Genomic DNA, 112,013 nt, shown 5'->3' on the forward strand with positions numbered 1-112,013 from the left:
CGCTTCCATTCGGCGTCGAGCAGGTGCGGCGCGTCCATGACGTCGCGCAGGCCCAGCACCAGCGTCGTGCCGCGGGCTTTCAGGTAGGCAAGCGTGTCCTCGACTTCGCCGCGCAGGCCCATCGGTTCCTTGTCGACGATGAAGATGTCCGGCTGGAAGCTCTCGGCGGTGTGCCGAATGATCGATTGCCGCATCTTCAGCGTCTCGTGCAGGTCGATGTGCTGCTCCATCGAGGTGTATTCGCCGTTGCGCAGCTTGATGACGCTCGGGATCTTCACGAAATCGACACGGGCACGATAATCGAAGGCGCCGGCGATCGGCGAGCCAGAAATGATCAGGACGTTGAGGCCGCGGAAGTCCTCGACCAGCGAATGGGCGATGGTGCGGCAGCGCCGCAAGTGGCCAAGACCGAACGTGTCATGGCTGTACATCAAGACCCGGGCGTCTTCCAGGCGACGTGTCATCGGATACTCCCACACAGGTCGAACGACAGAAATAAGAGGCCGTACTAGGATTCGCTAATAATGCACCGCACAATTTTGTTACTTGTAGGGGTCGGCAGCATCCCGCAACCCGTCGCCCAGGAAGTTGAAAGCGAGAATCACGAGGATGACGGGGATCATGGGGAACAGCAGCCATGGGTAGAAGGCGATAACGCTGACGCTGCGCGCCTCGGTGAGCAGGATGCCCCAACTGGTGATCGGCGGGCGCAGGCCGAGGCCGAGGAAGCTGAGGGCGGTTTCGCCGAGGATCATGCTGGGAATCGTGATGGTTGCCGAGGCGATCAGATGCGACATGAAGCCGGGCACGAGATGGCGACCGATGATGCGGCTGCTTTTCGCGCCCATCAGTTGGGCCGCCAGGACATAATCCTCCTCGCGCAGCGCGAGCAGTTTTGACCGCACCGCCCGTGCCAGCCCGGTCCAGTCGAGCAGGCCGAGAATGACGGTGATGCCGAGATAGACCAGGATCGGACTCCAGCTGACGGGCATGATCGCCGCCAGCGCCATCCACAGGGGAATGCTCGGGATCGATTGCAGGACCTCGATGATACGCTGCACGAAAAGGTCAAGGTAGCCGCCGTGGTAGCCGGCGAGGCCCCCGATGACGATGCCGAGCGTGAAGCTGATGGCAATGCCGATCAGGCCGATCGTCAGCGAGATGCGGGCGCCGTAGATGATGCGCGAAAGCACGTCGCGGCCGAGGCGATCGGTTCCGAGCAGGAACATCTCGCCGTCCTTGGCCGGGCAGACCAGATGCAGGCTCGCGTCGAACAGACCCCAGAAGCGGTAGGGATCGCCCGAGCAGAAGAAGCGCAGCGGCTGAACGTCGTTCCGATTGTCGCTGTAGACACGTCTCAGCGTGTCCATGTCGAGCTTCATCTCGCGCCCGTAGACGAACGGCCCGACGAGTTGGCCCTCGTGGAAGAGGCGCACCCGCTGCGGCGGGGCATGAATGAAGTCCATGTTCCGCGTGTGCAGATTATAGGGCGCCAGGAATTCGGCGATGACGATCATCAGGTAGAGCGCCAGCAGGAAGATGCCGGAGGCGAGCGCCAGCCGGTGCTTCTTGAACTTCCACCACATCAGCCGCGTCTGCGAGGCCTGGAAGACCTTCGCCTGCCCGGCGGTCATCGCCTCGACCGAGTAGGGGTCGAAGGGAGCGGTCGAAACGTAGTGCTGCAGGGGGGAGCCGGACGGCGGCAGCGGAGAGTTCATTTGGTGCTCCCGCCTTGGAGTCGGATACGCGGATCGAGAATGGCGAGCGCGATATCGGAGATCAGCACGCCGATGACGGTGAGGAAGGCAAGGAACATCAGGAACGAGCCGGCAAGGTACATGTCCTGGCTCTGCAGCGCCTTGATTAGCATCGGTCCGGTGGTTTCAAGCGACAGCACGATGGCGGTGATTTCAGCGCCGGAAATGATCTGCGGCAGGATCGAGCCGATGTCGGAGATGAAGAAATTCAACGACATGCGCAGCGGATATTTGACCAGCGCGCGGAACGGGTTCATGCCCTTGGCGCGCGCCGTCACCACGTATTGCTTCTGCAGTTCGTCGAGCAGGTTGGCGCGCAGGCGCCGCACCATGCCGGCCGTGCCGGCGGTGCCGATGATGATGACGGGGATCCACAGGTGCTCGAGGATCGACTTCGCCTTATCCCAGCTCATCGGCTCGTTCAGGAACCGCTGGTCCATCAGGTGGCCGATCGAGGTGCCGAACCAGATGTTGGCGAAGTACATCAGGATCAGCGCCAGCATGAAATTGGGAATGGCGAGGCCGAGCAGTCCGATGAAGGTCAGGCCGTAGTCGCCCCAGCTGTACTGGTGGGTGGCGGAGTAGATGCCGATTGGAAAGGCGATCAGCCAGGTGAACAGGATGGTGACGAAGGAGACCAGCACAGTCAGCCACAGCCGGTCGCCGACCACCTCGGAAACCGGCAACTGGTACTCGAAGGAATAGCCGAAATCACCCTTGAGCATCCCGCCGACCCAGTGGAAGTAGCGGATCGGTGCCGGCTGGTCGAAGCCGTAGCGCTCGCGCAGCGCGTCGATCTCCTCCATATCGGCGGCCTCGCCCATGGCCCGGAGTTCCGAGACATAGCTTTCGAAGTAGTCGCCCGGCGGCAGTTCGATGATCGTGAACACGAGGACCGAGATCAAAAAGAGCGTCGGTACCATCACGGCGATGCGCCAAAGGATATATCTCAGCATCGCTTAGGCGCTCCCGTCGAACCAGAACGTGTCGGGCATGTAGACGCCCATGAAGGCGGTCGGGTCGAAGCCGTAGAGGCCTTTTTCCGGCACGTTCCTCATCTTCCTGGAGGTGAGGACCGGCTGCAGCGTGGCATTGACGATGCCGATCGAGAAGACCTGGTCGGTGTAGATCGACAGCATCTCCGTCCAGATCGTCTCGCGCTCGGCCGTCGAGGTTGAGCGCTTCCACTGCTTCATCAGTTCTACCAGCCGCTTTGCCTCGGGAAGGTCCGGCGCCTCGCCCTTCTGCTCGTTGGAGAGATAATGCAGGCCCCAGACCGGCCATTGCAGTTGCTCGTCGCCGGTCGGCGCCAGTGCCGACGGCGACATGTCCGCGGTCGGAATGCCGTTGTCGATGCCCTGCTGCACCGAGATCATGATTTCGCCGCCAAGCGCACGGCTGCGGAACACGTCGCGCTGTGAGGTGCGCACGTGCAGCTTCAGCCCGATCTGCCGCCAGTGGTCGGTGACGAGTTCCAGCACGTCGGTCTCAAGCGTGCTCTCGCCGGCCGATTCGACGATGAGGCTCGCTTCCCGGCCGTCCGGCAGCACACGCAAGTCTTCGTTCTCATTCCAGGTGAGGCCGATCTCATCGAGCAGCTTGTTGGCAAGGTCGCGATCGTACTGCGCCCAGGCGTGCTGGTACTCGGGTTTGAACAGCGGGCTTTGCGGGAGGATCGTGTCGGCGCTTTCGCGCGCCAGCCCGAAGAAGCTCGCCTTGTTGACCTCCTCCCGGTCGATCGCCACCGAAAGAGCCCGGCGGAACCGGACGTCGCGGAAGAGATCGCGCCAGACCTTGTCGCCGCAGTTGAGGTTCGGCAGCAGCGCGATGCGCGAGCCCTGCGTGTGTTCCCACAGGCGGACCCGGACCGGATAGCGTTCCTCCGCGTCCTTCAGGAATGTGTAGTCGGCGAAATCGAGGCCGTATGCCTGGATGTCGGTCTCGCCGGCGCCGGCCTTGGCGGGAATGATGCCGGACGCCGAGACATTCAGCAGCACCCGGTCGATATAGGGCAGTTGCTGGCCGGTCTCGTCGACGCGGTGGAAATAGGGATTGCGCTCGAAGATGAACTGTTCGGCCGGCGGCGCGGTCAGGTTGCGCCACGGGTCGAGGGTCGGCAGGTCGGGGTTTTCCGGGCGATAGGTGCGCGAGCGGTTGATGTGCAGCCCGGTCCAGTCGTCGGTGCCTTCCTCCTCGACCAGCTTCTTCAGCGTCTCGGGGTCGGCATATTTCGGATGGAACTGCTTCATGTAATGGGCCGGCAGCGCCAGCGTCAGCGGTTGCGGCGAGGCGAGGCGCTGCAGGAAGTCGGGGTTCGGAACGTCCCAGGAATAGCGGACAGTCAGTTGGTCGACCACCTCGAAGCGCGGCGGCTGGCCGTCCGAAAGCAGGTCGAGCGGCAGCCCGCGCGGGCGCATCTCCTTGTTGTTGAGCACGTCTTCCCAATAGTAGACGAAGTCGTCGGTGGTGAAGGGGTGGCCGTCCGACCAGCGATGTCCGTCGCGCAGGCGGAGGGTGTAGACGCGGTTTTCGACCTGCTCGAAGCTCTCCAGGATATCCGGTTGCAGCACGAGGTGCTCGTCGATGCCGATCAGGCGGGCATAGCCGTTGATCGTCATCAGGCGGATATCCTTCTGGCCGCCGATGATCATCCGTGCCGAGCCGCCGTACTGGCCGGGGGTCCGCCCCATGGCCGCCAGGTTGATGACGCGCGGCGCCTTCGGAATGCGCTCGGCCATCGGCGGCAGGGAGCCGTCGGCGAGCTTGTCCTTGAAGGATTCGGGTTCGCGCGACGGCGATGCCGCCCGCGCCAGCGATATGGGGAGGCAGGTGGAGGCAAGCAGGCCGAGAAGGGTTCGACGCGTGATCACGGGCGCAGCTCCTTCACATCCGCAGTCCGGCGGGCCAGCACGAGATGGCCGTCGCCGAGATCCACCGTCGTCAGCCCGTCGCCACCGGAATCCCGCTGGAACTGGACGGACCAGTTGCGCATGTCGCTGGCATTCGCGGCCTTAAGTGCCGAGAAATCCAGCGGCCGGTCGAGGTCGGGGAAGGGGACAGCCGCAAGGAGCGACTTCGTATAGGGATGAACGGGCGCACGCATGAGCGTTTCACGCGGCGCAAGCTCGACGATTCGCCCTGCGCACATCACCGCAATCCGGTCGGCCATGTAGTCGACGACGGCCAGATTGTGGGAAATGAAGAGATAGGTCAAGCCGAGGTCTTTTTGCAGATCCTTCAAGAGGTTGAGGATCTGTGCCTGCACCGACACATCAAGTGCCGAGACCGGTTCGTCGCAGATGAGCAGTTCCGGCCCGAGCGCAAGCGCCCGCGCGATACCGATTCTTTGGCGCTGGCCGCCGGAAAACGAATGCGGATAGCGGTTCAGGTATCGCCGGTTGAGACCGATCACCTCCATCAGCGCGCCGACCGTCTCCAGGCGGGATTTCGCCGTGCCACGGTCGTGGATCTCCAACGGTTCGGCGAGGATGTTCTGCACGGTCATGCGCGGCGACAGCGACGAAACCGGATCCTGGAACACCATCTGGATCTTGGCGCGCAGCTTCTGCAGGTCGCCGCCCTCGGCCTTGAGCACGTCGACCGGCCCGTCGCGATCGTTGAAGGTGATCGAGCCGGAATCGGGTGTCACGGCACGCATCAGCATCTTGCTGACGGTCGTCTTGCCGCAGCCGCTTTCGCCGACGAGGCCGAGGCATTCGCCGCGGCGGATGTCGAAGCTGACCCCGTCGACCGCGCGCACCGGCGCCTCTTCCGACCTTCGGAAGAAGCCACCCTTGCGGATCTGGAACGACTTGCTGACGTCGCGCACCGAGAGCAGGACTTCCGAGCCGGCCGGCTCCCTTGGACCCGCGGTGCCAAGCAGGTGCGAGGCGTTGACCGGCACCTCGCGCAGCGCCTTCAGCCGTTCGCCGGGCTTCATGTCGAAATGCGGCACCGCAGCCATCAGGCCCTTGAGGTAGGGGTGGGTGGGGCGGCGGAAGATGGCTTCGACCGGACCCGCCTCCATGACCTCGCCGTGGAAGATCACCACCACCTCGTCGGCGACGTTGGCGACGACACCGAGATCATGGGTGATCAGCAGCATCGCCATGTTGAGCTCTTGCTGCAGGTCCTTCAGAAGCCTGAGGATCTGCGCCTGGATCGTCACGTCGAGTGCGGTGGTCGGCTCGTCGGCGATCAGGAGTGCCGGCCGGCAGATCAGCGCCAGCGCGATCATGGCGCGCTGGCGCATGCCGCCGGAAAGCTCGAACGGATACATGTTGAAGGCGCGCTCCGGCTTAGCGAAGCCGACCAGCCGCAGCATTTCTATCGTGCGTTCGTAGCGCTCGTCCTTGCTCATGTCCTCGTGGATGGTGAGCACCTCGCTCACCTGGTCGCCGATGGTGTGCAGCGGCGACAGCGAGGTCATCGGTTCCTGGAAGATCTTGCCGATGCGCCGGCCACGGATGGAGCGGATGTCCGGTCCATCCTGCGACAATTGCAGGATATCGGTCTGCTCGCCGGTGAGCGGATCGTTGAAAAGGATACGGCCGCTGGCCGTGGCGATGCGTGGCAGGATGCGCATGACCGACTGGCTGATGACGGACTTGCCCGAACCCGACTCGCCGACAAGCGCGGTCACCTTGCCGGGGAGAACCCGCAGGCTCGCGTTTTTCACGGCATCGACCTGCCCACCGAGCATGGCAAAGGAGATGCTGAGATCTTCGATCCGCAACAGATCCGCCCCTAAGATCATGCCCGGAAAATCCTTCGGTTACGTTTTGTGCCCTATATTCAGGACAGTAACGGAGGCTTTACGGCCTGTCCATCGTATTTGCCTACAGTCTCACGTGCTGACATTGGCGCTTAATATTGAAGTAAAATCAAGGGCTTGGAGTGCCTTCTGCCGCCGTCTCTGCCCGTAGCGCCGCCAAGCCGGCAGGTCCCAGCACGTCTTCGCTGCGGGTGGAGCGGCGAAAATTGTCGTAGTAGAGCGACCATCCGCCGTGCGCGGCCGAGCGGTATGGGCCGAACTTGAAATATTGCCGGGCGCCAAGCCCCTGTTCGGCGTGGCCGACATGGCCGCGCACGGTCACGACCCAGCGGTCGTTGGCGAAGAGTTCGATGTGGCCGCTGCCGTCCGGCCCCGGTCGGGTCATCACCGCAAAATCGATCCAGCCGCTTTGCGGCGCCGGCAGGCCGTTGCCGCGGTCGACCATGGCAATCCGATCGGTGTAGGCCTTGAACAGGCGTCCGTCGCGCGGCTCCCAATGCGGGTCTGTGGCGACGAGCGCACGCATCTGCCGCTTTTCCGGCCGCAACCAGACCGGCGTGAGGCCCGGTGTGCCGGCGGAAACGGGAAGGCTGCTCTGACCCACCGGAAAGGTTGTTTCGACGGTCGCAAACAGCCGGCCCCGTACCAGGCGCAGCGCCAGGAAGGGACTGAAGTCACCTTTCGCGCCCGGCCCGATTTCGCGCTTCCACTGGGCAATCAGATGTCGGTGGTCGTCCTGCGGGATGGGGTCGGCGAAGCGGACCGAGAAGCCGTACCAGACGGCCTTGTCATAGGGCACGCGCAGCGCCGTGCGTTCCCACACCTCCGCCCGTTCGCTGCGGTGGCGCTTGCCGTTCCAGATCGGCCGCACGCTGAGCTTGAGCGCGCCGGCGCTGCCATGGGTGACCTCGCGCTGGAACTCGACGGTGCCGGCGCTCTGCTCGGCATTCTCGCGATAGTAGAGCCCGCCCGCGGGCGAGAAGCCGTCGCCCTCGAAGCCATCGATCAGTCTCGCCTCCCAGGCGGACCCGTTGGATTCGCCACCCGTCGCATTCGAGTCAGGCCCCATCAGGATCATCCCTGTTCGTGACGAGATATCTGTCTGAGGGAGGCAAACATGCATCAGTCCCGGACGTTTTTCAAATCCGGGCGACCTGACGCGAGGACGCCTCGCCCTGCCGATCCACCCGCGCAGTTCGGCTGATCGCCAGCTCCAGGGAGCCGCTCATCAACATTTCCTGACCGGCCCGACGTTAATTGAGCCCGCGTGCGATCATCGGCACTTTCGATTTCTGTTCACCGTTGGGCGTCGAGCGGGCATCACGATAGAGCAGCATGACCTGCTCGGCCTCCGAACGCCCGTCGCGGTCCACGGCTTCCATCGCCTCGGCGCGGTCGAGCTTGAGGTTGGTCTGGCCGGGCAACAGCACGGTGAGCTTCTGGCGCACGCCGCGCAGCTTTTCCTGGCCGAGCGTGACCCATTCTCCGCCGCAGTAGGTGGCGAAGGTCTGGCTTGCGACGATCGACTGCGAATACTTTTTCGTCAGCCCCTGGAGCCGCTGCACCTCGTTCACGGCCGAGCCAAAGGCGGAGAAGGTGAGGCGGTCCTTCAGCCCGACATTGCCGAACATGACGTTGCCGACATGCAGGCCGACCCCGTAGCGGATGTCCGCCAGCCCATCCTTGCGGCGCCTGGCGTTGAGTTCGTTCATGCGCATCGTCGCAAGGCGGACGGCCGACATCGCCGCCCGCGCCGCGACCTGCGAGGGTTCACGGTGGCGGCCGCAAGGATAGACCGCCAGGAACCCGTCACCAATGAAGCTGAGGATCTCGCCGCCGTTGCGGTTGAACGGCATCGCGATGGCGTCGAAGAACTGGTTGAGGGTGTCGATATAGGCCTGCCGGCCTTCCTTCTCGGCGAGAACCGTCGACTGGCGCATGTCCGCCATCACCAGGGCGGCGCGGATGGTCTCGCCGTCGCCGCGGCGGATCTGGCCGGAGAGCACGCGCCTGCCGGCATTGCCGCCGAGATAGGTCATCAGCATGTTGTCGGCGAGCTTGCCGAGCACGGCCATCTTGGCGGCGACGGCGAGACTGTTCTGGACCTTCAGAAGCGCCTCGATGACGTTGTCGTTGAAGCCTTCGGGGGCGTCGGTCGACCAGGAGCCGACCATGCCCTGGCCGGGCGATTCGCCGAAGGACTGGACGAACGCCATGTAGTCGGTCACGCCGACCTTCTTGAGGTCATCGAAGACCGGGAACTCGGACGGAGCCGTCGGATCGATGCGGCGGCGCAGGTGGTCGAGGTTGTTGTTGAGCAGGTAGTAATAGGGGCTGAGCAGGAACCGGGACGGCTCGGTATCCGCACCGGACGCCCGGAAACCTTCGACGGTGACGCCCTGGCCGCGCATCCAGGTGAAGCCCAGCGCGTCGTAGAGCGGATGCAGCATCGAAAAGCTCAGGTGGACACGCAACAGCGGCAGGCCCGCCGCGGCAAGCCGTTCGCAAAAGCCTGTGATCAGATATTCCAGGCTTTCGCCGCTCAGGGCGGTGGTTTTCAGCCACGCCGAAACGCGGTCCAGGAGGATGTTTGAGACGTCGGCCACGCGCGTGTTCATCGCTTGTCCCTGTGTCGGTGTGGAGCCCGCCCGCTTTGCTCGAAAACACGTCGCCCGATCATTGCCCGACGGGGCGACGCGTCCGAATGATATAAGTGAGGGGCCATCCCAAAACCAGAAGGAGGAGAAAGAAAACTGTTTCCCGTTTCTCGCTTCAATTTTCCGTCATTCGCGGCGTGCTTGACGCCGAATGGATTTGTCCGCAAAGGATAGCTCACGATTGAACGGGTGCACGCTTGACCTCGCTGCCTTCTTCCGCCGAACATCTCCTGCAGGCCATTGCGCGGAAAAGCGCGCGCGCCGGCGTCATTGGGCTTGGCTACGTGGGTCTGCCGCTTGCGATGGCGATTGCGCGAAACGGCTTTTCCGTCACCGGATTCGACATCGACCCGGCAAAGATCGTCGCGCTTGACGCCGGCCGATCCTACATCGAAGCAGTACCGGACGCAGCCCTCAAGGCCGAGACTGAAGCGGGCCGGTTCCGCTCGACGACCGATTTTTCGCAGCTCTCGGCCTGCGACGTGATCGTCATTTGCGTGCCGACGCCGCTGACGAAGCATCGCGAGCCGGACATGTCCTATGTCGTCAAAACCGCCGAGGCGGTGGCGCAGACATTGCGCCCCGGCCAGTTAGTCGTGCTGGAATCGACCACCTATCCGGGCACGACGGACGAGCTGGTGCGGCCGATCCTGGAGGCTGGCGGGCTTCGTTCGGGGACAGACTTCTTCCTCGGGTTTTCGCCGGAGCGCGAGGATCCAGGGAATCGCGACTTCGACACGGCGACGATTCCGAAGATCGTCGCCGGCGACGGTCCGGCGGCCTCTGCGCTGATGCAGGCTTTCTACGGCGCCGTGGTGAAGGCGATCGTGCCGGTGTCCTCCAACGCCACCGCCGAGGCGGTGAAGCTGACCGAGAACATCTTCCGCGCCGTCAACATCGCCCTCGTCAACGAGATGAAGGTGCTCTACGAGGCGATGGGCATCGACATCTGGGAGGTGGTCGACGCGGCGAAGACGAAGCCGTTCGGCTACATGCCGTTTTATCCTGGACCGGGCCTTGGCGGACATTGCATCCCGATCGACCCGTTCTACCTGACGTGGAAGTCGCGCGAATTCGAGCTGCCCACCCGTTTCATCGAGCTCGCCGGCGAGATCAATTCGGGCATGCCGCGCCATGTCGTCGGCCGCCTTGCAGCGGCGCTGGACATCCGGCGCGGCAAGGCGCTCAGCCGCTCGCGCGTCCTCGTCATCGGGCTCGCCTACAAGAAGAATGTTCCCGACATTCGCGAAAGTCCCTCGTTGAAGCTGATCGAACTGATCGAGGAGCGCAAGGGCGAGGCCGACTATCACGATCCGTTCGTTCCGGAGATCCCGAAAACCCGTGAATACATGGCGCTGAAGGGACGGCAATCGGTGGCGCTGGACGAGGCGACGGTCGCGAGCTACGACGCCGTGCTGATCGCGACGGATCACGACGCGATCGATTACGCCGCGCTGGCGCGCTGGTCGCCGCTGGTCATCGACACGCGCAACGCTTTCGCCCGGCGCGGGATCGCCGGCGACAATATCGTCAAGGCATGAGGCATAGGAGAGTTTACGGGCAATGAGCCGTCTCGACAGTTTCATTCGCCGCCTGACGGCACAGCGCGATATCCTCAATCACATTCGCCACGATCTGGATATGCCGCCCGCCGGAACGGTCATGGAGATCGGCCTCGGCAACGGGCGGACGTTCGACCACCTGCGTGAATGCTTTGCCGGTCGCCGGATCGTTGCCTTCGATCGCGAGTGCCGGGCGCATGCGTCCTCCGTTCCGGATGCGGAGAACCTGGTGCTGGGCGAGATCAACGAGACCGGCAAAGTATTCGAGACGGGAACGGCGGCGCTTGTCCATGCCGACATCGGCACGGGTTATGCCGACAGGGACGCCATGACGCTGACCTGGCTGCCGCAGATGGTTGCCGGCATGCTGGCGACCGGCGGCATTGCCGCGAGCGGCCTGCCGCTCGACCACCCGGCGTTGCAATCCCTGACTGTGCCCGAAAGCGTTCCGGCAAACCGGTATTTCCTCTACCGCAAGATCTCCTGACCCGCAGCGCGTCACGTCGCGAAGCGCCGGCTCTGTTCCTCGGAAATCAGGTAGACCCGCATCGAGGCGCTGCGGCCGCGAATGGCAACCTCGCTGCTTTCCAGCCCGTCGACCGCCATGCCGGACTGCAGCAGGGCGGGCTCGGAGACGACGATCGCGATGTCGTTCTCCTTGGCCGTCGTCTCGAGACGGCTTGCAACATTGACGGTGTCGCCGATCGCCGTCAGGCTTTTTGTCGCCCCGTAGCCCATGACGCCGACCACGCCGGGGCCGGTGTGGATTCCGATCGCGATTCGCAATTGCACGGCAAAGTCGCGTGACAATTCGTCGTTCAACTGGCCGAGATCACGCACGATCGCAGCCGCCGCCGACAGCGCCTGGCGGCTGGCGTTCTCCCGTTTGCCGCCAAGGCCGAACAGGGCCATTGCGCCGTCGCCGATGAACTTGTCCAGCCGGCCGCCGGCCTGTTCGACGGACTGGCCGACGACGGCGAAATAGCGGTTCAGCAGGAAGACGACGTCATAGGGAAGGCGCGCTTCCGACAGGTCGGTGAAGTCCCTGAGGTCGCAGAACAGCACGACGATGTCTTCCTCGCGGCCCGGGCGGACCGGTTCAATGGGTGCGGGAAGGCCGTCGTCGGCGTTGGGAGCCATCAGCAAGGCGACGCTGAGATCGGCGGTGGGGTGAAGCTGGCAGCCGAGCCGGACGCCGGGATCGGCATGGATGCGGGCGAGGGTCGCGGCCTCGATCGGCCCTGGCGGCGGCAGCGGGGCATCACTTTCAAGGACACGGACTTGGCAGGTCGAGCATCGGCCCTTGCCGCCGCAGACCGAGTAATGCGGCACGTCGCCATAGCGGCTGCCCTCGAGCAGGCTCAGGCCGCGCGGCGCACGCACGAGCGCGCCGTTCGAGTAGCGGATCGTGATCTGCGAGGCGCGCTCGGCCAGCATCCGCAGTCTTCTGAGGAAGAGAACCAGGGCGATCGCGCCGAGGAAGACAAGGTATAGTCCGGCCTTGATGCGGCCGAGCCCTTCGGCGACGATGGCCGGGTCGACCAGCGGAGCGTGCGCCGTAAGGCTGCGCGGATAGGTGGGGTCGAGAAGCTGCGGGGCGCTTCGCGCGAGGTGGGCGAGCGTGCGGCCGGCCTCGGCAAAGCCGAGAAGCGCCAGCGCGGGAACGAGGATCGCGGCGGTCAGAAGGTAGGGCGAAGCGGTCCGGTACCAACTGCGAAAGCGCAGCCAGAAATAGACGCCGATGCAGGCATGCGCCCAGATCACCAGGAGGGCAATGACCTGGCGGGCACCCTGCAGCGGATTGACCACCCACAGGCTGCGGACGACCGTTCGATAGTCGACGATGATCCCGTATAGCGGCTGCGACAGACGGGCGGGAACGGCGTGCTCGATGATCAGGAAGGGGATCAGCAGGCCAAGCACGATCTGGGCGGCCTCGCGCGCCGGCATGCGAAGCGTGCGGCGCAGATAGACCGATCGCAAAACCAGGAGAACGTGCGTGACGACGGCGCCGTAGAGCAGGGTCGTGCCGACCGGGTTGCGCCAGATCGCGGAGAACGCCTTTAGCACCCGGTCGGCGGTGTTGAGCGATATGAGCAGGGTCGCGTGGTTGGCAAAGTGCATCGCCACGAAGCTGAGCATGACGAGGCCGGAACCGAGGCGCAGTTTCTGCAAGAACCGTTCGGAGGAAATCAGCGCCACGATGGCCTTTGTCATGATCGGTCCTGGGCGGTTTCAACGCTGTTCAGCCGGCCGAGTCCGGCCGAGTCTTGGATCAAAGCTAGGATAACAACGAGATAGTCCGACGTCAGCCTCGGTAAAAGGTGCCGGTTCGTTGACGCAGCGTCGCCCATCCAGCGATTGCCGCGAATCGAGCATCCCTGCGGCGCGGCCAGTACGGCGGCGACGTGGGCTTCAGACTGGTGGTCCGCTGCGGGCCGCCGGCTGGCTGGCGTAATGGTCCCGATACCAATCGACGAAGTCCTTCACGCCTTCGGCGAGCGTGGTCGCCGGCTTGTAGCCGGTGAGCGCGTACAAAAGGTCGGGGCTCGCAAAGGTGCGCGGCGGATCGCCTTGCTGCATCGGCAGGAACTTGCGACGCGCCGGCCGGCCGAGCGCGTCCTCGAGCGTCGCGACGAAATCCATCAGCCCGACCGGCCGGCCGCCGCCGATGTTGACGATACGGAACGGCGCTTGGCGCGACAGGGTGTCGAGCGTCGCCGGGGCGTGGACGCGGTTCTCCTCCGACGGGATGACGGCGGACAGGCGCAGCATGCCCTCGACCAGATCGCCGACATAGGTGAAGTCGCGGCTCATCCGGCCTTCGCCGTAGAGTTCGATCTCGCGCCCTTCGAGGATGGCGTTGGTGAACTTGAACAGCGCCATGTCCGGCCGGCCCCAGGAGCCGTAGACGGTGAAGAAGCGGAACGCGGTGGTCGGCAGCCGGTAGAGGTGGGCGTAGCTGTGCGCCATCACCTCCATCGCCTTCTTGCTGGCGCCGTAGATCGTCAGCGGCTCGTCCGCCCGGTCGCTCTCACGGAACGGGACGGTTTCGTTGGCGCCGTAGACCGAGGAGGTGGAGGCGAGCATCAGATGGCGGACACTGACCAGCCTGGCGGCCTCCAGAAGGTTCCATGTGCCGAGGATATTGGTGTCCACGTAGGACTTCGGCTCTTCCAGGCTGTAGCGGACCCCCGCCTGGGCGGCCAGGTGAACGATGACGTCGGGCTGGGCCGCCTCCACCACCTCCTTGAGAGGTCCGGCCTCCTCCAGCATGAGGCGATGAAAGCGGTAGGTCGGGAACTGGGCGAGCGCGGCGTTGCGCGCTTCCTTGAGGCTGACGTCGTAATACTGCGTCATCCCGTCCAAGCCGACGACTTCGTGTCCTTCCTCCAAGAGCCGCCGGGCGAGATGAAAGCCGATGAAGCCGGCCGTGCCGGTGATGAAATAACGCATGATCAGTCCCTGTCGCTGCCGCGGCCGACGCCGACATACTCGAACCCGTGCCGTCGCACTTCCTGCTGGGGGTAGACGTTGCGCAGGTCGACGAAAATCGGCGAGGCCATCGTTGCGTGCAGCCGGCGGAAGTCAAGCGCGCGGAACTCGTCCCATTCGGTGACAAGCACCAGCGCCTCCGCCCCGGCGGCGATGGCGTAGGGGTCGCTGCCGAACTCGACCCCCGACAACAGTTGCTCCGCCCCCTTCATGCCTTCGGGATCAAAGGCGGCGACGCGGGCGCCGTGATCCTGCAGGGCCTGGATGATGGTGAGGGACGGTGCCTCGCGCAGGTCGTCGGTGTTGGGCTTGAAGGTCAGCCCGAGCACGGCGATCCGCTTGTCGCGCACCGAGCCGCCGCAGGCGGCGATCACCTTGCGGGCCATGGCCCGCTTGCGGTTGTCGTTGATGGCGACCGTCGTCTCGATCAGGCGCACGGGGCTTTCGGCGTCGCACGCCGTCTTGACGAGCGCGAGCGTGTCCTTGGGAAAGCAGGAGCCGCCATAGCCCGGGCCGGCATGGAGAAACTTGTCGCCGATGCGCTTGTCGTAGCCGATGCCTCTGGCGACCTTCTGCACGTCCGCGCCGAGGCTTTCGCAGAGGTCGGCGATCTCGTTGATGAAGGTGATCTTCATGGCGAGGAACGCATTGGCGGCGTACTTGATCAGCTCCGACGTGCGGCGTTCGCAGAAGAACAGCGGGCCTTGATTGAGATGAAGCGGCCGGTAGACCTCGGTCATCACCGCGATGGCGCGCGGGTCCTCGGTGCCGACGACGATGCGGTCAGGGCGCTTGAAGTCGCCGATTGCGGCACCCTCGCGCAGGAACTCCGGGTTCGACACGACCGACACGTCGGCCTCGGGATTGGTCTCCCGGATGATGCGCTCGACCTCGTCGCCGGTGCCGACGGGCACGGTCGACTTGGTAACGACCACGGTGTAGCCGTCGACGGCCTTGGCGATCTGGCGCGCTGCAGCGTAGACATAGGTGAGGTCCGCATGACCGTCGCCGCGGCGCGAGGGCGTTCCAACGGCGATGAACACGACGTCGGCCCAGGCAACGGCCGCGTCCAGATCAGTGGAATAATTCAGGCGGCCGGCTTCACTGTTCGATGCGGCCAGCTCCTGCAAGCCCGGTTCGTAGATCGGAATCTCGCCCTTCCGCAGCGCCTCGATTTTCTCGGCGACATTGTCCACGCAGACGACCTCATGGCCGAAATCGGCAAAGCAGACGCCGGAAACAAGACCGACATAGCCGGCGCCAATCATCGCAATTTTCATAGGCTCGCTTTCGATTGCCTGGGTTGAGTCGTGTGAAAGGACTCTTTTCGTCTCAATATGGAGGATCGCCGAGGGCCCGGCGATCCAGCGCGACTCTTATTCACCCGGGTAAAGAAAGGAAATCACAAATTTCAGCCGCCTTGTCCTCGGTGTGGAAAGTGGCTTCAAACGGGCGTCTCAGTGCCTGGTGGCACCGTCATTTTCGCCGGCGGTGGCTACGGGTGCAACATTGCGCCAGGCCGTCTGGACGATGTGGTGGACGGTATCGACTTCGGCGCTGTCGAAGTAGAGCGAGGTCCAGCCCCTGTGGCCCCAGCCGCCGGGAACGGCGGCGCAAAGGCCGGGTTGCGTTTCAACCAGCATGGCCTGCTGGTGGCGCGTCAGCTTGCAAACGGCGCGACCGGCCTCCGGCAGGGTCAGGAAGATGCGGCCTGCCACCCGGAAGTCGCGCTTGCCGAAATGGGCATTCTCCTCGGTGCCGGGCAGGGCCAGCGCCATCTGAACAAGATCCTCGGACGTCATGCAAAAAAATAGCACGGATCTGGTCCGCCCGGAAGGTAACAGCTTAGGGAGCAAGGTGCGGCCGCGAGAAGGGCTTCTCGCAAAATAGGAAAAAAATCCTTGACAGCGTGACGGTGGTTTGCTAGTGTTGGCCTACAGTCGGAAAAGTGCGGGCGGAGAGATCGCCCGACGACCGGAAGTCGCGGCGAGGTCCCGGAAGAAGAAGAGATCGCTACCGGGGAAACGCGTCGACGACGCAAACGTTGGTATCGGCCAGATTTGCCGGGAGGCCTTCGGCCAGTCCGGAGCCCAACAGCGACCGGTTTCCACCAAGGTGATATCCGCCCGCCGGCTGGCTGGCACAGAGCTGAGACAGAAGCGCCCATTCTCACCGGAATGCGGCGCTTTTTCCATTTCCGGAGCAATGGTCATGCACACCTTCGATGACATCGATGCCGACCTTTTCGGCATGCCCGCAACGGACCTTGCTTATGATGGAGGCACACGGCCGGACCGCTGGGAAGAAGGCCGCGTCGAAAGGGCGACCGTACTCCTCGACATGAAAGCGGACAGCGGTGGCGAGCCGCTCGATGAGATGCAGACGATGCTCTCCGAAATGACGAAGGAGCTGCGCGAGCGCTTCCAGCGGTTCCAGAGCCAGCGCCGCACGGCCGAGCACGTGGCGGATGCGGCCGAAGACGAAGCAGACCGCAAGCTTGCCCAGGCGGACGCGAAGGCGGCGATCGAGGCCGTTTCGCTGATCGTGCGAACGTTGGAAAAAATCGACAGCCTGCAGCGCGCAATCTTAAGCGAGCGGCGCGATGCCGACGAGCGTCGCGGCGAGGTTGCCGACTACGATGCGGTGGTCGCCGAGTTCGACCGCCGGGTCAATGCGAAGGTGCAAGCCTACATCGAGCAATGGAAGGCCGATCATGAGCGATGCGGAACGGGGTCGGCCGCCGATCCGGGAATGGGGCCGGCAAAGGGGGCTGGCGAAGACGGAGCGAACAGCCCGTGAGCGGCGCCGGCTCGCAAGGAACATTCGCAAAGCACTCCAGGACATGGCGGGCCGCATGGCGACAGAAGTGGAGCGGATCGGCGAACGGCGTGAGACGCTCCGAATGGGCGTCCTCGAACAGGTCGACCGCCTGGAGCGGGGCAGCCACGAAGGCGGCGCTGTAACGGCCCCCGTGGCTGACGGGTACGATGCGGACGTTGCTGCCTCCATTCGCCCGGGACCGCTCGAAGCTGATGGGCACGCCCCGCCGGAGAACCGTTCGCTCGATTTTGGAGACCCGTCCTGCACCGCACAGGTCCTCAGCCAGGCGATGCGGCTTTGGCCGATGGAGCGGCATCCGTCGCAGGAGGAGCCCGAGGGGGACTGGCGGGTGTGGCTGCTGATGGGTGGGCGCGGATCGGGCAAGACGCGCGCCGGCGCCGAGTGGGTGCACGAGAGCGCGCTGCGAGAGCCGAAACTGAGGATCGCGCTGGTGGCGGAAACGCTGGGTGACGCGCGCGAGGTGATGGTCGACGGCGTATCGGGCATTTGCCGGATCGCGCGCGGACAGCGCCCGGAGTTCGAAGCCTCGCGCCGGCGGCTGGTCTGGCCGAACGGTTCGATCGCGCAAATTTTCTCGTCCGAGGATCCCGAAAGCCTGCGCGGGCCGCAATTCCATCTTGCCTGGTGCGACGAGTTGCACAGTAGCATTGTTAGTGGGGGCGTCAACCGAAAAACGCGTGCAAACACAAGCATTTAAGTCAATCAAACTCTTTTGGTTGCCTAAGTAATCTTTGCTCGCAAAAGTGGCAAGCGGCTTTAGCGTCCCATTTGTAAGTTGCAAATGGAGATGCAAATGATTGCTACTGGTTTTCGTGTGTGGGGTAAGATCGATGGCGTGAAGTTCGATCAGGTGTTCAGCAGCGTTTCCGAATGGAAAGCAGAACGCAAAATGATCGAGCAACAAGCAAGCGTAAACGTGCAAGGAATGGCGTCGGTTGAGGTGGCAGCATGAAACTGCTCACTGCTGAACTACGCGCTCAACTCATCAACAACAATGTGACTGCTCGCGACACCGATCATATCCCGGTCGTCAAATGGTTCACGCCTTGGGCAAACGCGACCTGGATCATCACTGAAATGGAACCCGATAGTCGTTGCTTTGGTCTGTGCGATGTCGGCCACGGCACGCCTGAACTCGGTTATGTCAGTGTCGAGGAACTGGAAAGCGTCAAAGGTCCATTCGGATTGACCGTGGAGCGGGACTTGTCCTTTAGTACGAAGATGCCGTTATGTGTGTGGACGGCGCTCGCAAGGGCAAACAGACGTATTTCATCACCCGATTAAGGTAAGCAATGGCTTTGGACACAGTTGGTTTTTATGTCACTAGCCGCAACCTCGTCCCCGGCTCGATTATTCAGCCGGGGAATTGGGGTACGGTGATCAAACAGTATGGAAAAGCCCATCTGCGCTATGCGGATGAAATGCGCTTTGAAGAAATAAGGGATTCGGAGTTTCCGAGTAAGCCATCGAGGCTAACCTCGAATTTCCTGTGTGCGAGGCGAGAAGACGCAGACTGGTACCAACAGGCTGCGCACCCAGACGACGCTATCTACGAGGTCGCATGGGATCAAGAACTCGACTGGCATCAAGGTTGTATTCTGCTTCTTGATAAGCAGGATGGAATGACGCTGGATCAAAGGGCAAGGCACTATTGGGCCTTTGATCACGGCATTTCTGTAGATGGCTTTGTGCCTTACGAGATAGTAACTCAATCTCCAATGCGCATTGTTCAGGTGTTAGGTCAACCATAGTCATTGGTGAAAGCACCAATGATGAGGTGTGTGTGATTGGTGCATCGGAAGGCAATTGCTTTAGTTGCAGTGTTCTTTTCGTACTCATGCACATATTTACCGCGTTCACTCAAAGTGAAGCCGCGGAGTGAGAAACATCCGGGGCTTTTCTGTCTTATAGACGTGCGTTGCGATCCATGCGTTTCTGCGTCAATTCGATGCTTGCTGCTGTAACGTAATCGCTGATTTCGCCCAATACGAACCAAGCACGAAGCGCTAGCAGCAGAAGCCCTGCGCAGACCAAATAAGTGAAATATACCATGCATTTACCTCCGTTATAAAACTACCCCCGCTAGTGCCTTTGATTTCAAAGGGCAACCGATTGTTTTCACTCGTACATATGAAAAAGCCCACTCGGCAAATGAGCAAACCGAGTGGGCTACAGAACGCAATCAATGGACGGAGTAAAATCCAATGATCGCTGAGAGCGTTAGGAGTGAGGAAGGAGTGCTCTCATATCGTATTTAGTTGTTGGATGCATTTTGACGTAGTTCTGCAATCCATTCGCTAACCGTCAGCACCTCTCCTCCATATCGTGCTGCTGGCCTGACAATGCCGCGCAAACGCGGTTTCAGTTGGCGATTTGTCAGTTTCACATATTCGGTTCGGTTTACGGGTTCGATGTTGTCGAGGCTCCACGCCTTCATGTCATCGATACGTTTGATCGGTAGTCCCTTACGTCGTGACAAGACACGATCAACGATGCCTTCCTTGATGATGAAACGGAGGAATTCATCCTGTGTGAGGTCGAGCCGATCCTTCTTTATCGTCATGCGGTAATTGCGGAATGTCTCGAATTTGGCTGTGATTTGCGTATGTAGGTCCATATTCGAATTATGCAGGTTCGCCATCCAAAGGGCGATAAAGAAAAACCCGGAGAACCTCATTGTCCTCCGGGCTGAGCAGTAAGGGCAAATTGCCCTCGTTCTATTTAATCGAGTGACACGCTATGCGCTTCTATCCAGCGCATTACATCGGCCTCGTCTTCCTCGTTGGCTCTAATGCGTTCGGCAGCATCGCGCATCTGCTCATTGCGGACGCGTCGGATATACAGGGCCATCGCCTCTTTGATGGCTTCGTCTGGTGATTGCTGCTTGGTCGCTGCCGCTTCTATGAAGCGCTGCGATAGGTCATCACCAACCTGAAAGTTCACAAGTGCGGTCATCGTTGTGCCCTCTGCAACTTCCGCATGTTACTCGGGCTGGCCGTGTAGGGCAAAGGCCGACCGCTAGGAAAAGTGACTGCACGGAAAGCAGTCATAGAGGCTCATAGAGCGCAGGGGCGATTTTGCGCGTTATGGCTGCGCGGTGACGGCGCAACGCAGCCAGTGACGCTCTATGACGTGTTCCTGTGCGCTTTACGACTGAGGTTGCTGTGCTGCTTGTGATCGCTGTACGCGCCCTTTTCTATCTCCCACCCAATGGCCCAACCAACGATCCACCCAATCAACCCCAAACGGGAAATCAAGGAGTACAACTCCACCCGTCGGCAGACCCCAAACAATCAGGAGCGGAGCGACCACTATGCCACCAGTCCTGAGTTGGCAGAATGCCAAACTAGGACGAGCGTAAGCGACTGCGACAAGTCGAGTAAGCGGGTCTTGAGTGCCAACGAAAGAACGCGAAGCGAGACGCCGTCGCCAGCGCTTTGCGCTGAGGAAATGGGGGCGTTGGTGCAATATACTACTACGTAGTATATGGTACTAATGTTCCTATTGCTTCAGTGTAATGCCTGTCTAATAATACTATGGAACCAATGTTCCTATTACTTCAGGAGTCCTGAAAGTAGGGTACATACCAGAATGTAAATACCCAGCAGGACAATTCCTGTGTCTCCTATGGAAACCCGGCTCGTATCCAAATCTAGAGCCGGGTTTTTTCTTGAACAAAAATAATGACAGACGAAAGAGCGCTCCTGTAGTGGTAAAATAGTAAATACATTTGACGCAAGCCGAATGGATACCGGCAGTCAGATTAGGAGATCAAAATGGACAATATCGTTTACGTCGATTCATCGCCGCGCGAAGTCATTAGCGCAATCACCGGCCGACAAAGCAATAAAAATCTTACGCCTCATCTTGAGCGTATGTTCGAAAGTTCCCGAAGCCGTCAACTACGTGCCGGTGTTCTCTTTGAACTAACTTTCGAGGAGTACCTGACCCTGATCAGCAAGGGCCGTCGTCGCACGATGCAGCAGGCTCTCAATCGCGGGAACCTCAAGGGCTTCATGGAAAGCGATAGGGGTTACGTTCTGACATGGAAGGGACGTGCCGAGAAAGCAGCCGGTGTCATGAACCTCGAAACTGCAATGTTCGTGAACCGCGAAGCAAGTCGCCGTGCCCAACACCTCAAGAAGGGTGACACGCACCGCGAGGATTCCATCGAGGCTATCCGCCAGTCCCGTCTTGGTAAGCGCTGGGACGAGGAAACGATTGAACGCATCCGTCAGAGCAACGCTGGCCAAACTCGCAGCGATGAAACCCGCCAACGCATAAGCGCAGCACGCAAGGGCACAAAAGACAAAGAAGTAACCAAAGCCGCCAAGAGCGAAGCCGCAAAGGCTCGTTGGGCCGCATATCGAGCAGCAAAGGAGAAAAATGTTCCAGAAGGGATCAAACCACACTGAGGAGACAAAGAAGAAGATCAGTGACTCACTAATGGGAAGAAAACGAACGCAAGCGGAGAGGGACGCGATCAGTCGGGGAAAGATGGGAAGAATCCGCACAGAAGAAGCGAGAGCCGCAATGCGTGAAGGATGGAAAAGACGCCGCGATGGAATGGCGAATAAAAGACCTAAAAGCGACGCATATGATGCGCTCTTGTGACTCAAATAGTAAATACACTTGAGCAAGAAGAAGGAGAACTCAAAAATGAGCGACAACGAAAAACTAATTGAAGCAATCAATTATGCTGCTGACCGAATTGAAGCAGCCGTAAAGGCCCTCTACGCGGCGAATGCATATTGGAAAAATCAAACTCCAATGCGGTTGGATCAGGCGCAGCAGTTATATTGCAACTGCGACGTATGCCATGACAGCAGACACTAAGATCAAACATTTTCAGTAAGGAGTAATGAAATGAATACGATTAACCTAGACGATATTTTTACAAACCTAAACATCACGGTTCAGGCGCTACCATCGCGCTTGGACCCACTAGCCGATTTGCAGCGCAGCAATATGCGAGTGGATTATTCGCCACGCTTCGGCAAGACCGCAGTTCCGTTCATGGACTTCTCAAAGGGTGATCGCCGTTGGCTCGATCACCTTATTGAGGAACTGGCGATGATCGCTGATGTCTACCCAGCGGATAAAGTCATCATGTTGGGCTACTCGACCGCAAAGCGCGGAACAGGTGGCAAGCAAACGTGGCAGCAATACGTTGATGGCCTGTATGTGGACAAAGTGCTTCCGCGCAAGGACTACAGCGAGAGCCAATTGAAGCATTTGCCGGTTCTCATCGACCAATTGCGCGGAGGTAAGCGATTGGCTGGATGCGGAACATTGGAGTTCCGCAATATCACGAACGGCAAGACGCTTTAAGGGACTTTGCTAGTGGATTAACCTTTGGCCTGTGGGTTTGCGCTTACAGGCCAATTCTTTTATTGAATAGGAATGACGTTTTATCACCTGCTTCGGGACTGTCACTCCAATGGATAAAGATACAAATATAGGCTTCGCGAGTGGTTGGTTTGCATTTCTGATAATGGTGTGGGTCATTCATTACAATGATTTCGACCCAATACCCACGTGGATCAAAGTAGTTACGGGGTTAAGCATCGGCGTTGTCGCTCTTGGGTACTATTCCAAAGAGGCGGAGCACAAGAAACGCGTGAATGAATACGACGCGTTTCTTAATTCATTATCGAGGGAGGATCGAAGAGAGTTTGATGACTTCGTAAGCGAGAAAATGAGAAACAACCCTGACTTCGTGAATGCGTTGGAAGCGCAGAGGATATTGTTCCTTGAGGAGAAAAACAGGCAAAGCCGCAATTCGCGAACCGACTGAAAGAACGAGGCATCGGCCCCTAGAAATAGCGGAAATTAGAAAAATGAAGGATGATCCTGTCCCAGTTGCTGTTGTCGAGGATCAGTCGTGAATTCCACTGCTAAGGGCAATAGTCTCGAAGACGCACTTTGTGACTATCTAATCAATCAGCAGGAGCGAGGAAATCTCGTCTACGACCTATATCCGCCAGAACGGTGCATAATTCGCAAGAAGCCGAAATATGACTGCCCGGAGAGGAGGAGACCGGTCGAGTTCGATGTCGTGATAGAACTTTATCGCGAGGGCAGAGAGGCGCCGCATTCCTACGTCGTTTTCGAATGCAAGAACTACAAGTCCGGTATTCCTGAAAGCCGGGTGACTGATTTCTCCGACAAGATGGGCCGAATATTCGGGCATTCCGTGAAAGGCATTCTCGTCGTGTCGTCGCGCTTGCAATCAGGCGCGGAGAACATTGCTAGAAGCAGATCAATGGGCATCGTGAAGTTCAACGAGACCGGGGTGGACGTGGTCGCGGATCGCCGTCGTCCGTACGCCGTCGAAAGTGCCTTCGTAAAATCGCAGATTTTTGACGAGAAACATCGCGTCAAGTCTTTGAAATTCTCAGCCTACTTTGACGGGAAATTTTTCAGCGACATAGGCCAGTTGTTGGAATGCTTTGAACAAGGCGCGGAAGACAAATCGTCCGGTGGGAGTGAGGGAGTTTCTGTGCCGTACATTTCTACGGACGACATCAGGGCTTTAGCCACTGAGATTCTAGAAGGGATTGGCTATAAAGCCGGTCACGTTGATCTCGCGGAAGTATGCGCGGCGATGTCCCTCGAACTGAAGTTCAGCCGAAAAAATATCTTCGATGAAGACGGTACGTTGATTTTGGGTTCGGCAAATTTCGATCGGAACTCGATTGAAATCAATTCTCACGATAACGAGTTCCGAGAACGTTTCACCATCGGCCATGAAATTGGTCATTTCTGTCTTCGGCACGGACATTATCTTCGCTCAGAAACGGTAATTGAGCGAGACCTGTTGGTAGATGTGGAGGGGGCAGAAAATTTCAATTTCACGCGGCTAGAATTGCAGGCTAACCTATTCGCTTCGGAGATAATCCTACCCGATCAAGTCTTCCGGCTCGCTGTCGAAGTTGGTCGAAAAAGACTAGAAATGCGCGACATTGGTTTTGGCTATATCTACGTGGACGATAAGCCTTGGAATTACCAGCCGTACAATGAACTTCTCTTTGATCTCTCGCAATATTTTCGTGTTTCAAAGCAGGCTACGGAAATTCGATTAAAGAAACTAGGGATTGTGAATGATCAGCGTAGGTACGGAGATACATCGAGTGCAAACTTGATTGGAGAGATATTCGCTAATATCCAGACAGGTGATCGCTGATACACAAGGCCGTTCGTTGAGCGCGCATAGTCGGCCATGACTATCTCGGTAGGTTGCCAATAAGCACGATATTGCCGTCCTTGTTCCCGCACTCGCAGCGGATACGGCCACGCAGGTTCATCAAGTACTGGTCGCCGCATTTCCGCATCACAGCGTCTTTGTCGAGCCAGCCGATATGACCGCAAGCCCCACACTTTGCTCCAAGCACTTCCCACTGCTGTAGGCCCCGGAGCGTGTGATACTGCGAGGGGTTATGCGGCGCGTACGATGCGGGACGAAACGGGGCAGTTAGATCGATGCCACGCGGATGTCTCATGAGTTCTCTCCCATTCGCGGAATGAGAACAAAATAGGAACATAATCCCAAGTGTGTCAAGGCGTCATCCGGTAAATACGGGATGGCGACACATAGACAAATCAATAAAGCAGGCTTGGACCTGATCAAGCAGTTTGAGGGCCTTCGCACCACTGCTTATCTCTGTCCGGCAAACGTTCCGACAATCGGTTATGGGTCCACGAAGGGCCTCACACGCGCAGATGTAGGCAAAAAGAAGATCACAACTGCACAAGCGGAAACGCTGCTACGAGCGGACCTCGTAAGGTTCGAGAAGGCCGTTTCTTCCCTTGTAAAAGTCCCGCTAACGGATAATCAGTTCGCCGCGCTCGTCAGTTGGACCTTCAATTTGGGCGAAGGCAATCTAGGCAAGTCCACACTGCTCAAGCGCATCAATGCGAAAGCGCCGGTTGCACAGATCGAGGCCAGTTGGATGCAATGGGTGAACGCAGGAGGCAAACGGCTACAGGGACTCGTCAATCGGCGTGCTGCGGAAATGGCGCTCTACAAGAAGTGAACAAAGGTTGTCCTGATTAATCAACGGCAATAGGTCGATTAGGTAACAGGACGACTAAGAGGATGGAATGCGATACAAACTGGAGCGTGAGCGCAATCAGTTGGTGATACTCATACACGAGATAGAAAAGAATCGACAAAAAGAAACCAACGTTGATCAACGCTTGGATGCTCACCGGAGAAGACTTTGCCAGTTGGAATTCCAATTGAAAGTCAAACGATAAATAGAAATGCGGACAAAAAGCCGCTCATAGTATGCTCCTTACTCCGAAAGCCCCGGTCTTCACACTCGGGCTTTCTTCGTTTCAAACGACGCTTCAAACAGCACAATATGGGTAAATAATCTAGCAGAACTCGTATCAGATGGGTTCAAATACAAAGGCAGAACCCATCATGATTGAATCCATCCTCGCGTTCTTCAAAGCACTCTCCGCATTCCTCGTCAGCATCGGTATTGACCCATCACACTTGTTTGCAGGGTTAGCCGGTGCATTTGTCCGTGCAGTAGTGCAGGGCAAGAAACTCACATGGGAACTCATTTCGAGTGTGATCGTTGGTGCACTATGCGCAACTTATTTGACGCCAGTCGCTGTGGCATATTTCGGAATTGCAGCCACTAACGGATTGGCATTCGGCATTGGATTGATCGGAATGTCCATCGCAGAAGGCGCAGTTAAGTTGGGCCACAAGTGGGCAGCGAACCCGAAACTGCCTAAGGATGCCACACCAAAAGACCTACTGGACCTGATTAAGCAGGACGACAAGCCGAAGGACTAAGCGGGGAGGCTGGTTACATAAATATCCTTGAGCAACAATCTCAAGGAGTAACACAATGAGCAGCGTCACAGTTAAGGGCCAAGTCAGCCTGTATCACCAAGGCAACGTCTATAACTGCCAGATCAACGGCCATACGGTTCTAGCGGATAATGAGACCGAATTGTTCGACACAATCGGCAATGTGATCGAGCCGGAATACCTCGCACCATTTACGGGAAACGGATTCACATGGACATTCGTGCGTGATGATACAGCAGCCGAGTATGACCAAGCCCGCAATCACCCAGAGTATCGAGCAAGCGCAGGAACCAGCACGACACTAGCGCTGGGAATTCCAGGTGGTCACTTCACGAGCCACGGCACCTATTTGGTTTATCCCCGCCTAGCCACGTATGAGACAATCGATTGGATCGATGCCAACGCAAAGCACAGGGTAATCGCTTGGACGCTCCCTTGCACGGATTTCCATTTTTACCTGTTTGAAGATGCCAAAGAGGCCATGCTGTTCAAATTACAGTTTGTGGGGTGAATGCGGCGCCGTCTAAGTACGGAACGGAATGGACGACTCCACAGCCTTCACGTGTGAATAAAATTGCGTCTGAGACAGGAACTTTTCTACGCTTTTGCGGGTAAGTGCGGTGTCTTTTCCTGGGCCAATTGTCACGCGAGTGATTGGCAAGCCGACTGTTGGGTTACTAATGTTCACGTAGGGCATGATTACATTGTCGCGAGTTCGATACTCGACCTGCTTCACGACATGTGCCTTTGCAATTATGCGCCACTCTCTCTCTTCTGCGAACGCATCATTCTTGAACCGCGGTGATAGGTCCAAGGTAACCGAACGCCGGTAATCATCAACATTGTAGCCGTCATCTTTCAAGAGTGAGCGGATAATCGTGGCGGTTGTGACTTCGTCATTTAGGGTTTCGCGAAGGAGTTCCATTGCACGCTTCTTCCCGTAGATGACTGCCTCGAGATCGAATTGCAGAGCGCGCGCCACTTTCGCTAACAGAGGACCGTCGAACTGAATTGAGACACTCTGGCTGGCTGAGCCGTAACCTCGCCACTGACTAAGCATGTCTGCTTCCTCGCAGAAACAGCACGCGTAGGTGTCGGGAATGACGTTGGGGCGGGGTGACCGTCCAGTTGGTTTTAGTGCTGCGGCGCTCGGTTCTTGTTCCACGAGTTCATTGATCACGTCTCTGGCAACGTTGATCCCGTACTGCATTTCCTCTTTGTCGTTGAGGAAAAGGATATTGGAGGCTCGGATTCGCGATTCTCTAATGATGCCAAGGAAGCCATCGAGACTCGTGTAATGGGACAAGGTCTTGGGGAAATGCTTCGCGTTTGATGTTGAAGATATGGCTGCAAAGAGATCGTTGTTGTCATCCATGAGGTAAGGCCTAAAGCGTTGTTTCCAAGTGCTTGTACCAGAGGTTGCACTTAATGCAATCGGATCGCCACCTTTCAATAGCCCTGCGGCTATTGACGCGCGGCTTGTAGTCCACAGATGTTTGATCTAGCAACGGTTGGATCGCGAGGGGCGGAGATGGCAAAAAAGAAAAATATCAACTGGCTATGGATCGCCCTAGCGGTCACGGCGGCTTACGGGCTTGCGTCGGTATGGCTTCTGGGTTTGGGGCATGTCGCGACCTTCATTACGAGCAATCCCACATCACTAAACGCGATAGGTGACTTCACGGCTGGAATGTTCGCTCCAATAGCGGTGATCTGGCTAGTCGCGGCTGTTATGACACAAAGGCAGGAACTAGAGGAAGCCCGCGAGCAATCGAGATTGACGCAGGAGCAATTTGCGGAAAATCAGCGCGTAGTTGATGAGCAGTTGAAGACGATCAATAGCCAGAACGCGCTCTTGCGAACGCAGCACCAGCAGAGCGTTGAGAACGCGATAAAAGCATACCGCCTTAGCCTCTACGACAAGCGGATAATAATCTACCAAAAGTTCATTGACATTGGCGAAGAGTACAGCGGAGATGCGTGGGGCGATGAAGGTTATTGGAGACTTGTAAACCTAGCACAAGAGGCGGCTTTTGTTTTCGATAAGTCAATAGAGGATTGGCTCAATGATATGGCTAATGAGGTGGTAAACTTCCAGCAGTATCGGGATGAAAACCCTATCATGATGGATGATGATGGGTATGGTAATCTTGTTATGGTGAAAAGTAAGGAGAATGATGAGATTATCAGCGGCCGAAATAAGTTTTCACTCTGGTTGGATGAGCAATTTTATCCAGATGTACGAAATGAGAAGTTCTGGCCATTTATGTTCATAAGCGATAAGCCGTATGCGGACGGATAGGGCGGATCAACGAGATATCAACGGAATATTTCAGACTTCACATAATCAACACCAGACACGCGCTAACAGTCGCGTATCCGCAGGAAATCCGCAGGGCAGAGCATTCTGCACCATGCCGATCAAAGGGCAACCGCTCTTTTCAAAAGAATTCCACGCGCTGCAACAGGTAGGATCAAAGGGCAAGCCTATCTTTGCGCTCGCCCTAAAAGTTTTTTGGAAACAGACAAACAACGCTCCTAACGTGTCAGAGGAATGTTGCTGTGCAGACAAACTACGTCGCTTATTATCGCGTTTCCACACAGATGCAGGGTAAGTCCGGTCTAGGGCTTGAAGCGCAGCGTGTTGAGGTCGAGAAGAACACCCGCAATGGGTCAGTGATTGCCGAGTTCACAGAGATCGAATCCGGTAAGCGCAATGACAGGCCCCAATTGCAAGCGGCTTTGGAATTCGCAAAGGCGAACAATGCCACGTTAGTCATTGCCAAGTTGGACCGGCTTTCGCGTGATCTGCATTTCCTAACGGGCTTCATCAAAGAAGGTGTGCCGTTTATCGCCTGTGATCTTCCGCACGCGAACAAATTCACGCTCCACATAATGGGTGCTGTAGCGGAACAGGAACGTGATTTCATATCAGAACGGACTAAGGCTGCAATCCAAGCGAAGATAGCGCAGGGCGTTAAGTGGGGAACGAACACTGCGAAAATCGAACGTGCTAACATGTTCGCACAAAGCATTCATACGCACGTCCAGACGATCACACAAAGCGGCATAGATACGCCAGCAGCAATTGCAGCAGCATTGAACGAACGCGGTATACGAACGCCACGTGGAGCGGAATGGGGAGCAGGACAAGTAGTGCGCTTACTCCGTCGTATCGAGGAAAAAGAATTCACAAAATAGGAAATGAGTGCTCGCCCTATTCGATCAAAGGCAATTGGAGGGAATGGCAGCAGGGCAGTAACGCACTGCTTAGATCGAAAGGAACTACAAATGACGAACGCACTGGAACTGCTCAAGGCAAGCGCAACGACCGGCAACGTTGGTGGTCGTAATCCGCTGGAAATCTTCTACAGCAAGATCGACACGCAGATTGCTTTTGCCAAGCAGGTCAAGGACGGCAAGGACATCAACACGCGGTCGCTCTGGTTCAAGAAGGACGGTGCACACTACATCGTTCGTGTTGGCCGCAACGCTTTCGAGATTGCGGGTAGCAAGTTGTTTCGGGCCAATGACCTCGATGCAGTGGTCGAACTGCTTGGCGCGGCAAAGGACGCCATCAAAGCGGACAAGGCGCTGCAAGACGTGATCGCCCTGCACAGCATGGAGCGCAGCGAGCGTTTGAAGGCTGGCCGCGCAAAGGGCAAAGCAGCGAAGAAGTAAACGCAACGATTGCTTGCGCAAGCAATCGGATGGCCCAGTCGGAAACGGCTGGGCTTTTTCGTGACCTGTAACGTTTCGCCTGGCTGTGGCTTGCGCGTGCTGCTGCGCTGCAATGGGGAAGCGCACACAGGGTCCACAGGAGTCCCGTCCGCTAGCGGGGCGGGTATGCCGTGCGCGTTGCTGCACTCGGATACTGCTGCGCTTCCTTGATGCCTCTACGGATGACTGCACATCACAGGAGACCGGGAAGCAGTCAAGGAATGCGTTCGTGCTTGGTGCGCACTATGTGCTGCGGGTGTTCGTACGGCTTACGGATGATGCTCCTATGGTCCCTGTGACTGCGCGGAAATGCCTTGGGGTCGGTTACGGCACGGCAGTAGGGGGCACCACCCCCTATGGGTTCTTTAAAATCTCTATTACATGCATCCGCAGATTTGATACGATTTCTAAAACACTCAGTCAGTCGTGATTGGGATCGGCGCTCCACATATGGAAACGCGGTCCAAGTGGCCGATGCTCTTGCGCAAACACTTCGGGATCGTCCAAGGCCATCACCCACGCAAGCGCGGTACGTCTTTCTGAAAAGCACCTGAAACGCATGTTCACACGCCTCATTTCATCGCTTTCGTAGAACCGCTCCGCTGCTGAGAAATACAACGTGTTCTCTTCCTTGATCCCCGCGACGTATTCAGCCTTCGGTTGGTCGTTGAAGTCGTAATCGTAGGCCAGCGCATATCCGTGGGCATCGACGAAGGTCTTTAGCGCAGTCCAAAACTCTGCTGCCTCAATCGAGCGCTCATCACCATTGGTGTTCTTGCCATAATCATCCCTCGTTCCCTCTTTGAGGTGGGTCAGGCGGCTGAAAAACAGGTCGTCACCGATATCGAAGGAGATTTCCCACTGAAGTGCGTGGTACTCGTGAGCGTGATCCTTGTTCTCTAGCACCCACTTGTACAGCGAAACCATATCATCGTAATGATTGGCAATAACCATCGTAGAATCCTTGAAATTGAGTTCGCCGCTGTGATCGTGCATCCTGCGTAGCGCCGAAAACTTCACTTTGAGTGAACGCCATAAAAAAGCCCCGGCGAACCGGGGCTTTTGTTTTACGCGCCGAAACTACACGCGGGATACCATCCCATATCGTCCTGGCCTGTCCTTTCGGGCAAGGCCAAGTGACTCTCTAACTGCCATAGGAACAGATATTTGAGAGCCATCGATTCAGATGGCAAACCATTCACCGCGAATTTGTCGCGCCAACGATAAAACCAGTCGTAGCGACGACTAAGTTCGTGATCCGTGAAAGCCCTGTGTTTGGACATTGTTTCGTCCAACGGGACTTCCGGTAGTTCGACAGGTCGCTGGATAAAGCGCAGATCATGTTCAGAGAGCGTTGCAAGTGCTTCCTTGATCGTAGGAATGGCTCGCATAGCCCCTTCGTGACTCTCGCAAATTCGTGAGAGTGTCAGTCGGCGTTCACTGTCATCCATCTTGAGATCGGCAAAGACTTTGCGCCATTGCAAATGGAGTTCGCTCAGGCTGTGTGCCGTTCTCATGCTTTCAGTGGTGACTGCCTTCACGTGATCTGGTGCCAACTCATGAGCCTTCTGCAGATAGTGCGACCGGTATTTGTAGTCCTCCCACATCCTGTCAATCATGAGGAAATCCATGTCCGTAAACACGGCTTTGAACTCTTCAGGATATATCGGATCTGGACTGCCACGCATTAGCCGGTCACGAAGGCCATTAAGTCGCTGCAATCGCAAGCGTTCACGAATTGAATCATTAAACTTGCTCATGCAGTCCTCCAGACGAAGAAGGGGCGGATTGCTCCGCCCCTCTTGTTACCTCTAACCGTATCAGTCATTGGCCTGCCCCTTTCCCAACAGGGCTATTGCCTTTTTGAAGGCGCTAGCCATGTTCGGCGTCTGGCGCTTGACCACTCCGAGAAGGCCATTGTTCTTCATCCCCGTATCACCGAGGATTTCCAAACCATTCGGCCCCAGGCGGATAATGGCTGACCCGTAGTTGTCTTCACTCAAAGTGAAGGCCGCTTTCAACGTCTCCGTATACGGGATAGTGAAAAGCGGCTGGAGTGCTGCCGCACTAGCCTTCGCCTCGACGGTCCAAACTGTGCGTTCGCGACCATCGGAATTCTGCTGTGCAGTGTCAGCCTTCACAATTTCGGTGATTGTGGGTGCGACCTCCGTTTTACCGTCAATCAGCACGATCGGCTCTTCGCCCACCAGATATTCAGCCACCATTTCGTGACCGATCTGATTGTGAATGAAGAAGCGAATAACACTCGCATACTTCTCAAACGAGCGGTTAGGAACCCACTTCGTTTTCGGCGTGCCGTCTGGCTTGGTCACAGCCTTACCATTCTTGATAGTCTGTTCCCAATCACCATCAATCAACCGAACCAGCGGAAGGAAGATATTCGGAGACTTTTTGCCCCCATCTTCCGTGCCGGTGAGTTTTACCGGTTCGATGCCATGTATTCTGCACTTGGCATCGAGGATGGTAGTGACTTCCGCATTAGTGATGTAGGCTTCGCCCATCTCAACGAAGGTGGCGACCATCGCGGCCAACGCTTTGCGTCCGCGCGCTTCTGCCGTCTTCAAGGATGACACAGCATCCTTTGCCTTCTTCAAGAGGGCATCTGCCTCACGACGGCCCGGTACAGGCCCCGCTCCGAGATTGGTTTGAACCTCACTCGCGCTAATGCAGACTGCGGATTCGGTAGAGGTAGTTTCGTTCATTTCAAGAGTCATAGCGTGCTCCTTTGCTTCCGCTGTTTTTCCCCATGATCGGGCGTGTCACAAAGGAGTGACGAATGATCATGAATACGTCCGCAGCGTATTAAACCCGCTAGAGCAACGAGTTAGACCACCAGAGAGGCGCAAGCCCTTGCCCTGCCACGGGCATACTCGAAGTGGCGAAGTCTTCAGAAGTCCTCCCCGAAAGGAGGCTATCCGCACGCAAATAACAGTTTCAAAGAACAGTCCGGCTGATCCCTCAGCGAGACAATTCCGTTCTAGCCAGAGGCACAAACAAGGCAACCATTAACGCCTGTTATCCTCAAAGACCCCTTAATATATTGGTGGGCTCTAAAATGCTGAAAATATTGGGGTTTCACTCAAAGTGAAGCACCTACTGTCCATCGTCTTTCCCGTCGTCTGGATCGGGGGCAGGGAGAGGCCTGACCTCGATCACTTGCCCCTCGATGATTTCGCGTGCTCGTGCAGCCTTCGCCAGCAGGTCGCTCGTAAACGTGTGCTGAACCTCCCCGGAGACATCGACCTTCTGCGCGGCTTTGCTAACGTGTGTTGCGATGAACAATTCCGCTGCCTTCAATCGAGCCATCTCGTTCTTGCCGTGCAGCATGATTTCTTCGACCGTCTCGATGGCTTTCGGCGTCAGGTAGGCAATCGACGCCTTCAACTCCTCCGGGATTGGTGGACGGCCTTTAACGTTTCCGCTCTTGCCCTTGGTGAACTGGTTCTTTTTCAGGTTAGCCAATTGCGCATCTGTCATTGGGCGTTTCGCCATTACTCCTCCAATCGGTGGCCGCCCAACTGCTTGATAAAGTCGTTTGCGTCACTCTCGTATGTGAAATTCACGATGAAACGATTTTCGTCTGCGCTCGTGATTGTGAAATCCTCGCTGATGGTCGTGCGAATGAATGTGCCGAATTTTGCATCGACCCACGCTGCAATTGCTTCGCTCTTTGGTGTGCCGGGATTGCTCTTGAGATATTCGAGCAAGCCATTCTCACCGCGACGATGTCCATTAGCGATTTCGTATTGAACTCTCATTGTTTCCGCCTATGTTGGTGTTTACCTGTTATTTAAGCGTATCCGCCTAGAAGCACGTCGATTTGAAACGGAGACACACCAATGAGCATGGACATTCGCGCAATGTTCTCAGCCAAGAAGGCAAGAGAACCAGTGCAGGGCGAGCGCGATCCAATCACGCTGTTCAAGAACTCGGTTCGCACACAGATCAAGAAGGTTGAAGAACTCCAAAAAGACCCGCTGACCAAGATCGCGCAGACCAACTGGTTCAAAGCCTACGACGGCGGATATCGTCTCCAGTTGGGCAAAACGCCGTTGGAACTCGATGGTGCCAAGTTCTGGCAAGTCGACAATCTCGATGAGGCTCGCGCACTATTAGAGGGCGCACTTGAACTAGCCGATTCCGACAAGGAATTTCAGGAGGCAATTCGCGCAGCGAAGAAGCCGAAAGAGGCGGAAGCGACTAAACCAAAGCGCGGTCGCAAGCCCAAAGCAGCATAACAAAAGGCCCCGTTTCCGGGGCCTTTTCATTTGAGCCTCCAAAGTAGCACCCGCATGTAAATACCACCGGATTCAATAGCCGGTTGTATACGCATGAGCATTTCAAAGCAGGAGAAGCAGCAGCAAGAACAAGAGATTATTGCGCTTCTCAATGATTTTCATCACGACATTCCGTTATTCGCACTGACCGTATTTGGCTCGACACTTCGCGCAAAACAGGTCGAGTTCGTCAAAGCATTCCAAGACCACAAACGCATCACGTTCAAAGGTGGCGTTGGTTTCGGTAAAACCCACGCGCTTGCGATCCTCGTTTGGTGGTCGCTGTTCACACATGACGATGTGCAGGTAACGATATTCGGCCCGAACGAAGGCCAGTTGCAGCGTGGTATCTGGAAGGAACTGGAACTTCTCTATGGGAAGATGGACAAGACCTTTCGGGATTGGTGGACGCTAACAGCAACCAAAATTGCGCGTAACACGAACTCCGCAGGCTGCTTTGCCACTTACGCGCTTGCCAGCAAGGACAACATTGCAGCAGCACGCGGTATCCACCAGATCAACAACTTCGTCTTTGTGGACGAGGCGACTGGTGTTCCCGATGAGGTCTTCACGGACGCGCTTGAAAACGTCCTCACTGACCCAAACGGCAAACTCTGCCTGATCTCCAACCCATCGAGCACAAACGGCTTCTTTTGGGAAACATGGAACGGGCCAATCGAGAAGATTTGGACAAAGGTACATGGTCGCATGACCGATGCACCGCATGTCACGGCGGATGACCTTGAGGCGAAGGCGCTGCTCTATGGTGGTCGCGATACTCGTCTCTACCGGATCATGGTTGAGGGCGAGTTCCCAGACAACGACACAGACGGCCTTATCCCGCGTTGGGCAGTAGAAGCCGCCGTAGACCAAGAGGACGTTGTTCCTGCTGCTTCCTATCCGGTCATTTGGGGCTTGGACCCTGCCGATGGTGGCGACCGTAGCGTTCTCGTAAAGCGCCACGACAACAAGATTATCGGCATTTCCAAGTTCAACGGCACAGACCTCATGCAGTTGGCGATGAAGGTTCGCGACGAGTACGAGGCAACCCCTCCGAAACTGCGACCCAAGGCGATCTGCGTTGACGCTAACGGCGTCGGTAACGGTGCTTACGTCAACCTGGCCTACATGGGGCTGCCCGCGAAAAAGATCATGGTGCAGAACTCGCCAACACGTAAGCCTGACCTCTACAGTCGCTTGCGCGACCAGATTTGGTGGGAATGCCGGGAGTGGTTCATTAATGGCGGTGTTTGCATTCCCAAGCACGATGACCTGATCAAAGAGTTGGTTACTCCGACTTACGACAGCGAAAACGGCAAGATAAAAGTCGAGAAGAAAGACAACATCAGGAAGCGATTGAAGGGCAATTCGCCTGACTTCGCTGATGCGTTGTGTCTGACATTTGCGATCTCACCAACTCGATATGCAAGTCAGTTCAACTTGGATCGCTACATGCGCCCATCAGTTGACCTATCGCAGTACGAGTGACGCGAAAAATGCGTCCAATCAGTAAATACGAACAATAACAATAAGAATGAGAACGACGGGAAAACCGTCGCGAAAGGCCCCATGGCGAAATTCAACAAAATCAAAAAAGTTGATGAGGACACGCTGGTCAATAGCATTGCCAAGATGGTTCAAGAAGCCGTTGGCGTCTCCGTTACAAACATCGCAAACAAGCAGGAAGAAGCCCTTAAACTCTACATGAGGGAGCCATTCCCAACTGACAAAAAGGGTGATGGCAAATCCAAGTGGATCAGCGCTGACGTACAGGAACGCACGGATTGGGCAACAGCGCAATTGATCCGCGTATTCGACAATCAGCAACAGGTTGTCAGTTTCTGCCCAAATGAACCGAACGATCAGCCAATTGCGGATCAAATGACAGACGTTTGCAACTTCGTTGTGCGTTCAAAGAACTCACACGTTGCGATGTTGTCACCGTGGGTAAAGAACGGCTTTCTCACTGGCCTCGGTGTTACGATGGTCGAGTTCCGCAAAGACAAAGAAGAACTAAAGGCGGAAATCCTCAAGGGTCTCAACGATCAGCAGTTGGTTGAACTCGTTGCACAGGAAGAAGCCGGAAAGATCATCATCGAAGAGCGCGGTGAGCCATATGATGCTCCTGCGCAACCAATGCCGGGCATTCCCGACGAATTAGCAGCAATGGCGCAGCAGATGCAGCCGAAGGTGCGCGATATCAAGATTCGTCGTGTCCGTGAAAACATCCAACTGAATATCCAGAACCTAGCACCGGAAGATTTCATCGTCTCTAAGGATGCGCAGTTTGACCAGCAGACAGGCGGTATCCGCGCCAAGTTGCAGGGTCACAAGCGCGTCATTGGTCGATCCGAACTTCTCGATATGGGCTTTGACGAGAAGAAGGTTGCTGCGGTTCCATCGGCACAAGCCGACCCGGATGGAATGGCTTTGCAGCGCTCCAAGGAAACCGATTACGACGATGGTGTTGGAGAGGTCGAAGATGAAGTGCTCGTGTACGAGATTTACACGCGCATGGCTATCAACGACAACAAGCGTCGTCATTATCGCCTCGTGCTTGCTGGCGACCTAGAAAACAAGCCTGTGCTGCTCCATCGTGAGGAAGTCAGCAAGTTCTATCCGTATGCGGCCTTTGTCCCGTTCCCGATCCCGAACACTCTGTTTGGTCAGGGCATGGTTGATCGTGTTGGCCCGACACAGCGTTTGGTTTCGCAGATCACGCGAGCGCAGCACGACAACCTAAACAAGGTGGTCAATCCGATCACTGTCGTTAATCCCGATGTGACCCGCCCTGACGACTTGCTGAACCTCTATCCGGGTAAAGTCATTCGTAGTGAAGACCCGACCGGCGGCATCTCGTTCATTCAGCAGCCGTTTACGGCGATGCAGGCACAGCCGATCATCGACAACCTGAAAATGGAACTCGACTACACCACTGGTGTTGGTGGTTCGTTGGCGTCCGTGAATGCGTCGGACTTGCAGAACACAACGGCGACCGCAAACGCGCAGCGTGCAAGCAGCCAGCAAATGCTTGTTGAGCAAGTGTGCCGCGAGTTTGCGGACACCGGCTATCGCTACCTGTTCCGCATCATCGTTGATCTCTTCGTGAACCACCCGGAAGAGGCCGAAATCTTCATTCGTCGCCTGACCGGCAATTATGCGCCAATCCGCATCGACGAATGGGATGCAGATATGGACGTGACCGCGAACGTTGCGTTCGGCGTAACCGACAAGATCGGCAATGCGGCCAATCTCCAAGCGGTACTCGGCCTCCAGACGGAGTTCCAGCAGATGGGAATTGCGAACCCGCAGACCATTTACACCACGGCGACTAAGATCGCAGAGAACGCCGGTTTCAAGAACGCCAGCGCGTTCTTTGTCGATCCATCGACATTGCCACCGCCACCGCCTCCGCAGCCAGACCCGGACCCTAATGCGGCTCTCATCGAGGAAATGCGGATCAAGGCGCAGTTGGACGCGGAAGCGAAGCAACGCCAGTACGAATTCGAGTGGAACAAGTTGCGCGTAGAGAACGACTTCAAGCGCGACCAGATGGTTCAGGATTTCGAACTCAAGCGCGCCGAGATCGAGGCCAAGTATCAGGCCCAGGTCGATATTGCCCGTATCCAACAGGAGCAGGCACGCGAGCGCAGCGACGTGGATTTTGCCATCGCCGCACAAGATGCACACGCGCAGATCAAAACGGCCATGCAGCAGCAGGACGCACAGGAAGCGCAAGTACAGCAGGAGCAAGCAGCACTAGCGCAGGCAGCACAACAGCAGCCAGCGATTCCTCCGCAGGCCCCTATGATGCCTCCACAGCAGTAAGGAGCAACCGATGAATCAGGAGATTATTGCACGCGGCCAAAATGCAAAGCGCGTGCTCGACATGCCGGAATTTAAAGCGACGATTGAGGAGGTCCGCAAGGAACTCTTCGATCAATTCCGTAAAACCAATGTTGCGGATTCGGAGCAGCGCGAAGACCTACATAAGATCATGTACGCATGTGACCTGTTTGTGTCTCGCTTGCAGAAGTACGTTGAAGCCGGGGAATTTGAGGTTAACTCGTCGCAACAGCAGGAAGACGCATAACTCAATAAATTCCGTAAAAATCTGTAAATACGGATAATAATAACAACAATGAGGTATACTCATGGATTTGACCAACACTCCCGTCGAGGGAACTGGTTACTCGGTCGATGAAGCGGCCACACACATCGAAAAACTTTTGGACTCCGATGGAACAACCGAAACAGTAGATGCTGACAACGAAACCGATGAGGTTTCAAACACCCTTGAGGATGAAGTCGAAAACGACACGGAACAACCGGAAACGGATTCCGAAGAAGTCGAGCAAGTTGAATCCGAAGGCGAAACGGACGAAGTTGAAGAACCAACTGCACGCGATCCAAACGAAATTCTGTTCGAAATCGATGGCCAAGGAGTTTCACGCGAGGAAGCACAGAAGGGATATCTGAGACAGTCCGACTACACGAAGAAGATGCAAGAACTCGGAGCACACCGCAAAAAGTGGATCGTGCAAGAGGTCGATTATCATCAAATTCGTGCGCAATCTGCGCAGGTGTTGAATGACCTTGCTGCTCACGTTGCACAAGTCTTTGAAATGAACAGTTTCGGCCAAGAGCCGGATTGGGAAACAGAATGGGCTAATGACCCATACGAAGCCCAAATGAAGAAATTCAAATGGGACAAGGACAAAGCAGCATGGCAGGAAAAACAATCCGATCGTGAACACGCTGTAAAGGCGGTTTACGATGCTCAGGTTGAGATCGCTCGTCAGAACGAGGCATATTTGAAGAACAAGCGAGAACACGAAATCATTGAAAGTCGTGAAGCGCTTGCTCGTACATTGCCAGACGTTTTCGGTGATCCACAAAAAGCCAAGGGCTTTCGTCACGAGCGGTCTTTTCGCTCGATCCGCGTAATAATCGGCGCCATCAAGGATGAATTTGCGCGCGAAAACAATCGCATGGGGTTGAGCGCTGAATCGATTTCGGCGGCAGTTGAATCGCCCCGTGCAGCTGCTGGATCGATTCCTGAAGAGACGCAGGCAAGGGATTCAAACGACTCAGCATTTCCAGGCTGACGCAGGGCGAGCCGTCCGGCCGCCATGACGGCGGGACACCTGCTGCCGCTTTCTGCCGAATTTCAGAATAATCTGAAAGGCTTAATAAATGGCTGACTTCGGAAACGACGCGCCGCTTTGGGCGGCGCGATGGGTCGGCTCGGTTGCAGGGGCGGCCGTGTCGCTCGTCTACATGCTGCCGCAGGGGCGCCGCGAGGCGGCCTCGCGCTTCTTCACCGGGCTCGCCTGCGGAATGATTTTCGGCGGGCCGACCGGAGTGTGGATCGCCACCAAGCTCGACATCGCCGCCTTCCTCTCGCGCCATGAGGTGACGCTGGCCGGCTCCGCCGCCGCCAGCCTGACGGCCTGGTGGGGGCTTGGCGTGCTGATGCGCGCGGCGGAAAGGATGCGGCAGTAGGCAATGTCTGCCCCTCATCCGCCTGCCGGCACCTTCTCCCCGCAGACGGGGAGAAGGAAGAGTGCCGCGATGCTTTAGTTCTCTCAGGGGTCGGCGGCTTGCCGCGGCCTGGTCCCCTCTCCCCGCTCTCGGGAGAGGGCCAGGTCGAGGGGCAAAGAGCCACCGAGCGAGGCAAAGCTGTCGGACGACGGCCAGGCTTGCCGACCAAAGTCAAAATTCGTTCCAAGATCGGAGACACCCATGACCACTGACAGGCTGCCGGTCTGGCGGACGAAGAAATATGCGGACCTGACGCTTTCCGGGGTGACCGGCGACGGGGTCTTTTCGGGCTATGCGAGCCTGTTCGACGAGGTTGACCTCGGCAAGGACGCAATCCAGCCCGGCGCCTTTGCGAAGTCGCTCGAGCGGCGCGGACCGGCGGGCGTGCGCATGCTGTTCCAGCACGATCCGGCCGAGCCGCTCGGGCGCTGGCGGACGATCCGCGAGGATGGGCGCGGGCTCTATGTCGAGGGCGTGTTGTCGCCCGGCGTGGCGCGGGCGCGCGAGGTGCACCAGCTGATGAAGTCGGGCGCGCTCGACGGGCTTTCGATCGGCTTCCAGACGGTCCGTTCGAAGACGGACCGCTCGACCGGGGTGCGCCGCATCCTCGAAGCCGATCTCTGGGAAATCTCGATCGTGACCTTTCCGATGCTGCCGTCGGCACGGGTCTCGAACGTGAAGCATGCGCGGTGGTTCCGCGATCGCGAAACCGAGCTGGTCCGCACGATGCGGCGGGCGGCGCGGATGTTGAAACTCTAGCAAGCCAAGGAAGATGGATATGGAGAAACTGACCACCGCGCCCGAAATCAAGGTGGCGCCGGAGACGATGACGGCCGCCTTCGACGACTTCATGGAGGCGTTTGAGGCCTTCAAGGATACAAACGACCGCCGGCTCGGCGAGATCGAGCAGAAACTGACGGCCGACGTCGTCACCCGCGACAAGCTGGAGCGCATCAACAAGGCGATGGACGAGCACAAGCGCGCGCTCGACCACCTGGCGCTGAAGAAGGCGCGCCCGGCCTTGTCGCGCGGGAGCGACAGCATCGAGGCCGCCGAGCACAAGCAGGCGTTCTCCGCCTATATCCGCCGCGGCGACGAGACGGCGCTGCGCGAGCTCGAGGGCAAGGCGATGTCGGTGGGATCGGCTGCCGACGGCGGCTATCTGGTGCCGACGGAGACCGACACGGAAATCGGCCGCCGGCTGTCGGCCGCGTCACCGATCCGCGCGCTGGCGACCGTGCGGCAGGTGTCTGCGGCGGTGCTGAAGAAGCCGTTCGCGACAAGCGGCATGGCATCCGGCTGGGTGGCCGAGACCGCCGCGCGACCGCAGACCGGCACGGTGCAGCTCGCCGAGCTGTCCTTCCCGACGATGGAGCTCTATGCGATGCCCGCGGCGACGGCGGCGCTGCTCGACGACGCGGCGGTCGACGTCGAAAGCTGGATCGCCTCGGAGGTGGACATCGTCTTCGCCGAGCAGGAGGGCACCGCCTTCGTCTCCGGCGACGGCGTCAACAAGCCGAAGGGTTTCCTCAGCTACACAAACGTTGCCGACAATGCCTGGAGCTGGGGCAATATCGGCTACATCGCCACCGGCAATGCCGGCGCCTTCAAGGCGGCGGGGCCCTCCGACACGCTGATCGACACGATCTATGCGCTGAAGGCGGGCCACCGCCAGAACGCCTCGTTCGTGATGAACCGCAAGGTGCAGGGCGAGATCCGGAAGTTCAAGGATGCGGACGGCAACTACCTCTGGCGCCCGCCGGCCGGATCCGGCCAGCAGGCCTCGCTGATGGGCTTCCCGCTGGTCGAGGCCGAGGACATGCCGGATGTCGCCGCCAACAGCGTCTCGATCGCCTTCGGCGACTTCCGCGCCGGCTACCTGGTCGTCGACCGCACCGGCGTGCGGGTGTTGCGCGACCCCTATTCGGCCAAGCCCTACGTGCTGTTCTACACGACCAAGCGCGTCGGCGGCGGGGTGCAGAACTTCGAGGCGATCAAGCTGGTGAAGTTCGCCGCGAGTTGATCGCGGCGCGCGCGGAAGGCGGAGGCGACGTCTGAGACAGGCCTCGAGCCTGCCGAGCCGGCTTTTGGTCGGCCCGCCTATACCCGACCGTCTCCAGTAGCGGTCTCATGCGCGTTGTCATGGCGGTTCCGCCCCTCTTCCGCCTGCCGGCCCCTTCTCCCCGCAAGCGGGGCGAAGGGGTGCTGCCGCGACGGCAAGCGTCCCCTCTTCCCGCCTGCGGGGAGAGGGCCAGGGTGAGGGGCGACGCTCGGCATAAGCGACAACAACCGGAATGACCGTTTGTGTGTTTTGCCGTTTCGCGCCAGCGGCCGGTTTCCCGCCGCCGGGGCGAGAGCGGGTGCGGTTTCCTCCCGCCGCATCCGCCCGCTATTTTCGCGGCCGCCTGGCCCGCGTGTTGGGTTTGAGATTGCCCTTTCTCCTCAATTGAGAGACCTGCCATGACCATTGTCGAACTGATGCCGCCGGGGGCGGAGCCGATCACGCTTGCCGAGGTGAAGGCGCATCTGCGCCTGGACGGAAGTGCCGAGGATGAACTTCTCGGATCGCTGATCCGCACCGCGCGGGACCACCTGGAACGCGAGACGGGGCTGGCGCTGATCGCCCGCCCGTTTCGCCTCTACCTCGACGACTGGCCGGAAGAACGGGTGATTCAGATTGCCAGAGGGCCGGTGCAAGCGATTGAAAGCGTTACCGTATACGACGATGTTGGCGCGCCGCTTGAAGTCGGTCTCATAGGTGCGGTGCTCGATGGTAATGCAAGGCCGGCGCGGCTTCTCATGTCGGCCTTGCCGGCGCCGGGGAGGGCGCTGAACGGGATCGAGATCGACTTCACCGCCGGCTTCGGCGAGGCGGGAACGGACGTGCCGGACACACTGAAGCGGGCGCTGATGATCCACGTGGCGGCGATGTACGAACTGCGCGGGGTGATGTCTGCCGACGATCAGCCGGGGGGCGTGCCCGCCGGTTACGACCGGCTGGTCGCGCCGTTCCGGATGCGGAGGCTGTGATGAAGCGACCGGTGATCGATCCCGGCGCCTTCTCGGCGCTACTGACCGTCGAGCAGGCGGTCGAGGTTGCGGACGGCCAAGGCGGCGTGATCCGGACCCATGCGGCAACGGCTGCCGTCTGGGCGCGGATCGAGCCGGCTACCGCGGACAGAGTTTTGGCTGCCGGCGCGCAGGCGATGACGGTGACGCACCGGATCTGGTTGCGCCATCGCTCCGACCTGCGGAGCGGCATGCGATTGCGCAAGGGCGCGCGCGTCTTCGAGATCAGGACCTTCCGAGATCCGGACGAGACGGCGCGCTACCTTGTCTGCGAGTGTGAGGAGACGGAATGAGGAGCGCTGCCTCAACCCTGCAGAAGGCGATCCACCAGCGGCTTTCCGAAGACGCGGCGCTGACGGCGCTGATCGGCGTAGACGGCGTGTGCGACCGGCTGCTCGACCGGCAAAGGATGCCACTGGTGGTCATCGAGGCGGTCGAGAGCCGCAACCTTTCGACATCGACGGACGAGGGCGAGGAGCACTGGCTGACGCTGGTCGCCTGGTCGAAGGGAGGCGGGCACCTGGAGGTGCAGACGATCGTGGCAAGGGTTCGCGCGTTGCTGGACAATGCGGACCTGACGCTCGACGGATGTCATCTCGTCAGTCTGCTGCACCGCTCGACCCGGATCGCGCGGGATGGAACGAAGGCATTGCATCGCGCGGAAATGCGGTTTCGGGCGGTGACGGAGTAGGCGGCATAGCCGGACGGCAGGACCGCTGACGACGGTTCCGCGCACGAGGGCTGTTCAGGTTGCTGGAAGCGCACCGTCGTGTCCGGCCATCCCGCACTCAGTGCCAGCCCGCAGGAGTATTTTCGCGCCGTGGACGCGGCGCGGCTGGATCCCGGCTCAAGGCCGGGATGACGGAAGAATCAAACGAGGCGTTCTTTCGGGGCGCCTTTCTCGTTTTTGGAAAGGAACAGGCGGATGGTGGCGCAGAAGGGGCGGGACCTCTTGTTGAAGGTCGAGGATGGCGGGAGCTTCGTCACGGTCGCGGGCTTGCGGTCGAAGAAGCTCTCCTTCAATGCGCAGGCGGTGGACGTGACCGACGCGCAGTCGGTGGGCCGTTGGCGTGAGTTGCTCGGGGGCGCGGGCGTGCAGCGGGCGTCGGTGTCGGGAAGCGGCATCTTCAAGGACCAGGCGTCGGACGCGCTGGTGCGGGCGGCGTTCTTTGCCGGCACGATCCTGTCGTGGGAACTGGTCATTCCCGATTTCGGGACGGTCGCCGAGGCTTTCCAGATCACCGCGCTCGAATATTCCGGAGCGCATGACGGGGAAATGCTGTTCGAACTGTCGCTGGAATCGGCCGGCGCTCTGACGTTCGCGGTGCTGTGATGGTCGGGCGCGCCAATCGCCGGCGGGGCGAGATCGAGGCGGTCTTCGACGGGGAGCGGCGGATCCTGTGCCTGACGCTCGGAGCGCTTGCGGAACTCGAGACCGCCTTTGCGGTCGATAATCTGGACGATCTCGCACGACGGTTTTCGCGCGGCGGCATCAGCGCGCGCGACATCATCCGTATTCTCGGTGCGGGCCTGCGCGGCGGCGGCAATCTCTACGGCGACGAGGATGTGGCCGGGATGATGACGGAGGACGGCCTCGAGGGCTCTGCACGCACGGTCGCGGCGTTGCTTTCGGCCACGTTCGGTTCGGGCGAGACCTCGGGAGACGGGCGAAAAAACCCTTAGGTGCCGCATCCGGCGAATTGAGCCGCGAGGCGGCGCCCTTCCCCTGGGAGGCGGTGCTGCACGCGGGGCTCTGCCGGATGCGGCTTGATCCCAAGATATTCTGGACGATGACTCCGCTCGAGTTTGCGATCGCGGCCGGTCTTGGCGACGGCGGCGGTGGCGCGCCGGACCGGCGGGGGCTGGAAGCGCTGATGCAGGCGTTTCCCGATGCGCGGCTCCGAGCGGCAAGCGCGAGGAACGGAGCGGACGACGATCATCCCCGGCATGGGGCGACATGCTTTCGAGGAGCGGAAAGATGACGGAAACGGATGGCAGGCCGGTCGCCGAGACGGTGGAGAGTGCGGAGGCGCTGAGGTCCGTCTTCGACGACCTCGAGGCGCGATCGCGCTCGTTCGGGGCAGCGCTGACCGGCGCGCTGAAATCGGCGACGGTAGACGGTCGTGGGCTCGAGGATGTGCTGAAAGGTCTGGCCTTAAGGATCAGCAATATCGGGCTGTCGGTCGGCCTGAAACCGCTGGAGGGTTTGCTCGCGTCCGGGATCTCCGGGCTGGCAGGCAAAGTGACACCGTTTGCCAAGGGCGGCGTGGTCGCCGCACCGACCTATTTTTCCGCCGGCGGCGGCTTGGGACTGATGGGCGAGGCCGGGGCGGAGGCAATCCTGCCGTTGCGGCGCGGCGCCGACGGATCGCTCGGCGTGGCGGCCAGCGAGGGCGGCGGAGGAACCAGCATCGTCTTCAACGTGACCGCCACGGATGCGGCAAGTTTCATGCGCTCGCAGGGACAGGTCGCCGCGATGCTGACGCGGGCGGTCGGGCGCGGGCAGCGGGGGCTCTGAGAGATGGCCATGACGGGATTTCACGAGGTGCGCTTTCCGCTGCGGATCGCGCTCGGCACGAGCGGCGGGCCGGTGCGGCGCACCGACATCGTCTCGCTCTCCAACGGGCGGGAAAACCGGAACCGCCGCTGGCATGACGCCAGGCGGCGCTACGATGCGGGCTCCGGCGTCCGCTCCGTCGACGATCTCTATGCGGTTCTCGCCTTCTTCGAGGCGCGGGCGGGCCAGCTCTACGGCTTCCGCTTCCGCGATCCGGTCGATTTCAAGTCCTGCGCCCCGACCAATGCGATCTCTGCCAGCGACCAGCGCATCGGGACCGGTGATGGAACGACGGCGGCGTTTCAATTGACCAAGACCTATCAGGATACCGGCGGGGCGACGACGCGAACGATTGCAAAGCCGGTGGCGGGCAGCGTCGTGGTTTCGATTGCCGACGTCGCCGTTCCGGCGGGGCAATATGCCGTCGACCATGCGACGGGCGTTGTCACTTTCACGGCCGGGGCTGTCCCGAAAAGCGGCCAGGCGGTGCGGGCGGGCTTCGAGTTCGACGTGCCGGTGCGTTTCGACACCGACCGCATCGACATCGACCTTGCGCAGTTCAACGCCGGGCGCATTCCTTCCATCCCGTTGGTGGAGATCGCGCCATGAGAAGGATCCCCTCGGAACTCGCCGACCATCTCGCCGGTGACGCGACGACAGTTTGCCAATGCTGGCGGGTGACGCGCAGGGACGGCACGGTTTTGGGCTTTACCGAGCACGATCGTGACCTGGTATTTGCGGGGCTCACCTATCGCGCCCGCAAGCGGTTTTCAGGCGAGCGACGCCGAAACGGGCGTGGGACTGGCAGCCGAGGCAAGCGAGATTGCCGGCGGCTTCTCGTCCGCCGCAATCAGCGAGGCGGAACTCGTCGCCGGACGCTATGACGGGGCGCGGGTCGAGGTGTTTCTCGTCGACTGGCAAGCGCCCAGTCGGCGGGTGCTGTTGCGCACCGGCGAAATCGGCGAGGTGACGCGGGCCGGTGCGGCGTTTCGTGCCGAACTGCGACGAATGACCCACGCGCTCGACCAGGTAAAGGGGCGAATCTATGCGCATCGTTGCGACGCCGTGCTCGGCGACGCGCGCTGTGGTCTCGATCTGGATGCCGCGGGCCTGAAGGGGAACGGCGCGATCGCCGCGATCGTCGACGAGCGGCGACTGCGCGTTTCCGGCCTCGGCGGGTACAAGACGCAACACCTCCGCTATGGCCTGCTGACCTTCGTCGACGGTGCCAATGCGGGGCTGTCGGCGGATATCGAGGATCACCGCAGCGGCGGTGGCGCGGTGGAACTGACGCTTTGGCTGCCAACGTCGCTGACGCTCAAGCCCGGCGACCGGTTCACTGTCGTCGCCGGCTGCGACAAGAGCTTTGCGACCTGCAGGCAGAAGTTCGCCAACCAGATCAATTTTCGCGGCTTTCCGCATATGCCGGGGAGCGACTTCGCGTATGGCTATGCCGACGGCGACACGGTTCATGACGGGAGGCCGCTCTATGAGTGAGGGTCGACACGCCGACACCGTGGTGGCGATCGCGCGCGGCTGGATCGGCACTCCCTACCGGCACCAGGCGAGTCTTAAGGGCGTGGGCAGTGATTGCCTTGGTCTCGTGCGCGGCGTCTGGCGCGAGCTTTACGGCCGCGAGCCTGAGGAGGCGGGACCGTACCAGCCGGACTGGGCCGAGCGGGGTGGCGAGGACCGGCTGCTTGCGGCAGCGCTACGGCATTTCGGGCCGGCGCTGGATTTGGCGCAAATGCAGGCCGGCGATGTGCTGCTGTTTCGCTGGCATGCGGGCTGCCCGGCCAAGCATCTGGGCATTCTCAGCGGACCGGACCGCTTCATCCACGCCTACGAGCAGGCGGCGGTGATCGAGTCTTCGCTCGTGCCGGCCTGGCGACGGCGGATCTGCGCCGTCTTCCGGTTTCCGGAACGGGTTTGAACTGCGCTCCACGCTTCCGTCATGCCGGACCCGACTTGGCATCCAGCGCGCTCAAGTCCTTGAGCGCGGAAGGTTCTCTCGCGCCGCCGACGCGGCGCGGCTGGACCCCGGATCAGGTCCGGGGTGACGGGAGGAGGGGGCGGGCGATCACCAAAACCAACCTCTCAAGTCACGCACAACCGAGCCAGAGGCTTTAAATGGCGACGATACTCTTTCAGGCGGCCGGCGCGGCGCTTGGCGGCATCTTCGGACCGCTGGGCGCGATTGCGGGACGAGCCATCGGCGCGCTCGCGGGATCTGCCGTCGACCAGGCGCTGCTCGGAGGCAGTCACTCGACGATCGAGCGAAACAGACTGCAGGATGCGCGCATCCCCGGTGCGGACGAGGGGGCGGGGATCATCCGGGCCTACGGTACCGCGCGCGTCGGCGGCACGCTGATCTGGGCGACACGCTTTGACGAGGAGGTGACCTCCGAGCGCGCCGGCGGCAAGGCGACGGGACCGCGCGTCGAGACCTATCGCTACTTCGCCAATTTTGCGGTCGGCATCTGCGAGGGGCCGATTGCCGCCATCCGCCGTGTCTGGGCCGACGGGCGCGAGCTCGACCTGACGGATATCCCGATGCGGATCCACCGCGGCGGGGCGAACCAGCAGCCCGATCCGCTGGTCGAGGCAAAGCAAGGCGCGGGGAACGCGCCTGCCTATCGGGGGCTCGCCTACGCCGTCTTCGAGCGCCTGCCGCTCGACGGTTTCGGCAATCGCATTCCGATCCTGCAGTTCGAGGTGCTGAAGCCGACGGGGACGCTGGAGAAGCGCATTCGCGCCGTGACGATCATTCCCGGTTCCAGCGAGCACGGCTACGATCCGCGCAAGGTGACCGAGCGTCTCGGCGCGGGCGAGGGGCGCAACATCAACCGCAACAACCGGATCGCCACCTCCGACTGGACGGCATCGATCGACGAGTTGCAGGCACTTTGCCCCAATGTCGAGCGCGTGGCGCTGGTCGTCGCCTGGTTCGGCACCGACCTGCGCGCGGGCCAGTGCCGGATCGTGCCGGGCGTGGAGGTTTTGGCGCGCAGCGACGAGAGCCGGCCCTGGCGGGTCAGCGGCATCGGCCGCGGTGCCGCCCACCTCGTCAGTCGGAACGATGGCGGGCCGGCCTATGGCGGCACGCCGTCGGACGAGAGCGTCGTGGCGGCGATCGCGGACCTGAAGCAACGGGGGTTGAAGGTCTATCTCTATCCCTTTGTGTTGATGGACGTGCCGGCCGGCAACGATCTGCCCGACCCCTATGGTGGCATCGGTCAGGCGGCCTATCCCTGGCGGGGGCGGATCACCTGTCACCCGGCGACGGGCCGGCCCGGGAGCGCCGACAGGACGGCTTCGGCGCGCAGCCAGGTCGAGGCGTTTTGCGGCAGTGCCACGGCCGGCGACTACACCATCTCCGGCACCTCAATCGCATCCCGAGCCACAGACGAGGGGTATCGGCGGATGGTGCTGCACTATGCGCATCTCGCCGAGGCAGCAGGCGGCGTGGACGGCTTCATCATCGGCTCGGAGATGCGCGGGCTGACACAGCTGCGCGATGGGGCGGGAGCCTTCCCGTTCGTCGAGGCGCTGTGCGACCTGGTGCAGGACGTGCGCGCCATCGTCGGGCCGGCGACGAAGCTGACCTACGGCGCCGACTGGAGCGAGTACTTCGGCTATCACCCTGCGGACGGCAGCGGCGAGGTGCATTTCAACCTCGATCCGCTCTGGGCCTCGCCTGCGATCGATGCGGTCGGCATCGACAACTACATGCCGCTTTCCGACTGGCGCGACGGCGACGCGCTTTCCGGCAATCCGGACGGCTTCCGCCTGCCGGACGACGAGGATGCCATGCGCGGCATGATCGAAAGCGGCGAGGGCTTCGACTGGTACTATGCGAGCGACGCGGACCGGAGGGCCCGGGTCCGCTCGCCGATTACGGACGGCTTGGCGGGCAAGCACTGGCTGTACCGCTACAAGGATCTGGCCGGTTGGTGGACGAACCGGCATTTCAAGCGCGCCGGCGGGACCGAAGCGTCGACGGCGTCGGCCTGGGTGCCGCGCTCGAAGCCGATCTGGTTGACGGAGCTCGGATGCCCGGCCGTCGACAAGGGGGCGAACCAGCCGAACGTCTTCACCGATCCGAAGAGCGCGGAAAACGCGCTTCCTTATTTTTCCGCGGGTGGACGCGCCGATGCGATGCAGCGGCGGTTCCTCGATGCCCATCATCGCTGGTGGCAGGGAACCGGCGCGGAGCCGGGAATGGTCGATCCGGATCACATCTTCGTCTGGACCTGGGACGCGCGGCCCTATCCGGCCTTTCCGGAAAACGATGCGCTTTGGGCTGACGGACACAATTGGCAGCTTGGTCACTGGCTGAACGGCCGGCTCGGGGCGACGACCGTGGCGGACGCGATCGCGGCCATCCTGAAGGATCACGGCTTTGCCGCTTTCGACGTCTCGATGGTGAGCGGCGACCTGGTGGGGTTCGTGCAAGCGGATCCGGGCTCAGCGCGCAGTCTGCTGGAGCCGCTGATGGCGGCGTTCCAGATCGATGCGGTCGAGGAGAACGGTATCCTGCACTTCCGTTCGCGTTTGCGGGCGGCGCTGCCGGCCATCGCCATCGACGTGCTCGCCGAGCGACCTGAGGAAGCCGCCTTCGAGGAGGTGCGCAGCCATCCGAGCGAATTCGCGGGCGAGGCGATCCTGGACCATGCCTCCGACGGATCCGCCTATCAGCGGGTGACGGCGCGCTCGCGGCGGATGACGGCGGAGAACGATCGCATGCTGCGGCTGTCGCTGCCGGCGGTGCTGCACGCCGGCGCTGCTTCGGGAAGCGTCGAAGCCGCGCTGCGCGATCACCGCGCCGCGATGCGGAAGCTGACGTTCCGGCTACCGTCAAACGCGCTCAACGTGATGCCGGGTGACGTCGTACGACTGAATGATGGACCTGAGGAACGCTTTCTGGTGACGCGGATCACTGAGGGCGCCGTGCGTGAGGTGGAGGCGCGCAGCTTCGCCGGTGGCGAGGCATGTGCGCCGGCGCCGCCCGCCAGGCCGTCTACGCAGGCCGGTGGGGGACTGGAGGCCGCTGCATTCCTGCCCGAAATCCAGTTTCTCGACCTGCCCCGCTTCGAGACCGGGCCGGCGGAGAGCTTTGCCCGCGTCGGCGCCTACGCGAGACCCTGGCGGCCGATCCTCATCTCGTCCTCGCCCGGGAGCGATGGCTACGCTCCGCGCGTGCGGCTCGATCGGCCGGCGCGCATCGGCCGGCTGACGACGGCGCTTGAGGCGGGAGCCTGGGGCCGTTTCGACCATGCGCACACGATCGAACTCGACATGCCCTTCGGAGGGCTTTCTTCAAAGGGACGAAACGCGGTGCTCGGCGGGGAAAACCGCATCGCGATTGCCTCGCCGTCCGGACGCTGGGAGATCGCCGGCTTTCTGGAGGCGGAAGAGACCTCCCGGCGGCATTGGCGGTTGAGCGGTCTGTTGCGCGGGCTTGCGGGCAGCGAGGACGTGATGGCGGAGGGGCATGAAACGGGGGCTGCCGCGGTGTTCCTGGATGTCGCCGTTCAACCGCTGGCGTTGTCGGCGGAGGAGGCGGGCCGCAGCGTCAACTGGATCGCCGAGGCGAGGGGCGTGACGGAGGCTCCCACTGCGTTCGCGTTTGCAGGCGGGGTGCGCGCAAAAATGCCGATCGCGCCCGTGCACCTGAAAGGCCGGCGACTTGCCGAGGGCGGAATTCGCTTTTCCTGGACGCGACGGGCGCGGCTGAACGCGGATGGCTGGGACGGCTACGACGTCCCTCTCGACGAGCCGTTCGAGGCCTATCGCCTCGAGATATTTTCCGGGGAGGCAGTCGCTCGCACTGTCGAAACCGAATGGCCGTTCTTCGACTACGCGGCAGCCGACGAGATCGCCGATCTCGGTGGCACGCAGACGCAGATCACCATCCGTGTCCGGCAGCTCGGTCTTGCCGTTCGGGATGGAATCCCCTCGCAGAAGGTGGTGACACTCTGAAGTAGAAAGGATCGTCTCATGAATGCAGACCTCAAACCCTGGTATCTGTCGAAAACCGTCTGGGGCGGCGTGCTGGCGATCGTCGCATCGCTTGCGAACCTCGCCGGGCTGGGCATCGGCAGCCTCGAGCAGGCCGAACTCGCCGACCACATCACCGCGCTTCTGGCCGCCGCGGGTGGAATCGTTGCCATAGCGGGGCGGATCGTGGCGCAAAGAAAGCTCAAATAACGGGCACGCCGGGGCGTGAATTGCGCTGCCACATTCATTTGCCATTCAGCGTCGTTCGGTTAATTCTGGCGCCACATTGTTACTGCCATGAAAGTGTGTCTATGACCTCGCCCTTCCTCATCGCCGCAACTGCGGCCAGCCTGGCGGCGTTCGCTCAGCCAGCCGCAGACCGTCCGACCGGCGTGCTGCCGGCGGCGGCCGATTGCAGCGAGGCCGCGCGTCAAGTCGTCTCCGACACGGGTGGCGAACTGCTTTCGGCGCAGCCACGAAATGGTGTATGCGTGGTTACTGTTCTGGTCCCCGGCAAGGGCAATGCGCGTCCGCGCAAGATCACCGTCCGGGTGCCGATGCAATAATCGGCCGGATCGCCGCACGGGCGGTCCGCTGAAGGAAGGAAAACCGACAGATGCGCATTCTCGTGGTCGAAGACGACGAAAACCTCAATCGTCAGCTGGCCGAGGCGTTGAAGGAGGCCGGCTATGTGGTCGACCAGGCCTATGACGGCGAGGAGGGGCACTACCTCGGAGACGCCGAACCCTACGATGCGGTCATCCTCGACATCGGCCTGCCGGAACTGGACGGCATCACCGTGCTCGAGAAATGGCGTGCGGACGGCAAGCGCATGCCGGTGCTGTTGCTGACGGCGCGCGATCGGTGGAGCGACAAGGTTGCCGGCATCGACGCGGGCGCCGACGACTACGTGGCAAAACCGTTCCACGTCGAGGAGGTGCTGGCACGCATCCGCGCGCTGATCCGCCGCGCGGCAGGGCACGCCAGCTCCGAGATCGTCTGCGGCCCGGTCCGGCTCGACACCAAGGGATCGAAGGCGACGGTCAACGGCGCGGCGCTGAAGCTGACCTCGCACGAGTACCGGCTGCTCTCCTATCTGATGCATCACATGGGGCAGGTGGTTTCGCGCACCGAACTGGTCGAGCACATGTACGACCAGGACTTCGACCGGGACAGCAACACCATCGAGGTGTTTGTCGGCCGGCTCCGCAAGAAGATCGGCGTCGACCTGATCGAGACCGTCCGCGGCCTCGGTTACCGTATGCAAGCGCCGAACGATGGCCGTTAGGGCACCAAGAGGCGCGCGGTCGCTCACCTTCCGCGTGCTGCTGCTCGCGTCGCTATGGTCGATGGTGGCGCTAATCGTCATCGCGCTTGCGATTTCGACCCTGTATCGCCGCAGTGCCGAGTCCAGTTTCCAGGACCTGCTGCGGGCACAGCTCTACAACGTCATCAACTCCGTCTCCACCGATGATCAGTTCCAGTTGACCGGCAGCCCGCAACTGGGCGACTTGCGATTCTCGCAGCCGCAAACCGGCTGGTACTGGATCGTCGAGCCGATCGGGGAAAACTTCCCGAGCGAACCGATGTCGTCGACCTCGCTCGGCTACGGCAGCATCCCCATCCCCGATACGGAGACCATCCCCTTCGACACGCGCTATGAGCGCTACTACACGACCGAGGACACGTTCGGAAATACGGTCGAGGTGGTCGAAACCGAGGTGGTGCTGGACCAAGACGGACGGACGGCGCGCTTCCGTGTCGCCGGCAACCGGAATGTGCTCGAGGACGACATCAGCGCGTTTTCCCGCAATCTCTATCTGGCGCTGGTCGGCTTCGGTGTCGGCAGTCTTGTGCTCAATGCGATTGCGATCCTGATCGGCCTGAGGCCGCTTGATCACGTGCGCAAGGCGCTGGAACAGATCCGTGCCGGCCAGGCCGAGCGGCTCGGTGGCGTCTTCCCGCGCGAGATCCAGCCGCTGGTCAGCGAGGTGAACGCGCTGATCGACAGCAACCGCCGCATCATCGAGCGGGCGCGCATGCAGGTCGGCAACCTGGCCCATTCGCTAAAGACGCCGATCGCCGTTCTGCTGAACGAGGCACGCGTGCTCGTCGCCCCGCATGGCGAGCTGGTCCGCAACCAGGCGGAGGCCATGCAGAGCCAGGTGCAATCCTACCTCAATCGCGCTCGCATCGCCGCGCAACGGGAGTCGGTGCTGGCGCGGACGGAAGCCGCGTCCGTTCTGCAGCGGCTGGCGCGCGTCATGCGGCGGCTGAATGCCGACATCGAGTTTCCACTGTCGATCCAGCCTGAGGACCTGATGGTGGCGATGGAGCAGCAGGATATCGAGGAGGTTGTGGGCAACCTTCTGGAGAATGCCGCGCGCTACGCGCATAGCACGGTTGCGATCCGGGCGATGCTGGCTCCGGAAGAGACTGGAAACGACGATACCCAGCGCAGGCGTTGGATCGTTCTGGAGGTGGAGGACGATGGGCCCGGCCTTGAGCCGGAACAGATCCAGGAAGCGCTGAAGCGCGGGAAACGGCTGGACGAGAGCAAGCCCGGGACCGGTCTCGGACTGTCGATCGTGCGCGAGATCACCTCCGAGTACCAGGGAACGCTGACGCTTTCCCGCGGCAAGTCGGGCGGGCTCCTGGCGCAACTGATGCTGCCTGCGGTGGCAAAGGATGTTGCCTGACACGGCAGACAATGCAAGATAGGTGCACCGCCTGGGCAGGACCGGCCGGCGGCGTTGGAACCAAAGCGAAAACAGGCAGAAAAGGCGTGAAATGAAGCGGACTTACCGGTTGAACATGAGATCACGTGTTGTCGCGATTCCGGTGGTTGTTGCTTCGATCGGCCTTGCCGGCTGCAGTACGACGTCCGGTCGCACCTCGGCCACGGGGAGCACCTCTGCCGGCGTCGTCGTGTCGTCCGCCGCCTATATTGCCGCGCTCGAAGGGGGGCTCGTGTCCCGTACCAAGGGGATCTCCCTGTCGGCGGGCGACCGTCAGCGGGCGCTTGAGGCCGAGTATCGCGCCCTTGAAGCCGCTCCCGGCGGCCAGCCTGTCGTCTGGCAGGGGCGGGGCGTACAGGGCTCGGTCGTGGCAGCGGCCCCCTATCAGGTCGGATCGCAGAACTGCCGGCAATACAGCCATACGCTGATCGTCGGCGGACGCGAGACAGTGAGCCGCGGGGCCGCATGCCGGACCGCCACGGGGACCTGGACACCGCTGAGTTGAGGCCGCACAGCCGCCGGACCTTGCCAGCTTGCGGCTAAACGCCTCAAATTTCCGTCACTTCTCCTTTTGCAATTGGAAAACGCAAGCCGTTCCATTAATTGGATCGCATGCTTTTCTGGATCCTCGTCGCCGTCATGACCGCCGCCGTCGCGGCCGTATTGCTCCTGCCGCTGCTGCGGGCCGGCCGGAGCGCCGATATTGCGGACGCGCATGACGCCGAAGTCTATCGCGACCAGCTCGATGAACTGAGCCGCGACCAGGCCACAGGGCTGATCGGCGCGGACGAAGCAGAACTGGCGCGGGCTGAAATCGCCCGCCGGCTGATCGCCGCCAAGGGACGCGAGGCGAAAGCGGGGCCGGCGACGTCGGAGCGCCGCAACCGGCTGGCGCAGGTTGCGATCATGGTGCTGTTTCCGGCGATCGGTCTCGGCCTCTATCTTGCCGAGGGAAGCCCCGATCTTCCGGCTCAGCCGCTGGCGGCACGGCTGGCCGAGCCGGGCAACGATCTCAATATCCTGATCGCCAGGGCCGAGCGTCACCTTGTCGACAATCCCGACGACGGGGCGGGTTGGGAGCTGTTGGCGCCGATCTATTTCCGCAACGGCCGCATCGAGGATTCCGCCAACGCCTATCGCGAGGCGATCCGCGTCCTCGGCGCTTCGCCCGAGCGGCTCGACGGCTATGCGGAAGTGTTGATTGCGCTTGCCGACGGCATCGTCACCAAGGATGCGCGCGAGGTCCTGCAACAGTCCGAGGCGCTGGATGCGAAGAATCCGCGCACGCGCTATTATCTGGCGCTGGCGCTGGAACAGGAAGGCAGGCGCGAGGAGGCGAAGGCAGCGTTCGAGGCGCTGGTCAAGGATTCGCCTGCCGACGCGCCCTGGCTGTCGCTCGTCAACCGTCATGTCGCTGCTCTTGGCGGCAACGCCGAGCAGGTGGCTCCAGGCAATCCGAGCGAGCAGGACGTGGCTGCGGCGGGCCAGATGAATGCGGATGATCGCAAGCAGATGATCGCCGGAATGGTGGAAAGCCTCGCCGGCAAGCTGAAGGAAGACCCGGACAATTTCGAGGGATGGATGCGCCTCATCCGGTCCTACGTGGTGCTGGATCAAAGAGAGGCGGCCGCAGAGGCGCTACGCACGGCGCTGAAGAGCTTCCCGCCGGAGAGCGAGAAGGGCAAGCAGTTGCTGGCGTTGGCCGGCGAGCTTGCGATCGTGGCTGAAGGTAACGGACAATGACGAGAAAGCAGAAGCGTTTGGCGGTCATCGGAGGCGGTGTCGCCTTCCTCCTCGCAGCGGTGCTGCTCGTGATGTTCGCCTTCAGCCAGTCGATCGCCTATTTCTACGTTCCGGGTGACCTCGCCACGACCAACGTGCCGCCGGGTACGCGAATTCGGCTTGGTGGCCTCGTCGAGGCCGGGTCGGTAAAACGGGGCCAGGGTTCGACCGTAACGTTTGTCGTCACCGACACGATCGGGACGGTGCCGGTGACCTATACGGGTATCCTCCCGGACTTGTTCCGCGAAGGGCAGGGCGTAGTCGCCGAGGGCGCGTTCGTGGCGGGCGATCCGGTATTCGTGGCCGACACCGTTCTTGCCAAACATGACGAGACCTACATGCCGAAGGACGTGGCGGACCGCCTGGAGGCGCAGGGCGTCACACTCGGCGGCAAGGAGACCATCAAGTGATCATCGAGCTTGGACATTATGCGCTGGTGCTGGTGCTGGCGACGGCCATCATCCAGTCGCTGCTGCCGCTCGCGGGCACATTGCGCAATGATCCTTCGCTGATGGCGGTCGCGCCGTCCTCGGCGATCGCGGGCTTCCTGCTGACGGCGTTCTCCTTCCTCGTCCTGACCTTTGCCTATGTCGTGTCGGATTTCTCCGTGCTGAACGTCTGGGAGAACTCCCATTCGATGAAGCCGCTGATCTACAAGATCTCCGGCGTCTGGGGGAACCATGAGGGCTCGATGATGCTGTGGTTGCTCATCCTGAGCTTCTTCAGCGCCCTCGTGGCGAGCTTCGGCGCCAATCTCCCCGAGCGCCTCAAGGCGAACGTGCTTGCGGTCCAGGGCTGGATCACGGCGGCCTTCGCACTTTTCATCCTGCTGACATCCAACCCCTTCCTGCGCCTTGCTCCGGCGCCGGGCGAGGGCAAGGACCTCAACCCGATCCTGCAGGACGTCGGGCTCGCGATCCATCCGCCACTGCTCTACCTCGGCTATGTCGGCTTCTCCGTCTGCTTCTCCTTTGCGATTGCCGCACTGATCGACGGGCGGATCGATGCAGCCTGGGCGCGATGGGTGCGCCCCTGGGCGCTGGCTGCCTGGAGTTTTCTCACCGCCGGCATCGCCATGGGTTCCTACTGGGCCTATTACGAACTCGGCTGGGGCGGCTGGTGGTTCTGGGACCCGGTGGAAAACGCCTCCTTCATGCCCTGGCTCGCCGGCACGGCCCTGCTGCACTCGGCGCTGGTGATGGAGAAGCGCGAGGCGCTGAAGATCTGGACGGTGCTGCTGGCGATCCTGACCTTCTCGCTGTCGCTGCTCGGCACCTTCCTGGTCCGGTCCGGCGTGCTGACGTCGGTCCATGCCTTTGCCACCGATCCGACGCGCGGCGTGTTCATCCTTGCAATCCTGGTGATCTTCATCGGCGGCGCATTCTCGCTCTTCGCCTTCCGGGCGCCGACTCTGAAGGCCGGGGGCCTGTTCGCGCCGATCTCGCGCGAAGGCGCACTCGTCTTCAACAACCTGATCCTGACGACCGCGGCGGCGACCGTGCTGACCGGCACGCTCTACCCGCTGGTGCTCGAGGCGCTGACGGGTGAAAAGATCTCGGTCGGCGCGCCGTTCTTCAATCTGACTTTCGGACTGCTGATGGTGCCGCTGCTGCTGGCTGTCCCCTTCGGGCCGCTGCTCGCCTGGAAACGGGGCGACCTGCTCGCAGCCGGCCAGCGTCTGTTCGCGGCTGTCGGAATCGGGCTGGCGATCGCGGCAATCTTGCAGTGGACGCACGGCGGCGGGCCGGTCCTCGCCTATTTCGGCCTGGCACTCGGCTTCTACATGCTCGCGGGCGCGGTTACCGACCTGTGGCTGCGCGCCGGCATCGGCAAGGTGAGCGCCAGCGTCGCCCGCAAGCGGCTGTTCGGCCTGCCGGGTTCGGCGTTCGGCACGGCGCTCGCCCATTTCGGTCTCGGCGTGACCGTGATCGGTGTCGTCGCCGTGACGGCCTTCGAGACCGAACATGTCGTGGAGATGAAGCCCGGCGTTACCGTCGAGGCGGGCGGCTATAGCCTGACGTTCGACGGGATGCGCCAGGGGCGGGGACCGAACTACACCGAGGAAAGCGGGCATTTCACCGTCGCCCGCGGCGGCGTCAAGGTCACGGAAGTCTGGTCGTCGAAACGGCTTTACACGGCGCGGCGGATGCCGACGACCGAGGCCGGGATCCGCACGTTCGGGCTGAGCCAGCTCTACGTGTCGCTCGGGGACCCGATGAGCGACGGCGGCATCGTCGTCCGCATCTGGTGGAAGCCGATGATCCTGTGCATCTGGCTCGGTTCGCTGATCATGATGGCGGGCGGGGCGGTATCGTTGTTCGACCGCCGGCTGCGCGTCGGTGCGCCGCAGAAGGCGCGGAGGATCAAGCCCGTGCCAACACTGGAGGCGGCGGAATGATGCGCAGGCTGCTCGTTGTCGTCGCGTTCTTACTGAGCGCCTTTCCGGCCCTTGCGGTAAACCCGGACGAGGTTCTTTCCGATCCGGCGTTGGAGGCGCGCGCCCGCGCGCTGTCTGCCCAGCTTCGTTGCATGGTCTGCCAGAACCAGTCGATCGACGACTCCAATGCTGAACTGGCCCGCGACCTGCGCCTGTTGGTGCGCGAACGGATCGCAAGCGGCGACAACGACGAGGCGGTGATCGATTACGTTGTGTCGCGCTACGGCGAGTTTGTCTTGCTGAAGCCGCGCCTGAAACCGGAAACGATACTGCTATGGGGCGCACCGGCGATTCTCTTCCTGGGCGGGGCAGTCGCGATGGCGATGTTTGTCCGCCGCCGTTCGGGCCAGGCAGTGGGCGTACCGCTGACATCCGAGGAAGGTGCCGCGCTGGAGCGGATCGTCGCGGCGGACGCGGCCGGAAAAGACGAGCGGCAAAGCTAGGCCTCAGCCTAGGAAGCCCTTTTGTTTCAGCATTTTGCGAAGATTACTAAAAATTCATGTCGCGGACAGTGTGCCGTAAGGTTTGGGATCCTATCTCTGGGACATCGAATTTCTTCGAACGACCACAGAGAAAAGGCATCCGCGATGTTCACGCAAAACTCCCTTCGTCCCTCGCTCAAGACGGTCCTGAAGACCTCGACTGTCGCGGGTCTTGCAGCAGTGATGCTATCAACCGGCATCCCGGCCCGCGTCGCCCAGTCCTTTGCCGAGCCGGTCAAGGTCACGGCACCGCAGGTTGCAAGCTTCGGCGATGTCGTCGATGCCGTTTCCCCGGCCGTCGTATCCGTCCGCGTTCAGTCCGACGTCAAGCCGGTCGAGAATGACGGCAATTTCAGCTTCAATTTCGGCGGCCGCGGCTTTGATGAACTGCCGGACGACCATCCGCTCAAGCGCTTCTTCCGCGAGTTCGGCGGCCAGGATGGCGGCCAGCGCGCGCCACGCCAGTTCGGCGACAAGGATGGCGGCAAGCGCAAGGGGCATCTCCGTCCGACCTCGCAGGGTTCCGGCTTCTTCATCTCCGAAGACGGCTATATCGTCACCAACAATCACGTTGTTGACGAAGGCGCGGCCTTCACCGTCATCATGAATGATGGCACGGAACTCGATGCCAAGCTGGTCGGCAAGGACAGCCGGACCGACCTCGCGGTCCTCAAGGTCGACAACAAGGAAAATCACAAGTTCACCTATGTCAATTTCGCCGACGACAGCAAGGTCCGCGTCGGTGACTGGGTCGTGGCCGTCGGTAACCCGTTCGGTCTCGGCGGCACCGTGACGGCCGGCATCATCTCCGCCCGCGGCCGCAACATCGGTTCGGGCCCCTATGACGACTACCTGCAGATCGACGCTGCCGTGAACCGCGGCAACTCGGGTGGCCCGGCCTTCAACCTCGACGGCCAGGTGGTGGGCATCAACACCGCGATCTTCTCGCCCTCCGGCGGCAATGTCGGCATCGCTTTCGCGATCCCCGCCTCGGTCGCCAAGGACGTGGTCGCCGAACTGATGAAGGACGGCAAGGTCGAGCGCGGCTGGCTCGGCGTGCAAATCCAGCCGGTGACGAAGGACATCGCCGAATCGCTCGGCCTGGCCGACGCGCAGGGCGCTCTGGTGGTCGAGCCGCAGTCCGGCTCGCCGGGCGAGAAGGCCGGCATCAAGAAGGGTGACGTGATCACCGCGCTCGATGGCGACACCGTCAAGGACCCGCGCGATCTGGCCAAGCGCGTCGCCGTGGTCAAGCCGGGCACCAATGTCGATCTGTCGGTCTGGCGGAACGGCAAGTCCGAAACGGTCAAGGTGGAGATCGGCAAGCTGGAAAGCGATCAGCAGGCTTCCGCCTCCGAACAGCAGGCAAATCCCGACGAACAGCAGTCCAGCGAACAGGAACTTGCCGATCTCGGCATTTCCGTCAGCCCAGCCGATGACGGCAACGGTGTCATGGTGGCCGCGGTCGACCCGGACTCCGACGCCAGCGATCGTGGCCTGAAGGAAGGCGATCGCATCACCACCGTCAACAACCAGGAAGTCAAGTCCGCGGACGACATCACCAAGGTCATCGACCAGGCCCGCAAGGACGGTCGTTCCAAGGCGCTGTTCCAGGTGGAAACCGATGACGGCAGCCGCTTCCTTGCCCTGCCGATCGACCAGGGCTGATCCGCACAGTTCGATCTGCTGCGCCGCGAAATCGCAAGATTTCGCGGCGTTCGCGTCCCGATCGCCACCGTTGCGGCGGTCTGTTCAAGTGGATGCCAACACGTGTAAGGTCCGGCCATGAAGATATTGATTGTTGAAGACGATCTGGACGCCGCCGCCTATCTCTGCAAGGCGTTTCGCGAGGCAGGAATCGTTTGCGATCACGCTTCCGACGGCGACAGCGGCCTGTTTCTGGCATCGGAGAACAGCTACGACGTGCTCGTGGTGGACAGGATGTTGCCCCGGCGGGATGGTCTGTCGCTGATCTCCGAACTGCGCGCGAAAAGCATCCACACGCCGGCATTGATTCTTTCCGCGCTGGGACAGGTGGACGATCGTGTCACCGGCCTGCGCGCCGGCGGCGACGACTACCTGCCGAAGCCGTATGCGTTCAGTGAACTGCTCGCTCGCGTGGAGGTGCTCGGCCGCCGCAAGGGCACCCCCGATCAGGACATGACCTACCGCGTCGGCGATCTCGAACTGGATCGGCTGGCCCATGTCGTGCGGCGCGGCGGCAAGGAGATACTGCTGCAGCCCCGCGAGTTTCGCTTGCTCGAGTATCTGATGAAAAACGCCGGCCAGGTGGTGACGCGCACCATGCTGCTGGAGAACGTCTGGGACTATCATTTCGATCCGCAGACCAACGTGATCGACGTGCACGTCTCGCGGCTGCGTTCGAAGATCGAAAAGGATTTTGATCAGCCGCTGCTGCGCACGGTGCGCGGCGCCGGATACATGATCAAGGACGAGGTGTCCGCCTGAAAATGCGCTCGGGGTTCTCCACGCTCTTCCGGACCACGGCGGTTCGCCTTTCCGCCCTCTACATCCTGCTCTTTGCCGCCTGCGCTGCCTTCCTGGTGTTCTACGTGACATCGATGTCGGAGGGCCTACTGAAGCAGCAGATGCGGGAAACCGTTTCGATCGAGGTCGGCGAAATCAAGCAGATGTATGCCGCCGGCGGCATGAATGGACTGCTCAGGACACTCGAACGGCGAGCGCGCCAGCCCGGCGCCAACCTCTACGTCATCGCCAGCCCGACAGGAGAGATCCTTGCGGGCAACGTGTTTTCACTGCAGCCAGGCGTGATGGACCAAGAGGGCTGGACGCAAACGTCCTTTCGCTATCAGCGCTTCGAGGATGAGGGCAGTTCGGAGCGTCACGTTGCGCGCGCGGAGGTGTTCCTGCTGGACAACGGCTTGCGAATTCTCGTTGGCCGCGATCTCGGCGAGCCGGAGAATTTCCGCGGCCTGGTGCGGCAGGCGCTCGTTGTGGCGCTCGGCATCATGGGCATCGGAGCATTGGCGATCTGGTACCTGATCGGCCGCAATGCATTGCGGCGCATGGACCGTATGTCGGACGCCAGCCAACGCATCATGGACGGTGATCTGACACAGCGCCTTCCAGTCGGCGGCTCCGGCGACGAATTCGATCGCCTTTCGGAATCGCTGAATGCGATGCTCGAGCGGATCGAGAAGCTCAACGAAGGGCTTCGTCAGGTTTCCGACAACATCGCCCACGACCTCAAGACGCCGCTCACGCGCCTGCGCAACAAGGCGGAGGCGGCCCTTGCCGGTAATGCGAGAGTGCCCGACTACCGCGAAGCCCTGTCCGAGATGATTGCGGAATCCGACCAGCTGATCCGCACCTTCAACGCCCTTCTGATGATCTCGCGGGTCGAAGCCGGTTCGGCAGTGGCGGAGATGGGGCCTGTCGACCTGACCGAGATCGTGGCGGATTGCGTCGAGCTCTATGAGCCTGCGGCAGAGGAGGCCGGCCTGTCGGTCACGTCCGAGATTGCTGCCGGGATCAAGATCACCGGCAACCGCGAACTGATCGGCCAGGCGCTCGGAAACCTGCTCGACAATGCGATCAAATACGCCGAGGGCGGGCCGGATGCGCATATCAGGGTCAGCCTCGCGCGGGCCGGCGAAGGTGCCATGGTCGCTGTGGCCGACAATGGTCCCGGTATTCCCCCGGAGCACCGCAGCGATGTTCTGAAGCGTTTCGTTCGGCTGGACGGGAGCCGCACCAAGCCCGGCACCGGCCTGGGCCTGTCTCTGGTGGAGGCGGTGATGGAAGTGCATCATGGCCATCTGGAGCTCGGAGCCACCGCTTCGGATGATGGTGAGCGCGGCCTCACGGCAACGATGCATTTTCCCTTGACGCTGGCGGGCAGAGGCGGGGCCTGATAGACGGTGGAGGCATAAGCGCATTCAGGGGGAACGATGACCTTTGCCGAGACCACACGCCTGGGCGACATCGAGACGTCCCCGATCCGAGTGCCCAGCCAAACGGAAGCCAAGGCGACACTCTCGGATCTGAAGGACATCGCACGCGCACATTCCGACGTGGCGGAACTTCTCTCCTCCGAAGGGGCGTTGAAGGACTTCGTCGTCGCTGCACTCGCGCTCTCGCCCTATCTTCGCGACACGGCGCGGGTCTGCCCGCAACTGCTTTCCCTGGCGATCAGCGAGCCCCTTTTGCCGCAGATCCGTCAGGCGGTTTCCACTGCGCGCCGGGCATGGGATCCAACACTTCACGAAGATACCAGCGAGGCTGCGGTCATGGCGCGGTTGCGTCAGGCCAAGCGCAAGGTCGCCTTCCTGACCGCGATGGCCGACCTCGGCCGGCTGATCGACGGCCGGCAGACCACCCGATTGCTGAGCGATCTTGCCGAGGCCGCCGTATCGGCGGCGGTCGACCATCTGCTGCTTTCAGCCGATGCTGGTGGCAAGCTGAAACTGAAGGACGCCGCGCGGCCGAGCCAAGGCTCCGGGCTGATCGTGCTTGGCATGGGCAAGCTGGGCGCGGCCGAACTCAACTACTCCTCCGACATCGATCTCGTCGTCTTTTTCGATCCGCAGGCCGACGTGGTGGTGGACCGCAGCGAGGCGACGGAGACCTTCGCGCGGCTCGTTCGCCGTCTGATCCGGATCATGCAGGAACGGACCGCCGATGGCTATGTCTTCCGGACCGACCTGCGACTGCGGCCGGATCCGGGCGCGACCCCGCTGGCGATCACCGTCGATTCAGCGATGCTCTATTACGAAGGGCGCGGGCAGAACTGGGAGCGAGCGGCCTTTATCAAGGCCAGGGCGATTGCGGGTGACGTCGATACCGGCGAGCGGTTCCTGAGGGAACTTACGCCGTTCGTGTTCCGCAAATACCTGGATTACGCGGCGATCGCCGACATTCATTCGATCAAGCGCCAGATCCATGTCCACAAGGGGCATGGCGAGATCGCCGTCAAGGGACACAACATAAAGCTCGGGAGAGGCGGCATTCGCGAGATCGAGTTCTTCGTGCAGACGCAGCAATTGATCGCCGGCGGCCGGATGCCGGCATTGCGGCTGCGCGCGACGGAGCCGATGCTCCGGGAGCTTGCGAGCGCCAACTGGATCGATGAAGCCACCTGTGAGGAACTGACCGAGGCCTACTGGTTCCTGCGTGACGTCGAACACCGCGTCCAGATGGTGCGCGACGAGCAGACGCATCTACTGCCGGACACCGAAAGCGAGCTGAAGCGCATCGCCTACATGATGGGTTTTGCCGACACGGCGGAATTCTCCGCTGCACTCGTGAACGTGCTGAAGACGGTCGAGCGGCGCTATGGCGCATTGTTCGAACAGGAGGCGAAGCTTTCGACCGACGGCGGCAACCTGGTGTTCACCGGCCAGCGCGATGACCCGGATACGCAGGAGACGCTGCGCAAGCTCGGCTTCGAGCGGCCTGAGGCGATCTCGCAGACGATCCGAACCTGGCACTACGGCCGCTACCGGGCCACGCAGTCCGTCGAGGCGCGAGAGCGGCTGACCGAGTTGACGCCGGACCTCTTAAGGGTCTTTGGCCAAAGCAAGCGGGCGGACGAGGCGCTGCTGCGCTTCGACCACTTCATTTCCGGCCTGCCGGCGGGGATCCAGCTCTTTTCCCTGCTCGGCAACAACCCGCGACTGCTGTCGCTGATCTTCAACATCATGTCGTCTGCGCCGCGGCTGGCGGAGATCATCGCCGCCCGGCCGCATGTGTTCGACGGCATGCTCGACCCCACGCTCCTAGCCGAACTGCCGACGCGCAGCTACCTGGCCGAGCGCATCAAGGGGTTCGTCGCCGGCGCGCGACACTACGAGGACATTCTCGACCGGCTGCGCATCATTGCCGCCGAACAGCGTTTCCTGATCGGCATCCGCCTTCTCACCGGAGCCATTGGCGGGCGGCAGGCTGCGCGTGCCTTCACCCACGTGGCCGACCTGATCGTCGAGGCGGCACTGGAGGCGGTGAGACGAGAGATCGAGACGGCGCATGGGGCCTTCCCGGGCGGGCGTGTGGCCGTGGTCGGCATGGGGAAGCTCGGCAGTTTCGAGCTGACGGACGGATCCGACGTCGATCTGATCCTGCTCTACGACTATGACGGATCGGCCGCGACCGAGTCGGTCGGTCCCAAGCCGCTCGACGCCACCCGCTATTACGCGCGGATGACGCAGCGACTGATCTCGGCCCTTTCGGCGCCCACCTCGGAGGGCGTGCTCTACGAGGTGGACATGCGGCTTCGGCCCTCCGGCAACAAGGGGCCGGTTGCGACCCGCATTGCCTCCTTTGCCAAATACCAGGAGGAGGAGGCCTGGACTTGGGAGCATATGGCGCTGACCCGCGCCCGCGTCATCTGCGGCGACGAGGGCCTGGCAAGCGAGGCGCAGTCGACGATCCGCCAAATCCTTGATCGCCAGCGGGATGTTGCCGCAATCGCCAAGGACGTCGGCGAGATGCGCGCCTTGATCGAGGAAGAAAAGGCGCCGAGGGACATCTGGGACCTGAAGCTGATCCCGGGCGGACTGGTGGATATCGAGTTCATCGCGCAGTTCCTGATGCTGGTTGCGCCGGCGCGCCGTGTCGGCCTGCCGGAACAGGCGCTTCCCACCGCAGAAGCGCTCTCCGCCGTTGCCGGCGGGCAGCTGGATGTCAATGACCTGGAGATCCTCGAACAGGCTCTGCGGCTCTATACGGAGATTTCCCAGATCGTGCGGCTCTGCATCGCCGGGCCGTTCGATCCGAAGGAGGCGCCCGCGGGACTGATCGATCTCGTTTGCCGGGCTGGAGATAGCCCGGACCTGCGCACGCTCGATAGCGAGATCCGCCGTCTGTCGAAGGCCGTGCGGCGGATCTTCCAGGCGACGATCAAGGCCTGACCTAGCGCGGTCAGGTCTGAGAGTTCAGGCGCGGGTCTTGCCCGGCAGGATGACGACGCCCCGATCGGGAATGCGCACGGAGATGATCGTGCCCTTGCCCTCCTCGGAGAAGATGCGCATGCTTCCCCCGTGCAGCCGGGTCAGCGATCGGGAGATGGCAAGCCCGAGCCCCGAGCCGCCCTTGCTCTTGGCATATTGACTCTGCACCTGCTCGAACGGCTGGCCGATCTTGGCAAGGGCTGCCTTCGGGATGCCGATGCCGGTGTCGGCGATTGTCACGGTGACAGCGCCGTCGCGCTTCTGTGCCCGCACCCTGACCCTGCCGCCGTCATTGGTGAACTTCATGGCATTGGAGAGAAGGTTGAGCAGGATCTGCTTCATCGCCCGTCGGTCGGCGATCAGCGAAAGGCCAGACGAGACCTGCTGCTCGACACGGATGTCCTTTTGTTGCGCCTGCACGGCGGTGAGGCGCAGGGTCTCGTCCACCAGCGGCGCGAGGTCGATCGCATCGCAACTGATGCGCATGTGTCCCGCCTCGATCTTGGACATGTCGAGAATGTCGGTGATGACGTTCAGGAGATGCCGGCCGCTTTCATGGATATCGCGGACATACTCGTCGTACTTCTCCGAGCCGAGTGGACCGAACATCTGGTTCTGCAGGATCTCCGAGAAGCCGAGGATCGCGTTCAGCGGCGTGCGCAGCTCGTGCGACATGTTGGCGAGGAATTCGGATTTTGCCCGGTTCGCGGCCTCGGCGCGCTCCTTCTCGGCCTGATAGTTCGCGTTGGCGACAGAAAGCTCCGACGTCTGCCGTTCAAGCTTGGCGCGCGAGGCGGAAAGATCGCCGATGGTGGCGACGAGGCGGCGTTCGGACTCGCGCAGGCGCACCTGGTGACGCTTGATCATGCTGATGTCGGTGCCGACCGAGACGAGGCCGCCGTCGTGGGTGCGTCGTTCGTTCACCTGCAGCCAGCGCTCGTCGGCAAGCTGGACCTCGGACGTCTGGGAACTGTTGGTGCGGTTGGCGTCGGCGATTCGGCGGGCAATCACCGGCCGGGCCGCCGCGGCGAGCACGACGATGCGTTCGGTTCCGGGGACCAGCACTTCGTCCGGCAAACCGTAGGCCTGCTGATAGTGTGCGTTGCACATGACGAGGCGGTCGTCCTTGTCCCAGAGGACAAATGCTTCCGACGTGCATTCGAGCGCGGCCGCGAGCCGCTGATCGGCCTCCTGGTAACGCTCAGCGAGTCGATGCTGCTCGGTCACGTCCATGGCGATACCGATCATGTGCGCCCGGCCGGACGACATGCGGATCAGCTGTGCTCGGGCGCGAAGCCAGACGTAGTGCCCGTCGGCGTGGCGCATGCGAAACACCTGGTCCACCTGGCGCGCCTCGCCCTTCGCCACCGCGCGGGCAACCTGGTAAATGCCGTCGTCGTCCGGATGCATCAACCTGGCCGCCTCGCCGAAGGACAGGTAGTTGTCGCGCGGCGTCATGCCCAGCATTTCGTACATGGAGCGCGACCAGAACAGTCGCCTGCCAGACAGGTCGAAGTCCCAAAGACCGCTACGGCCGCGCGCGAGCGCAGTCTCGACCCGCAAGTTGGACTCGGCGAAGATCGCATCCGCATCGCGCGCACGCTTCGACTGCAGGAAGTAGGCATAGAGGGTGAAGCCGAGGATGGCCGAGATTCCGGCAAAGAGCGTGACGTTCAGCGACAGTTCGCTGCGCCACTGGGCCTCGACCCCGTCGAGCGGGCTGGCGACGATCGCATAGCCTCCGCCCTTGGAGCCGTCTATGATCGAGAAATAGTGTTCCACATCGCCGATGCGGGCCTGCATGACCCCGGACGGCTCGTCGAAATACTGGGCGGCGGCGACGTCGGGCGCGACCCGCGCCACTGACATGCCGACGAAGCCGGCGCCGGAAAGCGAACTGGCGAAGATGCGGCCGCTCTTCTGCACGAACAGCACCAGGGCTCCCTCGGGAAGCCGGTCTTGCGGCAAGTGCGCGGTGAGCGCGCGCTCGACCTCGTTGCGCTGACCGTCGGAAAGGGCGCCTTCGTCTACGGAAAACACCGCACCCACGGCGACAGCCATCAGCGCCGTGCCGTCACGCACACCTGCATCCATGCGCTGATGCTCCAGCAGGATGCCGGCCAGCCGTGAAATGCCGACCACCAGCAGGAAGGCGACGATCAGGATCGGGAGCGAGCGCTTGAGAACCGGCTCCGCACGCGACAGGCGCAACGTCGCCGGACCGGCGAAGATCCGGGCGTGACCCGCCAGATTTTCGTCCCAGGCTGCCACACCTGAAAATTTGAGACGAATCCGCCCCTCGGCTGCGCGTCCCCGTTGCGCGTCCGCCATATCCAACACCCTGTTCCGTCTTGGTGATTCGGCAAATCGCCCGTCCGAATCTAAGCTAATGAATCATTCGCGATTCGCCTTGTCCAGAGGAAAGGTAAGGGTTTCTTAACCAGTTTTGAGGGTTGAGAAGTCATAGTCCGGCGGCGCCCTCCGCCGCCGGCTACGCTTGCATGTGCTTTCGCGCCGCTTCTCAGCCGTTCAGCATCCGCTCGACGATGTCGGCGACGTCGGCGGAAAGCTTCTCGCCGGCTGCAATCTGTCGCAGCGCGTTCATCGCATGCTCGGCACGCACGCCCTCCAGAGAGCGCCAGGAGCGCATCGATGTGAGGATGCGGGCGGCCAGTTGCGGATTCTTCGGATCGATCTGAAGGATCTGCGATGCCAGGAAGCGGTAGCCCTCGCCGTCGAGGCGATTGAAGCCGGTCGGATTGGAGAAGGCAAAGGTGCCGACCAATGCGCGCACGCGATTCGGGTTCGCTGCATTGAAATGCGGGCTCTGCATCAGCTGCTGCACTCGACCCAATGCGCCTTCGCCAGGTATCGTCGCCTGGATCGCGAACCACTTGTCCAGGACGAGCGCGTTCTCGGCGAAGCGCGCACGGAAGGTCTCGAGCGCCGCCTGCGTTTCCTCCGCCTCGGGGAAGCGATGGGCGAGCACCGTCAGTGCTGCGCTCAGGTCCGTCATGTTGTCTGCGCCGGCAAAGGCTTGAGCGGCCCGGGCCGGCTGGCCATCGGCGATGGCGAGATAGCCCAGGGCGGCATTGCGAAGCGCCCGATGGCCGGCACTTGCCGCATCCGGCGTGAAGCTGCCCTTCCTGTCGTGGCGGTCGAAGAGCGTGGTGAAAAGTGCTGCCCCTTCGCTCGCCAGGAAGGCGAGGACGGCTTCGCGGCCGGCACGGATCGCGTCGGGATCGTTGTTGCTGCCGAGTTCGCGAGCGATGTCCGCCTCGCTCGGCAGCGCCAGGATCTGGGCGCGAAAGGCCGGCTCCAATGTCTCGTCTGCGGCGATCTCGATGAGCGTGTCGGACAGGAGCGAATTCACGGCAATGGCCGTGCCGGCGCGTGCGTTGCGCGACGCCTCCACCAGGTTCGGCAGCGCGAGGTCGTTCAGCGCCTGCCAGCGCGCGAACAGATCGCGGTCGTGCCGGCCGATGTGGGCGAGATCCGCGGGTGTGTGTTCGAAGTGCAGGTTGATCGGCGCGGAGAAGTCACGGTTGAGGGTGACGACCGGCCGGGTTGTGAGTCCGGCGAAGCTGGCGGTTAGCTTGCGCTCGGTCAGGTGCAGGACGTCGCCAGTGACTTCGGCACCGTCGATCGAGGTCGGCGTCGCTTCGCTTCCGTCGGGGAGAAGAAGCCCGAAGCGCAGCGGGATATGCATCGGTTCCTTGGCGGATTGTCCCGGCGTCGGCGGCACCATCTGCTCGAGCGACAGCGTGAAAGTTCCGTTGGCTTGATCGAAGGCGCCGCTGACGGTGACGAGAGGCGTCCCCGCCTGGTGGTACCAGAGCGAAAACTGGCCAAGGTCGCGGCCGCTGGCGTCCTCGAAGCACTTGACGAAGTCCTCGATTGTCGCCGCGTCTCCGTCGTGGCGCTCGAAATAGAGGTCCATGCCCTTCTTGAAGAGGTCGCGCCCAAGGATGGTGGCGATCATGCGGGTGACCTCGGCCCCCTTCTCGTAGACCGTCGTGGTGTAGAAGTTGTTGATCTCGCGATACATCGTCGGCCGGACCGGGTGGGCCAAGGGGCCGGCATCCTCGGGGAACTGTTCCGACTTCAAATGCCGCACCTCGGCGACGCGCTTGACGGCGCGCGAACGCTGGTCGGCGGAGAACTCGTGGTCGCGATAGACCGTCAGCCCTTCCTTCAGGCACAGCTGGAACCAGTCGCGGCAGGTGATGCGGTTGCCCGTCCAGTTGTGGAAGTACTCGTGCGCGATGATCGCCTCGATGTTGGCGTAGTCCGCGTCGGTCGCGGTTTGCGGATCGGCGAGCACGTACTTGTCGTTGAAGACGTTGAGCCCCTTGTTCTCCATCGCCCCCATGTTGAAGTCGGAGACGGCGACCACCATGAAGATGTCGAGGTCGTATTCGCGGCCAAACACCTCCTCGTCCCATTTCATCGAGCGCTTGAGAGCGTCCATCGCGTAAGTCGCGCGCGGCTCCTTGCCATGCTCGACATAGATCTTCAGCGCGACTTCGCGGCCGGACATGGTCGTGAACGTGTCCTCGACCACGCCGAGGTCACCGGCGACGAGGGCGAAGAGGTAGCTGGGCTTGGGATGCGGGTCGAACCAGGCGGCGAAGTGCTTGCCCTCGCCATAGCCGGCGCCGCCAAGGAAGTTGCCGTTCGACAGCAGCAGCGGGCAGCTTTCCTTGTCGGCGATGATATTGACAGTATAGACGCAGAGCACATCCGGCCGGTCGTAGAAATAGGTGATGCGGCGGAACCCTTCGGCCTCGCACTGGGTGCAATAGATGCCGTTCGTCCGATAGAGGCCCATCAACTGAGTGTTTGCTTCCGGGTTGATCACCGTGTCGACGGTGATCTCGAAGGCGCCCGTTTCCGGCAGGTTGCGGATCGTCAGCGTGTCGTTCTCTTCGGTGAACCTTTCCGGCTCCATGGGCATGCCGTCGAACAGCAGGCCGGTCATCTTCAGTTCGTCGCCGTCGAGGACCAGCGGAGCGTCAGGAGCGGCGCCTTCCCGTCGATGGAACAGCATGCGCGATGTGCACTTGGTTTCGGTCGGATCGAGTTCGAAGGTGAGGTCGACGCGTTCAAGAACGAAGTCTGTCGGGCGGTAGTCTGTCAGATGGATGATCCGGCCGCTCTCAGTGCGCATGGTATGTCCTGTTCGTGTCCTTCAGTCTGTCCCGTTTTAACGCAACTGGACAAGGGGAAAAGGACGGATTGGTCTTAGGCTCGCTCTTTTGATATGGGTTGTGACTTAACATCTCATTGCCACACGCGCGGGTGTTCCTTTCATTTTGAGGAATAATGCCGTGGTGCCTCTCGACATTTTACGAGCGTGACCTAACATTTGCACGAGATGACGGCGCGCCGTCGCGACCGCTTTTGGCAAAACCTCAGGACACGACCGGCATGACGATCGCTACACCGAAATTCGGAGTGGGGGCCTCCGCGCTGCGCAAGGAAGATCTCCCCCTGCTCAAAGGGGAAGGCTCCTATACCAGCGACATTGCGCGTCCGGATGAATTGCGCGGGTACGTGCTGCGCTCGCCGCATGCGGCCGCGACGTTCGAGATTATGTCGCTTGACGCCGCACGAGAGGCGCCCGGCGTCCACCTGATCCTGACGGCGGACGACATCCCCGATCTCGGCGACGTGCCATGCCTTGCCCGGATCGTGCAGCCGGATGGCAGCAAGCATGACGTGCGCAATGCCCCCGTGCTCTGCCGCGGCCGCGTCCGCCACGTCGGCGATGCCGTGGCCTTCATCGTCGCCGATACGCAGGACCAGGCCGAGGACGCCGCCGAACTGATCGAACTCGACTGGCAGATGGAAGAGGCGAATGTCTCGCTCCGGGCGGTTGCCGCAGGCGACGCCGTGCCGCTGGTATGGCCGGAACTCGGCACCAATCTGGTCTACGAACATCAGACCGGCGACCCGGCACCGGTGGCAGAAGCGTTTGCGAAGGCCCACCGTGTCACTGAGATCGCGCTCGTCAACAACCGTCTCGTCGCCAACTACATGGAGCCGCGCGCAGCACTCGGCGAATGGGACGCGGCAAGCAAGAGCTTCACGCTGACCAGCGGCTCGCAGGGCGTCCATGGGGTGCGCGGTTCGCTCGCCGGGCACGTCTTCCGCATGCCGCCCGACAAGATCCGCGTCATCACCCCGGACGTCGGCGGCGGCTTCGGCACCAAGGCCTTCAATTACCGCGAGTATCCGCTGGTGATGGAGGCCGCCCGTCGGCTCGGACGGCCGGTGAAATGGGTCAGCAGCCGCGCTGAGCATTTCCTGGCCGACTCGCATGGGCGCGACAGCATCGTGCATGCCGCAGTTGCCATGGACGAGGACGGCAAGATCACGGCGCTGCGTATCCGGATGGATGCCAACATGGGCGCCTATCTCTCGCAGTACGGGCCGATGATCCCGACGATGGCGGCGATCATGGCAACGGGCGTCTACGACATTCCGCTGCTCGACATGCACATCTGCGCCTTTTACACCAACACCACGCCCGTCGACGCCTACCGTGGCGCCGGGCGGCCGGAGGCGGCCTACGCGATCGAGCGGCTCGTAGACAAGGCGGCGCGCGAAACCGGCCTGTCGCCGGCGGAGTTCCGGCGCCGCAACTTCATCCGGCCCGAACAGTTCCCCTACAAGACCCAAGGCGGACGGCTCTATGACGTCGGCGAGTTCGACGGCCACATGACCAAGGCGATGGAGCTTGCCGATTGGGACGGTTTTGCCGCGCGCGCGGACCAGAGCGCGGCGAGGGGGCTGATCCGGGGCATCGGCATGTCGACCTATGTCGAGGCCTGCGCCTTTGCCGGCTCCGAGCCCGCCAAGCTGAGACTGAACGGCGACGGCACCATCACGCTCTTCATCGGTACGCAGACGAACGGGCAGGGGCACGCGACTGCCTACAGCCAGTTCATCGCCGACAAGATCGGCATCGACTTCGACAAGATCATCGTGCGCCAGGGCGATACGGCCGAATTGGAGAGGGGCGGGGGAACCGGTGGTTCGCGCTCGATCCCGCTTGGCGGCGTTTCCGTTGCCGCCGCCAGCGAAGGGTTGGCCGAGAAGATGAAGCGCATCGCCGGCGACGAACTGGAGGCTGCGGCCGAGGACATCGAACTGGTCGCTGGCGAGGCGCGCGTGGTCGGCACCGACCAGGCGCTGAGCTTTGCCGGGATCGCTGCTGCAGCGAAATCCGAGGACGACCTGATTTCCGTCTCCGACATCGTGCAGGACGAGGCCACCTATCCGAATGGGACCCATATCGTCGAAGTCGAGATCGATCCCGATACGGGCCATGTCGATATCGCCAGCTACCAGGTCGTCGACGATTTCGGGCTGACAGTGAACCCCATCCTCCTGCTCGGCCAGGTGCATGGCGGTATCGTCCAGGGAATCGGCCAGTGCCTGAACGAGGAGACGGTCTATTCACCCGAGGGCCAACTCCTGACCGCGACGCTGATGGACTACGGCCTGCCGCGCGCCGAGGGACTGCCGTTCTTCCGCTTCGACACCCGCAACGTTCCCTCGACGACGAATGCGCTCGGCATCAAGGGGGCGGGGGAGGCCGCGACGATTGGTTCCTGTCCCGCGGTGATGAATGCGGTCGTGGACGCCCTGTTTCGCGCACGCGGCATCGACCACATCGACATGCCGGCGACGCCGCAGAAGGTTTGGGCGTTACTGAACGGCGGCTGAGCCGGCCGCGTCGGATCGCCCGAGCAGCGATTGTGTATCCTCTCATCCAACGGGCTTGGCGCGCTTTCTCGGAAAGCCAAAGGAGCAGCGAGAGCATCAAAAGCTGTGCTGCCGCATCACGAATTTTGATCCCTCTTTCACGAATGCGGCGCTAGTATCGGCGGACATGATTTGCCTCGCATGATCGATGCCGGCCTCCGGCCACGGAAGAGACTGACTTTCCCATGGAATTCGCCGAACAGCAGCCGATGAAGGCGATTTTCCTCAAGGTCTCCTCGGTGGTGATCTTCGTCTGCATGTCGACGCTGATCAAGGCGGCCGGCAAGGATATCACCACCGGCCAGATCACCTTCTACCGTTCCGCCTTTGCCATGGTGCCGATCGTGCTGTTTCTCGCAGCGCGCGGGGAACTCGTTGCTTCCTTCCGCACGCGCAACCTGCCGGGCCATCTGGCGCGCGGCTTCGTCGGCATCGTATCGATGAGCTTCGGCTTTTACGGACTGATCCATCTTCCACTGCCGGAAGCGATCGCGATCGGCTATGCCATGCCCCTGATTGCGGTAATGATTGCAGCAGTCTTTCTCAAGGAGACGGTCGGGATCTATCGCTGGTCGGCGGTGCTGGTCGGGTTGCTCGGGGTCTCGATCATCACCTTTCCGCGCCTGACGCTGTTCGGCGAAGGCGCGGTCGGAATGGCGGAGGCACTCGGGGCTGCGGCCGTTCTTGCCTCGGCGACGCTTGGCGCCGTTGCCATGGTGCTTGTGCGCAAGCTGGTGCAGACGGAGAAGACGCCGACAATCGTGCTGTATTTCTCCTTGTCGGCCGCCGTCTTCTCGTTGGCGACGCTGCCCTTCGGCTGGGTGGAGCTCAGTGGAATGGCGCTGACGCTGCTGGCACTTGCCGGTTTCTGCGGCGGCGTCGCGCAATTGCTGCTGACGGCAAGCTACCGTTACGCCGACGTCTCCACCATCGCCCCGTTCGAGTACACGTCGATCGTGCTGGGCATGATGTTCGGCTACCTGCTTTTCGACGACATTCCCACGCTGACGATGCTGGTTGGCACGACGATCGTGATTTCCGCAGGCATCTTCATCATCGTCCGCGAGCACCGGCTCGGCCTGCAGAGAAAGGCCGCCCGCCGGCATCTGACGCCGCAGGGGTGATGGCGCTCACCGGGGTTCCTTGCGGGGACTGCGCGCGCTTACGCCTTGTTCCACTGCGGCGTGGTCGTGTCCTCGACAATGTCGCTTGCACCATCAGCAGGCGAAGCCACGACGGCGGCCTCCGCCCCGACCGGCTGCACCGGCATCGCGCGGAAATCGGTCTTGGCCACCATGCCGCTCGCTGCGTCGCGACGCATGATCCGCCATGCGGCATAGCCGCCGTAGAGCGCAAAATACAGGGTGAAAACGGCAAACAGTGAACTCGGCCCGAACCGGTCCATGATCGGCCCAACCATCAGCGGGCCGGAGATCGTGCCCACGCCGTAGACGATCATCATTCCGGAGGAAACCTCGACGTATTCGTCCGGCTTGGCGAGATCGTTCGCATGCGCCACGTTCAGCGCGTAGATCGGAAAGATCACCGACCCGACCGCAGCTGCCATGACATAGAGCACGGCCGGCGAACTGCCCTGCGCGGCCATCATAGCAAGGCACGAGACGACGCCGACGAGGCCGCACGCGACCATCACCAATCGCCGGTCCATGCGATCCGAGGCGCGTCCGATCGGGATTTGCGACAGCGCGCTGCCGACGAGAACGGCAGCAAGCAGTGTCGCGCCCTGTGCGGTCGTCAGCCCGATCCGTTGAGTAAAGACGCCGCCGAGGTTGAGCCAGCCCCCGGAGAGCGCCCCGGCCAGGAAGGCGCCAACGACGGCGACGGGGGAGCGCCTATACAGCTTGAGCACATTGAAGCGTGCCTGCGTGGGGGGCGCGGGCAGCGGTGACGAGGTCAGCGCCGTCGGAAGCAACGAGACGGAAAAAATGATGGCGCACAGGATGAACAGCGAGGTGTTGGTCGGATCGCCGAGCGGTACCAGATACTGGCCGCCAATGCCGCCGACCATGGTGGTCATCACGTACAGCGAGAAGATCGAGGCGCGGTTCTCGTTCGTCACCCGTTCGTTCAGCCAGCTCTCGATGATGAGGTAGCTGCCGGAAATGGCAAAGCCGGAGATGGCGCGAAACAGCATCCAGGCGCGCCAGTCCACCACCAGCGAGCAGAGAAGGATGGCGGTCGAAAGCAGCGTCACCAGCGCCACGAAGACGCGAACATGGCCGACCGCCAGGACAAACTTCGGCGTGACGATGCACGAGACGGTGAAGCCGAGCGTGTAGCCGGTGGCGATCCAGGTGATCGTCTGCGTCGACCAGCCCTCCGCCACCGAGCGCACGGGGATGACGTAGCTCTGCAATCCGAACGCCACCATCATCAACAGCGTGGACACAAGGAGGCTCACGAAGGGGACGAGACTCGTCAGCATGAATATTCCGAAGGAGATTGCGCACGCCGGGATGGCATAGACGGACAGGACGAGTGTGGCTGTTAAACAAGCTCGTTGACGCTGTCCATTGCGACAATCGTTGACGCAAACGAAGGGGCGCCGAACCGCTGCCCGGAATGCTGACGGAGTGGCTGTCCTAACGGAGCGCGCCCTCCTTGCGTCACCCCGGAAACTGATCCGGGATCCAGCACCGTCGCTTCTGCGGTGCTAAAGAGTATTTTGTTGCTCAAACAGGCTGGATGCCGGATTAGGTCCGGCATAACGGACCAAATTGGCGCTGCCAAAATGAAGGATTGGAGCAGGGCTTTGTCAATAAACAAAGGGGCGCCGAAGCACCCCTGCTTTTGCTTTCCATGGGCCGCTGCTCGGTCAGTTCGGCATGAACGCCTTGAGCGGATCGCGCCGCTGGGCCGCATCGGGCGGCAGCGAGACGAGCACGTTGTATTCGCGTGCGGCGTTCACTGCGGCGCGAATGTCCTGCAGGTCCAACATGAGTTTGCGCAGTCGTGTCATCGTAGGACTCCGGTCCGTTCTCGGCGAAAGGTTCGGCCGAATGGCGGTCTTTCGTTGTCCGCGCCTCAGCGCTGGATGAAGTCGGCGTAAATGCTCGCGGGGCGATTGATGCGGGCGTAACCGGAGGCGGTCAGCTGTTCAACAGCCGGAGCACGCAAGCCACCGAAACCATTGGCCGGACGGAAGCCGACATAGCGCAGCGTCTCGAAGCTCGAATGGATGGGGCGAAGGCGGGCAGTCATGATTCGATATCCTTAATCTGTCCTCCCGGTCTGCATATCGCAGTGCAGCATGAATATTGCAATGCGACATTGTGCCCAGCTGACATGCGCAATTTTCATGGCTTCGGTCACTTCAGGTTCATCTATCTACGCGAATCGAACGGCTCGGATGCGTTCGAGCAACCATCACGAAATGGTGGAAGCGCCGCCGCTCTGTGTCACCCGGATTGGTCGACTGACGATATGGTCCCGGCGCGGAAAGCAAGCAGGTCCTGCCAGGCAAGCCGCTTGCTGATGGGCGCCGCGGCCAGATCCTGCGGATGCAGTGTGGCAAATGCCGGGATCGTTCGTCCGCCGACGACGACCTCGCGCCAATCGCCGCGCAACTGGTGAATGGTCTGCGTTCCGCCGAAGAAAAAGCGGGCAGAGAAATTGCCGAAGATCAACAGGTGGTTCGGCTCGGCCAGCTCGATTTGACGTTCGATGAAAGGCCGGCAGATGTCGCTTTCCGCTGCCGACGGCACGCGGTTGCCGGGCGGGCGCCAGGGGATGATGTTGGTCAGAAGCGCGTCGGCGCGGCTCAAGCCAATGCCGCCGAGCATGCGGTCCAGCATCGCGCCCTGTCGCCCGGAGAAGGGTAACCCCTCGCGGTCGTCGTCCGCATTGGGCATCGGCCCGATCACCATGACCGCCGGTCGCGGATTGCCCTCGGCGAAGACCAGACCGCGGGCGCTGTTCTTCAGGTTGCAGCCGGTGAAGGCTTCCATGGCCGTCTTCAGTTCCGCAAGCGAGCGGGCGCTGCTTGCGACAAAGGCGGCATCGGCGACGGCTTGGCTGTCCGGAATGGCGACAGCGGGTGCGACCGGCGCCGGCTCGCGGCGTGTCGGCTGCGCCCCCCTGCCGGAGGCGTTGTCGGTTCGCCTGGCCGAACCGCTTTCGGAACGAGCGGCAGTGTCGGCCGCGCCTTGCCGGGCCGCGTGCGCGGCGCGCATTGCCTCGAATTCCGCGATCCGGTCGATCGCCTTGTCTTCGAGCAGCCACTCCACGCCCGCGTCCGCGTGAAACGCGAGCAGGGCGGCCAGTTCGGCGGCGTCGAGGTCGGAAGCGGAGATCATCCTTTAGCCATACAGGAATGACATCGGCGGCGGCAAGCCATGGCATTGCTGCGGCGTTTTTCGCAGTTGATATGCAGGCCGTCGGGTGCGCGTTCGATCAGCGCCCGGGGCAAACGGTATCAGACGGAGCGGGCCGCGCCGCCGTCACAACGAATGATGCTTCCGGTGACGTAGCTTGCCGGCTGGCTGCACAGGAAGGCCGCCGTGGCCGCAAACTCTTCGACGGTGCCGTAGCGGCGCGCCGGGATGGCCTGTTCCGATTCGGCTTGCACCTCTTCGACCGACTTGCCGCTGCGCTGGGCCGCGGCGGCATCGAGGCTCTTGAGCCGATCGGTGAAAATGCTGCCCGGCAGGAGCAGGTTGGAGGTGACGCCGTATTGGGCGACTTCGCTCGCCAGCGTCTTCGACCAGCCGGCCAGTGCCGGGCGCAGCGTGTTGGAAAGCGCAAGGCCGGGTATCGGCTCGATCACGCCGCCCGATGCGACCGTCAGAATGCGGCCCCAACGTTGCTGCTTCATCTCCGGCACGAAGCGGTTTGTCAGGGTGATCAGCCGCAGCACCATCGCGTTGAAGTAGTTTTCGAGCAGTTCGGCCGACATGTCCTCGCTCGATCCCGGCGTCGGGCCGCCGGAGTTGTTGACGAGGATGTCGAGCCCGCCGAGCTTTTCCGCGACGGCTGCGACCAGCGTCTCGACGACGTCGCCTTCAAAAAGGTCGGCCTGGGCAAAGGAGGCCCTGCCGTTCCCCTCGGCGTTGATCGCCGCGCAGTTGCGGGCCAGTTCGTCGGTGTTGCGACCGCACAGCAGCACATCGGCACCCTCGCGTGCCAGTGACACGGCTATGCCGCGGCCCAGTCCGCGCGAGGAGGCCAGCACCAATGCCCGCTTTCCCTTGATGCCGAGATCCATGTCTGCCCTCCTTGCTGCCGTTGCAAATGCTCTTAGCGCGCACATTTCTGGCCGAAAACGGCCTTGCTTGAAATCGTGCAACATTTCAAAGTGTTATATCAACGACTTTTCCCGGCGGATGGTCAAGAGAGCTTGGCCGTCCAGTCGGCGATATCGTCGCGCTCGCCGATCAATGCCAGCCCGTGGGCGATCGACAGCAGTTCTCCGCCGCTCTCGATCCGGTCACGGGCGAAGCGTTGCTCGAACAGCCGCCGCACCGCCGGGACGAACGAGGTGCCGCCGGTCAGGAACACCTTGTCGATGTCGCCGCTTTCGGTGTTGGTCTTGGCGAGCACGTCGTCGAGCGCATCCTCGATCCGCTCCAGTTCGGGAGCGATCCATTGCTCGAAGTCGGACCGAAGGACGGTCCGCGTGGCCTTGTCGCCGAGCGGGCCGAAGGAAAATTCCGTCTCCTCGGCGGTGGAAAGGCGCATCTTCGTCGCCGACACCGCCTGATAGAGCGGATAGCCCTCGTCGTGCTCGATCAGATCGACGAAAGCCTCCAGCTTTTCCGGCTCGAGGCTGACCCGCACCAGTTTCTTCAGTTCGGCGAAGTCGCGCAGCGTCTTGAAGATCGACAACTGGTTCCAGCGCCCGAAATTCGCATAGTAGCCGGAGGGCACTTCGAGCAGCTTGTCGAAGCTCTTGAACCGCGTGCCCTTGCCGATGACAGGCGAGACGATGTTGTCGATGATGCGGAAATCGAAATTGTCGCCGGCGACGCCGACGCCGGAATGGCCGAGCGGGGTCGCCGTGAGCCGCCCGGCATGGCTTTCGAAGCGGATCAGCGAGTAGTCGGTGGTGCCGCCGCCGAAATCGGCGACGAGCACGGTGGCATCGCGGTCGAGGTTGCGGGCGAAGTAGAAAGCGGCGGCGACCGGTTCGTAGACGTGGTGGATCTCCGGAAAGCCGAAGCGGGTCAGCGCCGCGTTGTACCGCTCAGTTGCCAGCGCTTCGTCCGGGTTGCTGCCGGCAAAGCGCACGGGGCGCCCGACAACCACGCGTCCGGCTTGGCCGTCGAAGGCCGCACCAGCATAGTCCCGGAGTCGCGACAGGAAGGCATGCATGATGTCTTCGAACTGGTAGCGCTTGGCAAAGACCAATGTGCCCTGGAACAGCGGCGAGGCAGCAAACGTCTTGATCGACTGGAGGAAGCGGCATTCGCCGGGATTGTCGATGAACTGGGCGATCGCCGCCTGGCCGGCCTCGAAGGAAAGTTCGTGCGCGTTCTTCTTCAGGAAGGAGAGGGCCGTCCGCAACGTGTCGGCTTCGCCAACCGGCGTGTCCAGTCGCACCGACTGCGTCGATGTGCCGCAGGCAGTCGCCAAAACCGAATTGGTGGTGCCGAAATCGAGGCCGAACGCGGTCGTCATGAGCTATCCAATGCGGGAAAGGGCGGAGGGGCGCGCCTCCTCCCATGGCGGGCGGGCAAAAGCAAGGCGGATCAGCCGCACGAAGTACATTTTGCGGTCGGCGTGCGACGATCGGTAATGGCATTTTTCGGCCGCAATGAGCCGATTTGCCTGTTGCCGCATCATCTTATGCACAAATGCGATGAATGAGTGTCGCAGCTTGGCTCGACAAGACTTTGTGCATTTGTCATGAGAAAATCCAACACATGGTTGGCTGTCGGGGGACGGCTGAATCTGGAGGCAAGATAAGATGACTGAGGCGATGGACCTTCCCGAGCGCGAGAGCATGGAATTCGACGTGGTGATCGTCGGCGCGGGGCCTGCCGGCCTGGCTGCGGCGATCCGGCTGAAGCAGGTCAATCCGGAGCTGTCGGTCGTCGTTCTCGAGAAGGGCGCCGAAGTCGGCGCGCACATCCTGTCCGGCGCCGTCGTCGATCCGATCGGCATCGACCGGCTGCTGCCGGGCTGGCGCGAGGAGGCCGATCATCCTTTCAAGACCCAGGTGACGGACGATCAGTTCCTGCTTCTCGGCCCCGCCGGCTCTGTCCGTCTGCCGAACTTCGCCATGCCGCCGCTGATGAACAATCACGGCAACTACATCGTGTCGCTCGGCAACGTCTGTCGCTGGCTTGCCACCCACGCCGAGGCGCTGGGCGTCGAGATCTATCCGGGCTTTGCCGCCACCGAAGTGCTCTACAACGACGAGGGTGCGGTGATCGGCGTCGCCACCGGCGACATGGGCATCGGCCGCGACGGCGAGCCGGGGCCGAACTACACCCGCGGCATGGCGCTGCTCGGCAAGTACACGCTGATCGGCGAGGGCGTGCGCGGCTCGCTCGCCAAGCAGCTGATTTCCAAGTTCGATCTGCAGAAGGACCGCGAGCCGCAAAAATTCGGCATCGGCCTGAAGGAACTCTGGGAAGTCAAGCCGGAGCACCACAAGCCGGGGCTCGTCCAGCACTCGTTCGGCTGGCCGCTCGGCATGAAGACCGGTGGTGGCTCGTTCCTCTATCACCTGGAAGACAACCTCGTCGCCGTCGGCTTCGTCGTCCACCTGAACTACAAGAACCCGTGGCTCTACCCGTTCGAGGAGTTCCAGCGCTTCAAGACGCACCCGGCGATCCGCGGCACCTTCGAGGGCGGCAAGCGCCTGTCTTATGGCGCCCGCGCCATCACCGAGGGCGGCTACCAGTCGGTGCCGAAGCTGTCGTTCCCCGGCGGCGCATTGATCGGCTGTTCGGCCGGCTTCGTCAACGTGCCGCGCATCAAGGGCAGCCACAACGCCGTGCTCTCCGGCATGCTCGCTGCCGAGAAGCTCGCTGACGCGATCGCCGCCGGCCGCGCCCATGACGAGCCGGTCGAGATCGAAAACGGCTGGCGCGACAGCGCGATCGGCCAGGACCTGAAGAAGGTCCGAAACGTCAAGCCGCTGTGGTCGAAGTTCGGTACCGCGGTCGGCGTCGCGCTCGGCGGTCTCGACATGTGGACCAACACGGTGTTCGGCTTCTCGTTCTTCGGCACGCTCAAGCACGGCAAGACCGATGCCGCTAGCTTGGAGCCGGCGGAAAAGCACCAGAAGATCGACTATCCGAAGCCGGATGGCGTCCTGACCTTCGACCGTCTTTCCTCGGTGTTTTTGTCGAACACCAACCACGAGGAAGACCAGCCGATCCACCTGCAGGTGAAAAACCCGGAACTGCAGAAGACCTCGGAACTCGATGTCTTTGCCGGGCCGTCGACGCGCTACTGTCCGGCCGGCGTCTACGAGTGGGTGCAGAAGGACGGCCAGGACGTCTTCGTCATCAACGCCCAGAACTGCGTTCACTGCAAGACCTGTGACATCAAGGACCCCAACCAGAACATCAACTGGGTGCCGCCACAGGGTGGCGAAGGGCCGGTTTATCCGAACATGTGATGTTCAGTCCGGCCCATACGGACCAGTCGTGAATGGGCGGCCATCCACCACCTGAAACGTGGGGAGGGCTGCCCTTATTGCGTTGCAGCGCATCGATCCATGGTTGCAACGCAGGTGCGAGCGTTCGCAATTGCCGTTGTGCGAGCGCTCAACTCTTTGGCTTCTTTTGCAGTTTCTGCAGCTTAACCGGGCATTAACCATAAATTTCCTAGGTTCGCCGCGCCAACCGAATCTTAAGGAATATTTTATGTCAATTTCCCGCCGTGGCCTGCTGTTGGGCGCATCTGCCCTTCTCGCCGGCTGCTCGACCAATGCGCCGAATCACCAGGCCAACTATGCAGCGCTGCCGGACGAAAAGTTTCCGCTGCAGCCGATGCCGCTGGAAAAGGTGAAGCCGGAATTGCGCCGCCAGGAAGTCGCCTATGAGACGGCCCACGCGCCCGGCACCGTCGTCGTCGATACGCCGGCACGCCGGCTCTATTACGTGCTCGGTGACGGTCGGGCCATGCGCTATGGCGTTGGCGTGGGACGTGCCGGCCTGGCGCTGTCCGGCAACGCCGCCATCGGCCGCAAGGCGGAATGGCCGAACTGGACACCGACGCCGAACATGATCGGTCGCGACCCGGGCCGGTACCAGAAGTATGCCGGTGGGATGGAAGGCGGGCCAAGCAATCCGCTTGGCGCTCGCGCCATCTACCTCTATCGCGGTGGCAACGACACCATGTTCCGCATCCATGGCACCAATCAACCGCAGTCGATCGGACTCGCCATGTCGAGTGGCTGCATCCGCATGCTCAATCATGACGTGGTCGACCTCTACGAACGCGTCAAAGTGGGTGGGCAGGTGGTCGTGCTGCAGGCCTGAACCGGCCCTGTACCTGTAAAAAATCAAATTCAATCATCGGATTAGGTGCTCTACCCGCATAGCGTGGGGCCTGCGTTAAATTTCAATCGGAGTGCCGGCGAAATTCGCCATCGATGGCGCAACCGGGCCAGTCTCGGGCGCTTATTGATCGACATTCCTCCACACTCCTGCAAAACTCCTTCATGCGGAGCAGATCCAATTTCGCTGGCGGGAGTGGCCGGCGAAGCTTCGCAATGGATCATGATGCCGGTTGCGGCGGTGCAGTCGGACATCGGGGGTGTAACACCGCCGTTGATTAAGAGGGAACCGACATGAAACACCTGCTTGCAACCACCTGTCTCGCCTTTGGCCTGTTTGGCATGGCGAGCGCGGCATCGGCCGAGTGCGGCGACGTCACGATCGCCAGCATGAACTGGCAGAGCGCCGAGGTCCTGGCGAGCCTCGACAAGATCATTCTCAGCGAAGGCTACGGCTGCAACGCCGAAGTCATCGTCGGTGATACCGTTCCGACCATCACCTCGATGATCGAAAAGGGCGATCCCGACCTGGCGCCGGAAGGCTGGGTCGACCTGCTGCCCGACGTGGTCAATCGCGGTCTGGAAGAGGGCAAACTGGTGGGCGCTGCGGTTGCTCTGTCCGACGCTGCCGTCCAGGGCTGGTGGATTCCGAAGTACATCGCCGACGCCCATCCCGACATCAAGACGATCGACGACGCGCTGAAGCATCCGGAACTGTTCCCGGATCCGGAAGATTCCAGCAAGGGCGCGGTTCACAACGGCCCGCAGGGCTGGGGTGGCACGCTGGCAACGACGCAGTTCTTCAAGGCCTATGGCGGCGAGGCGGCTGGCTTCAACCTGGTCGACACCGGTTCTGCTGCCGGCCTCGACGGCTCGATCGCCAAGGCTTATGAGCGCCAGCAGGGTTGGGTCGGCTACTACTGGGCGCCGACTGCCCTTCTCGGCAAGTACGAGATGGTAAAGCTCGAGCATGGCGTGCCCTTCGATGAGGCCGAGTGGAAGCGCTGCAACACCGTCGCCGATTGCCCGGACCCGAAGAAGAACGACTGGCCGAAGGACAAGGTGCAGACGCTCGTCACCAAGAGCTTCTCCGAGCGCGCCGGCTCCGACGTCATGGATTACCTGAACAAGCGTTCCTGGTCCAACGACACGGTCAACAAGCTGATGGCCTGGATGACCGACAACCAGGCGAGCGGCGAGGATGGCGCCAAGCACTTCCTGAAGGAAAACGAAGCGCTCTGGACCCCCTGGGTGTCGCCGGACGCAGCCGAGAAGATCAAGGCATCCCTTTGATTTGCAAGGTTTGACTGCAGGCGGCGCGACCATCGCGCCGCCTGTCGTCTTTTCCGCCACCGGAAGACCGCCGGTTGGCGCAAGACAACGAAAAAAGGGGAAATAGCATGGACTGGCTCACCAGCTTTCCGCACATGAACGATGACTCGCTGCGCGCGTTGAAGAAGATGATCGATGAAGGGTTCAGGTCCTTCACGCGCGCCTATGGCGACGCCATCGAGTCCTTCTTCGAGCCGTTGCAGTTCTTCTTGATCCAGTCCGAGCGGCTGATGACGCGCACGCCCTGGCCGATCGTGTTGATCGCGATCGCGCTCATCGCCTGGTTTGCCAGCCGCAACTGGAAGATCGTCGCCGGCTGCATCGGCACCTTGCTTGTCATCGGCTATTTCGACATGTGGGACGACACGATGAAGACGATCTCGATGATCTTCGTCTGTACCGTGTTGTCGATCGCGATCGGCATTCCGCTCGGGATTATCATGTCGCGCTCCGATCGCGTCCAGAACATGGTCAATCCAATCCTCGACGTGATGCAGACCATGCCGAGTTTCGTCTATCTGATCCCGGTCGTCATGCTGCTCGGCATCGGCAAGGTGCCCGGCCTGATCGCCGTGGTCATCTATGCGATCCCGCCGATGATTCGCCTGACCAATCTCGGCATCCGACTGGTCGACAAGGACGTTCTGGAGGCGGCGGACGCCTTCGGTTCCTCGAACTGGCAGAAACTGAAGAACGTGCAGATGCCGCTGGCGCTGCCGACCATCATGGCCGGCATCAACCAGACGATCATGATGGCGTTGGCCATGGTGGTGATCGCCTCGATGATCGGCGTGCAGGGGCTCGGCCAGCCGGTGCTTAAGGCCATCGCCAACCAGTACTTCACCCTCGGCATCTTCAATGGCCTGGCCATTGTCGGCATCGCCATCATCTTCGACCGCGTCAGCCAGGCCTATGGCAAGCGCCTGCAGCGCCACCGTGAGATCGTGCATGGGTAAGGGTTGATTCGGCGGACACGAGCGCGCCCGAAGCGTTCCGTCATGCCGGGCTTGACCCGGCATCCAGCGCGCTCAAGTCCTTGAGCGCAATGACTCCTATGCGCCGCCGACGCGGCACGACTGGACCCCGGATCAGGTCCGGGGTGACGGGGCAGGGGCGCGCGCAGCGCCAGTGATACTAGCCCGAAGGCCCTGGTCGGAGGCAGGGGGCGCGCGCAGCGCCAGCGATACTAGTCCGAAAGGCCCCGGAGATTGCTCGCCGGGGCCTGTTTCGTTCGCGCTGCGGCGGCCTCACGCCCGCTTCGACAGGATGCCGGTGGAGAGTGCGACGCCGGCACCGGTGACGACGGCAGCGACCATTTCCGTCATGCCCAGCGGCTCGCCGAGCAGCAATCCGCCGCCAAGCGTCACCAGCACCGGCGTGATTGCCGTGAACGCCGCCGCCTGCGTGCCGCCGAGGGCGCGAATGGCTGTCCCATAGGCGAAGGTGGCGACAAGGCCGGAGAGGATCCCCTGGCTGGTGAACTGCACCGCCACTTCCGACAGCGGCGCGGCGGCGAGCGTCGTGCCGAAGAACGCTGCCAGCGCGAGGTGAATGAGCGTCGACCAGGTTGTGATCAGGGCGCCGCCTTGCAACGGCGACAGGCCGGAGCGCCGAAAGGCGTGTGTGTAGCCGGCCCACAGCAGCCCGCCAAGCGGCAGCAGCACGAAGCCTGCGAGCGTCATCCCGCCCGTCACGACGGCTTTTCCGAGCAGGATCGCAAGCCCCGCGAGGATCGCGACGAGACCCAGCACGCGCATCCGGTCCGGACGTTCGCCGAACAGAACGATGCCGATGACGGCGGTTGCGAGCGGCATCGAGCCGCCAAGCAGGATGCCGCCGGCAGCGGCCGGCGTGGAGTGCAGCGCATGGGCCGTCACCTGGAAGAACAATGCGCCGGCACCCGCGACCATCACCACGATCAGCCGCAGCGGCACGCCCTTGGGAAACAGGCCCATGCGCAACCAGATCGGCGCCAGAAAGATGGCGGGAACGCCATAGCGGAGCAGGCCGACGTCGATTGTGGTGAGCGACGTCGAGGCGGTATGCCGGGTGGCCAGCACCCAAGTTGCCCAGATGAGCACCGTAACGATCGCCCCGGTATAGCCGGCCGCGCTCGAGGTACGCTCGGTGGGAGAGAGAGTCGTGACGGACATGCGGCTTTCCTCAGGTTTCTGGAGCAAAGCTACTGCCGAATGCCGAAGCATGTCCTTGCAAAATGTGGCTATGGACGATTATTGTGCGCAACTATCTGCTAAAATTCATGGCGGAAAGTCGAAAATATGCCAAGTCTTGATAAATTCGACATCGCGATCCTGCGCATCCTCCAGGAGGATGCACGCGCCACCAACGTCGAGATCGCCGAGCGGGTGAACCTGTCGCCGTCGCCGTGTCTGCGCCGGATACGCAATCTGGAAAAAACCGGCATCCTGAAAGGATATCGGGCGGATATCGACCGCAAGGAAGTCGGTCTCGGTCTGACCGTTTTCGTCGAGATCAAGGTCGACCGCCACAATCTGCCCAATGCGCTGTCGCAGCAGGAGGCGCTGCTGGCCATTCCCGAGGTGGTGTCCTGTTTCCTGATTTCGGGTAATGCCGATTTCCTGGCGGAGGTGGTGGTGGCCGATCTTTCGGCCTACGAACGGCTCCTCACCGATACACTTCTGACGCTGCCGGGCGTCTCCGACATCCGTTCCAACTTCGCGATCCGCACGATCAAGACCGGTGGTCCGTTGAAGTTGCCGGACTTGCGGTAAGCGGGACGCCGCCCCGGGTTGTGGGGGGAGGGCGGCGCCCCTTTTGCCGCTACGCTGCAGCGGCAACCGTGTTCATGACGTCCGGGTGGCTGGATTTCCAGGCGACAACCATCAGCGCGCCGATCACGGTGACATGTTCCGCCACGAAGTAGAATTCCAGCGTGCGGATCGGCTCTTCCATGGTCCAGAAGGCATGCGCGATCGGAATGGTCAGCGCGGTGAAGACGGCCAGCATGCCGGCGCCCAGCCAGGTCAGCCGATTGGCGATGACGAAGGCGGAGCCGAAGAGTTGCGTCAGTGCGACCGCGACGTTGAAGAAGGGGGCCGGTTCCAGTCCGAAATGAGCCATCTCCGCGATGCCGGCGTCGAAGTCGAGAAGTTTTGCGAGGCCACTCATCCAGAACATCGAGGTCAGCACGATGCGGGCGAAGTAGCCGAACCAGTCTGAACCGGTGAGCGAGTCGATAAAGCGAGGCATTTCAATCTCCGAGTGACATGTTGGTTCTTCGGGTGCCGACTGCGGGCCCCAGTGTCGACCCGGTCGATCCTTCCGGATCAGTTGTGCGGGCCGGTGTGAACACGTCTAACAGAGTGAAAGTTCGCGGGTGTCACCGAGGTAACACCCGTTTTGCGGGCGGCTATTCCGCCGGGCAGGCGGAGAGCGCGGCGATGTCCCGGTCGCGGCGCTCGAGGGCGACGGAGACCGAGAAGACGGCGAAGCCGCACACGGCCATGATCGCACCGACAAAGCCCATCGAGGCGTAGCCGTAACCGTGGCCGATCGCGAGGCCGCCAAACAGCGCGCCGAGCGCATTGGCGACGTTGAAGGCCGAATGGTTCAGCGCAGCGGCGAGCGTCTGCGCGTTGCCGGCAACGTCCATCAGGCGCGTCTGCAGGGCCGGGCCGACGACGAAGCTGCAGCCGATCAGGAAGCAGCAGATGAACAGCATCGCCGGAATGTGGGCCGTCAGCGACAGGGTGACGAGCACGAGGAAATAGATGGACAGCGTCCATCCGATCGTGCGCACCAGAGAAAGGTCGGCAAGCTTGGCGCCAAAAATGTTGCCGACGATCATGCCCGAGCCGAACACCGCCATGATGACCGGCACCATGGAAAGCGAAAGGCCGGCAACTTCGGTGACGATCGGCGAGATGTAGGTGAAGACAGCGAACATGCCGCAGAAGCCGGTCGCGGCGATCCCGAGCGTCAGCCACACCTGCTTGCGTTTCAGCGCTTCCAGCTCCGTAAAGGCGTTGATGCCGACCGGGGCCTCGTCGCGCGGCAGGAAGATGGCGATCAGGATGACGGTGAGGACGCCGGTGACGCCGACGGCGGCAAACATGTACTGCCAGTCGAGAATCTGGCCGAAGAAGGCGGCGAGCGGGGTGCCGATCAGGGTGGCCAGCGTCAGCCCGAGCATGACCTTGCCGACCGCCTGCGTGCGCCTGTTTGCCGGCACCATCGACGCGGCAACCAGCGCCGCCACGCCGAAATAGGCGCCGTGCGGCAGGCCGGTCAAAAAACGCATCAGGATGAAGCTCTCGAACGTGGGCGCAAGTGCGCTCGCGATGTTGCCGATCGCGAACACCGCCATGAATGCCAGAAGCAGGTCGCGCCGGCGGAACCGCGCGCCAATGACCGCAAGAACAGGCGCCCCGACGACCACGCCGAACGCATAGGCGCTGATGACGTAGCCGGCCTGTGCATTGGTGACGCCGAACGTCGTCGCGACGTCGGGCAACAGTCCCATGATCGCGAATTCGCCTGTTCCGATGCCGAAGCTGCCGACGGCAAGCGCGACGATGATCAGTGCGACGGACAGGGCGGAGAGGGCGGGCTGCCCGGAGGAGGGGGCAGCGTTCGAGCGGATGCGCAGTTCGGTCACGTCGTCTTCCGTGTGATGGCCCAACGCGCGGCAGACAGGCGGAGTTCGCGCCGCAACCCTCCTCCTGGGTGCCTTGCAGACGTCCGGCCGACGGCCATGCTTGGGAAAACAATAAGATCGGTCCGCGAAGCACGCGGTCGCGGCAAACGTAGCACCGTTCGCGGTAATTCCTATCGCTATTTTTTGCATGGCAGGACTGCTGTTGCGTCCACGGGACGGACGTTCTCGGCCTCTGCTGCTATTTTGCCGCTTTGCAACTGTTTAATTGCCTGGAACGTTGCGGGGAGGGCGTTGGCGCGAAGGTCGGAGAACAAAGATGCGGATCCAGGCGATTTTCAACAAGGACGGCGGCACCTTCCGCACCACCGACATGGAAGCCTATGTGCGGCATGCCGAGACCGTCTTCGCCGCCGCGGGGCATCATCTCGATTGCGATGTCGTCGAGGGTGCAGATATCGAGATGGCGCTGCGCCGTTGCGCCGGGCGGACCGATCTGGACGCGATGCTTGCCGGCGGCGGTGACGGCACGATCTCGGCAGCGGCTGGGTTCGCCTGGGAGAGCGGCATCTGTCTGGGAGTTGTGCCGGCGGGCACCATGAACCTGTTCGCCCGCTCGTTGCGCATCCCGCTCAATATCTGGCAGGCGGTCGATGCGCTCGCCGACGGAACCGTGACCGATGCCGATATCGGCAGCGCCAATGGCCGCGCCTTCGTCCATCAGTTTTCCGCAGGGTTGCATGCGCGCATGGTGCGGTTGCGCAATGCCATGACCTACCGCTCGCGGCCCGGCAAGATCATCGCCAATGTTCGCGCGGCGATCGGCGTCATGCTGGACCCGCCGCAATTCGAGGTCGAGTTCGACGTCGACGGTTTGCGCGAGCACCGGACAGTCTCTGCGATCAATGTATCGAACAACCGCTTCGGCAACGACTCGCTGCTCTATGCCGATGCCGTCACGGGCGGTCACCTCGGTTTTTATGTCGCACAGCCGCTGACGACCTCGGGCGTCGCTCGCCTGGCCTACGATATCCTGCGCGGACGGTTGCGGGAAAACACGGCCGTCACCGAGATGACCGGCAGCGCCGTCGATCTGCACTTCCCCAGGATCGATCGCGCCGTCAACTGCGTCATCGACGGCGAATTGCTGCCGATGGGCCGCGACGTCTCGTTGCGGCTGCACGCCGGTGAGTTGAAGGTGATCGTGCCGCGGGTAGCGGCACAATCGACGATAAAGCCGCAAGCGGCCGCCTGAAGCCTCAAATCCGCGGCAGGTACGTCTGGTAGTCGAAGTCGGAGACCGTACGCAGGTAGGTGATCGCTTCCTTGCGCTTGGTGTCGCCATAGAGCTTCTGGTAGGCCGGGCCGAACACGTCGGCGATGAAGGGCGAGGCGGAAAAGTCCTCGACTGCCGTCAGGAAGTCGTGCGTCAGCCGCCCGACTCCCACCGGATCCTTGCCGGGTTCCGTCGCCGGGCCGGGGTCGAGGTCTTCGTCCAGGCCGAGCAGGATGCCGCCGAGGATGGCCGTCAAGAGCAGGTATGGGTTGACGTCCGCGCCGGCGACCCGGTGCTCGACACGGGCGGCGGGGCCGTCCTTGTCCGGAATGCGGATCGCCGTGCCGCGATGACCGAAGCCCCAGTCGATGTCCACCGGCGCGAACGAGCCCGGCTGGAAGCGGCGGTAGGAGTTGGCAAAGGGCGCAAAGATCAGCTGCGCGTCGCGCATCGTCTTCAGCATGCCGGCGCAGATCGACGTCAGCTTCTTCGGATCGCCGCCCTTGGCGTCGAGGATGTTGCGGCCGTCCCTGTCGATGATGCTGGCGTGCACGTGCAGGCCGGAGCCGGCCTGGTCGGCGTAGGGCTTGGCCATGCAGGTGGATTTCAGCCCGTGCCGGCGCGCGGCCTGCTCGGCGACGCGCTTGAGATAGATGCAGTCATCGGCGGCGGCGAGCGCGTCGGGCCGGTGCAGGAGGTTGATCTCGAACTGCCCATGGCCGAACTCCGCCGTGGTGGCGTCTGCCGGAAGTTCCATGTCGCGCGCCCAGGTGCGCAGCGTTTGCAGGTAGTCCTCGAGCGCGTCGACGGCGCCCATGTCGTAGAGCTGGAAGCCGTTCGGCTGGTCGCGGTACATCAGCCGCTCCGGCGGGCGCGGCTTGCCGGTGACACGCCAATCGTCCTGGACCACGTAGAACTCCAGTTCGGTGGCAACGACCGGGGTCAGTCCGCGCTCTTCGAAACGCTTCAGCAGGTTTGCCAGGATCGCGCGCGGGCACATGAAGCTCGGCGTGCCGTCGAGTTCGTGCATGGTGGCGAGCACCTGCTTCGAGCCGGCCGGCGCCCAAGGCAAGGCGGCGAGCGAGCGGCGGTCGGGAATGCAATTGCCGTCGGGGTCTCCGATCGAGATAGACAGCCCGGTGATGTCGTCGTTGTCGTCGCCCCAGATGTCGAGCGACTGGGTGGACGAGGGCAGGCGGACGGTCCCTTCCCAGACCTTCTTTTCCGCCTCGATCGGGACCTGCTTTCCGCGCAGATCGCCGTTCATGCCGACGAGCAGGATTTCGATACGGGAGGGAGCATTGGCGGGCGTGGTGCCAGCCACCGGGTTTTCGTTGATCATGGTCAATTTTCACTCTGGCGGGTTGTTCACAGATCGGTCAGCGGTGAGCGATTCTTGTGCCGCTCTATTGCCAAATGCCTGTCAGGTGGGCATTTTCCTAACCCATTCTGACCCGTCGTTCAATGCGTCAGGGAGCTTTCGCCGGTCTGAGGTGGAATTGGCGAGAACCCTGTGAAACCCAAGGATGCCATTCATGTCGACTATGCCTGCTGCCGTCTCCAATCTCGGCGCCCTCGATGCTGCCCATCATCTTCACCCCTTCTCCGACATGAAAAAGCTGAATGCGGCCGGCACCCGTATCATCGAGCGCGGTGAAGGCTGCTACATCTATGACAACCACGGCAAGAAGTATCTCGATGGCTTTGCCGGTCTGTGGTGCGTCAACATCGGCTACGGGCGCAGGGAGATTGCCGACGCCGTCTACAAGCAGATGAACGAGCTGACGTACTACAACACCTTCTTCGGCACCACGACGCCGCCGACGGTGCTGCTGGCACAGAAGATCACCGCCCATGCCGGGCCGAACATCAATCGCGTCTTCTTCACCGGCTCCGGTTCGGAAGCCAACGACACCTGGTTCCGCATGGCGCGTGTCTACTGGGCCGCCATGGGCAAGCCGTCGAAGAAGACGGTGATCGCCCGCGTCAACGGCTACCACGGCTCGACCGTCGCCGGCGCCTCGCTCGGCGGCATGAAATGGATGCACGAGCAGGGCGATCTGCCGATCGCCGGCATCGTCCACATCGGCCAGCCCTATTGGTACGGCGAGGGCGGGGATCTGTCTCCGGCTGATTTCGGCCTCAAGATGGCGCGTGAACTGGAGGCGAAGATCGACGAGTTGGGCGAGGACAACGTCGCAGCCTTCGTCGCCGAGCCGATCCAGGGCGCAGCCGGCGTCATCGTGCCGCCGGAAACCTACTGGCCGGAAATCGCCCGCATCTGCAAGGCGCGCAACATCCTGCTCGTCACCGACGAGGTGATCTGCGGTTTCGGCCGCACCGGCAGCTGGTTCGGTCACCAGCATTTCGGCGTCGAGCCCGACCTTGCGCCGATCGCCAAGGGTCTCTCCTCCGGCTACCTGCCGATCGGCGGCGTCATGGTCAACGATCGCGTCGCTGACGTGCTGGTCAATGAAGTCGGCGACTTCAACCACGGCTTCACCTATTCCGGCCATCCGGTTTGCGCCGCAGCGGCGCTGGAAAACCTGCGCATCATCGAGGAGGAGAAGCTGGTCGAGCGCGTCCGCGACGACGTCGGCCCTTATCTCGCGGCCGGCCTGAAGTCGCTGGAGGATCATCCTATGGTCGGGCAGACGCAGTCGGTCGGTCTGATGGCTGCGGTCCAACTTGCCGAGGACAAGGAAACCCGCGCGCGGTTCGAGGATCGCGAACGGGCCGGTGTCGAGGTCCGCAACCACTGCCTCGCCAACGGCCTGGTACTGCGCGCGACGGCCGATCGCATGCTCTATTCGCCGCCGCTCGTCATCACCCGTGGCGAGATCGACCAGATGATCGTCATCACCCGCAAGGGGCTCGATCATGCGTGGAAGGTGATGAAGGGCTGAGGGGACTCTCCTTTAATTCAACGGGCCCGGCATCGCTTTGATGCCGGGCCCGTATTGCTTTGGACACCTGATCCGCTGAAAGGTGCTTTTCCACCTGCCTCAGTCGCGCGATGGATACACCCACGCATAACCGAAGCCATAGGTGTCGCCACGGCGGCCAAAATGGTAGGGCAGGGTAATTTCGCCCGGAACGATGATGGCGTTGCTCATTTGCGGACGATCGCGCAACCAGGCTGTGATTTCGTCAGGGATACCGACCGGGCTCTCAGGCTTGCGCCATGCGAGCAGGATCGGGCGATCCGTACTCCAGACGAAGGGAAGGTCAAAATTCGGCATGCCGGCGGCCAGAACCGGCAGGCCATGCATGGTGAGGCGCAAGTTGCCTGCCAAGTGCCTGTCGGATGCGACAACGAGGCCCGGTTCGTGGCGCGCCTCGTCCAGAAGCTTCGTCGCGAATGTGTCGACGGGCACGTTGATCTTGGTGTATCGGCCGATCACTGGCGCGGCGATCACACGTACAGCCAGGATTGCTGGAACGATGACGAGAATGACGGCGGCAATCGGAAACAGCCGCTTCCTTGCAACCCGTTCCGCCAACCCCGCCGCCTCGATCTTCATGCAAAGGTAAAGTGGCAGGATGAGAAGGAACGGATCGAGCCATCTCTCCCTAACCTTCGTACTTCCCGTTGCGACGATGATTGCGATCAGTCCGACGAGGATGATCAAGAGCATGCGCTCGATCATCTTCGTCGTTGGCGTTTGCGCGCGCAAAACCGTCGCGGTGTTCTTGCCGAGCACTGCAACGAAGACGACCAGCGCAAGCGCCGAGAAGGCGGCGATCGCCACTGATAGCGAGGCAAGACCAGTCAAAATCGCGCCAAGCGGTCCGGACGCTGCATTGGTCGACATCTTGTCCAGGGTACCCGCAGCGGCGGACTGGAGGTTGTTGATGAGCCATGACCCGTGCGGCAGGACGACGACGCAGGCGACGGCGACTGCGACAAGGATGCGGCGATCGAACACCCGTTCGCGAAAGTGCCGATCCATGCCCATGGACAGGAGGGCTGCCAGGGGCAAGAGAATGAAATTGTACTTGGCGAGAAAGCCAAGACCGGTAGCGAGCCCGGCAAGCGCGTAGGCCGCGACACTTCCGTAACGGATCGTCAGGAAGAGCGCGTAAATAAGCATCGCGGAGGCGGCAAGCAGGGCTACGGTGTGGGTTAGATCCTGTTGTGCCATGAAGGAGACCTGGGGCAAGGTCAGCAGACCAAGCACCGAAATCGCCTGCAGACGGGCATCCTTCAACGCGATTGTGGCCGCGAGGCCGAGGAATACGTAGCACGAGAACAGGATCGCGTTCTTCAGCAGCGCAAGCCCCAATACCGAGGGGCCGATTGCTGCGAACATTGCTGTCTGCAGCCAGTTGTAAAGAGGGGGTTGCGGGCCGTAGCCGAGCTGCTGCCACTGAGCGAAGAAGATCTGCTCGGCTTCGTCCAGTTCCAGGGCATGCGGCAGTGACACGCGCAAAATCACCTGCAGCGCAAAATAGAGCGCCAACAGGATGAAGACGGCCCCAAGGGGGCGTTTGGTCATAGACGTCACAACGACTGCCGGAAGGTCTGCCGGATGACGTAGTTCGGTGTGTCGTCGTCGCGGAAATAGGTGCGGGCCATCATTTCGGCGAGGATGCCGGTGGTGATGAGCTGGATCGACGAAAGAAACAACATCACGCCGACGAGAAACAGCGGCCGCGTGCCGATGTCGGTGCCGAAGGCAAATTTGTCTATGAAGAGATAGGTGAGGATAAGTGCGCTGACAGCGCCGGCAGCCAGCCCGATCGAGCCGAAGAAATGGCCGGGGCGCGCCTTGTAGCGCATGAAGAACAGCACGGACAGAAGGTCCAGTATCACCCGGAAGGTGCGGGAAATGCCGTATTTCGATGTGCCCAACATCCGCGGATGGTGCGTGACGACCATCTCGCCGATCCGCGAGCTCGGGACGACGCCGGCCACCCAGGCGGGGATGAAACGGTGCATCTCGCCCATCAGTTTGACCTGTTTGATGATCGAGGCGCGATAGACCTTGAGGCTGCAACCGTAGTCGTGCAGGCGAACGCCGGTGATCCGTCCGATCAGTGCGTTGGCACACCAGGAGGGAATCTTGCGCAGGAAGAGCCCATCCTTGCGGTTCTTGCGCCAGCCGACCAGAAGATCGAGCTGGCGATCCTCCAGGGCCTTTGCCATGGCACGGATGTCGCGCGGATCGTTCTGGAGGTCGCCGTCGAGGGTTGCGATCAGGCGACCGCTTGCTGCATCGATGCCGGCCTGCATGGCGGCGGTCTGGCCGAAGTTGCGCTGCAGCTCGATGACGGCCATTTCCAAGCCAGGACGATCAATCAAGCCGCGGGCCCTGGCGAGTGTGCCATCGGTGCTGCCGTCGTCGACGAGGATCAGTTCCCAGGCCTTGTCGAAGCCCTGCATGGCCTCGCCGATGCGGTCGATCAGCAGTTCAACGCTCTCTTCTTCGTTGAAGACGGGAACGACGATCGAGATTTCGATCGCGGGGCGCTCCGGCCTCACCGCGGTCACTGCCTGCGTTTCGTCCAGCAATTGGATCCCTTTCCCGGCCGGCAATTGCATTACTTCAATTCGACTGCGTTCTCTCAGACTGTGTGTCGTGATACGACAGGCGTGCACTCCAACGAGGACAGCACATTGCTAATATTGTATGCGGACACGATAGCAAGCTAAAATGACTTCCGTGCAAAATTCCAGTCGTCGATCCTGGCTTTCCCGCCACGCCACGAGCCTGCTGGCGCTGGCCTGTCTCGCCGCCTATGTCGGTTTCGTCGAATGGCGTTGGGGTTGGGAACAGCTGCTTTCCCAATGGGCGAGGGTGGGCGCCGGGACCGCGATTTCCGCCCTTCTGCTGCTGACCGCAACCTACCTCGTACGTGCCCAGCGCATCTATGACTACTTTCCGGCCGACACCGCGGGGCGCTTCCTGGAGCTGTTCCGTCTGACCCAGGTTCATAACCTCCTCAATATCATGCTGCCTTTCCGGGCAGGAGAGACGAGCTTCCCGCTCCTGATGCGCTCGCAATTTGCCGTGCCATTGCCGCGCGCGACGGCGGCGCTGCTCGTCATGCGGCTCCTGGACCTGCACGCACTTTGCGCCGCCGCCGGCGTCGGCCTGGTGCTGAGTGCGCAATATACGACCGCGGCCTGGCTCGCCTGGGGTGCGTTCCTCGTCTCGCCGCTGGCGTTCTTTGCTGCCAAGGGTCCGATTTTCCGGCACCTGAACGGCACCTTGCCGCAGAAACTGGAAAAGCTGCTGGAGGAAGTCGAGGCCGGCGTCCCGGCGAACGCAGCGGGCTTCGTCCGCGCCTGGGTCTTTACGGTGCTGAATTGGGCGGTGAAGGTGGTCGTGCTCGCCTGGGTGCTCGGCCTGCTCGGGGTGACGCCGCTTTCCGCCACGTTCGGCGGGGCGCTCGGCGGCGAACTGTCCTCGGTCCTGCCCCTGCATGCGCCGGGTGGCGTCGGCACCTATCCGGCCGGCATCACGGCCGGTGCTGTTGCGTTCGGTGCCGAGCGTGACAGGGCTGCTGTTGCGATGATGGCGGAGGCGGCGATCAATGCCCACCTCCTCATTGTCGCCAGCGCCTGCGTCGGCACGGCGCTATCCATCGTCCTGTCGTGGTTTTCCGCCAAGGCGCGGTGATGGCCTATTGGAAGGCCGTCTCGAAGAAGCTTCTGAGCTTGCGGGAATGCAGCTTCTCCGTCGGCATGCCGGCGAGCTTCTCCAGCGCCCGGATGCCGATGCGCAGGTGCTGGTTGACCTGCGTGCGGTAGAAGGCGGTTGCCATGCCGGGCAGCTTCAACTCGCCGTGCAGCGGCTTGTCGGAGACGCAGAGCAGGGTTCCATAGGGCACGCGGAAGCGGAAGCCGTTGGCCGCGATCGTCGCCGATTCCATGTCTAGCGCGATTGCCCGTGACTGCGACAGCCGCTTCACCGGCCCGCGCTGGTCGCGCAGTTCCCAGTTGCGGTTGTCGATCGTGGCGACGGTGCCGGTGCGCATGATGCGCTTCAGGTCGTAGCCCTCGAGACCCGTTACCTCGGCTACGGCACTTTCGAGCGCCACCTGCACCTCGGCTAGCGCCGGAATCGGCACCCACACCGGCAGGTCGTCGTCGAGCACGTGGTCCTCGCGCACATAGGCATGGGCAAGGACGTAATCCCCGAGCGTCTGGCTGTTGCGCAAGCCGGCGCAGTGGCCGAGCATCAGCCAGGCATGCGGGCGCAGCACGGCGATGTGGTCGGTGATCGTCTTGGCGTTGGAGGGGCCGACGCCGATGTTGACGAGCGTGATGCCGCCGTGCCCCTTGCGCTTGATGTGGTAGGCCGGCATCTGCGGCAGCCGCGCCAGCGTCAAGTCGGTATCCGGCTTGTCGTTGCCAGCCTGGGTGATGACGTTTCCGGGCTCGACGAAGGCCGTATAGCCGTTGCCGCCCTCGGCCATCTGCAGTCGTGCCCAGGCGCAGAACTCGTCGACGTAGAACTGATAGTTCGTAAACAGCACGAAATTCTGGAAATGGTTCGCGTTGGTGGCCGTGTAGTGGCTGAGGCGGGCGAGCGAATAATCGACGCGCTGGGCGGTGAAAGCCGCAAGCGGCGAGGGCTCGCCGGGGCCGGCCTCGTAGGAGCCGTTGGCGATCTCGTCATCCGTGTTCGTCAGGTCGGGCGCATCGAACAGGTCCCGCAGCGGTACGGTGATGTTTTCGGCGATCTCCGCCTCGACATGGGCGCCTTCGCCAAAGGCGAAATGCAACGGGATCGGCGTCGAGGATTCCGACACAGTGATACCGATGCCGTGGTTGCGCATCAGATGCCCGAGTTGTTCCTTGAGATAGTGCCGGAAGAGTTTGGGCCGCGTAACGGTGGTCGAGTAGACGCCCGGCGAGGCGACATAGCCGTGGGACAGACGGGAATCGACATGGCCGAAGCTCGTCGTCTCGACGCTGACCTGCGGATAGCACGCGCGATAGCGGCGCTCCGGCGCTCTGGTGCTCGCCAATCCGGCGAAAGCATCCGTCAGGAAGCGGGTATTCCGCTCATAGAGCGCTTCCAGGCAATCGACCGCCTTGACCGGGTCGTCGAAGGTCTGCGGCTCGAAGGGATCTGGCTGGGCAAACGGAAGGGCGGGCCGGGACAAGATTTCTTTGCTCATGAATCATTATAGTTCGGCAAATTCTGCACGCAAACGACAAGATTGTAACCTCCGGAGGCGGTCAACCGGGTCGCTTTCGAGCGCTTCCGTGCGAATTTCAGCGCGGACCGGCCAAAATGACGATGGCACCGGCAACAGCGATCGCCGCACCCGTCAAATCCCAACGGTCGGGGGAGACGCCTTCCGCAGCCCAGAGCCACATGAGGGACGCCGTGATATAGATCCCGCCGTAGGCGGCGTAGGCGCGGCCGGCCGCGCTCGAATCGATCAGCGTCAGCAGCCAGGCGAAGGCCGCGAGCGATACCATGCCGGGGATAAGCCAGAGCGACGATTTCTCCAGCCGCAACCAGGCCCAGAAGGAAAAGCAGCCGGCGATTTCCGCAAGGGCGGCGGCGCCGTAGATCAGAATGGATTTCATGCGGGCTCCGGTCGAAGGAGCCCATGGCATAGCGCAAAACTCGAGAAACGGAAATTGACGGTCAAACGTCGGGCAGGTTCAGCTCATCGCCTGTCGCTGCAGCGTGACGAACAGCACGAGCCCGGCGCCCTGCTTGCCGGCGCCGAGGCTGCCGTTGTGGGCCGCGTAGGTCACGGCCGCGAGCGGCGCGACCATCAGTGCGGTGAGAACGAGGATGCGCAGGCTGACGGCGAGGCTGGCGAAAAGCGCGATCGGCATGGCGGGCGTCCTTGCTGCGGCCAGGTTAGAGGGCGCGATGGCAAATGGTCGGGATCGAGCAGGCGCTCGCAGTGCCGTACCGCTTGTTCTGGTCGTGGCGGCGCGCATCGGTTTCGACGGCGGCAGCGACCGAGATCGCAAAAACGGTCATCAGAAGCGTTATGATCGTCAGTCGGCGGGCCAGGATTTCCATTATTCGTCCCTAAGATTGTCTTTCCGTTGTGCCTTTCTCGCATGGCGCGACTGAATGCGTCCTGAGAGGGCGGTTCATCTGGCGTTCAGAAAGCGATGAGCGATGTCGAGGAAAGGATGGCTGGTTTGGCCGACGGCGCGCCTTGAAGCCGGGCGCGGTCGTGGCTAACTCATTGTGACATCGAATGGAGAACCGGATGACCAGACCAATCGAGCTTTACTACTGGCCGACCCCGAACGGCTTCAAGATCACCATCATGCTGGAGGAACTGGGCGTTCCCTACGAGGTGAAGTACGTCAACATCGGCAAGGGGGAGCAGTTCGCGCCCGACTTCCTGAAGATCGCGCCCAACAACCGCATGCCGGCGATCGTCGATCCCGACGGGCCGGGCGGCGAGCCGATCTCGGTGTTCGAATCCGGTGCCATCCTGCAGTATCTCGGCCGCAAGTACGGAAAATTCTATCCGACCGAGGAGCGGGCCCGCGTGCAGGTGGAGGAATGGCTGTTCTGGCAGATGGGCGGACTTGGCCCGATGGCCGGACAGGCGCACCATTTCCGCCAGTATGCGCCCGAGAAGATCGAGTACGGCATCAACCGCTACACCAACGAGGTCAACCGTCTCTACGGCGTGATGAACAAGCGGTTGGCGGAACACGAGTACCTCGCCGGCGACTACTCGATCGCCGACATGGCCTGCATCGGCTGGGTGCGTCCCTACGAGAACCAGGGCCAGAAGCTGGAGGACTTCCCGCACCTGAAACGCTGGTTCGAGGCCGTTCTCGCCCGTCCCGCGGTGCAGCGCGGCATCGAGGTCGGCAAGGAGGAACGGGAGCGCCAGGCGAGCCTCGCCGACGACAAGGAAGCGCAGAAGATCCTGTTCGGCCAGCGGGCGAGGTAAGGGCGCCGCGTCGCCAGACCCCGTGATGCCGGACCTCGATCCGGCATCACGTCGCGCATCCTTGCGCGAGAGAAGCACCTTTCGCGCCGCAGAAGCGGCGCGGCTGGACACCGGCTCAAGGCCGGTGTGACGAGAAGATGGACAGGCCGACTGGCGACGCGCCGTTGTGGGTTTTGCGCCGTCTGCCTGAGGGCGGAACAACCACTTTTCGCTCGGTCGAAACTTCGCGACCGTTTTCCGTGGTTAGCGAATGGTTGAAATCGCAAGTTGAAGAATGCGTAAATTTTGAAGCAAATCCGCGGCATTCCAGCGGATGCGATGCTTAACGAAAACCCAAGTTTACCAACTGTTTGAACTTTGTTCGTCTCAAATTAATCATGCATTTTAAGCGCCTATTGAAAGGGCGCTGGCATAGTGGAGCCATAAGACGAGCACGGGAAACAACCGGCCGGAAAAACCTTCGGGGAGCACATGCCGCAGAAGACGGTAGGCCCTCGAAAGGCTTGAAAAACAGGGCGATACAAGAAGAAGACAACAGGACAGGGACAAACGACAATGGCACGCTACGATATCCAGAACGCCGAAATGGCCGCCATGATGGGCGGCGACACCCGCGCCGACACGTTCTGCGACATGGGGCTGATGTACGCAACGGGTCGCGGCTGCAACGTCGACCTGATCGCGGCCCACAAGTGGCTAAACATCGCCGCCATCAGGGGTTGTGATCGGGCTGCCGAGCTGCGGGCCGACCTCGCCGCGACGATGACCAAGACCGATCTGGCGCTGGCGCTTCGCGCCGCCCGCGACTGGATGACGACGCACTGATATCAAGGGGCAATCAGGCCGGTAGGCAGTAGGAAAATCAACCTACAAGAACCTTGCAATAGGCATCGCTGTCCAACAACGATACCCTGCTGCCTACCGATTGCTCCCCACCGTCCGCAAGACCTTCGGCAGGACGTCTTCCAGCAGAGCCATCTCCGCCTCCGGGCCGACGCTGACGCGGATGCAGCGGTTCAGCGGCGCGACACCGGGCATGCGAATAAAGACGCCGTGCTCCATCAGTCCGTCGACGAGCGCGCGGGCATGCGCGCCGTTGCGACCGCAGTCGATCGCGACGAAATTCGTGGCGGAGGGCAGGGGGCGCAGGCCGTTCTGCGTGGCTAGTCCCGCGATCCGGTCTCGCGCGGCGGCGATGCGGCCGAGGACGTCGCGCAGATAGGTCTGATCGGCGAGCGCGGCGAGCGCCGCCGCCGTCGAAATCCGCGGCATGCCGAAATGGTTGCGGATCTTGTCGAACGCTTGGGCGTTGCCGATCGTGCCGATCGCATACCCCACGCGCGCCCCTGCCAGCCCATAGGCCTTGGAAAACGTCCGCATCCGCAGCACGTTCGGCTGGCCGATCAGCGCTTCGATCGCCGGCGTCGATCCGGCCGGCGCCGTCTCGCAATAGGCTTCGTCGAGGATCAGTAGGCTGCGCTCCGGCAGCGCCCGGGCGAAGGCGACGACGCTGTCGGCGTCCCACCAGCTTCCCATCGGATTGTCCGGATTGGCAAAATAGACGAGCGGCGCGTCCTCGCGCTTGGCCGCCGCGAGCAGTCCGTCGAGATCTTCCCGGTCGTTGACGTAGGGAACGGTGACGAGCCGCCCGCCGTAGCCGTTGACATGGTAGTTGAACGTCGGATAGCCGCCGAGCGATGTCACGACCGGTACGCCCGGTTCGACGACGAGGCGGACAATCTCGCCGAGCAGCCCGTCGATGCCACCGCCGATCGCGATGTTGTCGCGTGAGACGCCGTGGTGGAGGGCAAGCGCCTCGCGCAGTTCGAAATTTTCCGGATCGTTGTACATCCAGGTTTCACCGGCCGCGCGCGTTATCGCCTCCAGCACCGACGGGGCGGGACCAAAGCCGCTCTCGTTGGCGCCGATGCGCGCCTTCACCTTCGCTCCGCGCTGGCGCTCGATCGCCTCCGGCCCGACGAAGGGGATGGTGGAGGGCAGCGCGTTGACGAGCGGGGTGAAGCGGGAGAAGCCGGACATTCTGCGGGCACCTTGTTGAAGGACGTCAGGGAGGAGCGTGCCGCGTCCGCCGAGCGGGCCGGCAGCGCAAGCTGCCGGCACACTAGCGTATGCCGGCAAAAATCAAAATCGATTTTCCGCAAGAATTGTGTGTTGTTTTCAAAGCGTTATCGCCGCAGCGCTTGCGGCGCGACGTGAGGCCAATCTGCGGGCACCTCTGGCGAGCCCGCACCCGACCGGTCGATCAGGTGCGCTGCAGGCTGAACTGCGGCCGCTCCAAGCCCTTGGCATAGGGGGGCGGGGCATCCTTCTTCCTGGTGGCGACGCCCCCGGTGAAGTAGTCGGCACGCACGATTTCATGCAGCAGGTCTTCATCGATCTCCTTGATGAACTGTACGCCGATGCGATGATCGTTGCGGTAGATTTCCGCGCAACCGACCTTGGCGAAAACGCCAACGACGGTCAGATAGTAGTGAGCACCGAGGCCGATCGTCGTGTTGACGGAAATGCTGGCGCCGCCTTGCGAAATGTCGATCAACTGGCAGCTTCGCGTCTTCGGGACTGCGAGATCAAGACCAACAGACAACAGCATGCCCTGCCGGCTCACCTTGAAGCGCTCCCATTTGCGCTCGTAAAGGCCGCCGCTTTGGCGCTTGTCGACCAACTCCATCATATGCTCTCCCGGAAAATAGGCATCATGCCCCGAATGACCATTCCCGGAGTTTTGCAGATTTGTGTTGGTAATCGCTAAAGGCCGCATATAAGAATTTACGTATCGCAATTCCGGCTGGAACCGCCGGGATGCCTGGCGGTCGGCGCCCTTTCTTAAGGTCCTTCGTACAATTGAAACGGCGCCCCGCATCGTTGCAAGGCGCCGTCCGGTCGTCGATCTTGAGCGGCTTACTGGAACGCCTGCAGGCCCGTCTGCGCGCGGCCGAGGATCAGGGCGTGCACGTCGTGGGTGCCTTCGTAGGTGTTGACCGCTTCGAGGTTCATCACGTGGCGGATGACGCCGTATTCGTCGGAAACGCCGTTGCCGCCATGCATGTCGCGGGACACGCGGGCAATGTCGAGCGCCTTGCCGCAGTTGTTGCGCTTCATCAGCGAGATCAGTTCGGCCGGTGCGCGGTGTTCGTCGAACAGGCGACCGAGGCGCAGCGCGCCCTGCAGGCCGAGAGAAATCTCCGTCTGCATGTCGGCCAGCTTCTTCTGGATCAGCTGCATCTGGGCGAGCGGCTTGCCGAACTGCTTGCGGTCCATCGTGTACTGGCGGGCGGCGTGCCAGCAGAATTCGGCAGCCCCCATGGCGCCCCAGGCAATGCCGTAGCGGGCGCGGTTAAGGCAGCCGAACGGACCGGCGAGGCCGGCGACTTCCGGCAGCAGGTTCTCTTCCGGAACAAACACGTCCTGCATCATGATCATGCCGGTGATCGAGGCGCGGAGCGAGAACTTGCCCTCGATCTTCGGCGTCTCGAAGCCCTTCATGCCGCGCTCGAGGATGAAGCCCTTGATCTTGCCGTCGTGCGCCTCGGACTTGGCCCAGACGATGGCGACGTCCGAGATCGGCGAGTTGGTGATCCAGTTCTTGGCGCCGGAGACCAGATAGCCGCCGTCGACCTTCTTCGCTCGCGTGATCATGGAGGAGGGGTCGGAGCCGTGGTCGGGTTCGGTCAGGCCGAAGCAGCCGACCCACTCGCCGGAGGCGAGCTTCGGCAGGTAGCGCTTGCGCTGCTCGTCCGTGCCGTAGGCGAAGATCGGATGCATGACGAGCGAGGACTGGACCGACATGGCGGAGCGATAGCCGGAATCGACACGCTCGACTTCGCGAGCAACCAGGCCGTAGGAAACGTAGTTCGCGCCGACGCCGCCGAACTCTTCAGGAATCGTCGGCCCGAGCAGGCCGAGCGCACCCATCTCGGTCATGATTTCGCGGTGGAAGATCTCATGGCGGTTGGCCTCGAGCACGCGCGAGGCGAGCTTGTCCTGGCAATAGGCGCGGGCAGCGTCGCGGATCATCCGCTCCTCGTCGGTCAGCTGGTCCTCGAGCAGGAACGGATCTTCCCAGTCGAAGGCGGCCATTTTCGCGCGGGCCTGTTCCGGTGTTGCTTTGTGGTGTGCGCTCATTGGAAAATTCCTCTCTCGCCATCTGTCTCGTTGCAGATGTGCTACATCAGCTTGCCAGAGCCTTAAAGGGGGCAAGCCCTTAGGTTCCTCCGGCGCTCTGCCTAATTGTGCATGGCTTCATGCGCCCGCAGAATGAGAACCGTCAAAAACGCCCCAATAGCGGCTCTTCCGCAGCTTGCATTGTCCGTCGGCGTATCAAATGCCAGGACGGGCGTTCGTGCAGGAGCGTTTCAAGGGCCAAGAATTGCCCGGCTCCCTTCCGCCTGTCACCGCGCCAGCAGCCACGCATGCGCCTCGGCGTTGTGGAACTGCCACACTCTTTTCGGCCCGGCCATGACGTTCAGATAGTAGAGGTCGTAGCCGTGGCAGGTGGCGCAGGGGTGATAGCCCCTGGGCACCAGCGTCACGTCGCCGTCCTCCACCGCCATCGCCTCGTCGAGCGATCGGTCGTCGGTATAGACGCGCTGGAAGGCGAAGCCCTGCGGCGGGTTGAGGCGGTGGTAGTAGGTCTCTTCAAGCAGGCTCTCGTTCGGCAGGTCGTCACGGTCGTGCTTGTGCGGCGGATAGGAGGAGGTGTGGCCCTCCGGCGTAATCACTTCCACCACCAGCAGCGAATGCGCCGACCCGTCGTCCTCGGGCATGATGTTGGTGACGTGGCGGACATTGCTGCCCTTGCCGCGCACGATCTGCGGATGGGTCCCGGGTGGGATTGCCCTGGCCCTGTGGTTCCCGCCGCCGGGCGCCGAGCAGACGGCGAGTTCCAGATCCGTCTCCGCCGTCACCGACCAGTTGGAATTGGTCGGCACGTAAAGCGCATGCGGCTGGCCCTCGAAAACGCTCATCCGCTCGCCAAGGATCCCGAAGCTCTCGCCGTCGGCCGTCGCCGAACCCTTGCCGGTGACGAAGACGAGGCAGACCTCCCGGCTTCCGGTTTCCGCCGCGACGATCTCGCCCGGCTTCATCCGGTGCAGATCGAAGCCGACATAGGTCCAACCGGCGCTTTCCGGTGTCACATGCGTCACCCGGCCATGGGTTCCGTTCGGCTTGATGAGCAGTTTCGGCATGGGGGTCTCCTCAAAAGCATCCGTATTTTTCTGGGCCGATGGCCCCTCACCCTAGCCCTCTCCCCGCAAGCGGGGAGAGGGGACAGGCATCGATGCGGCTTGCGTCCTTCTCCCCGTTCACGGGGAGAAGGTGCCGGCAGGCGGATGAGGGGCTATTTCACTTGCTCCCAAAGCCAGATAGCCCACGCCTTCATCCCCGATCCAATCCCGCTTCCTTCGCAAACGCCTTCAGCGCCGTCAGTCCCATCGACTGGTACTCGAAGGGATTGCGGACCAATGGGTCCTGCTCGGCCTCGATGACGAGCCAGCTTTCATAGCCATGCTCGGCGGCAATCTTCAGGACCGGAAGGAAGTCGACGCCGCCTTCCGGATCGCCCGGCACGGTGAACACGCCGCGGCGCACGCCTTCGAGGAAGGAGAGTTTTTGGCCTTCGACCTCCTTGCGGATCGCTGGCCGCACGTTCTTGGCGTGGATATGTCGCACGCGGTGCATGTACTTGTGCGCCAGTTCCGCCGGATTCGAGCCGCCGAACCAGGCATGGCCGGTGTCGAGCAGCAGCTTCGTGGCCGGCCCGGTGTTGGCCATCAGCCGGTCGATCTCTTCCCCGGTCTGCACGACCGTGCCCATGTGATGATGATAGACGAGGTCGATGCCCTGATCGGCGCAATACCGCGCAATCGCCTCGACGTCGGCGCCGAATTTCGCCCAGGCGGCCTCGGGCAGGACGGGCTTGTCGGCCAGCGCCTTGCCGTCGTCGCCGTGGATGGCGTTCGAGGTCTCGCAGACGATGCAGACCTTGCAGCCGTTCGCCTTCAGCATGTCGAGATGCGGCTGGATCGCCTTCCTCTCGGTCTCCACGTCATGGGCGAGCAGGTTCAGCGAGTGCCAGCCTGACACGAAGACGAGCTTGTGGGCAGCGAGCACCTTCTTCAATTCCTCCCCGTCGCTGGGCATCTTGTGCCCTTTCTCGATGCCGTCGAAGCCGATTTTTTCGCAATCGGACAGGCAGTCCTCAAGCGTCAGGTGCGCCCCGATCGTCCGGTCGTCGTCGTTGCTCCAGGCAATCGGGTTGGTACCGTAGCGGATCATGTGTCGGTGTCTCCCAAGAATTTGCTGCGTTGCCGGTCCGTTGCGGAAATGCCGGCCAGGCAGGCTGCCGTTCAGTCCCTCAGCGCTGCTGCTTGCGCGCCGCCTCGTACTTTTCCCGCGCGGCCTTCACCTGCGATCGCGTGCTGACCTCGGGCACCGCCACATCCCACCAGTGGCCACCGGCCTCGGTGGCGACGAGCGGGTCGGTCTCGATGACGATAACGGACGTGCGGTCGTCGCCCTTGCTCCGTTCGAGCGCCGTTTCGAGGTCGGCGATCGAAGCGACCTTGACGGCGACCGCGCCCATGCTTTCGGCGTGCGCCCGGAAGTCGATCTCCGGCATCGTCTCGATCCTTGCGTCCTTGAGCAGGTTGTTGAAGTTCGCGCCGCCGGTTGCCATCTGCAGCCGGTTGATGCAGCCAAATCCGCGATTGTCCAGCACCACGATCGTCAGCTTCCGGCCGAGCATGACCGAGGTCGAAAGCTCCGAGTTCAGCATCATGTAGGAGCCATCGCCGACCATGACGACGACATCGGCGTCCGGTCGCGCCATCTTCACGCCCAGCCCGCCGGCGATCTCGTAGCCCATGCAGGAAAAGCCGTATTCCAGATGGTAGCTGCCCGGATTGTGTGCCTGCCACAGCTTGTGCAACTCGCCCGGAAGACCGCCCGCTGCACAGACGAGAATTGAATTCTCGCCGCCGGTCATGCGCTGGACGGCGCCGATCACCTGGGCATCGGAGGGAAGGGCGGCGTTGGTCGGCGCCGTTGCGCGGTTCGCCGCCGCCAGCCATTCGGTCTTGCGCGCCTTCGCCGCCGCCTCGACCGAGGCCGGCGCCTTCCAGCCACCGAGCGCCTCGGACAGCAGCGTCAGCCCCTCGCGCGCATCGCAGACGAGCGGCAGGCCGTCGTGTTTGGCGGCGTCGAAGGCCGCGGTGTTCAGCCCGATGATCCGGGCGCGCTCGTTCTTGAACAACGCCCAGGAGCCGGTGGTGAAATCCTGCAAACGGGTTCCGACCGCAAGGATGAGATCGGCCTCTTCGGCAAAAGCATTGGCCGCGGAGGTGCCGGTGACGCCGATCGAGCCCATGCAGAGCGGATGGTCGTCGGGCAGCGCCGACTTGCCGGCCTGGGTAACGGCGATTGGGACGCCGTGCATGCCGGCGAATGCCTTCAGTTCGGCCGTCGCACGCGAATAGAGCACGCCGCCGCCGGCGATGATCAGCGGCCGCTCGGCCTGCCGGATCGCGTCCAGCGCTGCGGCGAGTTCGTCGCTGTCCGGACGGGGACGGCGCTCCCGCCAGACCTTCTCCGCAAACAGGTTTTCGGGATAATCATAGGCCTCGGCCTGCACGTCCTGGCACAGCGACAGCGTCACCGGGCCGCAATCGACCGGATCGGTCAGGACTTGCATGGTCCGCTTCAGGGCCGGGATGATCTGCTCGGGCCGGGTGATACGGTCGAAATAGCGCGAGACGCAGCGGAAGGCGTCGTTCACCGAAACCGTGCCGTCGCCGAAATCCTCGATCTGCTGCAGCACCGGATCGGGAATGCGGTTGGCGAAGACGTCGCCCGGCAGGAAGAGGACGGGCAGGCGGTTCACGTGCGCCACGCCGGCGGCCGTCACCATGTTCAGCGCGCCGGGGCCGATCGAGGTCGTGCAGGCCATGAAGCGGCTGCGAAAGCTCGCCTTGGCGAAGGCGACGGCGGCGTGCGCCATGCCCTGCTCATTGTGCGCGCGATAGGTCGGCAGTTCCTCGCGCACCTGGTAGAGCGCTTCCCCGATGCCGGCGACGTTGCCGTGGCCGAAGATGCCCCAGACGCCGGCGAAGATCGGCACCTTCTTGCCGTCGACAACCGTCATCTGCGCCTTCAGGAAATGCGCGACGGCCTGCGCCATCGTCAGCCGGATCGTCTTGCCCATCATATCCTCCCTGAATTCCCCCTAAAGCGCGTCGCGATCTTTCAGATTTGTCTGCCGCGCTTCAGGTCCTTGTTTTTCGTATGTCTTTGGTCCGAAACCGATCCGACTTTCGCGACACATGCTTTAATGCCCGCGTGTCCTCAGCCAGGCATCCGTCAGTTCCTTGAACCTTCCCGCCATGTCGGCGATCGCCGCCTCGTCGGTGATCTGCCCGGCCAGCCATTTCCGCGCCGCATCGGCAAAGATGGTGCGCCCGACGGCGAAACCCTTCACCGCCGATGCCGCCCTGGTCGCCTCGAACGCCTTGACCAGTTCCTCCTTCGGCGCCTCCAGACCCAGCAACACGATGCCGCGACAATAGAGGTCGTTGCGTGCGATCACTGCGTCGATGTTGCGCCATGCCGCCGCCGAGGCCTGCGGCTCCAGCTTCCACCAATCGGGCCTGATGCCGAGATCATACAGTTCCTGCAGCGCCGTGGACACCGTCGTGTCGTCCAGCGGCCCGCTCTTGCCGGCGATGACCTCGATCAGCAGCTCCCGGCCTATCCGTCGCGCAGCGTCGAAAAGCGCCCGCAGCTTTTCCTGCTGTTCCGCCTTCAGTGCCACCGGATCGTCCGGATGATAGAAGCACAGGCATTTGATGCAATGGCCGATCGGCCATTCGACGAGCTGTGAGCCGATGTCCTGGCCGAACTCGAAGCGCAGCGGCTTCGAGCCCGGCAGTTCCACGGGGCGGCCGATCCAGGAAAAGTTCTTCGCTGCTGCATCGAACAGAGCGTCGCGTCCGAAGCGCTCGTCAAGCAGCATGCCGTAGCCCGGTCGCCCGCACGCCACGCGCGCGGCCGCCTCGACCGTTAGCCGCTTGAAGGCGGAAATCTTCTCGTGCGGTGCGCCCAGCTGGTCGGCGATCTCGACAAGCTGCATGCGGTGGTCGCAGGCAAGCGCCATCAGGAGCGGGATCTCGCCGCGGCGCGTGGTCGCCCAGTGGAGGTGATTGATAGCCGCGTCCTTGCGCAAAGCCCGGTGCTTGCTGCCGTGCTGGAGGAAGAACTGCAACTCCTCCCAGGTAGGGTATTCCTGCGAGCAGAGCAGGCGGGAGACGGCAAAGGCGCCGCAGGCATTCGCCCAGGTGGCCGATGTCGCATGGTCCTCACCAGCCAGCCAGCCGCGCAAAAAGCCGGACATGAAGGCGTCGCCGGCGCCGAGCACGTTGTAGACCTCGATCGAGAACCCCTTGCCGACGACACCGTCCTCCAGGTCGTCGCTGATCGGACCGTCATAGACGATGCAGCCCATCGCCCCGCGCTTGAGCACGATCGTCGCCTCCGAAACCGCCCGGATCGCCTTCAGCGCGGCGAGCACGTCGTCGGCGCCCGACGCGATCATGATCTCCTCCTCGGTGCCGACGATCAGGTCGCAGTCGGGAAGGACGGATTTCATCAGTTGCGAGACCCGGTCGGACTTCACGTAGCGCTCGAAGCCCTCGGCATGGCCGGCAAGGCCCCAGAGGTTCGGCCGATAGTCGACGTCGAAGATCACCTTGCGGCCGCTGTCGCGCGCGATCCGGATCGCCTTGCGCTGCGCAGCTTCCGTGTTCGGCCGAGAAAAATGTGTCCCCGAGACGAGGACGGCGCGCGAGGAGCGGATGAAGGCCGCGTCGATGTCGTCCTCGCAGAGCGCCATGTCGGCGCAGTCGGTGCGCACGAAGATCATCGGCGAGACGCCCTCGGCTTCGATGGCGAGCAGCACCAGCGCCGTAAGGCGATCCTTGTCGGTCACGATGCCTGTAGTCGCGACCCCCTCACGCGTGCACTGCTCGCGGATGAAGCGGCCCATCTGCTCGTCGCCGACGCGGGTGATCAGGCCGGACTTCAACCCCAGCCGCGCAGTGCCGATGGCGATGTTCGCCGGGCAGCCGCCGACAGACTTCGCAAACGAGGTGACGTCCTCCAGCCGGCTGCCGAGTTGCTGGCCGTAGAGATCGACGGACGAGCGGCCGATCGAGATGACGTCGAGCGTCGGGGTGTCGAGATCGCGTCGCGCCATAACTCCTCCCTTCGCCGCCTAACTGGCCGGCGTCGTGACGGAACGAAACATCAATTCCAACGGCTCGTCAATTCGGAATATATATTCCGCGTCGATCCAACAATTTCACGCCTTGGCAGCAGTCTTTCCGCTCCGGTCGAGACTGCGCCGTTTCTCCGCAATTGCCACCGGCAGGGCCATGGCGAGCACCATCGAGGCGGAGAGCGAGCGGAACCCGCCATAGTCGGCCTCCGTCACCTCGAACCAATGCGAAGCACAGGCGGCAAGCGGCGAGAACGCCGAGTCGGTGATTGCCACGATCGGTACGCCGCGTTCGTGCAGGGCTTGCGCCTGGGCGAGACTTTCGGTCGCGTAAGGAGCAAAGCTTGCGGCAATGACGGCGTCGCGCGGCGTCGCGAAGGCTGCGATTTCCGCATCGATGCCGTTCGGCGAGGCGATGACCTGATGGCGGATGCCGAGTTTGCCGAAGGCGTAGGCCATATGGGCCGTCAGCGGATAGGAGCGGCGCTTGGCAACCAGAAAGATCGTCTCCGCCCGCGCCAGCAAGGCGACGGCGCCGGAGAAATCCTTCCGGTCGATCGTCTGGGCCAGTCGGGCGACCGACTGGCCGGCAGCAGCAATGAATCCGCTCAAGAGCTCGTCCTCGCTGTTGGCAGCCCCTTTCTCCAGCGTCGCCAGCCGCTCCTCGTAGGACAGGTTGCGGTCACGGAGGCGTTCACGAAAGACCGTCTGAAGGTCGGAGAAACCGTCGAAGCCGAGATGATGGGCAAGGCGCACCAGCGTCGAGGGTTGCACCTCGGCGGCAGCAGCGATGCTGGCGGCCGTTCCGAAGGCAATCTCGTCCGGGTGGGAAAGCGCATAGGCCGCCACCTGCATCAGTCGCTTCGGCATCGTCGACTTCCGATCGATGATGACGCTGCGCAGACTGTCGAAATCACGCGGCACGCGCCCGTTCTGCTTGTCGTTTTCGTCGTTCATGGCTCCGCCGTCCCTCGAAAGCAATATGATGGAGCATATGAAATGTTTATTCCATATGATTTCGGAAATACAGCTTTTGTTCCGTATCTTTTCGGTTCATCATCTACGCGAAAATTGCCCGTAGGAGGAGAGTCGATGGCAGCGCTTGGCGTTGGATTGATCGGAACGGGCTACATGGGCAAGTGCCATGCCCTTGCCTGGAACAATGTGGCGGCCATTTTCGGCGATGTGGCGCGTCCGCGGCTCGACCGGCTGGCGGAACGGAATCGCGAGCTTGCCGAGACCCGGGCACGTGAATTCGGCTTCGCGAAGGCGACCTCCGACTGGCGCGACCTGCTGGCTGACCCCGACGTGGACGTCGTTTCCGTGACCACGCCGAATCAGTTCCACGCCGAAATGGCGATCGCAGCACTCGAGGCCGGCAAGCATGTCTGGTGCGAAAAGCCGATGGCACCCGCGCTCGTCGACGCGGAGCGCATGGAAGCCGCTGCGCGGCGTTCGGGAAAGGTGGCGATCATCGGCTACAACTACATCCAGAATCCGGTCATGCGTCATCTCCGCACGCTGATCGGGGAGGGGGCGATCGGGAAGGTGAACCATGTCCGCGTCGAGATGGACGAGGACTTCATGGCCGATCCCGAGGCGCTGTTCTCGCCGAAGAGCGAGGCAACGGGCGGCTATGGCGCGCTGGACGATTTCGCCGTGCATCCGCTGTCGCTGCTGTGGAACCTGTTCGGCCATGTCGAGGCGGTCATCGCCGACCTCGGCAAGCCCTATCCGGATCGCCCGCTGCACGACGGTCGCCGGCGGCCCGTCGAGAACCACGACCAGGCCAGCGTGCTGATGCGGCTTTCCGGCGGCATTTCGGCCGTGCTGATGACCAACCGCGCCGCCTGGGGCCGCAAGG

The 112,013-nt window shown here is 61.9% G+C and carries 109 protein-coding genes and 1 pseudogene (1 of these 110 running past the window's edge); 65 read left to right on the top strand and 45 right to left on the bottom strand.

Annotated elements, in window-relative coordinates; genetic code table 11:
- From J2Y48_RS12120 to J2Y48_RS12150, 7 genes are all read right to left on the bottom strand, one after another.
- The coding region (locus J2Y48_RS12120; RefSeq protein ID WP_405030218.1) for a glycosyltransferase family protein at positions 1-464 on the bottom strand (464 nt) is incomplete at its 3' end.
- Positions 465-542: 78 nt separating this feature from the next.
- Positions 543-1,718, bottom strand: coding sequence for an ABC transporter permease (locus tag J2Y48_RS12125; RefSeq protein ID WP_310417802.1), 1,176 nt, complete (start codon positions 1,716-1,718; stop codon positions 543-545).
- Complete coding sequence (locus tag J2Y48_RS12130; RefSeq protein WP_310417805.1) at positions 1,715-2,713, bottom strand: ABC transporter permease; 999 nt, start codon at positions 2,711-2,713, stop codon at positions 1,715-1,717. The genes J2Y48_RS12125 and J2Y48_RS12130 overlap by 4 nt, the downstream gene beginning before the upstream one ends.
- 3 nt (positions 2,714-2,716) lie before the next feature.
- On the bottom strand, positions 2,717-4,627 hold the full coding sequence (locus J2Y48_RS12135; RefSeq protein WP_310417808.1) for an ABC transporter substrate-binding protein: 1,911 nt from the start codon (positions 4,625-4,627) through the stop codon (positions 2,717-2,719).
- Positions 4,624-6,513 carry an ABC transporter ATP-binding protein gene (locus J2Y48_RS12140; protein ID WP_310417811.1) on the bottom strand — a complete coding sequence of 630 codons (1,890 nt, stop codon included), beginning with the start codon at positions 6,511-6,513 and terminating at the stop codon, positions 4,624-4,626. The genes J2Y48_RS12135 and J2Y48_RS12140 overlap by 4 nt, the downstream gene beginning before the upstream one ends.
- Positions 6,514-6,640: 127 nt before the next feature.
- On the bottom strand, positions 6,641-7,600 hold the full coding sequence (locus tag J2Y48_RS12145) for a polysaccharide lyase (protein ID WP_310417813.1): 960 nt from the start codon (positions 7,598-7,600) through the stop codon (positions 6,641-6,643).
- 184 nt (positions 7,601-7,784) lie between these two features.
- Positions 7,785-9,149 (bottom strand): adenylate/guanylate cyclase domain-containing protein, encoded by a 1,365-nt coding sequence (locus J2Y48_RS12150; protein WP_310417816.1) that lies wholly within the window; start codon positions 9,147-9,149, stop codon positions 7,785-7,787.
- A 236-nt stretch (positions 9,150-9,385) separates the two neighbouring features.
- Here J2Y48_RS12150 and J2Y48_RS12155 point away from each other — a divergent pair, with 236 nt between their 5' ends.
- Both J2Y48_RS12155 and J2Y48_RS12160 read left to right on the top strand, forming a co-directional pair.
- Positions 9,386-10,729: a nucleotide sugar dehydrogenase gene (locus J2Y48_RS12155; RefSeq protein ID WP_310417819.1), complete on the top strand. Its 1,344-nt coding sequence runs from the start codon at positions 9,386-9,388 to the stop codon at positions 10,727-10,729.
- Positions 10,730-10,751: 22 nt separating this feature from the next.
- The gene (locus tag J2Y48_RS12160) at positions 10,752-11,237 is read left to right on the top strand and encodes a class I SAM-dependent methyltransferase (protein WP_310417821.1); all 486 of its coding nucleotides are present in this window, start codon (positions 10,752-10,754) and stop codon (positions 11,235-11,237) included.
- An 11-nt stretch (positions 11,238-11,248) separates the two neighbouring features.
- Here the strand turns inward: J2Y48_RS12160 and J2Y48_RS12165 are convergent, their stop codons facing one another.
- The 4 genes from J2Y48_RS12165 to J2Y48_RS12180 form a co-directional block, all read right to left on the bottom strand.
- On the bottom strand, positions 11,249-12,967 hold the full coding sequence (locus tag J2Y48_RS12165) for an adenylate/guanylate cyclase domain-containing protein (RefSeq protein ID WP_310417822.1): 1,719 nt from the start codon (positions 12,965-12,967) through the stop codon (positions 11,249-11,251).
- Between the two features lie 198 nt (positions 12,968-13,165).
- Positions 13,166-14,206, bottom strand: a complete 1,041-nt coding sequence (locus tag J2Y48_RS12170) for an NAD-dependent epimerase (protein ID WP_310417824.1) — start codon at positions 14,204-14,206, stop codon at positions 13,166-13,168.
- A gap of 2 nt (positions 14,207-14,208) precedes the next feature.
- On the bottom strand, positions 14,209-15,525 hold the full coding sequence (locus J2Y48_RS12175; protein WP_310417827.1) for a UDP-glucose/GDP-mannose dehydrogenase family protein: 1,317 nt from the start codon (positions 15,523-15,525) through the stop codon (positions 14,209-14,211).
- A gap of 177 nt (positions 15,526-15,702) precedes the next feature.
- On the bottom strand, positions 15,703-16,047 hold the full coding sequence (locus J2Y48_RS12180; RefSeq protein WP_310418839.1) for an MmcQ/YjbR family DNA-binding protein: 345 nt from the start codon (positions 16,045-16,047) through the stop codon (positions 15,703-15,705).
- Between the two features lie 409 nt (positions 16,048-16,456).
- Between J2Y48_RS12180 and J2Y48_RS12185 the strand changes: the two genes are divergently transcribed.
- From J2Y48_RS12185 to J2Y48_RS12205, 5 genes and pseudogenes are all read left to right on the top strand, one after another.
- Entirely contained in the window at positions 16,457-17,044 is a 588-nt protein-coding gene (locus J2Y48_RS12185) for a hypothetical protein (protein ID WP_310417831.1), read from the top strand.
- A 310-nt stretch (positions 17,045-17,354) separates the two neighbouring features.
- Positions 17,355-17,723: pseudogene (locus J2Y48_RS12190) on the top strand (terminase large subunit domain-containing protein); the annotation flags it as partial.
- Between the two features lie 156 nt (positions 17,724-17,879).
- Positions 17,880-18,038, top strand: coding sequence for a hypothetical protein (locus J2Y48_RS12195; RefSeq protein WP_310417835.1), 159 nt, complete (start codon positions 17,880-17,882; stop codon positions 18,036-18,038).
- On the top strand, positions 18,035-18,370 hold the full coding sequence (locus tag J2Y48_RS12200; RefSeq protein ID WP_310417839.1) for a DUF2958 domain-containing protein: 336 nt from the start codon (positions 18,035-18,037) through the stop codon (positions 18,368-18,370). Before J2Y48_RS12195 ends, J2Y48_RS12200 begins: the two co-directional genes overlap by 4 nt.
- Before the next feature lie 8 nt (positions 18,371-18,378).
- Positions 18,379-18,837 carry a hypothetical protein gene (locus J2Y48_RS12205; RefSeq protein WP_310417842.1) on the top strand — a complete coding sequence of 153 codons (459 nt, stop codon included), beginning with the start codon at positions 18,379-18,381 and terminating at the stop codon, positions 18,835-18,837.
- 503 nt (positions 18,838-19,340) lie between these two features.
- Here J2Y48_RS12205 and J2Y48_RS12210 read toward each other — a convergent pair.
- Positions 19,341-19,763 carry a hypothetical protein gene (locus J2Y48_RS12210; protein WP_310417845.1) on the bottom strand — a complete coding sequence of 141 codons (423 nt, stop codon included), beginning with the start codon at positions 19,761-19,763 and terminating at the stop codon, positions 19,341-19,343.
- Between the two features lie 44 nt (positions 19,764-19,807).
- Positions 19,808-20,041, bottom strand: coding sequence for a hypothetical protein (locus tag J2Y48_RS12215; RefSeq protein ID WP_310417849.1), 234 nt, complete (start codon positions 20,039-20,041; stop codon positions 19,808-19,810).
- Between the two features lie 821 nt (positions 20,042-20,862).
- On the opposite strand from J2Y48_RS12215, the gene J2Y48_RS12220 reads away from it, so the two are divergent.
- The 9 genes from J2Y48_RS12220 to J2Y48_RS12255 all read left to right on the top strand — a co-directional run bounded on the left by J2Y48_RS12220 (position 20,863) and on the right by J2Y48_RS12255 (position 26,427).
- Positions 20,863-21,501: an NUMOD3 domain-containing DNA-binding protein gene (locus J2Y48_RS12220; protein ID WP_310417852.1), complete on the top strand. Its 639-nt coding sequence runs from the start codon at positions 20,863-20,865 to the stop codon at positions 21,499-21,501.
- Positions 21,473-21,700: an NUMOD3 domain-containing DNA-binding protein gene (locus J2Y48_RS25370; RefSeq protein ID WP_405030219.1), complete on the top strand. Its 228-nt coding sequence runs from the start codon at positions 21,473-21,475 to the stop codon at positions 21,698-21,700. The genes J2Y48_RS12220 and J2Y48_RS25370 overlap by 29 nt, the downstream gene beginning before the upstream one ends.
- Before the next feature lie 45 nt (positions 21,701-21,745).
- On the top strand, positions 21,746-21,922 hold the full coding sequence (locus tag J2Y48_RS12225; protein ID WP_310417856.1) for a hypothetical protein: 177 nt from the start codon (positions 21,746-21,748) through the stop codon (positions 21,920-21,922).
- Positions 21,923-21,952: 30 nt separating this feature from the next.
- Positions 21,953-22,417, top strand: coding sequence for a hypothetical protein (locus J2Y48_RS12230; protein WP_310417859.1), 465 nt, complete (start codon positions 21,953-21,955; stop codon positions 22,415-22,417).
- A gap of 109 nt (positions 22,418-22,526) precedes the next feature.
- Positions 22,527-22,883 (top strand): hypothetical protein, encoded by a 357-nt coding sequence (locus tag J2Y48_RS12235; protein WP_310417862.1) that lies wholly within the window; start codon positions 22,527-22,529, stop codon positions 22,881-22,883.
- Between the two features lie 87 nt (positions 22,884-22,970).
- Positions 22,971-24,272, top strand: a complete 1,302-nt coding sequence (locus J2Y48_RS12240; RefSeq protein ID WP_310417865.1) for an ImmA/IrrE family metallo-endopeptidase — start codon at positions 22,971-22,973, stop codon at positions 24,270-24,272.
- 397 nt (positions 24,273-24,669) lie between these two features.
- A complete protein-coding gene (locus tag J2Y48_RS12245; protein WP_310417868.1) occupies positions 24,670-25,122 on the top strand; it encodes a lysozyme in 453 nt (150 codons plus the stop codon).
- Between the two features lie 392 nt (positions 25,123-25,514).
- Complete coding sequence (locus J2Y48_RS12250; RefSeq protein ID WP_310417872.1) at positions 25,515-25,898, top strand: hypothetical protein; 384 nt, start codon at positions 25,515-25,517, stop codon at positions 25,896-25,898.
- 55 nt (positions 25,899-25,953) lie between these two features.
- The gene (locus tag J2Y48_RS12255) at positions 25,954-26,427 is read left to right on the top strand and encodes a hypothetical protein (protein WP_310417875.1); all 474 of its coding nucleotides are present in this window, start codon (positions 25,954-25,956) and stop codon (positions 26,425-26,427) included.
- Positions 26,428-26,439: 12 nt separating this feature from the next.
- Here the strand turns inward: J2Y48_RS12255 and J2Y48_RS12260 are convergent, their stop codons facing one another.
- Positions 26,440-27,291 (bottom strand): DUF2971 domain-containing protein, encoded by an 852-nt coding sequence (locus J2Y48_RS12260; RefSeq protein ID WP_310417877.1) that lies wholly within the window; start codon positions 27,289-27,291, stop codon positions 26,440-26,442.
- Positions 27,292-27,447: 156 nt separating this feature from the next.
- On the opposite strand from J2Y48_RS12260, the gene J2Y48_RS12265 reads away from it, so the two are divergent.
- From J2Y48_RS12265 to J2Y48_RS12275, 3 genes are all read left to right on the top strand, one after another.
- The gene (locus J2Y48_RS12265) at positions 27,448-28,218 is read left to right on the top strand and encodes a hypothetical protein (protein WP_310417880.1); all 771 of its coding nucleotides are present in this window, start codon (positions 27,448-27,450) and stop codon (positions 28,216-28,218) included.
- A 260-nt stretch (positions 28,219-28,478) separates the two neighbouring features.
- Complete coding sequence (locus J2Y48_RS12270; protein ID WP_310417883.1) at positions 28,479-29,117, top strand: recombinase family protein; 639 nt, start codon at positions 28,479-28,481, stop codon at positions 29,115-29,117.
- A 90-nt stretch (positions 29,118-29,207) separates the two neighbouring features.
- The gene (locus J2Y48_RS12275; protein WP_310417889.1) at positions 29,208-29,597 is read left to right on the top strand and encodes a hypothetical protein; all 390 of its coding nucleotides are present in this window, start codon (positions 29,208-29,210) and stop codon (positions 29,595-29,597) included.
- A 459-nt stretch (positions 29,598-30,056) separates the two neighbouring features.
- Here J2Y48_RS12275 and J2Y48_RS12280 read toward each other — a convergent pair whose 3' ends face one another.
- The 5 genes from J2Y48_RS12280 to J2Y48_RS12300 all read right to left on the bottom strand — a co-directional run bounded on the left by J2Y48_RS12280 (position 30,057) and on the right by J2Y48_RS12300 (position 33,415).
- A complete protein-coding gene (locus J2Y48_RS12280) occupies positions 30,057-30,590 on the bottom strand; it encodes a hypothetical protein (protein ID WP_310417892.1) in 534 nt (177 codons plus the stop codon).
- A gap of 113 nt (positions 30,591-30,703) precedes the next feature.
- The gene (locus J2Y48_RS12285) at positions 30,704-31,396 is read right to left on the bottom strand and encodes a hypothetical protein (RefSeq protein WP_310417895.1); all 693 of its coding nucleotides are present in this window, start codon (positions 31,394-31,396) and stop codon (positions 30,704-30,706) included.
- Positions 31,397-31,456: 60 nt separating this feature from the next.
- The gene (locus J2Y48_RS12290; RefSeq protein ID WP_310417898.1) at positions 31,457-32,371 is read right to left on the bottom strand and encodes a hypothetical protein; all 915 of its coding nucleotides are present in this window, start codon (positions 32,369-32,371) and stop codon (positions 31,457-31,459) included.
- A gap of 379 nt (positions 32,372-32,750) precedes the next feature.
- Positions 32,751-33,149, bottom strand: coding sequence for a DUF5681 domain-containing protein (locus J2Y48_RS12295; protein WP_310417901.1), 399 nt, complete (start codon positions 33,147-33,149; stop codon positions 32,751-32,753).
- On the bottom strand, positions 33,149-33,415 hold the full coding sequence (locus tag J2Y48_RS12300; protein ID WP_310417904.1) for a hypothetical protein: 267 nt from the start codon (positions 33,413-33,415) through the stop codon (positions 33,149-33,151). Before J2Y48_RS12300 ends, J2Y48_RS12295 begins: the two co-directional genes overlap by 1 nt.
- A gap of 81 nt (positions 33,416-33,496) precedes the next feature.
- Here J2Y48_RS12300 and J2Y48_RS12305 point away from each other — a divergent pair, with 81 nt between their 5' ends.
- From J2Y48_RS12305 to J2Y48_RS12465, 33 genes are all read left to right on the top strand, one after another.
- Positions 33,497-33,895, top strand: coding sequence for a hypothetical protein (locus tag J2Y48_RS12305; RefSeq protein ID WP_310417907.1), 399 nt, complete (start codon positions 33,497-33,499; stop codon positions 33,893-33,895).
- Positions 33,896-33,988: 93 nt separating this feature from the next.
- Entirely contained in the window at positions 33,989-35,422 is a 1,434-nt protein-coding gene (locus J2Y48_RS12310; protein WP_310417910.1) for a terminase large subunit domain-containing protein, read from the top strand.
- Positions 35,423-35,503: 81 nt separating this feature from the next.
- Positions 35,504-37,762: a hypothetical protein gene (locus J2Y48_RS12315; protein ID WP_310417913.1), complete on the top strand. Its 2,259-nt coding sequence runs from the start codon at positions 35,504-35,506 to the stop codon at positions 37,760-37,762.
- A 10-nt stretch (positions 37,763-37,772) separates the two neighbouring features.
- On the top strand, positions 37,773-38,027 hold the full coding sequence (locus J2Y48_RS12320; protein WP_310417916.1) for a hypothetical protein: 255 nt from the start codon (positions 37,773-37,775) through the stop codon (positions 38,025-38,027).
- Between the two features lie 61 nt (positions 38,028-38,088).
- Positions 38,089-39,042 (top strand): hypothetical protein, encoded by a 954-nt coding sequence (locus tag J2Y48_RS12325; protein ID WP_310417919.1) that lies wholly within the window; start codon positions 38,089-38,091, stop codon positions 39,040-39,042.
- A gap of 88 nt (positions 39,043-39,130) precedes the next feature.
- Entirely contained in the window at positions 39,131-39,439 is a 309-nt protein-coding gene (locus J2Y48_RS12330; RefSeq protein WP_310417921.1) for a DUF6107 family protein, read from the top strand.
- A gap of 240 nt (positions 39,440-39,679) precedes the next feature.
- Positions 39,680-40,237, top strand: a complete 558-nt coding sequence (locus J2Y48_RS12335) for an HK97 family phage prohead protease (RefSeq protein ID WP_310417925.1) — start codon at positions 39,680-39,682, stop codon at positions 40,235-40,237.
- Between the two features lie 19 nt (positions 40,238-40,256).
- A complete protein-coding gene (locus J2Y48_RS12340; RefSeq protein ID WP_310417927.1) occupies positions 40,257-41,501 on the top strand; it encodes a phage major capsid protein in 1,245 nt (414 codons plus the stop codon).
- A 437-nt stretch (positions 41,502-41,938) separates the two neighbouring features.
- Positions 41,939-42,508, top strand: a complete 570-nt coding sequence (locus J2Y48_RS12345; RefSeq protein ID WP_310417932.1) for a head-tail connector protein — start codon at positions 41,939-41,941, stop codon at positions 42,506-42,508.
- On the top strand, positions 42,508-42,840 hold the full coding sequence (locus J2Y48_RS12350; RefSeq protein WP_310417935.1) for a phage head closure protein: 333 nt from the start codon (positions 42,508-42,510) through the stop codon (positions 42,838-42,840). Before J2Y48_RS12345 ends, J2Y48_RS12350 begins: the two co-directional genes overlap by 1 nt.
- The gene (locus J2Y48_RS12355; RefSeq protein WP_310417938.1) at positions 42,837-43,238 is read left to right on the top strand and encodes a DUF3168 domain-containing protein; all 402 of its coding nucleotides are present in this window, start codon (positions 42,837-42,839) and stop codon (positions 43,236-43,238) included. Before J2Y48_RS12350 ends, J2Y48_RS12355 begins: the two co-directional genes overlap by 4 nt.
- A 234-nt stretch (positions 43,239-43,472) precedes the next feature.
- Positions 43,473-43,880, top strand: a complete 408-nt coding sequence (locus J2Y48_RS12360) for a phage major tail protein, TP901-1 family (RefSeq protein WP_310417942.1) — start codon at positions 43,473-43,475, stop codon at positions 43,878-43,880.
- Positions 43,880-44,230, top strand: coding sequence for a gene transfer agent family protein (locus J2Y48_RS12365; protein WP_310417945.1), 351 nt, complete (start codon positions 43,880-43,882; stop codon positions 44,228-44,230). Before J2Y48_RS12360 ends, J2Y48_RS12365 begins: the two co-directional genes overlap by 1 nt.
- 17 nt (positions 44,231-44,247) lie before the next feature.
- The gene (locus J2Y48_RS12370) at positions 44,248-44,529 is read left to right on the top strand and encodes a rcc01693 family protein (RefSeq protein ID WP_310417948.1); all 282 of its coding nucleotides are present in this window, start codon (positions 44,248-44,250) and stop codon (positions 44,527-44,529) included.
- The gene (locus tag J2Y48_RS12375) at positions 44,526-45,065 is read left to right on the top strand and encodes a phage tail tape measure protein (RefSeq protein WP_310417952.1); all 540 of its coding nucleotides are present in this window, start codon (positions 44,526-44,528) and stop codon (positions 45,063-45,065) included. Before J2Y48_RS12370 ends, J2Y48_RS12375 begins: the two co-directional genes overlap by 4 nt.
- Positions 45,066-45,074: 9 nt before the next feature.
- Positions 45,075-45,713: a DUF2460 domain-containing protein gene (locus J2Y48_RS12380; RefSeq protein ID WP_310417955.1), complete on the top strand. Its 639-nt coding sequence runs from the start codon at positions 45,075-45,077 to the stop codon at positions 45,711-45,713.
- Positions 45,710-45,988 carry a DUF2163 domain-containing protein gene (locus tag J2Y48_RS12385; RefSeq protein ID WP_310417958.1) on the top strand — a complete coding sequence of 93 codons (279 nt, stop codon included), beginning with the start codon at positions 45,710-45,712 and terminating at the stop codon, positions 45,986-45,988. Before J2Y48_RS12380 ends, J2Y48_RS12385 begins: the two co-directional genes overlap by 4 nt.
- Positions 45,900-46,601 (top strand): DUF2163 domain-containing protein, encoded by a 702-nt coding sequence (locus tag J2Y48_RS12390; protein WP_310417961.1) that lies wholly within the window; start codon positions 45,900-45,902, stop codon positions 46,599-46,601. The genes J2Y48_RS12385 and J2Y48_RS12390 overlap by 89 nt, the downstream gene beginning before the upstream one ends.
- Positions 46,594-47,037, top strand: coding sequence for an NlpC/P60 family protein (locus tag J2Y48_RS12395; protein WP_310417964.1), 444 nt, complete (start codon positions 46,594-46,596; stop codon positions 47,035-47,037). The genes J2Y48_RS12390 and J2Y48_RS12395 overlap by 8 nt, the downstream gene beginning before the upstream one ends.
- Before the next feature lie 197 nt (positions 47,038-47,234).
- Positions 47,235-51,086, top strand: a complete 3,852-nt coding sequence (locus J2Y48_RS12400; protein WP_310417967.1) for a glycoside hydrolase/phage tail family protein — start codon at positions 47,235-47,237, stop codon at positions 51,084-51,086.
- A gap of 18 nt (positions 51,087-51,104) precedes the next feature.
- Positions 51,105-51,314 carry a hypothetical protein gene (locus J2Y48_RS12405; protein ID WP_310417970.1) on the top strand — a complete coding sequence of 70 codons (210 nt, stop codon included), beginning with the start codon at positions 51,105-51,107 and terminating at the stop codon, positions 51,312-51,314.
- A 101-nt stretch (positions 51,315-51,415) separates the two neighbouring features.
- A complete protein-coding gene (locus J2Y48_RS12410; protein WP_310417973.1) occupies positions 51,416-51,670 on the top strand; it encodes a hypothetical protein in 255 nt (84 codons plus the stop codon).
- A 50-nt stretch (positions 51,671-51,720) separates the two neighbouring features.
- Positions 51,721-52,392 (top strand): two-component system response regulator FeuP, encoded by a 672-nt coding sequence (feuP, locus tag J2Y48_RS12415; RefSeq protein ID WP_310417976.1) that lies wholly within the window; start codon positions 51,721-51,723, stop codon positions 52,390-52,392.
- Entirely contained in the window at positions 52,382-53,803 is a 1,422-nt protein-coding gene (locus J2Y48_RS12420; protein WP_310417979.1) for a HAMP domain-containing sensor histidine kinase, read from the top strand. The genes feuP and J2Y48_RS12420 overlap by 11 nt, the downstream gene beginning before the upstream one ends.
- A 115-nt stretch (positions 53,804-53,918) precedes the next feature.
- Positions 53,919-54,347, top strand: a complete 429-nt coding sequence (locus J2Y48_RS12425) for a hypothetical protein (RefSeq protein WP_310417990.1) — start codon at positions 53,919-53,921, stop codon at positions 54,345-54,347.
- A 107-nt stretch (positions 54,348-54,454) separates the two neighbouring features.
- Positions 54,455-55,585, top strand: a complete 1,131-nt coding sequence (gene ccmI, locus J2Y48_RS12430; RefSeq protein ID WP_310417994.1) for a c-type cytochrome biogenesis protein CcmI — start codon at positions 54,455-54,457, stop codon at positions 55,583-55,585.
- Entirely contained in the window at positions 55,582-56,034 is a 453-nt protein-coding gene (gene ccmE, locus J2Y48_RS12435; protein ID WP_310417996.1) for a cytochrome c maturation protein CcmE, read from the top strand. Before ccmI ends, ccmE begins: the two co-directional genes overlap by 4 nt.
- The gene (locus J2Y48_RS12440) at positions 56,031-58,022 is read left to right on the top strand and encodes a heme lyase CcmF/NrfE family subunit (protein ID WP_310418000.1); all 1,992 of its coding nucleotides are present in this window, start codon (positions 56,031-56,033) and stop codon (positions 58,020-58,022) included. Before ccmE ends, J2Y48_RS12440 begins: the two co-directional genes overlap by 4 nt.
- Positions 58,019-58,504 carry a cytochrome c-type biogenesis protein gene (locus J2Y48_RS12445; protein WP_310418003.1) on the top strand — a complete coding sequence of 162 codons (486 nt, stop codon included), beginning with the start codon at positions 58,019-58,021 and terminating at the stop codon, positions 58,502-58,504. Before J2Y48_RS12440 ends, J2Y48_RS12445 begins: the two co-directional genes overlap by 4 nt.
- A gap of 144 nt (positions 58,505-58,648) precedes the next feature.
- Positions 58,649-60,211, top strand: a complete 1,563-nt coding sequence (locus tag J2Y48_RS12450; RefSeq protein WP_310418006.1) for a Do family serine endopeptidase — start codon at positions 58,649-58,651, stop codon at positions 60,209-60,211.
- A 117-nt stretch (positions 60,212-60,328) separates the two neighbouring features.
- Entirely contained in the window at positions 60,329-61,012 is a 684-nt protein-coding gene (locus J2Y48_RS12455; protein ID WP_310418008.1) for a response regulator transcription factor, read from the top strand.
- 2 nt (positions 61,013-61,014) lie between these two features.
- Positions 61,015-62,439 (top strand): HAMP domain-containing sensor histidine kinase, encoded by a 1,425-nt coding sequence (locus J2Y48_RS12460; protein WP_310418011.1) that lies wholly within the window; start codon positions 61,015-61,017, stop codon positions 62,437-62,439.
- Positions 62,440-62,475: 36 nt separating this feature from the next.
- Positions 62,476-65,433, top strand: a complete 2,958-nt coding sequence (locus J2Y48_RS12465; protein ID WP_310418015.1) for a bifunctional [glutamine synthetase] adenylyltransferase/[glutamine synthetase]-adenylyl-L-tyrosine phosphorylase — start codon at positions 62,476-62,478, stop codon at positions 65,431-65,433.
- A gap of 24 nt (positions 65,434-65,457) precedes the next feature.
- On the opposite strand, the gene J2Y48_RS12470 is transcribed toward J2Y48_RS12465, so the two are convergent.
- Positions 65,458-67,803 carry an ATP-binding protein gene (locus tag J2Y48_RS12470; RefSeq protein WP_310418018.1) on the bottom strand — a complete coding sequence of 782 codons (2,346 nt, stop codon included), beginning with the start codon at positions 67,801-67,803 and terminating at the stop codon, positions 65,458-65,460.
- 190 nt (positions 67,804-67,993) lie between these two features.
- Entirely contained in the window at positions 67,994-70,642 is a 2,649-nt protein-coding gene (gene pepN, locus J2Y48_RS12475; RefSeq protein ID WP_310418022.1) for an aminopeptidase N, read from the bottom strand.
- Positions 70,643-70,902: 260 nt separating this feature from the next.
- Between pepN and J2Y48_RS12480 the strand changes: the two genes are divergently transcribed.
- Positions 70,903-73,206, top strand: a complete 2,304-nt coding sequence (locus J2Y48_RS12480) for a xanthine dehydrogenase family protein molybdopterin-binding subunit (RefSeq protein ID WP_310418025.1) — start codon at positions 70,903-70,905, stop codon at positions 73,204-73,206.
- Between the two features lie 224 nt (positions 73,207-73,430).
- Complete coding sequence (locus tag J2Y48_RS12485) at positions 73,431-74,369, top strand: DMT family transporter (RefSeq protein ID WP_310418028.1); 939 nt, start codon at positions 73,431-73,433, stop codon at positions 74,367-74,369.
- 38 nt (positions 74,370-74,407) lie between these two features.
- Here the strand turns inward: J2Y48_RS12485 and J2Y48_RS12490 are convergent, their stop codons facing one another.
- The 6 genes from J2Y48_RS12490 to J2Y48_RS12515 all read right to left on the bottom strand — a co-directional run bounded on the left by J2Y48_RS12490 (position 74,408) and on the right by J2Y48_RS12515 (position 79,881).
- Positions 74,408-75,691 carry an MFS transporter gene (locus J2Y48_RS12490; RefSeq protein WP_310418031.1) on the bottom strand — a complete coding sequence of 428 codons (1,284 nt, stop codon included), beginning with the start codon at positions 75,689-75,691 and terminating at the stop codon, positions 74,408-74,410.
- Between the two features lie 390 nt (positions 75,692-76,081).
- Entirely contained in the window at positions 76,082-76,225 is a 144-nt protein-coding gene (locus J2Y48_RS12495) for a hypothetical protein (protein WP_310418034.1), read from the bottom strand.
- Positions 76,226-76,290: 65 nt separating this feature from the next.
- Positions 76,291-76,467: a hypothetical protein gene (locus tag J2Y48_RS12500; RefSeq protein ID WP_310418037.1), complete on the bottom strand. Its 177-nt coding sequence runs from the start codon at positions 76,465-76,467 to the stop codon at positions 76,291-76,293.
- A gap of 197 nt (positions 76,468-76,664) precedes the next feature.
- Entirely contained in the window at positions 76,665-77,561 is an 897-nt protein-coding gene (locus J2Y48_RS12505; RefSeq protein ID WP_310418040.1) for a uracil-DNA glycosylase, read from the bottom strand.
- Positions 77,562-77,680: 119 nt separating this feature from the next.
- Positions 77,681-78,469 (bottom strand): SDR family oxidoreductase, encoded by a 789-nt coding sequence (locus J2Y48_RS12510; RefSeq protein WP_310418045.1) that lies wholly within the window; start codon positions 78,467-78,469, stop codon positions 77,681-77,683.
- 122 nt (positions 78,470-78,591) lie between these two features.
- Positions 78,592-79,881, bottom strand: a complete 1,290-nt coding sequence (locus tag J2Y48_RS12515; RefSeq protein ID WP_310418048.1) for an Hsp70 family protein — start codon at positions 79,879-79,881, stop codon at positions 78,592-78,594.
- A gap of 289 nt (positions 79,882-80,170) precedes the next feature.
- Here J2Y48_RS12515 and J2Y48_RS12520 point away from each other — a divergent pair, with 289 nt between their 5' ends.
- The 4 genes from J2Y48_RS12520 (at position 80,171) to J2Y48_RS12535 (ending at position 85,005) form a co-directional block, all read left to right on the top strand.
- Positions 80,171-81,835 (top strand): electron transfer flavoprotein-ubiquinone oxidoreductase, encoded by a 1,665-nt coding sequence (locus tag J2Y48_RS12520; RefSeq protein ID WP_310418050.1) that lies wholly within the window; start codon positions 80,171-80,173, stop codon positions 81,833-81,835.
- A 247-nt stretch (positions 81,836-82,082) separates the two neighbouring features.
- A complete protein-coding gene (locus J2Y48_RS12525) occupies positions 82,083-82,700 on the top strand; it encodes a L,D-transpeptidase (RefSeq protein WP_310418053.1) in 618 nt (205 codons plus the stop codon).
- Positions 82,701-83,011: 311 nt separating this feature from the next.
- On the top strand, positions 83,012-84,010 hold the full coding sequence (locus tag J2Y48_RS12530; protein WP_310418056.1) for an ABC transporter substrate-binding protein: 999 nt from the start codon (positions 83,012-83,014) through the stop codon (positions 84,008-84,010).
- Between the two features lie 107 nt (positions 84,011-84,117).
- Complete coding sequence (locus tag J2Y48_RS12535; protein ID WP_310418059.1) at positions 84,118-85,005, top strand: proline/glycine betaine ABC transporter permease; 888 nt, start codon at positions 84,118-84,120, stop codon at positions 85,003-85,005.
- A 291-nt stretch (positions 85,006-85,296) separates the two neighbouring features.
- On the opposite strand, the gene J2Y48_RS12540 is transcribed toward J2Y48_RS12535, so the two are convergent.
- Positions 85,297-86,202, bottom strand: coding sequence for a DMT family transporter (locus J2Y48_RS12540; protein ID WP_310418061.1), 906 nt, complete (start codon positions 86,200-86,202; stop codon positions 85,297-85,299).
- A gap of 126 nt (positions 86,203-86,328) precedes the next feature.
- On the opposite strand from J2Y48_RS12540, the gene J2Y48_RS12545 reads away from it, so the two are divergent.
- Entirely contained in the window at positions 86,329-86,802 is a 474-nt protein-coding gene (locus tag J2Y48_RS12545) for an Lrp/AsnC family transcriptional regulator (protein WP_310418066.1), read from the top strand.
- Positions 86,803-86,851: 49 nt separating this feature from the next.
- Here J2Y48_RS12545 and J2Y48_RS12550 read toward each other — a convergent pair whose 3' ends face one another.
- On the bottom strand, positions 86,852-87,280 hold the full coding sequence (locus J2Y48_RS12550) for a DoxX family protein (RefSeq protein WP_310418069.1): 429 nt from the start codon (positions 87,278-87,280) through the stop codon (positions 86,852-86,854).
- Positions 87,281-87,440: 160 nt separating this feature from the next.
- Positions 87,441-88,688 carry an MFS transporter gene (locus J2Y48_RS12555; protein ID WP_405030220.1) on the bottom strand — a complete coding sequence of 416 codons (1,248 nt, stop codon included), beginning with the start codon at positions 88,686-88,688 and terminating at the stop codon, positions 87,441-87,443.
- Between the two features lie 316 nt (positions 88,689-89,004).
- On the opposite strand from J2Y48_RS12555, the gene J2Y48_RS12560 reads away from it, so the two are divergent.
- A complete protein-coding gene (locus tag J2Y48_RS12560) occupies positions 89,005-89,940 on the top strand; it encodes a diacylglycerol kinase family lipid kinase (protein WP_310418072.1) in 936 nt (311 codons plus the stop codon).
- 4 nt (positions 89,941-89,944) lie between these two features.
- On the opposite strand, the gene J2Y48_RS12565 is transcribed toward J2Y48_RS12560, so the two are convergent.
- Positions 89,945-91,303, bottom strand: coding sequence for a glutamine synthetase family protein (locus tag J2Y48_RS12565; protein WP_310418845.1), 1,359 nt, complete (start codon positions 91,301-91,303; stop codon positions 89,945-89,947).
- 202 nt (positions 91,304-91,505) lie between these two features.
- On the opposite strand from J2Y48_RS12565, the gene J2Y48_RS12570 reads away from it, so the two are divergent.
- On the top strand, positions 91,506-92,867 hold the full coding sequence (locus tag J2Y48_RS12570) for an aspartate aminotransferase family protein (RefSeq protein WP_405030227.1): 1,362 nt from the start codon (positions 91,506-91,508) through the stop codon (positions 92,865-92,867).
- Positions 92,868-92,966: 99 nt separating this feature from the next.
- Here the strand turns inward: J2Y48_RS12570 and J2Y48_RS12575 are convergent, their stop codons facing one another.
- Together J2Y48_RS12575 and J2Y48_RS12580 are read right to left on the bottom strand one after the other, a co-directional pair.
- Positions 92,967-94,460, bottom strand: coding sequence for a glycosyltransferase family 39 protein (locus J2Y48_RS12575; protein ID WP_310418079.1), 1,494 nt, complete (start codon positions 94,458-94,460; stop codon positions 92,967-92,969).
- 5 nt (positions 94,461-94,465) lie between these two features.
- A complete protein-coding gene (locus J2Y48_RS12580) occupies positions 94,466-95,476 on the bottom strand; it encodes a glycosyltransferase family 2 protein (RefSeq protein WP_405030221.1) in 1,011 nt (336 codons plus the stop codon).
- A 142-nt stretch (positions 95,477-95,618) separates the two neighbouring features.
- Here J2Y48_RS12580 and J2Y48_RS12585 point away from each other — a divergent pair, with 142 nt between their 5' ends.
- A complete protein-coding gene (locus J2Y48_RS12585) occupies positions 95,619-96,587 on the top strand; it encodes a lysylphosphatidylglycerol synthase domain-containing protein (protein WP_310418082.1) in 969 nt (322 codons plus the stop codon).
- A gap of 4 nt (positions 96,588-96,591) precedes the next feature.
- On the opposite strand, the gene J2Y48_RS12590 is transcribed toward J2Y48_RS12585, so the two are convergent.
- The 4 genes from J2Y48_RS12590 to J2Y48_RS12605 all read right to left on the bottom strand — a co-directional run bounded on the left by J2Y48_RS12590 (position 96,592) and on the right by J2Y48_RS12605 (position 98,963).
- The gene (locus J2Y48_RS12590; RefSeq protein WP_310418085.1) at positions 96,592-98,094 is read right to left on the bottom strand and encodes an AMP nucleosidase; all 1,503 of its coding nucleotides are present in this window, start codon (positions 98,092-98,094) and stop codon (positions 96,592-96,594) included.
- 97 nt (positions 98,095-98,191) lie between these two features.
- Positions 98,192-98,512, bottom strand: coding sequence for a YnfA family protein (locus tag J2Y48_RS12595; protein ID WP_310418088.1), 321 nt, complete (start codon positions 98,510-98,512; stop codon positions 98,192-98,194).
- Between the two features lie 78 nt (positions 98,513-98,590).
- Positions 98,591-98,770 (bottom strand): hypothetical protein, encoded by a 180-nt coding sequence (locus J2Y48_RS12600; protein WP_310418090.1) that lies wholly within the window; start codon positions 98,768-98,770, stop codon positions 98,591-98,593.
- A gap of 25 nt (positions 98,771-98,795) precedes the next feature.
- A complete protein-coding gene (locus tag J2Y48_RS12605) occupies positions 98,796-98,963 on the bottom strand; it encodes a hypothetical protein (protein ID WP_310418094.1) in 168 nt (55 codons plus the stop codon).
- 196 nt (positions 98,964-99,159) lie between these two features.
- Between J2Y48_RS12605 and J2Y48_RS12610 the strand changes: the two genes are divergently transcribed.
- The gene (locus tag J2Y48_RS12610; RefSeq protein ID WP_310418097.1) at positions 99,160-99,861 is read left to right on the top strand and encodes a glutathione S-transferase N-terminal domain-containing protein; all 702 of its coding nucleotides are present in this window, start codon (positions 99,160-99,162) and stop codon (positions 99,859-99,861) included.
- A gap of 555 nt (positions 99,862-100,416) precedes the next feature.
- A complete protein-coding gene (locus J2Y48_RS12615; RefSeq protein ID WP_310418101.1) occupies positions 100,417-100,686 on the top strand; it encodes a sel1 repeat family protein in 270 nt (89 codons plus the stop codon).
- 93 nt (positions 100,687-100,779) lie between these two features.
- Here the strand turns inward: J2Y48_RS12615 and J2Y48_RS12620 are convergent, their stop codons facing one another.
- The 8 genes from J2Y48_RS12620 to J2Y48_RS12655 all read right to left on the bottom strand — a co-directional run bounded on the left by J2Y48_RS12620 (position 100,780) and on the right by J2Y48_RS12655 (position 111,106).
- Positions 100,780-101,901, bottom strand: coding sequence for a pyridoxal phosphate-dependent aminotransferase (locus tag J2Y48_RS12620; protein ID WP_310418104.1), 1,122 nt, complete (start codon positions 101,899-101,901; stop codon positions 100,780-100,782).
- A gap of 223 nt (positions 101,902-102,124) precedes the next feature.
- Complete coding sequence (locus J2Y48_RS12625) at positions 102,125-102,553, bottom strand: PilZ domain-containing protein (RefSeq protein WP_310418107.1); 429 nt, start codon at positions 102,551-102,553, stop codon at positions 102,125-102,127.
- A gap of 227 nt (positions 102,554-102,780) precedes the next feature.
- Positions 102,781-104,004 (bottom strand): acyl-CoA dehydrogenase, encoded by a 1,224-nt coding sequence (locus J2Y48_RS12630; RefSeq protein ID WP_310418111.1) that lies wholly within the window; start codon positions 104,002-104,004, stop codon positions 102,781-102,783.
- A gap of 266 nt (positions 104,005-104,270) precedes the next feature.
- Positions 104,271-105,068: a 5-deoxy-glucuronate isomerase gene (iolB, locus tag J2Y48_RS12635; protein ID WP_310418114.1), complete on the bottom strand. Its 798-nt coding sequence runs from the start codon at positions 105,066-105,068 to the stop codon at positions 104,271-104,273.
- Between the two features lie 190 nt (positions 105,069-105,258).
- Positions 105,259-106,158, bottom strand: a complete 900-nt coding sequence (iolE, locus tag J2Y48_RS12640) for a myo-inosose-2 dehydratase (RefSeq protein ID WP_310418117.1) — start codon at positions 106,156-106,158, stop codon at positions 105,259-105,261.
- Between the two features lie 79 nt (positions 106,159-106,237).
- Positions 106,238-108,082 (bottom strand): 3D-(3,5/4)-trihydroxycyclohexane-1,2-dione acylhydrolase (decyclizing), encoded by a 1,845-nt coding sequence (gene iolD / locus J2Y48_RS12645; protein ID WP_310418119.1) that lies wholly within the window; start codon positions 108,080-108,082, stop codon positions 106,238-106,240.
- Positions 108,083-108,205: 123 nt separating this feature from the next.
- Complete coding sequence (iolC, locus tag J2Y48_RS12650; RefSeq protein ID WP_310418122.1) at positions 108,206-110,128, bottom strand: 5-dehydro-2-deoxygluconokinase; 1,923 nt, start codon at positions 110,126-110,128, stop codon at positions 108,206-108,208.
- A gap of 105 nt (positions 110,129-110,233) precedes the next feature.
- Positions 110,234-111,106, bottom strand: a complete 873-nt coding sequence (locus J2Y48_RS12655; RefSeq protein ID WP_310418125.1) for a MurR/RpiR family transcriptional regulator — start codon at positions 111,104-111,106, stop codon at positions 110,234-110,236.
- A gap of 135 nt (positions 111,107-111,241) precedes the next feature.
- Between J2Y48_RS12655 and J2Y48_RS12660 the strand changes: the two genes are divergently transcribed.
- Positions 111,242-112,013, top strand: the 5' portion of a protein-coding gene (locus tag J2Y48_RS12660; protein ID WP_310418132.1) for a Gfo/Idh/MocA family oxidoreductase. It continues 362 nt past the right edge of the window; 772 of the gene's 1,134 nt are visible here — the first part of the coding sequence; it begins with the start codon at positions 111,242-111,244; its stop codon lies beyond the right edge, outside the window.

The sequence above is a fragment of the Mycoplana sp. BE70 genome, assembly GCF_031455855.1.
Classification (GTDB): domain Bacteria; phylum Pseudomonadota; class Alphaproteobacteria; order Rhizobiales; family Rhizobiaceae; genus Mycoplana.

What these genes read in the sequence shown, in the direction of transcription:
- J2Y48_RS12125 (WP_310417802.1), bottom strand. Translation starts at nt 1,718, where the DNA reads ATGAACTCTCCGCTGCCGCCGTCCGGCTCCCCCCTGCAGCACTACGTT.
- J2Y48_RS12130 (WP_310417805.1), bottom strand. Translation starts at nt 2,713, where the DNA reads ATGCTGAGATATATCCTTTGGCGCATCGCCGTGATGGTACCGACGCTC.
- J2Y48_RS12140 (WP_310417811.1), bottom strand. Translation starts at nt 6,513, where the DNA reads ATGATCTTAGGGGCGGATCTGTTGCGGATCGAAGATCTCAGCATCTCC.
- J2Y48_RS12145 (WP_310417813.1), bottom strand. Translation starts at nt 7,600, where the DNA reads ATGGGGCCTGACTCGAATGCGACGGGTGGCGAATCCAACGGGTCCGCC.
- J2Y48_RS12150 (WP_310417816.1), bottom strand. Translation starts at nt 9,149, where the DNA reads ATGAACACGCGCGTGGCCGACGTCTCAAACATCCTCCTGGACCGCGTT.
- J2Y48_RS12160 (WP_310417821.1), top strand. Translation starts at nt 10,752, where the DNA reads ATGAGCCGTCTCGACAGTTTCATTCGCCGCCTGACGGCACAGCGCGAT.
- J2Y48_RS12165 (WP_310417822.1), bottom strand. Translation starts at nt 12,967, where the DNA reads ATGACAAAGGCCATCGTGGCGCTGATTTCCTCCGAACGGTTCTTGCAG.
- J2Y48_RS12170 (WP_310417824.1), bottom strand. Translation starts at nt 14,206, where the DNA reads ATGCGTTATTTCATCACCGGCACGGCCGGCTTCATCGGCTTTCATCTC.
- J2Y48_RS12175 (WP_310417827.1), bottom strand. Translation starts at nt 15,525, where the DNA reads ATGAAAATTGCGATGATTGGCGCCGGCTATGTCGGTCTTGTTTCCGGC.
- J2Y48_RS12180 (WP_310418839.1), bottom strand. Translation starts at nt 16,047, where the DNA reads ATGACGTCCGAGGATCTTGTTCAGATGGCGCTGGCCCTGCCCGGCACC.
- J2Y48_RS12185 (WP_310417831.1), top strand. Translation starts at nt 16,457, where the DNA reads ATGCACACCTTCGATGACATCGATGCCGACCTTTTCGGCATGCCCGCA.
- J2Y48_RS12195 (WP_310417835.1), top strand. Translation starts at nt 17,880, where the DNA reads ATGATTGCTACTGGTTTTCGTGTGTGGGGTAAGATCGATGGCGTGAAG.
- J2Y48_RS12200 (WP_310417839.1), top strand. Translation starts at nt 18,035, where the DNA reads ATGAAACTGCTCACTGCTGAACTACGCGCTCAACTCATCAACAACAAT.
- J2Y48_RS12205 (WP_310417842.1), top strand. Translation starts at nt 18,379, where the DNA reads ATGGCTTTGGACACAGTTGGTTTTTATGTCACTAGCCGCAACCTCGTC.
- J2Y48_RS12210 (WP_310417845.1), bottom strand. Translation starts at nt 19,763, where the DNA reads ATGAGGTTCTCCGGGTTTTTCTTTATCGCCCTTTGGATGGCGAACCTG.
- J2Y48_RS12215 (WP_310417849.1), bottom strand. Translation starts at nt 20,041, where the DNA reads ATGACCGCACTTGTGAACTTTCAGGTTGGTGATGACCTATCGCAGCGC.
- J2Y48_RS12220 (WP_310417852.1), top strand. Translation starts at nt 20,863, where the DNA reads ATGGACAATATCGTTTACGTCGATTCATCGCCGCGCGAAGTCATTAGC.
- J2Y48_RS25370 (WP_405030219.1), top strand. Translation starts at nt 21,473, where the DNA reads ATGTTCCAGAAGGGATCAAACCACACTGAGGAGACAAAGAAGAAGATC.
- J2Y48_RS12225 (WP_310417856.1), top strand. Translation starts at nt 21,746, where the DNA reads ATGAGCGACAACGAAAAACTAATTGAAGCAATCAATTATGCTGCTGAC.
- J2Y48_RS12230 (WP_310417859.1), top strand. Translation starts at nt 21,953, where the DNA reads ATGAATACGATTAACCTAGACGATATTTTTACAAACCTAAACATCACG.
- J2Y48_RS12235 (WP_310417862.1), top strand. Translation starts at nt 22,527, where the DNA reads ATGGATAAAGATACAAATATAGGCTTCGCGAGTGGTTGGTTTGCATTT.
- J2Y48_RS12245 (WP_310417868.1), top strand. Translation starts at nt 24,670, where the DNA reads ATGGCGACACATAGACAAATCAATAAAGCAGGCTTGGACCTGATCAAG.
- J2Y48_RS12250 (WP_310417872.1), top strand. Translation starts at nt 25,515, where the DNA reads ATGATTGAATCCATCCTCGCGTTCTTCAAAGCACTCTCCGCATTCCTC.
- J2Y48_RS12255 (WP_310417875.1), top strand. Translation starts at nt 25,954, where the DNA reads ATGAGCAGCGTCACAGTTAAGGGCCAAGTCAGCCTGTATCACCAAGGC.
- J2Y48_RS12260 (WP_310417877.1), bottom strand. Translation starts at nt 27,291, where the DNA reads ATGGATGACAACAACGATCTCTTTGCAGCCATATCTTCAACATCAAAC.
- J2Y48_RS12265 (WP_310417880.1), top strand. Translation starts at nt 27,448, where the DNA reads ATGGCAAAAAAGAAAAATATCAACTGGCTATGGATCGCCCTAGCGGTC.
- J2Y48_RS12275 (WP_310417889.1), top strand. Translation starts at nt 29,208, where the DNA reads ATGACGAACGCACTGGAACTGCTCAAGGCAAGCGCAACGACCGGCAAC.
- J2Y48_RS12280 (WP_310417892.1), bottom strand. Translation starts at nt 30,590, where the DNA reads ATGGTTATTGCCAATCATTACGATGATATGGTTTCGCTGTACAAGTGG.
- J2Y48_RS12285 (WP_310417895.1), bottom strand. Translation starts at nt 31,396, where the DNA reads ATGAGCAAGTTTAATGATTCAATTCGTGAACGCTTGCGATTGCAGCGA.
- J2Y48_RS12290 (WP_310417898.1), bottom strand. Translation starts at nt 32,371, where the DNA reads ATGACTCTTGAAATGAACGAAACTACCTCTACCGAATCCGCAGTCTGC.
- J2Y48_RS12295 (WP_310417901.1), bottom strand. Translation starts at nt 33,149, where the DNA reads ATGGCGAAACGCCCAATGACAGATGCGCAATTGGCTAACCTGAAAAAG.
- J2Y48_RS12300 (WP_310417904.1), bottom strand. Translation starts at nt 33,415, where the DNA reads ATGAGAGTTCAATACGAAATCGCTAATGGACATCGTCGCGGTGAGAAT.
- J2Y48_RS12305 (WP_310417907.1), top strand. Translation starts at nt 33,497, where the DNA reads ATGAGCATGGACATTCGCGCAATGTTCTCAGCCAAGAAGGCAAGAGAA.
- J2Y48_RS12310 (WP_310417910.1), top strand. Translation starts at nt 33,989, where the DNA reads ATGAGCATTTCAAAGCAGGAGAAGCAGCAGCAAGAACAAGAGATTATT.
- J2Y48_RS12315 (WP_310417913.1), top strand. Translation starts at nt 35,504, where the DNA reads ATGGCGAAATTCAACAAAATCAAAAAAGTTGATGAGGACACGCTGGTC.
- J2Y48_RS12320 (WP_310417916.1), top strand. Translation starts at nt 37,773, where the DNA reads ATGAATCAGGAGATTATTGCACGCGGCCAAAATGCAAAGCGCGTGCTC.
- J2Y48_RS12325 (WP_310417919.1), top strand. Translation starts at nt 38,089, where the DNA reads ATGGATTTGACCAACACTCCCGTCGAGGGAACTGGTTACTCGGTCGAT.
- J2Y48_RS12330 (WP_310417921.1), top strand. Translation starts at nt 39,131, where the DNA reads ATGGCTGACTTCGGAAACGACGCGCCGCTTTGGGCGGCGCGATGGGTC.
- J2Y48_RS12335 (WP_310417925.1), top strand. Translation starts at nt 39,680, where the DNA reads ATGACCACTGACAGGCTGCCGGTCTGGCGGACGAAGAAATATGCGGAC.
- J2Y48_RS12340 (WP_310417927.1), top strand. Translation starts at nt 40,257, where the DNA reads ATGGAGAAACTGACCACCGCGCCCGAAATCAAGGTGGCGCCGGAGACG.
- J2Y48_RS12345 (WP_310417932.1), top strand. Translation starts at nt 41,939, where the DNA reads ATGACCATTGTCGAACTGATGCCGCCGGGGGCGGAGCCGATCACGCTT.
- J2Y48_RS12350 (WP_310417935.1), top strand. Translation starts at nt 42,508, where the DNA reads ATGAAGCGACCGGTGATCGATCCCGGCGCCTTCTCGGCGCTACTGACC.
- J2Y48_RS12355 (WP_310417938.1), top strand. Translation starts at nt 42,837, where the DNA reads ATGAGGAGCGCTGCCTCAACCCTGCAGAAGGCGATCCACCAGCGGCTT.
- J2Y48_RS12360 (WP_310417942.1), top strand. Translation starts at nt 43,473, where the DNA reads ATGGTGGCGCAGAAGGGGCGGGACCTCTTGTTGAAGGTCGAGGATGGC.
- J2Y48_RS12365 (WP_310417945.1), top strand. Translation starts at nt 43,880, where the DNA reads ATGGTCGGGCGCGCCAATCGCCGGCGGGGCGAGATCGAGGCGGTCTTC.
- J2Y48_RS12375 (WP_310417952.1), top strand. Translation starts at nt 44,526, where the DNA reads ATGACGGAAACGGATGGCAGGCCGGTCGCCGAGACGGTGGAGAGTGCG.
- J2Y48_RS12380 (WP_310417955.1), top strand. Translation starts at nt 45,075, where the DNA reads ATGACGGGATTTCACGAGGTGCGCTTTCCGCTGCGGATCGCGCTCGGC.
- J2Y48_RS12385 (WP_310417958.1), top strand. Translation starts at nt 45,710, where the DNA reads ATGAGAAGGATCCCCTCGGAACTCGCCGACCATCTCGCCGGTGACGCG.
- J2Y48_RS12395 (WP_310417964.1), top strand. Translation starts at nt 46,594, where the DNA reads ATGAGTGAGGGTCGACACGCCGACACCGTGGTGGCGATCGCGCGCGGC.
- J2Y48_RS12400 (WP_310417967.1), top strand. Translation starts at nt 47,235, where the DNA reads ATGGCGACGATACTCTTTCAGGCGGCCGGCGCGGCGCTTGGCGGCATC.
- J2Y48_RS12405 (WP_310417970.1), top strand. Translation starts at nt 51,105, where the DNA reads ATGAATGCAGACCTCAAACCCTGGTATCTGTCGAAAACCGTCTGGGGC.
- J2Y48_RS12410 (WP_310417973.1), top strand. Translation starts at nt 51,416, where the DNA reads ATGACCTCGCCCTTCCTCATCGCCGCAACTGCGGCCAGCCTGGCGGCG.
- feuP (WP_310417976.1), top strand. Translation starts at nt 51,721, where the DNA reads ATGCGCATTCTCGTGGTCGAAGACGACGAAAACCTCAATCGTCAGCTG.
- J2Y48_RS12420 (WP_310417979.1), top strand. Translation starts at nt 52,382, where the DNA reads ATGGCCGTTAGGGCACCAAGAGGCGCGCGGTCGCTCACCTTCCGCGTG.
- J2Y48_RS12425 (WP_310417990.1), top strand. Translation starts at nt 53,919, where the DNA reads ATGAGATCACGTGTTGTCGCGATTCCGGTGGTTGTTGCTTCGATCGGC.
- ccmI (WP_310417994.1), top strand. Translation starts at nt 54,455, where the DNA reads ATGCTTTTCTGGATCCTCGTCGCCGTCATGACCGCCGCCGTCGCGGCC.
- ccmE (WP_310417996.1), top strand. Translation starts at nt 55,582, where the DNA reads ATGACGAGAAAGCAGAAGCGTTTGGCGGTCATCGGAGGCGGTGTCGCC.
- J2Y48_RS12445 (WP_310418003.1), top strand. Translation starts at nt 58,019, where the DNA reads ATGATGCGCAGGCTGCTCGTTGTCGTCGCGTTCTTACTGAGCGCCTTT.
- J2Y48_RS12450 (WP_310418006.1), top strand. Translation starts at nt 58,649, where the DNA reads ATGTTCACGCAAAACTCCCTTCGTCCCTCGCTCAAGACGGTCCTGAAG.
- J2Y48_RS12455 (WP_310418008.1), top strand. Translation starts at nt 60,329, where the DNA reads ATGAAGATATTGATTGTTGAAGACGATCTGGACGCCGCCGCCTATCTC.
- J2Y48_RS12460 (WP_310418011.1), top strand. Translation starts at nt 61,015, where the DNA reads ATGCGCTCGGGGTTCTCCACGCTCTTCCGGACCACGGCGGTTCGCCTT.
- J2Y48_RS12465 (WP_310418015.1), top strand. Translation starts at nt 62,476, where the DNA reads ATGACCTTTGCCGAGACCACACGCCTGGGCGACATCGAGACGTCCCCG.
- J2Y48_RS12470 (WP_310418018.1), bottom strand. Translation starts at nt 67,803, where the DNA reads ATGGCGGACGCGCAACGGGGACGCGCAGCCGAGGGGCGGATTCGTCTC.
- pepN (WP_310418022.1), bottom strand. Translation starts at nt 70,642, where the DNA reads ATGCGCACTGAGAGCGGCCGGATCATCCATCTGACAGACTACCGCCCG.
- J2Y48_RS12480 (WP_310418025.1), top strand. Translation starts at nt 70,903, where the DNA reads ATGACGATCGCTACACCGAAATTCGGAGTGGGGGCCTCCGCGCTGCGC.
- J2Y48_RS12485 (WP_310418028.1), top strand. Translation starts at nt 73,431, where the DNA reads ATGGAATTCGCCGAACAGCAGCCGATGAAGGCGATTTTCCTCAAGGTC.
- J2Y48_RS12490 (WP_310418031.1), bottom strand. Translation starts at nt 75,691, where the DNA reads ATGCTGACGAGTCTCGTCCCCTTCGTGAGCCTCCTTGTGTCCACGCTG.
- J2Y48_RS12495 (WP_310418034.1), bottom strand. Translation starts at nt 76,225, where the DNA reads ATGACACGACTGCGCAAACTCATGTTGGACCTGCAGGACATTCGCGCC.
- J2Y48_RS12500 (WP_310418037.1), bottom strand. Translation starts at nt 76,467, where the DNA reads ATGACTGCCCGCCTTCGCCCCATCCATTCGAGCTTCGAGACGCTGCGC.
- J2Y48_RS12505 (WP_310418040.1), bottom strand. Translation starts at nt 77,561, where the DNA reads ATGATCTCCGCTTCCGACCTCGACGCCGCCGAACTGGCCGCCCTGCTC.
- J2Y48_RS12510 (WP_310418045.1), bottom strand. Translation starts at nt 78,469, where the DNA reads ATGGATCTCGGCATCAAGGGAAAGCGGGCATTGGTGCTGGCCTCCTCG.
- J2Y48_RS12515 (WP_310418048.1), bottom strand. Translation starts at nt 79,881, where the DNA reads ATGACGACCGCGTTCGGCCTCGATTTCGGCACCACCAATTCGGTTTTG.
- J2Y48_RS12520 (WP_310418050.1), top strand. Translation starts at nt 80,171, where the DNA reads ATGACTGAGGCGATGGACCTTCCCGAGCGCGAGAGCATGGAATTCGAC.
- J2Y48_RS12525 (WP_310418053.1), top strand. Translation starts at nt 82,083, where the DNA reads ATGTCAATTTCCCGCCGTGGCCTGCTGTTGGGCGCATCTGCCCTTCTC.
- J2Y48_RS12530 (WP_310418056.1), top strand. Translation starts at nt 83,012, where the DNA reads ATGAAACACCTGCTTGCAACCACCTGTCTCGCCTTTGGCCTGTTTGGC.
- J2Y48_RS12535 (WP_310418059.1), top strand. Translation starts at nt 84,118, where the DNA reads ATGGACTGGCTCACCAGCTTTCCGCACATGAACGATGACTCGCTGCGC.
- J2Y48_RS12540 (WP_310418061.1), bottom strand. Translation starts at nt 86,202, where the DNA reads ATGTCCGTCACGACTCTCTCTCCCACCGAGCGTACCTCGAGCGCGGCC.
- J2Y48_RS12545 (WP_310418066.1), top strand. Translation starts at nt 86,329, where the DNA reads ATGCCAAGTCTTGATAAATTCGACATCGCGATCCTGCGCATCCTCCAG.
- J2Y48_RS12550 (WP_310418069.1), bottom strand. Translation starts at nt 87,280, where the DNA reads ATGCCTCGCTTTATCGACTCGCTCACCGGTTCAGACTGGTTCGGCTAC.
- J2Y48_RS12560 (WP_310418072.1), top strand. Translation starts at nt 89,005, where the DNA reads ATGCGGATCCAGGCGATTTTCAACAAGGACGGCGGCACCTTCCGCACC.
- J2Y48_RS12565 (WP_310418845.1), bottom strand. Translation starts at nt 91,303, where the DNA reads ATGATCAACGAAAACCCGGTGGCTGGCACCACGCCCGCCAATGCTCCC.
- J2Y48_RS12570 (WP_405030227.1), top strand. Translation starts at nt 91,506, where the DNA reads ATGCCTGCTGCCGTCTCCAATCTCGGCGCCCTCGATGCTGCCCATCAT.
- J2Y48_RS12575 (WP_310418079.1), bottom strand. Translation starts at nt 94,460, where the DNA reads ATGACCAAACGCCCCCTTGGGGCCGTCTTCATCCTGTTGGCGCTCTAT.
- J2Y48_RS12585 (WP_310418082.1), top strand. Translation starts at nt 95,619, where the DNA reads ATGACTTCCGTGCAAAATTCCAGTCGTCGATCCTGGCTTTCCCGCCAC.
- J2Y48_RS12590 (WP_310418085.1), bottom strand. Translation starts at nt 98,094, where the DNA reads ATGAGCAAAGAAATCTTGTCCCGGCCCGCCCTTCCGTTTGCCCAGCCA.
- J2Y48_RS12595 (WP_310418088.1), bottom strand. Translation starts at nt 98,512, where the DNA reads ATGAAATCCATTCTGATCTACGGCGCCGCCGCCCTTGCGGAAATCGCC.
- J2Y48_RS12600 (WP_310418090.1), bottom strand. Translation starts at nt 98,770, where the DNA reads ATGCCGATCGCGCTTTTCGCCAGCCTCGCCGTCAGCCTGCGCATCCTC.
- J2Y48_RS12605 (WP_310418094.1), bottom strand. Translation starts at nt 98,963, where the DNA reads ATGGAAATCCTGGCCCGCCGACTGACGATCATAACGCTTCTGATGACC.
- J2Y48_RS12610 (WP_310418097.1), top strand. Translation starts at nt 99,160, where the DNA reads ATGACCAGACCAATCGAGCTTTACTACTGGCCGACCCCGAACGGCTTC.
- J2Y48_RS12615 (WP_310418101.1), top strand. Translation starts at nt 100,417, where the DNA reads ATGGCACGCTACGATATCCAGAACGCCGAAATGGCCGCCATGATGGGC.
- J2Y48_RS12620 (WP_310418104.1), bottom strand. Translation starts at nt 101,901, where the DNA reads ATGTCCGGCTTCTCCCGCTTCACCCCGCTCGTCAACGCGCTGCCCTCC.
- J2Y48_RS12625 (WP_310418107.1), bottom strand. Translation starts at nt 102,553, where the DNA reads ATGATGGAGTTGGTCGACAAGCGCCAAAGCGGCGGCCTTTACGAGCGC.
- J2Y48_RS12630 (WP_310418111.1), bottom strand. Translation starts at nt 104,004, where the DNA reads ATGAGCGCACACCACAAAGCAACACCGGAACAGGCCCGCGCGAAAATG.
- iolB (WP_310418114.1), bottom strand. Translation starts at nt 105,068, where the DNA reads ATGCCGAAACTGCTCATCAAGCCGAACGGAACCCATGGCCGGGTGACG.
- iolE (WP_310418117.1), bottom strand. Translation starts at nt 106,158, where the DNA reads ATGATCCGCTACGGTACCAACCCGATTGCCTGGAGCAACGACGACGAC.
- iolD (WP_310418119.1), bottom strand. Translation starts at nt 108,082, where the DNA reads ATGGGCAAGACGATCCGGCTGACGATGGCGCAGGCCGTCGCGCATTTC.
- iolC (WP_310418122.1), bottom strand. Translation starts at nt 110,128, where the DNA reads ATGGCGCGACGCGATCTCGACACCCCGACGCTCGACGTCATCTCGATC.
- J2Y48_RS12655 (WP_310418125.1), bottom strand. Translation starts at nt 111,106, where the DNA reads ATGAACGACGAAAACGACAAGCAGAACGGGCGCGTGCCGCGTGATTTC.